General features: G+C 69.3%; 88 protein-coding genes and 1 pseudogene (1 of these 89 running past the window's edge). 26 read left to right on the top strand and 63 right to left on the bottom strand.

What is annotated here, in order from left to right; all coding sequences use genetic code 11:
- The 11 genes from AC06FP_RS11145 to AC06FP_RS11095 all read right to left on the bottom strand — a co-directional run.
- Positions 1–1735: the 5' portion of a hypothetical protein gene (locus AC06FP_RS11145; protein WP_478075532.1), read on the bottom strand. The gene continues 401 nt to the left of window position 1, outside the view; 1735 of the gene's 2136 nt are visible here — the first part of the coding sequence; its start codon is at positions 1733–1735; its stop codon lies off the left edge, out of view.
- Positions 1736–1840: 105 nt separating this feature from the next.
- Positions 1841–3688: a sensor histidine kinase gene (locus tag AC06FP_RS11140; RefSeq protein ID WP_478075531.1), complete on the bottom strand. Its 1848-nt coding sequence runs from the start codon at positions 3686–3688 to the stop codon at positions 1841–1843.
- Positions 3685–4341, bottom strand: a complete 657-nt coding sequence (locus tag AC06FP_RS11135; RefSeq protein WP_456117919.1) for a response regulator — start codon at positions 4339–4341, stop codon at positions 3685–3687. The genes AC06FP_RS11140 and AC06FP_RS11135 overlap by 4 nt, the downstream gene beginning before the upstream one ends.
- Before the next feature lie 65 nt (positions 4342–4406).
- Positions 4407–5609, bottom strand: coding sequence for a serine hydrolase domain-containing protein (locus AC06FP_RS11130; protein WP_478075530.1), 1203 nt, complete (start codon positions 5607–5609; stop codon positions 4407–4409).
- Positions 5610–5820: 211 nt separating this feature from the next.
- A complete protein-coding gene (locus tag AC06FP_RS11125; protein WP_478075529.1) occupies positions 5821–7257 on the bottom strand; it encodes a glycoside hydrolase family 47 protein in 1437 nt (478 codons plus the stop codon).
- On the bottom strand, positions 7257–9941 hold the full coding sequence (locus AC06FP_RS11120) for a beta-mannosidase (RefSeq protein WP_478075528.1): 2685 nt from the start codon (positions 9939–9941) through the stop codon (positions 7257–7259). Before AC06FP_RS11120 ends, AC06FP_RS11125 begins: the two co-directional genes overlap by 1 nt.
- A gap of 69 nt (positions 9942–10010) precedes the next feature.
- A complete protein-coding gene (locus AC06FP_RS11115; RefSeq protein WP_478075527.1) occupies positions 10011–11288 on the bottom strand; it encodes an AGE family epimerase/isomerase in 1278 nt (425 codons plus the stop codon).
- Positions 11285–12280, bottom strand: coding sequence for a carbohydrate kinase family protein (locus tag AC06FP_RS11110; RefSeq protein ID WP_456117914.1), 996 nt, complete (start codon positions 12278–12280; stop codon positions 11285–11287). Before AC06FP_RS11110 ends, AC06FP_RS11115 begins: the two co-directional genes overlap by 4 nt.
- Before the next feature lie 6 nt (positions 12281–12286).
- Positions 12287–13594, bottom strand: coding sequence for an L-fucose:H+ symporter permease (fucP, locus tag AC06FP_RS11105; RefSeq protein WP_478075526.1), 1308 nt, complete (start codon positions 13592–13594; stop codon positions 12287–12289).
- 34 nt (positions 13595–13628) lie between these two features.
- Entirely contained in the window at positions 13629–14693 is a 1065-nt protein-coding gene (locus AC06FP_RS11100) for a LacI family DNA-binding transcriptional regulator (RefSeq protein ID WP_478075525.1), read from the bottom strand.
- Positions 14694–14821: 128 nt separating this feature from the next.
- Entirely contained in the window at positions 14822–17275 is a 2454-nt protein-coding gene (locus AC06FP_RS11095) for a GH92 family glycosyl hydrolase (protein WP_478075524.1), read from the bottom strand.
- A 717-nt stretch (positions 17276–17992) separates the two neighbouring features.
- On the opposite strand from AC06FP_RS11095, the gene AC06FP_RS11090 reads away from it, so the two are divergent.
- Positions 17993–21073 (top strand): TonB-dependent receptor, encoded by a 3081-nt coding sequence (locus AC06FP_RS11090; RefSeq protein ID WP_478075523.1) that lies wholly within the window; start codon positions 17993–17995, stop codon positions 21071–21073.
- A gap of 148 nt (positions 21074–21221) precedes the next feature.
- Here the strand turns inward: AC06FP_RS11090 and AC06FP_RS11085 are convergent, their stop codons facing one another.
- Together AC06FP_RS11085 and AC06FP_RS11080 are read right to left on the bottom strand one after the other, a co-directional pair.
- Positions 21222–21842: a glutathione S-transferase family protein gene (locus AC06FP_RS11085; protein ID WP_456117909.1), complete on the bottom strand. Its 621-nt coding sequence runs from the start codon at positions 21840–21842 to the stop codon at positions 21222–21224.
- Positions 21843–21954: 112 nt separating this feature from the next.
- Complete coding sequence (locus AC06FP_RS11080) at positions 21955–22731, bottom strand: NYN domain-containing protein (protein WP_478075522.1); 777 nt, start codon at positions 22729–22731, stop codon at positions 21955–21957.
- A gap of 121 nt (positions 22732–22852) precedes the next feature.
- Between AC06FP_RS11080 and AC06FP_RS11075 the strand changes: the two genes are divergently transcribed.
- The gene (locus tag AC06FP_RS11075; protein ID WP_478075521.1) at positions 22853–24160 is read left to right on the top strand and encodes an NAD(P)/FAD-dependent oxidoreductase; all 1308 of its coding nucleotides are present in this window, start codon (positions 22853–22855) and stop codon (positions 24158–24160) included.
- Between the two features lie 15 nt (positions 24161–24175).
- Here the strand turns inward: AC06FP_RS11075 and AC06FP_RS11070 are convergent, their stop codons facing one another.
- The 7 genes from AC06FP_RS11070 to rhlB all read right to left on the bottom strand — a co-directional run bounded on the left by AC06FP_RS11070 (position 24176) and on the right by rhlB (position 30843).
- Positions 24176–24577, bottom strand: a complete 402-nt coding sequence (locus AC06FP_RS11070) for a GFA family protein (RefSeq protein WP_478075520.1) — start codon at positions 24575–24577, stop codon at positions 24176–24178.
- A 164-nt stretch (positions 24578–24741) separates the two neighbouring features.
- Positions 24742–25617 (bottom strand): RNA polymerase sigma factor RpoH, encoded by an 876-nt coding sequence (gene rpoH, locus AC06FP_RS11065; protein ID WP_456117905.1) that lies wholly within the window; start codon positions 25615–25617, stop codon positions 24742–24744.
- A 178-nt stretch (positions 25618–25795) separates the two neighbouring features.
- On the bottom strand, positions 25796–26530 hold the full coding sequence (gene ung, locus AC06FP_RS11060; protein ID WP_478075519.1) for a uracil-DNA glycosylase: 735 nt from the start codon (positions 26528–26530) through the stop codon (positions 25796–25798).
- Positions 26527–27369 carry a response regulator gene (locus AC06FP_RS11055; protein ID WP_456117903.1) on the bottom strand — a complete coding sequence of 281 codons (843 nt, stop codon included), beginning with the start codon at positions 27367–27369 and terminating at the stop codon, positions 26527–26529. The genes ung and AC06FP_RS11055 overlap by 4 nt, the downstream gene beginning before the upstream one ends.
- Positions 27370–27376: 7 nt before the next feature.
- On the bottom strand, positions 27377–28351 hold the full coding sequence (gene ftsX / locus AC06FP_RS11050; protein WP_456117902.1) for a permease-like cell division protein FtsX: 975 nt from the start codon (positions 28349–28351) through the stop codon (positions 27377–27379).
- A complete protein-coding gene (ftsE, locus tag AC06FP_RS11045) occupies positions 28348–29034 on the bottom strand; it encodes a cell division ATP-binding protein FtsE (RefSeq protein ID WP_456117901.1) in 687 nt (228 codons plus the stop codon). Before ftsE ends, ftsX begins: the two co-directional genes overlap by 4 nt.
- Before the next feature lie 129 nt (positions 29035–29163).
- A complete protein-coding gene (gene rhlB / locus AC06FP_RS11040; RefSeq protein WP_456117900.1) occupies positions 29164–30843 on the bottom strand; it encodes an ATP-dependent RNA helicase RhlB in 1680 nt (559 codons plus the stop codon).
- 198 nt (positions 30844–31041) lie between these two features.
- Here rhlB and trxA point away from each other — a divergent pair, with 198 nt between their 5' ends.
- Positions 31042–31371 (top strand): thioredoxin TrxA, encoded by a 330-nt coding sequence (trxA, locus tag AC06FP_RS11035; protein WP_054661500.1) that lies wholly within the window; start codon positions 31042–31044, stop codon positions 31369–31371.
- A 220-nt stretch (positions 31372–31591) separates the two neighbouring features.
- Positions 31592–33322 (top strand): transcription termination factor Rho, encoded by a 1731-nt coding sequence (gene rho / locus AC06FP_RS11030; RefSeq protein ID WP_478075518.1) that lies wholly within the window; start codon positions 31592–31594, stop codon positions 33320–33322.
- A gap of 138 nt (positions 33323–33460) precedes the next feature.
- Here the strand turns inward: rho and AC06FP_RS11025 are convergent, their stop codons facing one another.
- The 8 genes from AC06FP_RS11025 to AC06FP_RS10990 all read right to left on the bottom strand — a co-directional run bounded on the left by AC06FP_RS11025 (position 33461) and on the right by AC06FP_RS10990 (position 42812).
- Complete coding sequence (locus tag AC06FP_RS11025) at positions 33461–34330, bottom strand: energy transducer TonB (RefSeq protein ID WP_456117898.1); 870 nt, start codon at positions 34328–34330, stop codon at positions 33461–33463.
- A gap of 58 nt (positions 34331–34388) precedes the next feature.
- The gene (gene aceK, locus AC06FP_RS11020) at positions 34389–36110 is read right to left on the bottom strand and encodes a bifunctional isocitrate dehydrogenase kinase/phosphatase (RefSeq protein ID WP_478075517.1); all 1722 of its coding nucleotides are present in this window, start codon (positions 36108–36110) and stop codon (positions 34389–34391) included.
- Between the two features lie 211 nt (positions 36111–36321).
- Positions 36322–38547, bottom strand: a complete 2226-nt coding sequence (locus AC06FP_RS11015) for an NADP-dependent isocitrate dehydrogenase (RefSeq protein WP_478075516.1) — start codon at positions 38545–38547, stop codon at positions 36322–36324.
- 225 nt (positions 38548–38772) lie between these two features.
- Positions 38773–39258, bottom strand: coding sequence for a hypothetical protein (locus tag AC06FP_RS11010; protein WP_478075515.1), 486 nt, complete (start codon positions 39256–39258; stop codon positions 38773–38775).
- Between the two features lie 46 nt (positions 39259–39304).
- The gene (locus tag AC06FP_RS11005) at positions 39305–39604 is read right to left on the bottom strand and encodes a LysM peptidoglycan-binding domain-containing protein (protein WP_456117894.1); all 300 of its coding nucleotides are present in this window, start codon (positions 39602–39604) and stop codon (positions 39305–39307) included.
- A 104-nt stretch (positions 39605–39708) separates the two neighbouring features.
- The gene (queF, locus tag AC06FP_RS11000) at positions 39709–40521 is read right to left on the bottom strand and encodes an NADPH-dependent 7-cyano-7-deazaguanine reductase QueF (RefSeq protein ID WP_478075514.1); all 813 of its coding nucleotides are present in this window, start codon (positions 40519–40521) and stop codon (positions 39709–39711) included.
- A gap of 67 nt (positions 40522–40588) precedes the next feature.
- On the bottom strand, positions 40589–41452 hold the full coding sequence (locus tag AC06FP_RS10995; protein WP_478075513.1) for a DUF4261 domain-containing protein: 864 nt from the start codon (positions 41450–41452) through the stop codon (positions 40589–40591).
- A gap of 43 nt (positions 41453–41495) precedes the next feature.
- Positions 41496–42812, bottom strand: coding sequence for an amidohydrolase (locus AC06FP_RS10990; protein ID WP_478075620.1), 1317 nt, complete (start codon positions 42810–42812; stop codon positions 41496–41498).
- A gap of 214 nt (positions 42813–43026) precedes the next feature.
- Between AC06FP_RS10990 and AC06FP_RS10985 the strand changes: the two genes are divergently transcribed.
- The 3 genes from AC06FP_RS10985 to AC06FP_RS10975 all read left to right on the top strand — a co-directional run bounded on the left by AC06FP_RS10985 (position 43027) and on the right by AC06FP_RS10975 (position 50784).
- Entirely contained in the window at positions 43027–44274 is a 1248-nt protein-coding gene (locus AC06FP_RS10985) for an efflux RND transporter periplasmic adaptor subunit (RefSeq protein WP_478075512.1), read from the top strand.
- A 157-nt stretch (positions 44275–44431) separates the two neighbouring features.
- Complete coding sequence (locus AC06FP_RS10980) at positions 44432–47668, top strand: efflux RND transporter permease subunit (protein WP_478075511.1); 3237 nt, start codon at positions 44432–44434, stop codon at positions 47666–47668.
- The gene (locus AC06FP_RS10975) at positions 47665–50784 is read left to right on the top strand and encodes an efflux RND transporter permease subunit (RefSeq protein ID WP_478075510.1); all 3120 of its coding nucleotides are present in this window, start codon (positions 47665–47667) and stop codon (positions 50782–50784) included. Before AC06FP_RS10980 ends, AC06FP_RS10975 begins: the two co-directional genes overlap by 4 nt.
- 78 nt (positions 50785–50862) lie before the next feature.
- On the opposite strand, the gene hglS is transcribed toward AC06FP_RS10975, so the two are convergent.
- The 15 genes from hglS to AC06FP_RS10900 form a co-directional block, all read right to left on the bottom strand.
- Positions 50863–52227: a 2-oxoadipate dioxygenase/decarboxylase HglS gene (gene hglS, locus AC06FP_RS10970; RefSeq protein WP_478075509.1), complete on the bottom strand. Its 1365-nt coding sequence runs from the start codon at positions 52225–52227 to the stop codon at positions 50863–50865.
- Between the two features lie 121 nt (positions 52228–52348).
- Positions 52349–52840: a hypothetical protein gene (locus AC06FP_RS10965; protein WP_478075508.1), complete on the bottom strand. Its 492-nt coding sequence runs from the start codon at positions 52838–52840 to the stop codon at positions 52349–52351.
- 83 nt (positions 52841–52923) lie between these two features.
- Positions 52924–53673 carry an HAD family hydrolase gene (locus AC06FP_RS10960; protein ID WP_478075507.1) on the bottom strand — a complete coding sequence of 250 codons (750 nt, stop codon included), beginning with the start codon at positions 53671–53673 and terminating at the stop codon, positions 52924–52926.
- A gap of 96 nt (positions 53674–53769) precedes the next feature.
- Positions 53770–54117, bottom strand: a complete 348-nt coding sequence (locus AC06FP_RS10955; protein WP_456117885.1) for an EF-hand domain-containing protein — start codon at positions 54115–54117, stop codon at positions 53770–53772.
- Between the two features lie 223 nt (positions 54118–54340).
- Positions 54341–54721: a hypothetical protein gene (locus AC06FP_RS10950; protein ID WP_456117884.1), complete on the bottom strand. Its 381-nt coding sequence runs from the start codon at positions 54719–54721 to the stop codon at positions 54341–54343.
- A gap of 167 nt (positions 54722–54888) precedes the next feature.
- Positions 54889–55548: a M15 family metallopeptidase gene (locus tag AC06FP_RS10945; RefSeq protein WP_478075619.1), complete on the bottom strand. Its 660-nt coding sequence runs from the start codon at positions 55546–55548 to the stop codon at positions 54889–54891.
- A 74-nt stretch (positions 55549–55622) separates the two neighbouring features.
- Positions 55623–57662 (bottom strand): hypothetical protein, encoded by a 2040-nt coding sequence (locus AC06FP_RS10940; protein WP_478075506.1) that lies wholly within the window; start codon positions 57660–57662, stop codon positions 55623–55625.
- Between the two features lie 58 nt (positions 57663–57720).
- Complete coding sequence (locus AC06FP_RS10935) at positions 57721–58482, bottom strand: N-acetylmuramoyl-L-alanine amidase (protein ID WP_478075505.1); 762 nt, start codon at positions 58480–58482, stop codon at positions 57721–57723.
- Between the two features lie 160 nt (positions 58483–58642).
- The gene (locus tag AC06FP_RS10930) at positions 58643–61531 is read right to left on the bottom strand and encodes a TonB-dependent receptor domain-containing protein (RefSeq protein ID WP_478075504.1); all 2889 of its coding nucleotides are present in this window, start codon (positions 61529–61531) and stop codon (positions 58643–58645) included.
- Positions 61532–62062: 531 nt separating this feature from the next.
- Positions 62063–63616 (bottom strand): serine hydrolase domain-containing protein, encoded by a 1554-nt coding sequence (locus tag AC06FP_RS10925; protein ID WP_478075503.1) that lies wholly within the window; start codon positions 63614–63616, stop codon positions 62063–62065.
- Positions 63617–63705: 89 nt separating this feature from the next.
- The gene (locus tag AC06FP_RS10920; RefSeq protein ID WP_478075502.1) at positions 63706–66600 is read right to left on the bottom strand and encodes a TonB-dependent receptor domain-containing protein; all 2895 of its coding nucleotides are present in this window, start codon (positions 66598–66600) and stop codon (positions 63706–63708) included.
- A gap of 129 nt (positions 66601–66729) precedes the next feature.
- A complete protein-coding gene (locus AC06FP_RS10915) occupies positions 66730–67458 on the bottom strand; it encodes an N-acetylmuramoyl-L-alanine amidase (protein ID WP_478075501.1) in 729 nt (242 codons plus the stop codon).
- 83 nt (positions 67459–67541) lie between these two features.
- On the bottom strand, positions 67542–68822 hold the full coding sequence (lysA, locus tag AC06FP_RS10910; RefSeq protein WP_478075500.1) for a diaminopimelate decarboxylase: 1281 nt from the start codon (positions 68820–68822) through the stop codon (positions 67542–67544).
- Positions 68823–68912: 90 nt separating this feature from the next.
- Positions 68913–71909 carry a TonB-dependent receptor gene (locus AC06FP_RS10905; protein WP_456117875.1) on the bottom strand — a complete coding sequence of 999 codons (2997 nt, stop codon included), beginning with the start codon at positions 71907–71909 and terminating at the stop codon, positions 68913–68915.
- Positions 71910–71958: 49 nt separating this feature from the next.
- Complete coding sequence (locus AC06FP_RS10900) at positions 71959–73440, bottom strand: transglutaminase-like domain-containing protein (RefSeq protein WP_478075499.1); 1482 nt, start codon at positions 73438–73440, stop codon at positions 71959–71961.
- Positions 73441–73566: 126 nt separating this feature from the next.
- On the opposite strand from AC06FP_RS10900, the gene AC06FP_RS10895 reads away from it, so the two are divergent.
- From AC06FP_RS10895 to AC06FP_RS10870, 6 genes are all read left to right on the top strand, one after another.
- Positions 73567–75015, top strand: a complete 1449-nt coding sequence (locus tag AC06FP_RS10895; protein WP_478075498.1) for a C40 family peptidase — start codon at positions 73567–73569, stop codon at positions 75013–75015.
- Positions 75012–76109: a dipeptide epimerase gene (locus AC06FP_RS10890; RefSeq protein ID WP_456117872.1), complete on the top strand. Its 1098-nt coding sequence runs from the start codon at positions 75012–75014 to the stop codon at positions 76107–76109. The genes AC06FP_RS10895 and AC06FP_RS10890 overlap by 4 nt, the downstream gene beginning before the upstream one ends.
- Positions 76110–76587: 478 nt before the next feature.
- Positions 76588–77442, top strand: coding sequence for a MurR/RpiR family transcriptional regulator (locus AC06FP_RS10885; RefSeq protein ID WP_456117871.1), 855 nt, complete (start codon positions 76588–76590; stop codon positions 77440–77442).
- Between the two features lie 68 nt (positions 77443–77510).
- A complete protein-coding gene (locus AC06FP_RS10880; RefSeq protein ID WP_478075618.1) occupies positions 77511–78248 on the top strand; it encodes a L,D-transpeptidase family protein in 738 nt (245 codons plus the stop codon).
- Between the two features lie 192 nt (positions 78249–78440).
- Positions 78441–79709, top strand: coding sequence for a dicarboxylate/amino acid:cation symporter (locus tag AC06FP_RS10875; RefSeq protein ID WP_478075497.1), 1269 nt, complete (start codon positions 78441–78443; stop codon positions 79707–79709).
- Positions 79710–79916: 207 nt separating this feature from the next.
- Positions 79917–81062: a PQQ-dependent sugar dehydrogenase gene (locus AC06FP_RS10870; RefSeq protein WP_478075496.1), complete on the top strand. Its 1146-nt coding sequence runs from the start codon at positions 79917–79919 to the stop codon at positions 81060–81062.
- Between the two features lie 60 nt (positions 81063–81122).
- Here the strand turns inward: AC06FP_RS10870 and AC06FP_RS10865 are convergent, their stop codons facing one another.
- The 5 genes from AC06FP_RS10865 to tsaD all read right to left on the bottom strand — a co-directional run bounded on the left by AC06FP_RS10865 (position 81123) and on the right by tsaD (position 86919).
- Positions 81123–81617: a CcdC protein domain-containing protein gene (locus AC06FP_RS10865; RefSeq protein ID WP_478075495.1), complete on the bottom strand. Its 495-nt coding sequence runs from the start codon at positions 81615–81617 to the stop codon at positions 81123–81125.
- A gap of 99 nt (positions 81618–81716) precedes the next feature.
- Complete coding sequence (locus AC06FP_RS10860) at positions 81717–83888, bottom strand: glycoside hydrolase family 3 N-terminal domain-containing protein (RefSeq protein WP_478075494.1); 2172 nt, start codon at positions 83886–83888, stop codon at positions 81717–81719.
- A 149-nt stretch (positions 83889–84037) separates the two neighbouring features.
- Complete coding sequence (locus tag AC06FP_RS10855) at positions 84038–85291, bottom strand: mechanosensitive ion channel family protein (protein WP_478075493.1); 1254 nt, start codon at positions 85289–85291, stop codon at positions 84038–84040.
- A gap of 62 nt (positions 85292–85353) precedes the next feature.
- Positions 85354–85707 carry a dihydroneopterin aldolase gene (gene folB, locus AC06FP_RS10850; RefSeq protein ID WP_456117866.1) on the bottom strand — a complete coding sequence of 118 codons (354 nt, stop codon included), beginning with the start codon at positions 85705–85707 and terminating at the stop codon, positions 85354–85356.
- 150 nt (positions 85708–85857) lie between these two features.
- Positions 85858–86919: a tRNA (adenosine(37)-N6)-threonylcarbamoyltransferase complex transferase subunit TsaD gene (gene tsaD / locus AC06FP_RS10845; protein WP_478075492.1), complete on the bottom strand. Its 1062-nt coding sequence runs from the start codon at positions 86917–86919 to the stop codon at positions 85858–85860.
- Between the two features lie 265 nt (positions 86920–87184).
- Here tsaD and rpsU point away from each other — a divergent pair, with 265 nt between their 5' ends.
- From rpsU to AC06FP_RS10815, 6 genes are all read left to right on the top strand, one after another.
- Complete coding sequence (gene rpsU / locus AC06FP_RS10840; protein ID WP_002808376.1) at positions 87185–87400, top strand: 30S ribosomal protein S21; 216 nt, start codon at positions 87185–87187, stop codon at positions 87398–87400.
- A 134-nt stretch (positions 87401–87534) separates the two neighbouring features.
- Positions 87535–87981, top strand: a complete 447-nt coding sequence (locus AC06FP_RS10835; RefSeq protein WP_456117864.1) for a GatB/YqeY domain-containing protein — start codon at positions 87535–87537, stop codon at positions 87979–87981.
- Positions 87982–88071: 90 nt separating this feature from the next.
- Positions 88072–88935 carry a YihY/virulence factor BrkB family protein gene (locus AC06FP_RS10830; protein WP_456117863.1) on the top strand — a complete coding sequence of 288 codons (864 nt, stop codon included), beginning with the start codon at positions 88072–88074 and terminating at the stop codon, positions 88933–88935.
- 103 nt (positions 88936–89038) lie between these two features.
- Positions 89039–90772, top strand: coding sequence for a DNA primase (gene dnaG, locus AC06FP_RS10825; protein ID WP_478075491.1), 1734 nt, complete (start codon positions 89039–89041; stop codon positions 90770–90772).
- Between the two features lie 18 nt (positions 90773–90790).
- Positions 90791–91288 (top strand): protein tyrosine phosphatase family protein, encoded by a 498-nt coding sequence (locus AC06FP_RS10820; protein WP_478075490.1) that lies wholly within the window; start codon positions 90791–90793, stop codon positions 91286–91288.
- 34 nt (positions 91289–91322) lie between these two features.
- On the top strand, positions 91323–92330 hold the full coding sequence (locus AC06FP_RS10815) for a bile acid:sodium symporter family protein (protein ID WP_478075489.1): 1008 nt from the start codon (positions 91323–91325) through the stop codon (positions 92328–92330).
- 47 nt (positions 92331–92377) lie between these two features.
- Here the strand turns inward: AC06FP_RS10815 and cyoE are convergent, their stop codons facing one another.
- From cyoE to AC06FP_RS10795, 4 genes are read right to left on the bottom strand one after another with little or no spacing between them, the layout of a single operon-like run.
- Positions 92378–93271, bottom strand: a complete 894-nt coding sequence (gene cyoE / locus AC06FP_RS10810) for a heme o synthase (RefSeq protein WP_456117859.1) — start codon at positions 93269–93271, stop codon at positions 92378–92380.
- Between the two features lie 4 nt (positions 93272–93275).
- Positions 93276–94439: a COX15/CtaA family protein gene (locus tag AC06FP_RS10805; RefSeq protein WP_456117858.1), complete on the bottom strand. Its 1164-nt coding sequence runs from the start codon at positions 94437–94439 to the stop codon at positions 93276–93278.
- Positions 94440–94449: 10 nt separating this feature from the next.
- Complete coding sequence (locus AC06FP_RS10800; protein ID WP_478075488.1) at positions 94450–95025, bottom strand: hypothetical protein; 576 nt, start codon at positions 95023–95025, stop codon at positions 94450–94452.
- Between the two features lie 27 nt (positions 95026–95052).
- A complete protein-coding gene (locus AC06FP_RS10795) occupies positions 95053–95763 on the bottom strand; it encodes an SURF1 family protein (RefSeq protein ID WP_478075487.1) in 711 nt (236 codons plus the stop codon).
- Between the two features lie 57 nt (positions 95764–95820).
- Here AC06FP_RS10795 and AC06FP_RS10790 point away from each other — a divergent pair, with 57 nt between their 5' ends.
- Positions 95821–96039 carry a twin transmembrane helix small protein gene (locus AC06FP_RS10790; RefSeq protein WP_153190704.1) on the top strand — a complete coding sequence of 73 codons (219 nt, stop codon included), beginning with the start codon at positions 95821–95823 and terminating at the stop codon, positions 96037–96039.
- 85 nt (positions 96040–96124) lie between these two features.
- Here AC06FP_RS10790 and AC06FP_RS10785 read toward each other — a convergent pair whose 3' ends face one another.
- The 6 genes from AC06FP_RS10785 to AC06FP_RS10760 form a co-directional block, all read right to left on the bottom strand.
- Positions 96125–97000, bottom strand: coding sequence for a cytochrome c oxidase subunit 3 (locus tag AC06FP_RS10785; RefSeq protein WP_456117855.1), 876 nt, complete (start codon positions 96998–97000; stop codon positions 96125–96127).
- A 21-nt stretch (positions 97001–97021) separates the two neighbouring features.
- Positions 97022–97606 carry a cytochrome c oxidase assembly protein gene (locus tag AC06FP_RS10780; protein ID WP_478075486.1) on the bottom strand — a complete coding sequence of 195 codons (585 nt, stop codon included), beginning with the start codon at positions 97604–97606 and terminating at the stop codon, positions 97022–97024.
- Entirely contained in the window at positions 97603–97737 is a 135-nt protein-coding gene (locus tag AC06FP_RS10775; protein WP_456117853.1) for a hypothetical protein, read from the bottom strand. Before AC06FP_RS10775 ends, AC06FP_RS10780 begins: the two co-directional genes overlap by 4 nt.
- Before the next feature lie 11 nt (positions 97738–97748).
- On the bottom strand, positions 97749–99359 hold the full coding sequence (gene ctaD, locus AC06FP_RS10770) for a cytochrome c oxidase subunit I (RefSeq protein ID WP_478075485.1): 1611 nt from the start codon (positions 99357–99359) through the stop codon (positions 97749–97751).
- Positions 99360–99423: 64 nt separating this feature from the next.
- Complete coding sequence (gene coxB / locus AC06FP_RS10765) at positions 99424–100356, bottom strand: cytochrome c oxidase subunit II (protein WP_478075484.1); 933 nt, start codon at positions 100354–100356, stop codon at positions 99424–99426.
- Between the two features lie 17 nt (positions 100357–100373).
- The gene (locus tag AC06FP_RS10760; RefSeq protein WP_456117850.1) at positions 100374–100847 is read right to left on the bottom strand and encodes a DUF2244 domain-containing protein; all 474 of its coding nucleotides are present in this window, start codon (positions 100845–100847) and stop codon (positions 100374–100376) included.
- Positions 100848–101150: 303 nt separating this feature from the next.
- Between AC06FP_RS10760 and putA the strand changes: the two genes are divergently transcribed.
- Positions 101151–104357: a bifunctional proline dehydrogenase/L-glutamate gamma-semialdehyde dehydrogenase PutA gene (gene putA / locus AC06FP_RS10755; protein WP_478075483.1), complete on the top strand. Its 3207-nt coding sequence runs from the start codon at positions 101151–101153 to the stop codon at positions 104355–104357.
- A 256-nt stretch (positions 104358–104613) separates the two neighbouring features.
- Here the strand turns inward: putA and AC06FP_RS10750 are convergent.
- From AC06FP_RS10750 to AC06FP_RS10740, 3 genes and pseudogenes are all read right to left on the bottom strand, one after another.
- Positions 104614–105436: pseudogene (locus AC06FP_RS10750) on the bottom strand (AAA family ATPase).
- Between the two features lie 238 nt (positions 105437–105674).
- Positions 105675–106280, bottom strand: a complete 606-nt coding sequence (gene pnuC, locus AC06FP_RS10745) for a nicotinamide riboside transporter PnuC (RefSeq protein WP_478075482.1) — start codon at positions 106278–106280, stop codon at positions 105675–105677.
- Between the two features lie 130 nt (positions 106281–106410).
- Positions 106411–107790 (bottom strand): outer membrane protein transport protein, encoded by a 1380-nt coding sequence (locus tag AC06FP_RS10740; protein ID WP_478075481.1) that lies wholly within the window; start codon positions 107788–107790, stop codon positions 106411–106413.
- Positions 107791–108007: 217 nt separating this feature from the next.
- Between AC06FP_RS10740 and AC06FP_RS10735 the strand changes: the two genes are divergently transcribed.
- Positions 108008–108700 (top strand): rhomboid family intramembrane serine protease, encoded by a 693-nt coding sequence (locus AC06FP_RS10735; protein ID WP_456117845.1) that lies wholly within the window; start codon positions 108008–108010, stop codon positions 108698–108700.
- 38 nt (positions 108701–108738) lie between these two features.
- The gene (locus AC06FP_RS10730) at positions 108739–109062 is read left to right on the top strand and encodes a DUF1820 family protein (protein ID WP_456117844.1); all 324 of its coding nucleotides are present in this window, start codon (positions 108739–108741) and stop codon (positions 109060–109062) included.
- Between the two features lie 183 nt (positions 109063–109245).
- Here the strand turns inward: AC06FP_RS10730 and AC06FP_RS10725 are convergent, their stop codons facing one another.
- On the bottom strand, positions 109246–110661 hold the full coding sequence (locus tag AC06FP_RS10725; protein WP_478075480.1) for a S41 family peptidase: 1416 nt from the start codon (positions 110659–110661) through the stop codon (positions 109246–109248).
- 116 nt (positions 110662–110777) lie between these two features.
- Entirely contained in the window at positions 110778–112055 is a 1278-nt protein-coding gene (locus AC06FP_RS10720) for a murein hydrolase activator EnvC family protein (RefSeq protein ID WP_478075479.1), read from the bottom strand.
- An 85-nt stretch (positions 112056–112140) separates the two neighbouring features.
- Between AC06FP_RS10720 and AC06FP_RS10715 the strand changes: the two genes are divergently transcribed.
- Genes AC06FP_RS10715 through AC06FP_RS10705 form a run of 3 tightly spaced genes read left to right on the top strand, consistent with a single transcriptional unit; the run spans position 112141 to position 114748 of the window.
- Complete coding sequence (locus tag AC06FP_RS10715) at positions 112141–112797, top strand: DUF4097 family beta strand repeat-containing protein (protein ID WP_456117841.1); 657 nt, start codon at positions 112141–112143, stop codon at positions 112795–112797.
- A 59-nt stretch (positions 112798–112856) separates the two neighbouring features.
- Entirely contained in the window at positions 112857–114578 is a 1722-nt protein-coding gene (locus AC06FP_RS10710; protein ID WP_478075478.1) for a M28 family metallopeptidase, read from the top strand.
- A gap of 32 nt (positions 114579–114610) precedes the next feature.
- Complete coding sequence (locus AC06FP_RS10705; protein ID WP_478075626.1) at positions 114611–114748, top strand: hypothetical protein; 138 nt, start codon at positions 114611–114613, stop codon at positions 114746–114748.
- Positions 114749–115343 lie beyond the last annotated feature (595 nt).

The following is a 115343-nucleotide window of genomic DNA, read 5'->3' as shown; positions in this document are numbered from 1 at the left end:
TGTCGGCATGTGCCTTGGCCGAGGACAGTACGTTGGCGTCGGCCGTGGCCATGTCCGCACGGATCGCCGCTTCGCGGTTGTCGGTATGGCCGTTGGCGGCGGCCAGGGTGGCTGCACCGCCGCTGTCCGCGTACGCCTTGGCCGAGGACAGTACGTTGGCATCGGCCGTGGCCATGTCCGCACGGATCGCCGCTTCACGGCCGTCGGTATGGCCGTTGGCGGCAGCCAGGGTGGCCGCATCGCCGCTGTCCGCGTGCGCCTTGGCCGAGGACAGTACGTTGGCGTCGGCCGTGGCCATGTCCGCGCGGATCGCCGCTTCGCGGTTGTCGGTATGGCCGTTGGCGGCAGCCAGGGTGGCCGCATCGCCGCTGTCCGCGTACGCCTTGGCCGAGGACAGTACATCGGCGTCGGCCGTGGCCATGTCCGCACGGATCGCCGCTTCGCGGTTGTCGGTGTGGCCGTTGGCGGCAGCCAGGGTGGCCGCATCGCCGCTGTCCGCGTGCGCCTTGGCCGAGGACAGCACATTGGCGTCGGCCGTGGCCATGTCCGTGCGGATCGCGGCTTCGCGGGTATCGGTGTAGTTCCCGGCCGCGTCGATGGCGGCCGCATCCCCCGCCTCCATCTGCCCCTTGTTGACCGCATGGTCGGCGGCGGTGCCGTCTGCCACGCCTGCCACCTGCGTCCCCCCCGGCCCACCTCCTGCGCCTGGGCCCGAGCTGCCCCCAAGCGTCACCGACGTCTTTCCAGCGTCGTCGTAGTACACGGCCAGGTCAGCCCGGCTCTTGATGGCGCTCAACTGGGTATCGATCGCCGACAATGCGGCGCCGACGTCGGCGAAACTGCCGCTCTGGATGATGTAGTTCGGCGCGCCCAGCACACCTCCCGCGAATGTGGCGCCGCCTCCCAATGCAGAGGCGAACGCCCCGAGCTGTGCCACGTTGACCGCATCGGTTGGATCGATGCCTGCCGCCAGATGCACGATGCGCCTCTCAAGACTGGAACCGTAGGCGCTGCCGGTGCCGCTGATATCCGTGGCCGAATGGCCAAGCGATACCGTATCCGCCTGGGTGGCGACCGACCCCGCTCCCAACGCCACTGACCGGCTGGCCCCCACGCGCACCTGGCTGTCGGTCCCCAGTGCACTGCCGTCGTCCGCCAGGCTGGCCGCAGCGGCGCCAAACGCGATGGCATTGCTGGCGGTGGCCCGGGTAAAGCGCTCGGTGACCAGATTCGTATTCTGGGTTCCCCAGAACCCCCCTATGGCGAGGCTGTTGTTGCCGGAAGCGATGCTGCTGAAGCCCGATGCCGTCGAAAAAAGGCCACTGGCCCGGCTCGAAGCGCCCAGCGCCATGCTTCCCCAGTTGCCGGCGTTGCTCCATTTGCCGATCGCTATCGCATTAGGCATGGTGGCGCTGCTGTCACTTCCCACTGCCACGGTCTGGCTCGCCGTAGCCTTTGCCGATGCGCCTACCGCAACACTTCCTATCGCAGCTTCGGTGTTCCAGCCAAACGCGGTCGCCGCCGCTGCCGCTGCCTTGGCATTGCGCCCGCAAGCGATGGCGTTGGCATTGCCACCAACATCCGGGCCCGCATCGGCGCCCCCGTCATCGGCTGGGTTGCCGGCGGCATCCAGCAGCTGGCAGGTCACCCCCGCTCGGGCGGCAGGCACGATGGCGCAGGCGAGCAGGGCCGCGATCAGCACTGCGCGCGGAGCAGACAAGGGGGTCAGGTACATGGCGATCTCCCGGAAGGACCGCCTGACGGCCACCGTCTATGCACGGCCGCCGCCAGGCGCGGCCAATACGCTAAGCAACCCCGCCGGCGTTGGACATACACGAAATCAGGTAGTCGCCACGGCAGGGCAGGCTGCCCGGGCAACGACCGGCAACGCTACCGACAACGAGGTGCCAGCCCGGTCCGCCCGTGCGAGCAGATCCAGTTCGCCGCCCAGCCGTCGTGCACGCAGGCGCATGCTCGCCATGCCGGCACCCGAAGACGCAGCCGCTGTCGCCAGCCCGACCCCGTCATCGTCGATCTGCAGGCGCAACACGTCGCCCTCGCGCCGAAGGCATACATCCACGCGACCGGCGCGGCTGTGCTTGAAGACATTGGTCAACGCTTCCTGCATCAGCCGCAGCAGGTCCAAGCTGCGCGACGCGCCCAGCTCCACCCCGTGCAGGTTCTGCAGGTGCCAATAGGCATCGATGCCGCCAGCCTCCAGCAGGGTGCTGGCCCGGTGCCGCAAGGGCACCAGCATCTCGGCCAGGTCGGCGTGTTCGCGGGCCGTGCTGTCGATCACCAGGCGCAGGTCGTCGCGCATCCCGCGCAGCAGTTCGATCACCCTTGAACGCGGCATGGCCTGCGGGGCCTGTTCCAGCTGCGCGATCGCCCCGACCAGGGTGCCACCGAAACCGTCGTGCAGGTCGCGCACCAGCTGCAGGCGCTCGCCGGCGCGGCTGTGCGCCAGCTCCAGCGCATGCTGCGCGCTGAGCGTCTCCGACAGCCGGGACGTCGCCTGCTGCACTTCATGGCGCAGCTCGGCGTTGAATCCCTCCACGCGTTTCATCGTGTTGGCGAAACGGTAGGCCAGCACGAAGCCCATGCCCAGCAGCATCAACGGCGAGGTGAAGGAGCCCAGATAGCTGACCCCGCCGTACCAGCCCATGTACACGCCCAGGTCGTGCAGCGACACCAGCACCGGCAGGATGATGCACAAGGCCAGCACCTGCGCGTCGCGACGACCGCTGCGCAGCGCGTAGCCCATGAAGGTGAACGACACCACGTACAGGAAGCCGATGACCGGCACCAGGTAGAGGTTGCGGTGCGGCCCCATCCACTGCGGCCACAGCAGCGCCGCCCCCATCGCCATGGCCGCCATGCCCATCAGTACGCGCTCCAGGCGCGGCCAGCGCCGTTCGCTGAAGCGCAGCAGGAACACGGTATGCGCCGCCGCGGCCACCACGTAGCAGCCCGCGATGAAGGCCTGCCAGCCATCCGTGGTGGCAAACGGCCACGGGCTGGTGGCCACGAAGTTGGTGTCGTACAGGCGCCCGAACACCGCGCTCAGCGCATACCAGCCGTACATCGCCTCCTTGCGCCGCAACAGCCAGAACAGGCCGATCACGCCGGCCAGCACGAAGCCGATGGCGGTATCGAGCAGCTGCAGGTCGTGGCGCACGCGTACTTGCTGGCGGTAACGCGCCTGCAGCACGGCGGCATCGCCCACGTCGACCACGCCGAACGAGGGCTGGTACGCCGCCAGCCCCGACACCCGCACCAGCAGTTCGTTCTCGCCCTGCCGCAGCAACGGTGACTGCAGCAGGTAGTAGCGCGGCACATGCCAGCTGCGCGACAACGGCTCGACCAGCGACGGATCGCGGTCGATCAGGCTGCCGTTGAGGTAGACCGCCGCCGCCATGCAGGTGTAATCGAGCAGCAGGCCCGTGGGTTTCGCCGCATCGGCCTGCCGCCAGCGCAGGCGGTACCAGACCACGCCATCATGCGCCGGCCAGCGCGTCTGCCACTGGTCGGCCAACGCCACCGGCTCCCAGCCCGCGAGCGGCGGGGCCTGCGCCTCCCAGCCGCTGCGTACCGCCTCGGCCAGCACGATGCGCTCCACCGCGGGCGGCGCGGCCCCCGTGCCGCCCATCGCCAGCAGCAACAGCAGGCCCAGCAGCCAACGGGTCACGGCAGCAGCCCGAGCGCACGAGCCTCGAACACCGCCGCGGTGCGCGAACCGACGGCCAGCTTGCGGTAGATGTTGCGGGTATGGCTCTCGATGGTGAGCCGCGACAGGTCCAGCAGGCCTGCGATCTCGCGGTTGCCGTAGCCCTGCGCGACCAGGCCGAGGATGCCCAGCTCGCGCTCGGACAGCCGCACCGGCGGCGGGGATGCCGACGGCGCCGCCGTCGCCGGCGGCAGCAGCGCCAGGATGCGGCGCGCGATCATCGGGTCGATCGGCGCGCCGCCGCGCTGCAGGCTGCGCAACGCCACGCCCAGTTCGATGTCGTCGCGGTCCTTGAGCAGGTAGCCGACCGCGCCGGCCCGCAATGCCGCGAAGATCGTTTCCTCCTCGGCGAAAGCGGACACGATCACCGCCTGCGCCCCGGGCGCGTGCGCCTGCATCCAGTGGATCAGCTCGACGCCGCTGCCATCGGGCAACTGCATGTCCACCAGCGCCAGATCGACCGGTACCGCCTGCAACAGGGCGCGTGCGCCCGCCAGGTCGACCGCGGTGTGGATGCGCGCCCGCGGCTCGTCCAGCAGCCCGCGCAGCAGCCGCTCCAGCCTCGCCAGCGAGGCGTCCATGTCATCGACGATCAGGATGGAAGACAGCTCCATCGACACCCGCCCCCAGGTCCGTATGGCGAGCAGTCTAGCGTCTGGCAGGCGCGTCTCTCACTCCTTCATGGGCGGCCATCGCCGCCGGCGTCGGCCGCCCCGGCCCGCCCGCGGACCGGCGAGGAGAACACGCCGGCAGGCGCTCGCCGGCGTTCGGCCAGCGGCACGGCGCGATAGATGCCGGCGATGGTGGGAATGAAGGTCTGCGGATTGGCGCCGACCAGGTTGGTCAGCACCACGATCGCCAGCCCCTCGTCGGGATAGACGCCGAAAGCAGCGCGGGCGCCCCCCATGCTGCTCACTTCGCGATGCCGGGTGTCACCCGCCACGGGCCAGCCGGCGGCCCAGTCGCCTTGGCTGCCATCGTTCAACCGCTCCGGCGTCCACATGCGTTCGCGCAGGCCGGCGTCGATCAGTCGCCCCTGCAGCAGCGCGATCAGCCACTGCGCCAGTTCGTCGGCGGTGGTCTGGATGCCCCCGCCCGCCCACAGCCCCTGCGGCACGTCATGGAACCAGTGCGACAGCCGTGTGGGCGCATCGGGCGCGTCGGTTCTGCGCGGGAAATAGCTGTATACGGTGACCGCACCGGCGACCAGGTCGTAGCTGTCGCCGAAGCCCGAGCGGCGCATGCCGAGCGGCGCGAACTGGCGGCCGGCCACGAAGTTCCCGTAGGACATGCCGGCCTGCCGTTCGACGATCCGCGCCAGCAGACCGTAGTTGGTCTGGTTGTACGCGAAGCGCTCGCCCGGCTCGGCCTCCATCGGCATGCGTGCCACGGCCCGCCAGGCATCCTGTTCCGATCCTCCCCCCACCAGCCCCTGCGCATCGACGATATCGGGCAGGCCGGAGGTATGCGCGAGCAGCTGGCGGACGCGGACCGTGCGCCAGCCCTGGGGCAGGTCCGGCAGGTACGTCGAGATCGGCGCCTCCAGATCGACGCGCCCTGCCTGGACCAGCTGCATCACCGCCACGCCGGTGAACGCCTTGGTCGCCGAGTTGATCGGGAACAGGGTGGTGCGCTCGACCGGCTGCTGGTTCTCGACGTTGGCCAGGCCGTGGCTTTCGGAAAGCAGCAGGCGGTCGCCCTGGATGACGGCAATCTGCAGGCCGGGGATGCCCCTGTCCTTCATCGTCGTGCGGATGAAGTCCCGGGTCGCCGCGTTGGCGTTCTCCAGCGGACCGGCGCCGGCCGGGAAGGCGGCCGGCAGCGCAAGCGCCGCCAGGAACAGGAACAGGAACAGGAACAGCCGGTATGGTGTGGCGCGCATCGTTCTTCCCCTGGGGCCGTCGTCATGGCATGCACACCTCCTTGTGGAGGCGTGCGACTGGAAGTTGGATGCGTGGGAAGGCCGCAGGGTTTAAACCGGCGTGCCTGCGGCCGGGCGGCGCGCAAAAAAACAGGAGCCTGCGTGCCACCGGCACGCAGGCCCTGGTCGCCCACGCCGGCGGCATGGGCGGATGCGGACCGGACCGGGCGGCTTACCAGGTCCTGCGCAGCGGGTGCGCTTCGGTGTTGAACACCACGCCGTCGAAGTCCAGGGCACTGGCCGGGGCGAACAGCAGGTAGTAGTACTTGAAGGTCTCGGCGAACAGGAAGCTCTCCATCGAGTCGTCCTTCTCCTTGCTGCGCACGTCCTTCAGCGCCGAGAAGCCGTGTTCGGTGCGGGTGTACTTCACGAAGTCGTCGAAGAACTCCTTGCCCATGCCGCGGTAGCGCGCGTCGCCGGTGTAGTGGTGCAGGTAGTAGGCCGATTCGACGATCTCCGGGCGCAGCGCGTAACCGGGCGAGCGCACTTCCATCGCCGCGTAGTCCAGCGATTCCGGCTCGATGCCGTGCAGGCGCCACATCTTCAGGTTGGATTCCTGCAGGCGCCTGGCGCGATCCAGGTCGCCGCCCAGGGCGAGCAGGCCCGGCATGAAGGCATCCAGCGCGCCGTAGGTGGTGGAAGTGCGCGCGCCGCTGTCCATATCGGCATGGCCGTACCACAGCTCGCCCTCGCGCACCTCGTCGGCCAGGTACTGGTTGACCGGGCCGATGCTGTCCTCCCACATGCGCTTGCAGTCTTCGTCGCCGAACAGCTTCCAGCACTTGAGCAGGTACTCGTAGTACGAGTCGATGCCGCCGGCGATCGAGGCGTCCTTGTTGGTCCACTCGCCGGTCTCGACATCGATGTTCAGGCCGACCAGGCCGATCTTCGAGCGGCGCTTGTAGGTTTCCACCAGCGCGCGCTTGGCCTTGTCGTAGTAGGCCTGCTTGCCGGTGAGCTTGGCCAGGGTGCCGAACTCCAGCAGCAGGGTGCCGGTTTCGGCCGGGTTGCTGACCTTGCCGCGGGTCTTGCCGGTGCGCAGGTTGACGTGGGTGTACGGCAGGCCGGTGGGGCTGTCGAACACCGGCGACAGGCGCGTGCCCAGGTCGTCGGCGAGCTTGAGCAGGCGCTCGTCGTGGGTCATCTGGTAGGCCGACAGCAGGCCGCCGAGCAGGCGGATGGTGACCTCGAAGTTCTGCACCTCGATGTCCTGGTCGAACGACAGCTGGCCGACGATCAGCTCGCGCGCCTCGTTGGCTTCCTTGTCCAGGCCGAGCAGCAGCAGCGTGTCCAGCGCATCGACCGGCGACATCAGCAGCGGCACCGGGTACCAGTCGCGCGGCTGGGCGCTGACCGGCTTCAGGTCGTCGTGGCCCTTGGCGTACTGCATGTAGCCCTGCCATGCATGGCGGGTCGCTTCGCGCACCTGTTCGGCCATGCGCGCGGCTTCGGCGTCGTCCACGGCCGGCACGGCGGCGGACGCGGCCGGCGGGGTGGCGGTCGCCGCATCGGCGGGCGCGGCGCTGGGGGCGGGAGTCGAAGGAGTGCAGGCGGACAGCGCCAGCAGCAGGGCGGCGGCCAGGGGGGCGTTGCGCAGGGCTCGGTTCATCATCGGGTCCTCGGGGTGGAAGCGGGGTCTTGCGGTGGAACGGAAGTGGCGTGCAGCGTGTCGCCCAGCGTGCGCAGGCGCAGCGCGGCGCGCAGGGCGTCCAGGCTGGCGCCGCCGCGCACGCGCAACTCGCGGGTTTCGCCCGGCAGCAGATCGAAGGCGTTGTCGTCCACGCCGGCGCCGGTGTCGCCGAAATCGACCCACACCGCGCGCACCAGGCCATCGGCATGCAGCCGCAGGCGGTAACCGTCGCCATCGGCGCTCAGCTCGGTGCGCAACTGGTTGGCGGCAAGCGCCTGCGCCTTGGCCGGAACGAAGTGCACCAGCCGCCGCGCGATCACATCGCCGCCCTGCAGCAGTTCGAACGCCGCCACGCTGCGTGCCGGGTCATGGCCCTTGAGCAGGTCGGCATCGACCAGCTGCGCCACGGCGGTCGCGGCCATCGGCGCCAGGGTGATCGTCTCCTGCTGGCGCGCGAACTCGCCGCCGGCCAGGTCCATCACCCGCACGCGCCACTGCGCGGTGAGCGCTTGGCGGCCATCGTTGAGCAGGCTGAAGCGGGTGACGCCGTCCTCGTCGCGCAGCGCCGCCACCGCCACCTCGGCGAAGAAGCGGCGCGCGTGGTAATGCAGCGCCTTCCAGTGGCCGAAGTAGTCCAGGCTCGACCACGATGCGCCCGGCCATACGTCGTTGAGCTGCCAGTACAGCGAGCCCATGGTGTACGGCCGCGAGGCGCGGTGGTGCAGCGCCGCCAGTTCGATGCCCTCGGCCTGCATCACCTGGCTGAGGTAGACGAAATCGGCGAACGAAGCCGGCGTGCCGTATTCGCGCTCGATGTAGTGCAGCAGGCGTTCGTTGCCCCTGCCGGCCATGAACTTCTGGTGGGCGCGGATCACCGCGCCGTCGATCTGCTGCTCGTCGCGGCGGGCGAAGGCGTCCACCGTGGACAGCTGCGGCCATGCCTGCAGGCCGTACTCGGACATGAAGCGCGGCGTCTCGCGCAGGTAGGCGGTGGCCGGCAGCGCCGGGCCGCCCCACACGTCCCAGTAGTGCTTGTCGCCGCGCCTGGAATCATTGGCCTTCTCGTCCAGGTCGTTGCTCGGCGAACTGGACCAGTACGGCACGCCCAGCGCCTCCTCGGCCACCACCTGGCGCAGGTCGTTGCCGAACAGGTCCACGTAGCCCTGCCACACCTTGGCCGCAAACGCGGGGTCGGCCGCGGTCAGCTGCCGGCGATGGCCCCAGTCCTTCCAGGCGGTTTCTTCCTCGTTGTTGCCGCACCACAGCACGATGCTGGGGTGGTGGCGCAGGCGGCGGATGTTGTCGCGCGCCTCGGCCACCACGCTGGCGCGGAACGCCGGGTCGTAGCCGGGCTGCATGCCACCGCCGAACATGAAGTCCTGCCACACCAGCAGGCCGAGTTCGTCGGCGATGTCGAAGAAGTCGTCGCTCTCGTAGTAACCGCCGCCCCAGTTGCGCAGCATGTTCATGTTGGCGTCGCGCGCGGCCTGCAGATCGCGGCGCAGGCGCTCGCGCGTCACCCGCGCCGGAAACGACTCGAACGGGATGACGTTGGCGCCCTTGGCGAACACCGGCACGCCGTTGATGACGAAGGCGAAGCCCTGCCCACCCTCGGCGTCGGCATCGCGCTGCAGCTGCACCGTGCGCAGGCCGGTGCGGCGCGCGGCCTCGCGCGCCGGATCGCCGCCGCCGTCGATGCGCGCCTGCACGGTGTAGCGGTCCTGCGCGCCATAACCCACCGGCCACCAGCGCCGCGGCTGCGCGATTTCCAGCGGCAGCTGCAGCGTGTTCCCGCCGGGCTGCAGGACGACCTCGCGTTCGAGACCGGCAACGCGGCGGCCTTCCGGGTCGAGCACGTCCACCGCCACGCTGGCCTTGCCCGCCGTGGCGCCCTGCTCCACCTGCAGCAGCACGCCCAGGCGCGCGTGCCGCGCGTCCAGCGCGTCGGTGCGCACGGCCAGGTCGGTGATGCGGTGCTGGTCCCAGCCGTCCAGGTGCACCTGCCGCCACACGCCGGCGGTGACGTAGCGCGGGCCCCAGTCCCAGCCGAAGTGGTAGGCCGGCTTGCGCGCGAAATTGCCGACCATCGCGTCCTTCGGCTCGTCGCCATAGGGCGAGGGATAGTTGCCGGCGATCTTGTGCGGCATCGCCTGCACCTGCGGCAGCAGGGTGCGGATCGGCGAACGGAACACGACGCGCAGCTCGTTGTCCTTCGCGCGCAGGCGGCCATCGACGCGCGCGCGCCAGGTGCGGTGCGCGTTGTCGGCCTTCAGCAGCGGCTGGCCGTTGAGGCTGACCTCGGCGAAGGTGTCCAGGCCATCGAAGCGTAGTTCGGCGTGGCGGCGCGCCAGCGTGGCCGCATCGACGTCGAAGCGCGCGCGGTACTCCCAGTCGGCCAGGCCGATCCACTGCAGCCCGGCCTCGGCCGCGCCCACGTAGGGGTCGCCGATGACGCCGGCCTGCCGCAGGTCGTCATGCACGCTGCCCGGCACCTGCGCCGGGCGCCAGGCATCCAGCCCGGGATGCGCCTGCAGCTGCACATCGCCCGGCAACAGGCGGAACTCCCACTGCGCCTGCAGCGGCGCCGCCGCGGCGATGCCGGCGAAGGCGCACAGCAGGCACGGCAGCAGCACGCGCCAGATCCGCGCCACCCGGGTTTGCATCGATCCAAAACCGACCGTCATCTGCCGCATGTCTCCTCCCGTCGCCCCTGTTTCCGATATCGCCGGGCCTCAGCCCGGCGTGCCCTCGCGCACCACGTTCAATACTTCATGGCAGGCGCCCATGGTGTGGTAGTCGGTCTTGCCGGCCGGGCTCTTCTCGTCGTCGTACTTGCGGTTGTCGGCATCGAGGATGCGGAACCACGCACCGTAGGTGTGATCGACCAGGTGTTCCCAGGAATACGCCCACAGCTTCTCGTACCACTGCCAGTACGCGTCGTCGCCGGTGCGCCGGGCGAGCAGCGCGGCGGCGGCCAGCGATTCGGCCTGCACCCAGAAGTACTTGTCGTCGTCACAGATATCCGCGGGTCCCTCCGCAAAAGCCCGGCCATCCATGGCCGGACTCCCCAATGCTTTCGCTTCGTTCAGCGCCTGCTGCAGCCCCGCCGGCGCGAAGCCGTAGTACAGGCCGCCACGCGCCGCGTCCCACGAACGCGCGACGGCGCTGTCGAACAGGTGGCGCGCCGTCGGCACCAGCCAGTCGGCCTCGACGTGGCGGTCCAGGATCATCAGCAGCTTGGCCCATTCGGTCTGGTGGCCCGGCTGGAAACCCCAGGGCCGGAACAGGTGCTTCGGATTGTCGAGGTTGTAGTTCCAGTCGATGTTCCAGTCGACGTCGTAGTGCTCCCATACCAGCCCGCCGGCCTTGGCCGCCTGGCGGCGGGTCATGTTGTCGGCCAGCTGCAGCGCGCGGTCGAGATAGCGGCGCTCGCCGCTGGCCTCGAACGCGGCCAGCATCGCCTCGCACATGTGCATGTTGGCGTTCTGGCCGCGGTAGCCGGTGAAGTTCCACTGCGCGTCGGCCTCGTCGCGGTACAGGCCGTGCCGCGGCTCCCAGAAATGCGTTTCCAGCAGCTGCCAGGTCTCGTCCATCCATTGCCGGCCCTGCTCGATGCCGGCCTTGAGCGCGCAGCTGTAGGCCAGCAGCACGAAGGCCACGCCGTAGCAGTGGTTCATGTCGTCTTCGACCTTGCCGTCGCGCAGGGTCCAGGCGTAGCCGCCGGTGGCCGGATTGCGGTGCACGTTGCGCAGGTAGTCCACGCCGTGCTTCACCGCCGCCAGGTACTCGGCGTTGCCGAACTCGCGGTAGGCCATGGCGTAGTTGAAGACGAAGCGCGTACTGCTGACCAGGTGGCGGTGGCCGGCGTCGTAGACGGTGCCGTCGTCCTTGTAGTAATGGAAGAAGCCGCCGGCCGGGTCGATGCAGCGCGGGTGGTAGAAGGCCATGGTGTCGGCGATGTGCGCGCGCAGGAAGGCCGGGGAACGGAAATCGGGAGCGGTGGTGTTCATGCGATGGCGTCCTGTTGCTGCAGCAGCTGCTGCACTTCTTCAAGTTCGGGCATGGCGGCGAAGGCGCCCTTGCGGGTGACCGCCAGTGCGCCGACCGCGGCGGCGAAACGCAGGGTGGCGGTGATCGCCTCGTGGTCATGGCAGAACGCGTCGAACGCCGCGCCGGTGCCGCCGCGTTCGGCCAGGCCGTACAGCACGCCGCCGACGAAGGCATCGCCGGCCGCGGTGGTATCGACGGTCGGCACGCGGAAGCTGGGCACTTCGCCCTGGGCGTCGCGGGTCAGCCAGCGCAGCGGCGCGGCGCCGTTGGTAACGATCACCCAGCGCGTTCGCGCGCCGAGCAGACGCCGCAGCACCCGCGCCTCGCCCTCGTCGCCGAGCGGCGCGGCCAGGTAGTCCAGTTCCTCGCGCGACAGTTTGACCAGGTCGGCGCGCTCCAGTGCCTGCCACAGCCACGGGGTCGGATCGACGTCCTGCGGCCACAGCGCCGGGCGCAGGTTGAGGTCGAGGCTGACCACCGCGCCGGCGGCGCGCGCGCGGTCCATGCCGGCGAAGGTCGCCGCGGCGATGGCCGGTTCGGTCAGGCTGTTGGAACAGACGTGGAAGCAGCCGGTGCCGTCGAAGCAGGCCGGGTGGAAGTGTTCTTCGCGGAACAGCAGGTCGGCGGCCGGCGGGCGGTAGAAGCTGAAACTGCGCTCGCCGCCGGCATCCAGCGCGACGAAGGCCAGCGCGGTCTTGGCCGCGTCGGTGCGCACGATGCAGTCGGTGAGCACGCCGGCCTCGGCCAGGCTGTCGGCCAGGAAGTCGCCGAACATGTCGCGGCCGAGCATGCCGGCGAAATGGCTGCGCGCGCCCAGCCGCGCCGCCGCCACCGCGACATTGGCCGGCGCGCCGCCGGCGTACTGCAGGAAGGCGCGCGGCGTTTCCGGCGTCGCCGGCGGCTGCGCCAGTAGATCGATCAAAATCTCACCGAAACAAACGATCTTGCCCATCTGGCCTCAGCCCCCCTGGCCGCTGGCGGCGCGCGGTCGCGAACCGACCAGGCCGTAGAAAATGATGTAGACGTAGCACGCCACCGGCAGCACGAAGCTCAGGTGCAGGCCGATGCGGTCGGCCAGCAGGCCCTGCAGCAGCGGGATCACCGCGCCGCCGACGATGGCCATGATCAGCAGGCTCGAGGCCTTGTTGGTCAGCGGCCCCAGGCGCTCGATGGCGAGCGAGAAGATGGTCGGGAACATGATCGAGTTGAACAGGCCGGTGGCGACGATGCCGTACATGGCGACCTTGCCGCTGCCGGCCAGGGTCACGCCCAGCAGGAGCACGTTGGCCAGCGCGAAACCGGCCAGCAGGCGCCGCGGCGAATACCGCGCCAGCAGCCAGGCGCCGGCGAAACGCCCGACCATGGCGCAGCCCCAGTACGCGGAGACGTAGTGGGTGGCCTGCTGCTCGCTCATGGCGCCGATCTCCGGCAGCGCCAGGTAATTCACCATCAGGCTGCCGATGGTGACCTCGGCGCCGACGTAGAAGAAGATCGCCAGCACGCCGAACAGCACGTGCGGGTGCCGCAGCGCATCGAGCAGGGTGTGGTGGCCGCTGTCGGCCTTCTCGGTGGCCTCGGTCAGGCTGGGCAGGCGGAACAGGCAGACGAACACCGCCAGCAGCGCCAGCGCGATCGCCAGGCCGACGTACGGCCCCTGCACCGACTGCGCTTCGGCCGCGCGGTAGGCGACCTGCTCGGCCACCGGCAGCGCGTCGATCTGCTCGCCGCTCTTGACCGTGGTGCTCAGGATCAGGAAGCCGCCGAACAGCGGCGCCAGCGTGGTGCCCAGCGAGTTCAGCGCCTGCGCCAGAGTCAGGCGGCTGGACGCGGTCTGTTCCGGCCCCAGCAGCGCCACGTACGGGTTGGCCGCCACCTGCAGCACGGTGATGCCGGTGGCCAGCACGAACAGCGAGGCGAGGAACGCTTCGTAGGTGCGCAGCGCCGCCGACGGCCAGAAGCCGAGCGCGCCGATGCCGGCGATCAGCAGGCCGGCGATGATGCCCTTCTTGTAGCCCAGGTGCGCGACCAGCCGGCCCGCCGGCAGCGACATCAGGAAGTACGCGCCGAAGAAGGTGAACTGCACCAGCATCGCCCGCGCGTAGTTCAGCTCGAACACCGCCTTCAGGTGCGGGATCAGCACGTCGTTGAGGCTGGTCAGGAAGCCCCACATGAAGAACAGCGTGGTGGCGACCGCCAGCGCGACGCGCGGCGTGACCACCGGCGTGGACGTTGCGGGCGTTGACAGGGGCGTGGAGGGGATCGGCATGGCGCGCCTCGGGGTGCGGGGGTGTCGGAAGGAATCAGGTGGGCCGGGCCGCGCTGCTTTCGCGGATGCGCAGCTGCACCGGCGCGACCGTGCGCATCGGCGGCGCATCGGGGTCGTCCAGCCGCTGCAGCAGCAGCGCGGCGGCCTGGCGCCCGCGCTCGCGCGGATCGGCGATCAGCGTGGTCAGCGGCGGCACCGCCACCGACGCTTCGGAAATGTCGTCGAAGCCGGTGACGGCGAAATCGCCGCCGGGGCGGATGCCGCGCGAGGTCAAGCCCAGCATCAGGCCCAGCGCGACAGTGTCGTTGTAGCAGACCGCGGCGCTCGGCCGCCGGCCGTCGGCGAACAGTTCGCCGGTGCGCGCGGCCGCCTCCAGGCGGTTGGGCGCCGACTCGATCATCCACTGCGGGCGCGCCTGCAGGCCGGCCTCGGCCAGCGCCTGCTGGTAACCGGCGCGGCGCTGGTGGCAGGAACTGGACGCGGCATGCCCGCCGAAGAAGGCGATGTCGCGATGGCCGCGTTCGATCAGGTGGCGGGTGGCCAGGTAGGCGCCCTGCTGGTTGTCCATGGTCAGGAAATCCCAGTCGGCGCCGGGCAGTTCGCGGTTGAACAGCAGCACGTTGGCGTGCGCGCCCAGCACCTGGCGCAGCTGCGCGGCATCGCTGCCTTCGGCCGGCGACAGGATGAAGCCGGTCGGCGTGTGCTCCATCAGGGTGCTCAGCACCGCCTGCTGCCGCTCCGGCGATTCGCCGGTGCTGCCGAGCAGGGTCACGTAGCCCTTGCCGCCCAGCGCCTCGTCCACGCCGGATGCGAATTCGGCGAAGAACGGGTTGGACAGGTCGTTGATCACCAGCGCGATCGACGAGGAGGTGCGCCGGCGCAGGTTGGCGGCGGTGCGGTTGTACACGTAGCGCTGGCGGCGCAGTTCGGCCTCGACCTTGGCGCGGGTATCGACGTTGACCAGCGAACTGCCGCGCAGCACCAGCGACACGGTCGCCCGCGACACGCCCACGGCCTGGGCGATGTCGGTGACGGTGACCGCGCGCTTGCCTGACCTGCGCGTGGATTTGCCGGTGGTGGAGGTGGTGTCGTTGCTCATCGTCGCTCGGAGGTGGGCGGAAACGTCACAGCTTAAGAGCGGGGAGAGGGGAAGTGGGAACAGGGACTGCCGTGCGGCGCCGCGGTCCGGCCCGGGGCCGCGGGGTAGCGCCCCGGGCTCCGCCCCGCTCACTCCATCGTGCTGCCCGGGCTGGCGCACCAGGACACCGGCAGGTCGGCCACGTCCGTGCCCCAGCCCTGCTCCGGCGCCTGTGGGGTCAGCGCGTAGCGGATCGTGCCGCCCTTGTGCAGCTGCGCCCAGTCCAGCCACACCGCGCGCTGCGGCTTGCCGTCGACCTGCACGCCCTGGATGTACTGCAGGCTGCGACCGTCGGCGCCCGGCGCCTGCAGGCGCAGCGTGCGGCCGTTGCCCAGCGCGATCTCGGCCCTGGCGAAGCGCGGCGCATGCAGCAGGAACTGGCCGCTGCCCGGCACCGCCGGGTACAGGCCCAGCGCACTGAACAGGTACCACGCCGACATCGTGCCCAGGTCGTCGTTGCCGGTGACGCCGTTGGGCGCGTTGGTGAACAGCTGCTGCGCGGCACGCACCACGGTGGCCGTCTTCCACGGCTGGCCGATCAGCGTGTACATCCACGGCGAATGCAGGTCCGGCTCGTTGTTCGGGTTGTAGCGGTACTGGTTGTAGTAGCTGTACGGGCCGACCACCCACTCCTTGCGCGCGGCGGTCAGCGGCGCCTGCACCAGCGCGTCGTAGGCGAAGAACGCATCCAGCCGGCGCCCGGCCTGCTCGCGGCCGTGCATCGCCGTCACCAGGCCCGGCACGTCCTGCTGCGCCAGCCACTGGTACTGCCAGGCGGTGCCTTCGTGGAAGCCGTGCTGCGAACGCGGGCTGTAATGGCCGTCGGCCGGCGTGTACCACCTGCCGTTCTCGTCGCGTGGGCGCGGGAAGCCACTGAAGCCGGTTTCGGCATCGCGCACCTGGGGGTCCCATACCTTGTGCCAGTTGCGGCCGCGCTCGCGCAGTACCGCCGCGTCGTCGGCATGGCCCAGGCCGTCGGCCATCTGCGACAGCGCGCAGTCGGCCAGCGCGTATTCCAGCGTGGCCGAACCGCCGTGGTGCGGGTCCACGTCCATGCCCTTGGACGGGAACGCCCGGTCGTAGGCGACATAGCCGTCGCGCAGGTAGCTGGCATTGCCGGAGCGGCCGGCAAAGCGCGAGTCCAGCGGCGGCATGCCGAAGGCGTTGCGGCGCAGCGCGGCCCAGGCCTCGCCCTCGCGGCCGGCCAGCGCGCCGAAGCGCCACAGGTCGACCAGGAACGGCGTGACCGGGTCGCCGGTCATGATGTTGGTCTCGAAGTTGGCGTAGCCCCAGCGCGGCAGCCAGCCGCCCTGTTCGTTGATCGCCAGCAGGGTGCGGCCGATGTCGCGCGCCACGTCGGGCCTGGTCAATGCCAACCACTGGTTCTGCGCGCGGTAGGTGTCCCACAGCGAAAAGTACTCGTAGTAGGTCCAGCCGTCGGCGCGGTGGATCGCGTCGTCGTAGCCGCGGTAGCGGCCGTCGGCATCGCTGCCGGTCATCGGCTGCAGCAGCGCGTGGTACAGCGCGGTGTACAGCACGGTGCGGTCGTCGGCGCTGCCGCCTTCCACCTGCACGCCCGCCAGCTCCCTGCGCCAGCTCTGCCGCGCCAGTTCGTGCATGCGGTCGAAGCCGAGCAGCGCGTCGCCGCTCATGCCGTCGGCGCGCAGGTTGTTGCGCGCGCCCTCGGCATCGACATGCGAGATCGCGCTGGTGGCGGTGACGGAGCGGCCGTCGGCCAGGTCGAAGCTCAGCCACGCGCCATTGGGCTTGAGTTCGCCTTCCATGCTGTGGCGCGCGCCGGGCAGCCCGCCCTGCTCGCCCCAGGTGCCGAAGGCCTTGAACGGACGGTCGAATTCGATGCGGAACCAGGTGGTGTACTGGTGGCCGCCGCAGAAACTTTTGGTCACCAGCTTGCCTTCCACGGCGCGGTCGCCGACCACGTCGATGACGCTGCCGATCACCGAATGGCGCTCGTTGGCCTGGCCGAGATTGACCAGCACGTGGCCTTGCCCGCTGCCGGCGCTGAAGGTGTAGCGCTCGGCGGCGGCGCGGGTGCGCGCGGTGGCTTCCACGTCGATGCCGCCGTAGTCGGTCAGGCGCACCTTGTAGTAGCCGGCCTGCCCCACTTCGCCTTCATGGGTGTAGGCCGAGGCGTAGCGCTTGTGGTCGAAGCGCTTGGCATCGGCGGTGTCGAAGTCGCCGCCCGGACCGATGCTGCCGGTGACCGGCAGCACCGACACCTGCCCGCCCTGCTCCCAGCAGCCGGCGCCGGATATGAACGAATGGCCGAAACCGCGGATCTTCTCGTCGTCGTAGCGCCAGCCCGAGTAGTGGCTGCCGATCGGGCTGACCTGGATCAGGCCGAACGGCGCCGACGCGCCTGGGAAGGTGTTGCCGTCGTCCTTGCTGCCGATGAAGGTGTTGACCTCGCGCTCCAGCGCCAGCGGCGCAGCCGGGAGCGACGGCACGAAGGCCAGCGCCAGCAGGCAGGCAAGCCCGGCGGCGGAGCGGTGGCGGGGAGCAGGAGACGGCGATCGGCGCATGCGGTGGTTCCTCAGGGTCGATGTCGGTGCGTGGATAGGGTGGTCCGGCCGGAGCCGGACCGGTGATGCCCGGCCCATCCCGTGCGGGATGGGGAGAGAGTGCCGGGATCAGGGAGCAGGTGGACGGCGCGCCGCCCGCGTTGCCCGAGGCCGCGGGCAGGCCGGTGGAAACCGGTGATTCGACTTGGTCATGGCGTTCTCCCCGTTCGGCCCGGCGAGCCGCTGCGGACGGGGTCCACGCGGGTGATCGCCGGGCATTCCATCGTTCCAGATGGAACGTGCGCTGAATTTAGATCGATTCAAGTAAAGCACGGCGCTTTGCCGGCCTGCATTCTGCGGCGCACCATCGCCACTGCCCGCCCGGGCTCCGGGGATGCGCCGACATCATGGGCACGGTGTTTTTTCCGGCCTGATCCTGATGGGCGGCGCCCCCGGATATCCGCCTCCGGCAGGGTCCACTGCCTGCCCGGACTTATTGCGCAGCAACATGCGCCAGGGCGGGCGCTGTGCTAAAAAATCCGCGTCAATCGTTTAGATCGATCCAAATAGAGGTCGACGCGCGGTTGCCTGCGAACAGGGGGGAGCGGACCGGGTCCGCCACTCGATCCATGCATTGCAAAGGCCCCGGATCCACGGGGTTTCCGGCTTCAGAACTTAGATCGATTCAAGTCCTTTCGTATCCGAAACGAATTCAATCCAGGAGAGGGAGAGAGTGGAATGAAACAGAAATCACGCACGCACGCCCGCAGCTCGCTGTCCGGCGCCATCGCGATCGCGCTGGCCGCCGCGGCCCTGCCGGCCGGCGCCTTCGCCCAGCAGGCGGCCACGCCGGCACCCGATGCCACCACCCTCGATGCCGTCACCGTCACCGGTTACCGCTACGCCATCGAGAAGAGCCTGCAGCAGAAGCGCGACGCCAACGCGGTGGTGGAAGTCATCACCGCCGAGGACGTCGGCAAATTCCCCGACAAGAACGTGGCCGACGCGCTGCAGCGCGTGCCGGGCGTGATCATCACCCGCAGCGGCGGCGAAGGTAAGAACGTCAGCGTGCGTGGCCTGTCCTCGGAGCTGACCCTGACCGAGTTGAACGGCAACTACATCGCCACCGCCGAATCCAACGGCGACCCGACCCGTTCGTTCAACTACACGCTGCTGCCGTCGAACATGCTGGGCAGTGCCGAGCTGTTCAAGTCGCCGGAAGCGCGCATCGACGAAGGCGGCATCGGCGGCACGGTGATCCTGCACACGCGCCGCCCGCTGGAGATGGAATCCAACACCGGCTTCGTCTCCGTCGAAGGCACCTGGGCCGATACCACCCGGAAGACCGATGGCCAGGCCTCGGCCTCCTACGCCTGGCACGACAAGGACGATCGCTTCGGCGTATTCGTCGGCTATACCGACCAGAAGCGCACCACCCGCACCCTGGGCGCCAGCACCGAAAGCTGGCAGTGGTATGGCCGCGACGAGGGCGGCACCGCGGTCGATGTCAACGGCAATCCCTCGAAGTTCAACTCCAACTGGTGGGGCGGCACCGGCTTCTACGACCAGAACGGCAAGTACTACACCGGCTTCATGATGCCGACCTCGGTGAACCTGGACGTCAAGGAAGAGGAGCGCGAGCGCAAGGGCGGCCAGCTGACCCTGCAGTTCAAGCCGCTGGACAACCTGACCCTGACCGCGAACTACTTCCGCTTCGACCTGTCGCAGAATTCCCAGACCCACACCATCAAGGTGCCGGAATGGAACATCGCCCGCTACTGGGGCGACGGCAACTGGGCCGGCGGGCGCCTGCTCGACGGGCTGACCATGGACCCGAGCGGCACCATCGTCACCGGCGCCGACTACAGCCGGCACCCGGGCAAGACCTATTACTGCAGCGAAGGCGAAGCCGCTGCCGGCGGCATGGCGCCGGGCGGCTGGGGCTCGGACGACTGCACCGTGCCGACCCCGCAGATCACCGGCAGCTACAACCTGGAAAAGGCGCTGTCGCAGACCGCCGACTTCTCGGCCGAATGGCAGGGCGAATCGGTTGACATCGCCTTCAAGGGCGGCCGCACCTGGGCCAAGGGCGGCCCCTCGCTGCAGTTCTCGGTGCCGCTCAAGCCGCGCAGCCAGAACGCGGACGGCAGCTGGAACCTGGGCAACCTGGCCAGCTCCTGGAACCTGGCCGGCACGCCGTCGATGGCGTTCTCGCCGGAACTGATGCAGAACCTGAAGAACGGCATCCTGCAGGTCGACCTCGGCTCGACAGGTTCGTCCTGGACCCGGAATACCACCGAGCAGAAGTACGCCCAGATCGATACCACCTGGCATAACGACGCCGGCTTCCTCGAATCGCTGCAGTTCGGCGTCAAGTACCGCGATGGCGGCATCCACCGCAGTACCGGCAACAGCTACTGGGCCTGCCCGGGCACCGACCCGGGCGACTACGGCAACCGCTACTGGAACGGCCGCTGCAACGACGTCGCCCAGCAGTTCTCGCCCGATTTCATCTACGGCATGGGCAACCTGGCCGGCGGCATCAACGCCAGCGCGTTCCCGGCCATCAACTACCCGGCCTACATCGCCTACCTGAACAAGACTTACGGGCCGATGCAGACCCGCAACGAGAACAACTTCGTCTACAACGTGGACGAAAGGATCTACGCCACCTACCTGCAGGCCAACTTCCGCACCGAGCGCCTGCGCGGCAACGTCGGCGTGCGCGTGGTCAGCACCCGCCAGCACGCCGACTCCACCGACAAGGTCACGTCCTACAACGACTACTTCTACGACGACGCCAACGGCAATCCGCTGGCGTGCCAGGACGGCGACACGGTACCCGGCGGCGCCCCCGCCGATACCTATTGCGGCAGCGAGGGCCGCTGGAGGCTCTCGGACGACCAGCAGCGCACCGAGTCGTTCGCGGTCAGCAGCCTGGACCGCAGCTACACCGACGTGCTGCCGAGCTTCAACCTGGCCTACGACCTGAGCGAGAACCTGGTGCTGCGCGCAGCAGCCTCCAAGGTGATCGCGCGACCGAGCTACAACAACATCGCCTCCCCGGGCAGCCTGGAGTACTTCAGCCCCGAATACGTCAACGACCGCCGCCTCACCGGTGGCGCCGGCGAACAGGGCTGGTACGGCTCGGGCAGCAACAAGAACCTGGAAGCCTACAAGGCCACCCAGTACGACATCGGCGTGGAGTGGTACTTCCATCCCGGCTCGGTGGTGGGCCTGGACCTGTTCCGCAAGGACGTCAGCAACTTCTCGGTGCCGGTGGTGCAGGACGTGACCCAGAACGTCGGCGGCCAGACCGTGCTGGTGCAGAACTACTCGACCACCGCCGGCGGCCGCGACGCGGTGTCGCAGGGCCTGGAGTTCTATGCCCAGCACACGCTGGACTTCGGCCTGGGCTTCCAGGCGAACTACACCTGGAACGACACCAACGAGGCGGCCATCACCCTGGAAGACGGCACCGAGATCGGCAAGTCACCGCTCGTCGGCAGCGCCAGGAACCAGGCCAACTTCACCGTGTTCTATGAAGTGGAGAAGCTGCTGCTGCGCGCCTCCTGGAACCGCCGCGGTGAAGTGGTGCAGGGCCTGGTCAGTGGCCTGAACCTCTACCAGGAGCCGTACCAGCAGATCGACCTGAACGCCGCCTACAACATCACCCCGGCACTCTCGCTGAGCGCCTCGGTGCTGAACCTGACCAAGGAAGAGACGCGCACCCACCTGGGCAACGACACCAAGGCCCGCTTCTACTCCAACAGCTACGCCGGTCGTGTGCTGTATCTCGGCCTGAACTGGAAGTTCTGATCGCTGCCCTCCGGGGCAGCCCACGACGACAGCCGCGCTGGTACAGGCGGCTGTCGTCGTTTGCATGGGGAGCGTTGCAGATGCGGGGCTCGCCCCGCGCGGGCTTCACCGGAAGCGCACCACCAGCCTCACGGCGTTCCGGCAGCCCTCAGGTCAGCGGCGTCATCACACCCTTGCGGTAGGCCGGGCGCTGCTGCAGGCGCGCGTACCAGCCGGCCAGGTGCGGCAGCTCCGGGCGCTGGATCGGCATCTCGAACCAGGCATAGGCGAACGCCCCCAGCGGGATGTCGCCCATCGCGAACGACTCGCCGGACAGCCACGGTTGCCGTGCCAGTTCGGCATCGGCCAGCGCCATGAGCTCGCCGCACCGTACCAGCGCCGCATCGATGCGCGCGGCGTCGCGGTCGGCCGGCGGGGTGCGCACCACGCCCCAGAACAGGTCGCGGAAGGCGACGGCAAAGCTCGATATGGTCCAGTCCATCCATTTCTCGCTCTGCGCGCGCCGCGCCGGATCCTCCGGGTACAGCGTGCCCAGCGCGTAGCGCGCCGACAGGTAGCGGACGATGGCATTGGATTCCCACACCGGCAGGCCGTGATCCTCGATCACGGGCACCAGCCCGTTGGGGTTCATTTCGCGGTATTCCGGCGTCTGCGTGCCGCCGAAGGCGCCGCCCACCTCGATCGACTCGTAGGGCAGGCCGATCTCCTCGGCGCACCACAGCACCTTGCGCACGTTGCTGGAATTGCGGCGTCCCCAGATCTTCAGCATGCCTGCTCCCGTTGTGGCCGATGCGAGGCCCGCACGATACGCCACCCGCACCCGCGTGGCGGCGGGGACGGGCGCAACGCTGCGGTGCATCGACGGCCGGACCCGTGCGCCATCATGCGCCCCCCGCCTTCCCGTTCCTGGGCGCGGCCTTCTTCGGCAGCGCGCGCACATAGGACGACTTGCCGTCCTTCTTCAGCTCGAACAGCCCGGTCGCCGCGAGCAGGTCGCTGAGCTTGCCGTAGCCGTAGTTGCGCGGATCGAACGAGGCCTGGTTGCCGATCTGGCTGCCGACCGGCCCCAGGTGCGCCCAGCCGTCCTCGCCTTCGGCCGCGCTCACCGCGCGGCGCAGCATCTTCACCAGCCGCGTATCGCCGCGCAGGTCGGCGCCACTCTTGCGCGGCCGCGCCTCGTCGCCGGCATCCGGGCCGACCTCGGGCGCGCTGGCATGCGGCTGGCCCAGCGCCTCCAGGTAGGTGAACTGCGAACAGGCGTTGACGAAGGGGTCGGGCGTCTTCTTCTCGCCGAAGCCATAGACCTTCACCCCGTCGGTCAGCAGGCGCATCACCAGCGGCGTGAAGTCGGCATCGCTGGAGACGATGGCGAAGCCGTCCAGGTTGCGCGCGTAGAGCAGGTCCATCGCATCGATCACCATCGCCATGTCCGAGGCGTTCTTGCCCTTGGAATAGGCGAACTGCTGGATCGGCCGGATCGCATACTCATGCAGCACCGATTCCCAGCCCTTCAGGCGCGGGCTCTTCCAGTTGCCATAGGCGCGGCGCACGTTGGCCACGCCGAAGCGCGCCACCTCGGCCAGCACTTCATCGATCTTCGCCGCCGGCGCGTTGTCGGCGTCGATCAGCAGGGCGATGCGCTTCTCGGGATCGGACACGGCGTTCTCTCCACGGCATTCGGCTGGCGTCCAGTATCGACCATCGACATGGCCGTGCGCACCCCGTGCGAAGATGGTGGCCGGTTGTCACGCCTTCCACCGGCCCCCACCGGAGTACCGCATGTCCCACGACCGCCCTCCCCGCCTGCTGATCGTCGGCGGCGGCTTCGCCGGCCTCTGGGCCACCCGCGCCCTTGCCGCGGCGAAGCTGCGCATCACCCTGATCGACCGCCGCAACCACCACCTGTTCCAGCCGCTGCTGTACCAAGTGGCGACCGCCGGCCTGTCGGCGCCGGACATTGCCGCGCCGCTGCGCCACATCCTCGGCCGCCAGCGCAACGTCGAGGTCCGGCTCGGCGAAGTGGACGCCATCGACAGACACAGCCGCCAGGTGCACCTGCGCGACGGCGGCACGCTCGACTACGACCTGCTGCTGGTGGCCAGCGGCGCCACCCATGCCTATTTCGGCAACGACCAGTGGGCGCCGCATGCGCCCGGCCTGAAGACGCTGGACGACGCGCTGGCGCTGCGCCGGCGGCTGCTGCTGGCCTTCGAGAAGGCCGAGGCCGAACCGGACCCGGCGAAGAAGGCGGCCTGGCTCAGTTTCGCCATCGTCGGCGGCGGCCCCACCGGCGTCGAACTGGCCGGCACCCTGGCCGAGATCGCACGCCACACCCTGCGCAACGAGTTCCGCCACATCGATCCGGCCTCGGCGAAGGTGCGTCTGGTCGAGGCCGGGCCACGGGTGTTGTCCAGCTTCCCGGAAGTGCTGTCGCTCAAGGCCCGCCGCCAGCTGGAACGGCTCGGCGTGGAAGTGCGCACCGGCACGCCGGTGACGGCCATCGACGCGGAGGGCTTCCGCCTGGGCGGGGACTTCATCGCCGCGCGTACCGTGGTCTGGGCCGCCGGCGTGTCCGCCTCGCCGCTGGCGCGCACGCTGGAGGCGCCGCTGGACCGCGCCGGCCGCGTGCAGGTGCTGCCGGACCTCACCGTGCCCGGCCACCCGGAGATCTTCGTCGCCGGCGACCTGGCCGCGGTGACGCAGGCCGATGGCCGGCCCGTGCCGGGCGTGGCGCCGGCCGCCAAGCAGATGGGGAGGTACGTGGCCGACGTGGTCCGCGCGCGGCTTCGGCAATGCCCCGCGCCGCCGCCGTTCCGCTACCGCGACCAGGGCAACCTCGCCACCATCGGGCGCATGGCCGCCATCGTGCACATGGGCCGGCTGAAACTCTCCGGCCTGCTCGCCTGGTGGTTCTGGCTGGCCGCGCACGTGTTCTTCCTGATCGGCTTCCGCAACCGCCTGGTGGTGCTGCTCAACTGGGCGGTGGCGTACTGGAGCTACCAGCGCAGCGCGCGCATCATCTTCGGCGACGCCGATGGCGATGGCGATGGCGATCCGCGCGACGGCGAGCCGCCCGCCCGCGGGTGAACGCCGCCGGCGATGTCAGGCGTCGCCGGGCGCGAAGCGCTCGAACACCTGTTGTCCGGTCAGCTTCTCGGTGTCGTTGGCCAGTTCGTAGAACGCCGGCTTCTCGTCGATGAAGATCTGGCTGGCCAAGGTGAAGTCGTGGTCCTGGAACAGGCCAGCCGACACGAAGTACTCGCCGTCGGGCACCAGCCGGTAGTAGAGCGTGCTGCCGCAGGTGCCGCAGAACGCGCGCTCGGCCCATTCCGACGAACGGAAGGTCTTCAACGCATCGCCATCGAAACGGACCTTGTCGTCGCAATGCACCGCGAAGAACGGACCGCCGGTCCATTGCCGGCACATGCTGCAATGGCACAGCCCGATATCGTGTGCGTCATTGGCCGTCACCTCGACCGCGCCGCACAGGCAGTTTCCCTTCATCGTCGTCTCCGTTCGTGGATGCAGAAACGCGAATCTACACTGCCGCGATGACGCGGTCGCGACCGGCCGTCGCGATTCCGGCAGGACAACGCGGCTCGGCGGCCGCGCAACGGAAAAGCCCGGGTTTCCCCGGGCTTTCCGCGTGCCGTCGAACCGCCGGACGATCAGGCGGCGAACAGCGCCTTCATCTTCTTCAGCGCGTTGGCCTCGATCTGGCGGATGCGCTCGGCCGATACGCCGTATTCGTCGGCCAGTTCCTGCAGCGTCACCTTGCTGTCGGCATCCAGCCAGCGGCGGGCGATGATGTCGCGCGAACGCTGGTCCAGGTTGGCTAGGCCCTCGCGCAGCAGCTGCAGCTGGTTTTCCTCGCTGTCCTCGCGCTCGTAGGCCTGCGACGGGTCCTCGTCGCGCGCCACCAGGTAGGCGGCCGGCGACGGCGGCGCATGGTCGTCGTCCTCGTCGGCCGGGGCGTCGAAACCGACGTCGCGGCCGGACAGGCGCGACTCCATCTCCATCACTTCACGCTCGGAGACGTTCAGGTCTTTGGCCACCGCGCTGACCTCGGCGGCGTTCATCCAGCCCAGGCGCGTCTTGGACTTGCGCAGGTTGAAGAACAGCTTGCGCTGCGCCTTGGTCGTGGCGACCTTGACGATGCGCCAGTTCTTGAGAATGAACTCGTGCATCTCGGCGCGGATCCAGTGCACCGCGAAGGACACCAGGCGCACGCCCATGTCCGGGTCGAAGCGCTTGACCGCCTTCATCAGGCCGATGTTGCCTTCCTGGATCAGGTCGCCCAGCGGCAGGCCGTAACCGTTGTAGCCGCGGGCCACGTGCACCACGAAGCGCAGGTGTGAATGCACCAGCTCGCGCGCGGCGTCCAGGTCCTGCTCGTCGCGGAAGCGGCGCGCCAGTTCCTGCTCCTCATCGACCGACAGCACCGGGATCTGGTGCACGGCACCGATGTAGGCATCCAGCGAACCCAGCGCGCTGGGAATCGGAAGATTGTTTGCCACAAGGGCAGTAGAGGTGTTCGGGCTCATAGGACCTCATCTTAGCAGTCGAACTATTGGACTGCTCGGTACAGAAAAAGTTCCAGCGTTCCAGATTCGTCGCCAAACGCCCCCGGAAACCCCTCGAAACCTTCCCGCCCGGATCAATGGAATGTCGCAGCAGCCTAGCAGGGCCACCGTCACCGCCGTATGACAGGACGCCGGGCGTTCAGCCGCCAGCGAGCCCGCTTTCCAGCGCCGCCCGGGACGGCAGGCGCCAGTCGATCGGCGCCTGCCCGCGGCGCCCCAGGTACTCGTTGGCCTGGGAGAAATGCCGGCAGCCGAGGAAGCCCCGGTGGGCCGACAGCGGCGAGGGATGCGGCGCCTTCAGCACGCGGTGGCGGCGGGTGTCGATGACCTTGCCCTTGGCCTGGGCATAGCTGCCCCAGAGCAGGAATACCAGGCCTTCGCGTTCGCGGTTGAGCACGTCGACCACGTGGTCGGTGAAGCCCTCCCAGCCCTTGCCCTGGTGGGCGCCGGCGCGGCCTTCCTCGACCGTCAGCACGGCGTTGAGCAGCAGCACGCCCTGCCGCGCCCAGGGCAGCAGGCAGCCGTGATCCGGGCGCTGGAACGGCGGCGCGACATTGCCGTCGTCCTCCAGCTCCTTGTAGATGTTCAGCAGCGACGGCGGCACCGGCACGCCGGGCATCACCGAAAAGCACAGGCCATGCGCCTGGCCGAAGCCGTGGTAGGGGTCCTGGCCGAGCACCACCACCTTCACCTGCTCGAACGGCGTGGCCTCGAAGGCGGCGAAGATCTGCGGCCCCGGCGGGAACACCCGCGCGCCGGCCGCCTTGCGCTGGCGCAGGAAGCCCGACAGTTCGCGCATGTCCGGGCGCAGCAGCCAGTCGCCGACGCGTGCCTTCCAGCTCGGCTCGAGCTGGATGTTCGGCGCTGCGCTCACAGCACCACCGCCGGCTGCGCCAGCCGGGTCAGGCGCAGCTGGAACAGCACCTTGGTCACCAGCAGGCGTTCCTCGATCGGTTTCTGCACCAGGTCGTTGGCGCCGGCCTGCAGCAGGGCGGACTGGTTGTGCGGGTTGCTGTCGCCGGTCATCACCAGCACCGGCAGGCGGCGCTTGCCGTAGCCGAAGTCGATGCGCACGCGCTCGACCACGTCGCGGCCGTTGAGCTCGCCCTTGAGGGTGACGTCGGTCAGCACCAGGTCGATGCGCCGCGTGGTGCGGCCCAGCGATTCGGCGGTAAGCAGCGAGAACGCATCTTCGGCGGTGAGCACGTGCACCACGTGCAGGTCGTGGCGTTCGAGCATGCGCTTGGTGGCTTCGGCCACCACGCGGCTGTCCTCGACATACAGCACGGTGGCGCCAGGCACCGGCTCGGGCTGCACGTAACCGCGGATGAAGGTCGCCAGTGCCTCGTGGCCCAGCGCCTTGTCGAAATAATCGGTGACGAACTCGTTGAAGCGGCGCTGCTCCAGGTGGCGCTGCGCGTCGCCGGAAACCACGATCACCGGCACGTACGCCTGCCCGGCCGCCTCGCGCACGCTGCGCGCCAGCGCTAGGCCGTCGCCGTCGGGCAGGGCCAGCGAGGTGGTGACCAGGTGCACCGGGCCGGCCGCCAGCGCCGCGCGCGCCTCCTCGACGCCGGCGCAGCCCAGCACCTCCACGTCCGGCAGCTCGCGCTGCAGCACGTCGGAGATCAGCTTGCGCACCAGTTTGGAGCCATCGACCACCATCACCCGGGGGGCGTCGCTGATCAGATGCTTGAGTTCGTGCGTGGACATGCGCGTGTCAGGTGTCGGTCGGGCGAGTCTGCCTGAGGAAGTGCCCGGTCACCAGCCACGCCCCCAGCCAGCCCAGCAGCACCGTGCCCAGCAGCACCAGCCCCGAATGCAGGGCGTCGAGCCCATGCAGGGTGAACGGACTGCCGTAGCTGCCCGACAGCGCCGCCAGCGGCGGGCGCAGGGCCAGGCCGCAGGCGCCGATCAGCGCCAGGGCCAACGCGCCCGCGCCCAGGCCGTACCACGCGCCAAGGTAGATGAAGGGGCGGCGGATGAAGCCGTCGCTGGCGCCCAGCAGCTGCAGCACGCCGATTTCCTCGCGCCGCGCCTGGATGTCCAGGCGCACGGTATTGCCGACCACCAGCACCGCGCCCAGCCCCAGCAGCAGCGACAGCACCTGCACCAGCCGCGCGCCGAAGCCGAGCCAGGCGTCCAGGCGCTGGCGCCACAGCGCGTCGTGCTGGACCAGATCGGCCTGCGGCAGGGCTTCCAGCGCCCTGGCCAGCGCCGCGTCGTCGCCACCGGCCGGGGTGACGATCAGCAGCGTCGGCAGCGGGTTCTCGCCGAGCGCATCGATCGCCTCGCCCAGCCCGGCGCTTTCGCGCAGTTCGGCCAGGCCCTCGTCGGGCGTGCGCAGCACCACGCCGGCGACATCGGCGCGCGCGCGCAGGCTCGCGGCCACGTCCTGCGCGGTGGCGCCGTCGATCGCGGGCTTGAGGAACAGATTGATGTCGCGCGACTGCTGCACGCTGCCGGCGAACACCTTGAGGTTGTCCAGCGCGATCGACAGGCCCAGCGGCAGCGCCAGCGCCAGCGCCATCACCGCCACGGTCAGCGCCGTCGCCCACGGCTTGCGCAGCGCGCGGCCGAGACTGAAAACCACGCTGTGCAGGTGATGGGCGAACCACACGCCCAGCCGCGATGGCGCCGCGGCTCCGGTATGGGCGGCCTTGTTGGCCGCGTCCTTCTTCGTGCCCTTGCTCATTCGGCCAGGTCCTGCGGCGAGATGTCGTCGACCAGGCGGCCGTGGTCGAGGATCAGCACGCGCTTGCGCATGTGCTTGAGCAGCGCCAGGTCGTGGCTGACCACCAGCACGCTGGTGCCGCGCCCGGGCAGTTCGGCGAACAGGGACATGATTTCCGCCGCGAGGGTGGGATCGAGGTTGCCGGTCGGCTCGTCGGCCACCAGCAGCTTCGGCTCGGCGATGATCGCGCGGGCGATGCCCACGCGCTGCTGCTCGCCGGCCGACAACTGGGTGGGCAGCGCCTTCTCGCGATGCCCCAGGCCCATGCGTTCGAGCACCGAACGCACGCGCTTGCCGGTATCGGCGCGGCGGTCGCCGCGCAGGATCAGCGGCAGCGCCACGTTCTCGCCGACGGTGCGGTCGGTCAGCAGGCGGTGGTCCTGGTGGACCGCGCCGACTTCGCGCCGGTGCAGGGCCACCTTGGCGCCGCGCACCTTGAGCAGGTTGCGCTCGCCGAACAGCACGGCGCCGCGGGTCGGGCGCTCGCTCAGGTGGATCAGTTTCAGCAGGGTGCTCTTGCCGGCACCGGAATGACCGGTGACGAACACCATCTCGCCGGCGGCCACTTCGAAGCTGACGTCCACCAGCGCCTGGTGGCCGCCCGCATAGTGTTTGCTGACATTGTCGAAACGCAGGACGCTCATGCGCCGATTATGCCGGAGGGCGGGCGCGGCGTGCATCGCGCGGGACGGCGGCGGAAACGAAACAGGAGCGCACCGGGGTGCGCTCCTGTGGTCGACAGGCTTGCCGGCCGCCGGCCGGAACCGTCGCGATCAATCGCCCGACAGCATCCGGCGGATCTTGCGGCCCAGGCGGGTCAGGAACGAATCGCTGTCGTTGCCGGCCGCGCGCATCGGCGTGGCCGGTACCTGCACCGGACCATTGCCGACCGCCACCGCGGCGGCGGTCTCGACGCCTTCGACCGGACGGCCATGGCGGCGACGGCGACGCTTGCGCGGCGCGCGCTCGCCTTCCACCGCGGCACCCGGCGCGCCTTCGGCACGCGGCGGGCGGGGCGGACGCGGCGCCGGTGCGGCCTCGGCCGAAGCCGCCGCCTGCTCGCCTTCCACGCGCGGCTTGCGCGGGCCACGCGGGCGACGCTCGCCGTCGCGGCGTTCGCCACGGCCACCACCGGAGGATCGACCGCCGCTGCGGCCGCCCCCACGGCGCTCCTCCTCGGCGGCACGGGCTTCGCGCGCCTCGCGGAAGATCGCGCCGACGCTCTCGTTCTCTTCGCCTTCGCCCTCGGCCGGCGCCGCGCGCTCCGGACGCGGCAGCGCGGTCAGCAGTTCCTTGGTGACCGGCTCGGAGGGAATCTTCTGCTCGATGTAGGCCTCGATGTCCGGCAGGCTCATCGCGTAGCGTTCGCAGGCGAAGCTGATCGCATCGCCTTCCTCGCCCAGCCGCGCGGTGCGGCCGATGCGGTGCACGTAATCCTCGGCGTCGAACGGCAGGTCGTAGTTGTAGACGTACTTGATGCCGTCGATGTGCAGGCCGCGCGCGGCCACGTCGGTGGCGACGAGGATTTCCAGCTGGCCCTTCTGGAAGCGGTTGAGCAGGCTCTCGCGCTTCTTCTGCGGCACGTCGCCGGACAGCACGCCGACGCGGTAGCCCGCCTTTTCCAGCGCGCGCGCCACGCGCTCGACGAACACCTTGGTATTGACGAACACCATGGTGCGCGCGCCCTCGCTGCGCGAGAGCAGGCCCAGCAGCAGCGGCAGCTTCTCCTCGTCGGACGGGAAGTAGATGCGCTGGCGCACGCGGTCGGCGGTGATGTTGTCGGTTTCCACCACCAGCTTCTGCGGCTCGTTCATGTGCTCGTAGGCCAGCTCCAGCACGCGGTGGCTGAGGGTGGCCGAGAACAGCAGGGTCTGGCGCGTGGTGCGCTCGGGCATGCGCCGCAGCAGGAAGCGGATGTCCTTGATGAAGCCCAGGTCGAACATGCGGTCGGCTTCGTCCAGCACGCAGATCTCGCAGGCGTGCAGCGAGACCACCTTGTGCTGCTTGACGTAGTCGATCAGGCGGCCCGGGGTGGCGATGATCACGTCCACGCCCTTCTGCAGCAGTTCGCGCTGCTTGTCGTAGTCGACGCCGCCGTAGACCAGGGCGAAGCGCAGGCCCGAGTCGGAAGCGAACTTCATCGCATCCTTGTGGATCTGGATGGCCAGTTCGCGGGTCGGCGCCAGGATCAGCGCGCGCGGGTCTTCCGGCTTGCGGTCGGCCAGCGCCGGCCGGCTCAGCAGCCGGTTGATGACCGCCACCAGGAACGCCAGCGTCTTGCCGGTGCCGGTCTGCGCCTGGCCGGCGACATCGCCGCCGGGCAGAGCCACCGGCAGGGTCAGCGCCTGGATCGGGGTACAGCGGGTGAATCCGGCTCCTTCCAATCCGGCCAGCAGGGCCGGTTGCAGCTCGAAGGAGGAAAAAGTCACATCAGTCAGCGGTTTGTCGCTCATCAATTCGGTCTTGGTAGTGCCAGCCGGCCAGGTTGGCCGGGCGGCTTGCATCGTATCGGGCACCGTCGCACACTGCGGCCCCTGCGCCGGGTCGCGCGACGCCAAGGCCAAGCCTGAAGTCCGCGCAATGCCCCAGTTTAGCGCAATGCGGCAGCCAACCCGGCATGGGCCGTCGCATTGCCCCAGGAGACTCCCCAAGTGAGCGATAAGGTTCTACACGTCGGCGATGCCGATTTCGACGCCGCCGTGCTGCAGTCCGATACCCCCGTGCTGGTGGACTTCTGGGCCGAATGGTGCGGCCCCTGCAAGATGATCTCGCCGGTGCTGGACGAACTGGCCGATGCCTACGACGGCAAGCTGAAGATCGCCAAGCTCAACGTCGACGACAACCGCGCCACCGCGGTCAAGTACCACGTGCGCTCGATCCCGATGCTGCTGCTGTTCAAGGACGGCCAGATCCAGGCCACCCAGATCGGCGCCGTCGGCAAGGGCCAGCTGAGCCAGATGATCGACAAGGCGCTGGCCTGACCTGATCCGCCGGCGGCCGCGCCGCCGGCTCCGGGCCAGCCATACCGTGGCCCAACGGGCGTTTCCCGGCACCTTGCACCGCCGCGCGCGGCGGTGTTAGTGTCGCCGCATCCGGCAGCGTTCGCCTGCCGCACCCTCCGGCCGGGTTCTCGTCCGGATCATTCCCAACCAGTTCGCCGCCCCATCGGGCGCTCGCACGTCAGCGAGAGGAATCAAGCACTTGTCCGAGAACACTCCTTCCGAAACCGGGAGCGCCGACGCGCCCGTCGAGAAGCGCGTGCGCAAGCCGCGTGTCGCCAAGGCCGTCGAGGCCGGCGACAGCAGCAGCCCCGCTTCCGCCGCGGCCGCCCCGGCCCAGTCCGCCCTGCCGCTGCCGGCCGGCGACGCCTCTCCCGCTCCCGCCGCTCCTGCCCCGGGCAATGAAGGCCAGGCGCCCGCGCCGGCCGGCAACCCGCAGGGTGGCCAGGAAGGCGGCGAGCCGCGCAACGGCGACGGCAACAACAACAACGCCCAGCGCCACGGCCAGCAGAACCAGCAGGGCCAGGGCCAGGGCAACCGCCGCGACCGCTTCCGCAACCGCCGCGAGCGCAACCGCGACCGTTTCCGCGACGACAACGGCATGCCGCAGGACGGCGGCAACGAACCCTTCGTGCCGCGCCCGCACCCGAACGTGCCCGAGGGCTTCCCGGCCTATTCGCTGAGCGACCTGAAGCGGATGCCGGCGCACAAGCTGCTGGAGATCGCCGAGCAGCTCAGCATCCACGACGGCGTGGCCCGCGCGCGCAAGCAGGACGTGATCTTCGCCCTGCTGAAGGTGCTGACCCGCCACGGCGACGGCGTCGCCGCCGACGGCGTGCTGGAAATCCTGCCCGACGGCTTCGGTTTCCTGCGCGCGGCCGAGGCCAGCTACCTGGCCGGCCCGGACGACACCTACATCTCGCCCAGCCAGATCCGCCGCTTCAACCTGCGCACCGGCGACCACATCTCCGGCCGCATCCGCTTCCCGAAGGACGGCGAGCGCTACTTCGCGCTGAACATCGTCGACACCATCAACGGCGAGCCGATCGAAGCGTCGAAGAACAAGGTGCTGTTCGAGAACCTGACCCCGCTGTTCCCGCGCAAGCGCTTCACCCTGGAACGCGGCAACGGCTCCTCGGAAGACATCACCGGCCGCATCCTCGACCTGATGGCGCCGCAGGGCAAGGGCCAGCGCGCGCTGATCGTCTCCCCGCCCAAGGCGGGCAAGACGATGATGATGCAGCAGATCGCCACGGCCATCACCACCAACCACCCGGAAGTGCACCTGATCGTGCTGCTGGTGGACGAGCGCCCGGAAGAAGTGACCGAAATGCAGCGCACCGTGCGCGGCGAAGTGGTTTCCTCGACCTTCGACGAACCGGCCGCGCGCCACGTGCAGGTCGCCGAGATGGTGATCGAGCGCGCCAAGCGCCTGGTCGAGCACAAGAAGGACGTGGTGATCCTGCTGGACTCGATCACCCGCCTGGCGCGCGCCTACAACAACGTCGTGCCCAGCTCCGGCAAGGTGCTGACCGGCGGCGTGGACGCCAACGCCCTGCACCGCCCGAAGCGTTTCTTCGGCGCCGCGCGCAACGTCGAGGAAGGCGGCTCGCTGACCATCATCGCCACCGCGCTGGTCGAGACCGGCTCGAAGATGGACGAGGTGATCTACGAGGAGTTCAAGGGCACCGGCAACAGCGAAGTGCACCTGAACCGCCGCATCACCGAGAAGCGCGTCTACCCGGCCATCGACATCAACCGCTCCGGCACCCGCCGCGAGGACCTGCTGATCGAGCCGGAACTGCTGCAGAAGATCTGGATCCTGCGCAAGCTGCTGCATCCGATGGACGAGATCGCGGCGATGGAGTTCCTGCTGGACAAGATGAAGAACACCAAGTCCAACGACGAGTTCTTCGGTTCGATGAAGCGCTGATCGCAGCGCGCATCGGCTTCAAGCAAAAACCCCGCCTGCGCGGGGTTTTTGCTTTCCGGCGCCTGCACGGAACCCAGGCGGGTGCCGGCACGGATCAGTGCCCTGCGATGCGGGGTTCTTTCGTTTCCGCCGGTGCGCTCAGCCTTCCAGCGGGGTCAGCAGTTTCGGCCCGCTGCCGCGGCCAGCCATGTAGACGCCGCCATCGGCCAGCACGTCCGAGCCGTTCTCCCAGTCCTCGTCGCTGATCCACGGCGCGCGCTCGCGCGGCCCCGGAATGTAGGCGCGCCACACGCCGTACTCGTCCGGCAGCGATCGCCCGGCATCGACGATCGCGTAGCGCACCGGTACACGCACATTCCAGTGCGGCTGATCCGCCTCCTCGCCCTCGACCGGCACACGGAACTCCCATCTGCGCGCGGCGGCCATCGCGTTGCTGCCCAGCACCTGGCGGAACTTGCGCATCTGGCTCTCGCTGGCCACCACGGTCATGTTGACCTGTTCCACGTAGAGGTCCTCCACGCGGCCATCGCGCCCCACCCTGAGGATCAGGTAAACGTCGCCCTGCGCCCCCACCTCGTACATCGAGCGCGGATAGGTGGGCGGCGGCATCTTCGACGCGGTGACCGACGCCCTGCTTTCGGGATCGTAGGTCTCGAAGCCGGCGCTGCGGATGGTCACCTGCGTATTGCCGTCTTCCAGCCGTTTGCCTACCAGCCGCAGCATCAGCGGCGAGCGCGCAGCGACGGGCCTGCCGTCGCGGACCACCGGTTCGAAGGCCCAGGCCATCACTGATGCGTGCACGAAACGCGCCAGCTCGCCGGTCAGCCGATCCTGCTGGTCCAGCCGCACCGCTTCCACGCTGCCGTCGGGCGCGATATCGATCTGGCCGGACAGCTGCATGCTCATCTCGGCCTGCTTGCGCACGCCACCCGGGCCGACGGCGGCCGCGCTACCTGCCGCCAGCAGCAGCGCGGCCCATATGCCCCAACGATGCAACGACTTCAACATGACGCACTCCCTGTCAGCCATGGTCCGGAGGCGACTGTACCGTTTCCGGCGCCGGCAATCACGCCAGCCGCAGCGCGCGCGCATAGGGCGGCGTATCAGGGAACTCGCCACGGGCGAAACCGGCCTGCAGGCTGCGCCACCAGCGCGGGTCGAACAGTTCGCCATGCGCCTCGCGCACCGCCTCCATCACCGGGCGCGGCAGGCCCATGAACAGCGGGAAGCGCTCGGGAAACACATCGTTGGGCGCGACATGGAACCATGGCTCGGCGGCCATGGATTCCACAGCGTCGCGCGGCTGCGGCCAGTCGCGGAAGTTGCAGTCGGTGACCCGGCACAGTTCGTCGTAGTCGTAGAACACCACGCGGCCATGGCGGGATACGCCAAAGTTCTTCAACAGCATGTCGCCCGGGAAAATATCGTTGCAGGCCATGTCGCGGATGGCCTGCGCATAGTCCAGCGCCGCCGCGCGCGCGGCGTCCGCTCCCTGCTCGCGCAGGTAGAGATTCAACGGCCGGAAACGGCGCTGCACGTAGCAGAGCGTCATCACCACATCCTCGCCCTCCCGGCGCACGCTCTGTCTGCACTGGTCGAGCAGCTCGTCCAGCAGTGCCGGCGCAAACCGGCTGGCAGGAAACCGCAGGTAACGATACGGCTGCGCGTCGAGCAGGCGGCCGATGCGGTCCAGGTTGAACACCAGCGCGTAGCGGTCCTGCACGTCCTGCCGGCTCACGGTCTTGGGCCAGGCGAAGCGGTCGCGGATCAGCTTGAACACCAGCGGGTAGCTGGGCAGGGTGAACACCGCCATCACCATGCCCGGCGTGCCCTCGGCCTGCACCAGCCGCTCGGTCGCATGCTGCTGGAAATGGCGGAAGAAGGTGCGGTAGCGCTCGGTCTTGCCCTGCTTGGCGCGGCCGAGCACGGTGTAGATCTCGTCCACCGGCTTGCCCGGCAGCAGGCTGCGCAGGAATACCACCGCGTCGGCGACGGTGGGCAGGTCGGCCTGGAAATAGCTGCGCGACACGCCGAACAGGTGGGCCACGTCGCGGCGGCGGCTCAACACCGCTTCCGCGCGCAGGCCGTCGCCGTCGTTGACCAGCGCGATCACGCAGGGCGAGAAGCGGTGCTCACCGAACACGCGGCCGACCAGGTAGGCGCGGCGTTCGCGGTAGAACACGGTTTCCAGCAGTTCGATGGCGCGCACCGGGTTCGGCCCCCAGTGCGCCAGGTCGTCGTGCAGGCGCACGGCGATGGCAGCGGCGCAGCGCAGGCGGTGCCGGTACGGCACATCGAAGCGGTAGTCGGCCAGCACGCGCTCGAAGGCCTCGGCCGGGCGCGCCTCGGAAACGGTGTAGACGTGGCGCGCGACCGGATGGGTGATGGCGTCGGACGGCTCGATGTCGATCGCCATGAACTCGATGGCATCGTCCACGCCACGGGTGCCGAACAGGCGCCGGGTCAGGGTGTTGTAGAAGGTCTTGTACAGCTCGCCGTCGATCAGCCCTTCGACCAGCGTGGCGAAGGCCGCGCGCACCCGCTCCCACAACGCGTGATCGGGCGCAGCGCCGGCGATGGCCTGCAGGCGCGTCATGCACCCGCCTATGCACAGGTCGTAGAGTTCGATGCGTTCGACCGCATCGATGCGGGCCGCTGCCCAGTCGCGCTGCTCGAAACGCGACCGCGCCCGCCCGGTGATGGCGGCGAAACGTGCGTGGTAGTCCTCGAAACCATCGCGGATGCAGGTGGCGATGGCGAGGGCGGATTCGGTGGCAGGCATCGGCATTGCGGGAGTCGGGGCGCCGGGCTTCACCCTACCGCACCCGGGCTGCCGCGTGCCGCTCCCCGCAGGAGCGACTTCAGTCGCGATGGGGCTTTACCGGTGAAGCCCTTTCGCGACTGAAGTCGCTCCTACGATAGGGAGCCGCGTCCATAAACGAAGAACCCGCATCGCCGGGGCGATGCGGGTTCCGTTCAAACGACAGCGGCAGCCGCGATCAGAGCGCGGCCAGGGCGGCGTTGAAGGTCGCGCTCGGGCGCATCGCCTTGCCGGCCTTGTCCACGGCCGGGCGGTAGTAGCCGCCGATGTCCACGGCCTTGCCCTGCACCGCGACCAGTTCCTCGACGATCTTCTGCTCGTTGTCGGCCAGCGCCTGGGCCAGCGGGGCGAACTTCGCCTTCAGCGCGGCGTCCTCGTCCTGCGCGGCCAGCGCCTGCGCCCAGTACATGGCCAGGTAGAAGTGGCTGCCGCGGTTGTCGATGGTGCCGAGCTTGCGGCCCGGCGAGCGGTCATTGTCCAGGAACCTGCCGTTGGCCTCGTCCAGCGCCTTGGCCAGCACCGCGGCGGCGGCGTTGTCGTAGCGCTGGGCGAGGTGTTCCAGCGAGGCGGCCAGGGCCAGGAACTCGCCCAGCGAATCCCAGCGCAGGTAATCCTCTTCGACGAACTGCTGCACGTGCTTCGGCGCCGAGCCGCCGGCGCCGGTCTCGAACAGGCCGCCGCCGGCCATCAGCGGCACGATCGACAGCATCTTGGCACTGGTGCCCAGCTCCAGGATCGGGAACAGGTCGGTGAGGTAGTCGCGCAGCACGTTGCCGGTCACCGAGATGGTGTCCTGGCCCTTGCGGATGCGCTCCAGCGAGAACTTCGTGGCCTCCACCGGCGACAGGATGCGGATGTCCAGGCCGTGGGTGTCGTGGTCCTTCAGGTATTTTTCGACCTTGGCGATGACCTGCGCGTCATGCGCGCGGTTGGCGTCCAGCCAGAACACGGCCGGGGTGTTGCTCAGGCGCGCGCGGCTGACGGCCAGCTTGACCCAGTCCTGGATCGGCGCGTCCTTGGTCTGGCACATGCGCCAGATATCGCCGGCTTCCACGGTGTGCTCGAACACCACGTTGCCGGCGTCGTCGCTGACGCGCACGGTGCCGTTGGCCGGGATCTGGAAGGTCTTGTCGTGGCTGCCGTATTCCTCGGCCTTCTGCGCCATCAGGCCGACGTTCGGCACGCTGCCCATGGTGGCCGGGTCGAACGCGCCATGCGCCCTGCAGTCCTCGATCACCGCCTGGTAGACGCCGGCGTAGCAGCGGTCCGGGATCAGCGCCTTGGTGTCCTGCAGCTTGCCTTCGGCGTTCCACATGCGGCCGGAGTCGCGGATCATCGCCGGCATCGAGGCGTCGACGATCACGTCGCTGGGCACGTGCAGGTTGGTGATGCCCTTGTCGGAATTGACCATCGCCACGGCCGGGCGCTTTGCGTACTCGGCGGCGATGTCGGCCTTGATCGCTTCCTGGGTGGCTTCCGGCAGCGAGGGCAGGCGCGCGTACAGATCACCGATGCCGTTGTTCGGGTCGAAGCCGGCCTGCCTGAGTTCGGTGGCGTACTTGCCCAGCACGTCCTTGTAGAACTCCTCCACCACCACGCCGAACATGATCGGGTCGGAGACCTTCATCATGGTCGCCTTCAGGTGCAGCGAGAACAGCACGCCCTGCGCACGGGCATCTTCGATCTGCGCGGCGACGAAGGCGGCCAGCGCGCGGCGCGACATCACCGAGGCATCGACGATCTCGCCGGCCTTGACCGCGGTCTTCTCCTTCAGCACCACGCGCTGGCCGTCATCCTGCACCAGCTCGATCTTCAGGCTGCCGGCGCTGGCCAGGGTGGCCGACTGCTCGCTGCCATAGAAATCGCCGCCGTCCATGTGCGCGACGTGCGACTTCGAATCGCTGCTCCACGCGCCCATGCGGTGCGGGTGCTTGCGCGCGTAGTTCTTGACCGACAGCGGCGCGCGGCGGTCCGAGTTGCCCTCGCGCAGCACCGGGTTCACCGCGCTGCCCTTGACCTTGTCGTAGCGCGCCTTGATGTCGCGCGAGACCTCGTCGGCCGGCGCGTCCGGGTAGTTCGGCAGCGCGTAGCCCTGGTCCTGCAGCTCCTTGATCGCGGCCTTGAGCTGCGGCACCGAGGCGCTGATGTTGGGCAGCTTGATGATGTTGGCTTCCGGCCTGGTCGCCAGTTCGCCCAGCTCGGCCAGGTCGTCGCTGATCTTCTGCCCGTCCTGCAGGTAGTCCGGGAACTGCGACAGGATGCGGCCGGAGAGCGAGATGTCACGTGTCTCCACCGCGATGCCGGCGGTGGTGGCATACGCATCGATGATCGGCAGCAGCGACTGCGTCGCCAGGAACGGGGCTTCGTCGGTGAGCGTGTAGATGATCTTCGGCGTATCGGACATGGGGGATGGTTTCCGTCGGAAGTAAAGGCTGGAAAGTCAGCGCGGCATTGTCGCGCGTCGCGACGGTTCGGGCAAAACGGGCGGGTACGGTCGCGGCCCTGGCCCGGAGCCCAGGCACGCCAGGGTGTGGCCACGGACGACGGGCACAAAAAAGGGCGCAGTCCTGCGACTGCGCCCATGGCCCGCACCTGTCGGGAGAGAGGAGCGACAGGTGGCTGCCGCTTGCTACTTCACTTCGAACTCCTGGGTGGTGCCGACCGGCTGGCCATCCAGGGTCACGTCCGCGCGGTATTTGCCGGCGGGCCATGCGCTTGCCTTGCTGAATTCAATGTTCGTCGTCTCCGCGCCGCTGGTATTGAGCGTGGCGCTCTGCTCGCCGGCCACCTGCCCGTCCTGGTAGGTGAGCTTGGCGCCCAGGGTGGCGTTGCTCGCGGCGCCGTCGGTCTTCACCGAAACGATGATCTTGTCCTTGCTGCCGATCATCGCCACCGGCGCCACCGACTTGTCGGCCGCGGCGGTGTTGCCGACGGTGACCGAGGTGACGCTGACCGCAGGCGCCGCAGGCGCCGGGGCCGGCTCGCTCATCGGCGCAGGCGCCGGGGTGCTGGCCGCCGGCGGCGGCACGGTTTCTTCCTTCTTCTTGCAGCCGGCCAGGGCCAGCGTGCCGGCCAGGGCGATGATCAGGGCACTGCTGAGCGAAGTCTTCTTCATGGGATGCTCCGGAATGGGATGGGAGGGGCTGCGTGGCCTGGCGGCCTCACCCCTGGCGGGGCGGGATCTTCAGCGTCTGCCCCGGGAAGATCTTGTCGGGGTCGGACAGCACGTCGCGGTTGGCCTCGAAGATGTGCTTCCACGCGTTCGCGTCGCCCAGCAGGTTCTTGGCGATCTTCGAAAGGCTGTCGCCCTTCTGCACGGTGTACTGCTGCTCGCCCACGATCTGCGCGGTGGAATCCACCCGCGCCGTCACGTCGGAAAAGTCCGCCTTCTGTACCACCTCGGCCGTGCTGTCCACCTTGGACGTCACGTCCGAGAAATCGGCCTTCTTGTCGTTGCTCATCGGGTCGTTCCTCCTTGGCTGGGTGCCACGATTGCACCGCGCGCGTTAAGGAACCATCGCGCCGGCGTAAAGCCGGCGTATACCCGGGAACGGCCCCGGCCGGATTACTGGCGCGGGTCGCGGAAGGGGCGGTGGCCGGCGGCGAAGTCCGCGGTCGAACGGCGCGGATTGATGTCCAGGCCGCCACGGCGGGTGTAGCGCGCCTCCACGTCCAGCGAGCGGCAGCCGCAGTGGCGCAGCAGGTCGAGGAAGATGCGCTCCACGCACTGCTCATGGAATTCGGCGTGGTCGCGGTAGCTGGCCAGGTAGCGCAGCAGCCCGCCGCGGTCGATGCGCGGGCCGGCGTAGCGGATGCTGACGCTGGCCCAGTCCGGTTGCCCGGTCACCGGGCAGTTGGATTTGAGCAGGGCCGAGACCAGCGTTTCGGCGGCGGCATCGCCTGCATCGGCATGCAGGAAGCCGGCCTGCGGCGGGCCGTAGTGGTCGATGTCCAGGTCCAGGCCATCGAGGGAGTCGCCCTCGGCGTCGGCCACCGGCGGCAGGCCGAACTCGACCGCGACCTCGGCCCCGGCGCAGGCCGAAAGATCGGCGGCGATGCGCGCGCGCACGTCGGCGGCGCTGTCGAAGCGCGCCGCGTTGAGGGAGTTCAGGTAGAGCTTGAGCGACTTGGATTCGACCAGATGGGGCGAGGTGGCCGGCACCCACAGCGTGGCGGTGGCCACGCACGGCTTGCCGCGTGCGTCCAGCCAGCCCAGTTCGTAGACATGCCAGCGGTCCTGGCCGAGGAAGGGCAGCGTAGCGCCCAGGCCGATCTCGGCGCGCGCGGCGGCGCGCGGAATCGGGAACAGCAGGCCCGGGTCGTACTGCGAGGGGTAGGCGACCTCGCGGCCCAGGCTGGAATCGTGGGGGGTGTTCATCGGCGCCATTGTAGGGGCAGCCGCTTGAGCGGCGTATTTACCGACCGGCGCTTTCGACTGCGCAGGTTCAGTTCAGCAGGCGCTTCCACCACGACGTGCCCGGCTTGGCCTGCGCCACCTCCCCGCTCTGCAGGCGCATCACCTGCCGCTCCGGGTCCAGCGCCGAGGGGCCGTAAACGACGCGGATGCGTTCCTCGGCACTCGCCCCCAGGGTGTCGCCGTCGCCGATGACCATGCCGTTCTCGACCAGGTAATCGACGATGCCGGTGAGCCGGCCGAACACCTCTTCGGCACTGTCCCGGGTCTCGGGAATCTCGATGTCCATCAGCCCCAGCATGTCCATGCCGCGGGTGTGCCCGGTCATCACCCCGTCCGGGCGCTCGCCGACGTTGATCGCCACCCAGGCGAGCGGCATCGGCGCAGGCAGGGTGGCCTGGGCCAGGTCACGGAACAGGCCCGGCAGCACCACGTGGTTGGCACTGCCGAAATACACCGCCTGGATGCTGCCGGACAGGGCGATGGCCGAGGCCAGCACGCGGCTGAGCAGCGCGGCCTGGGCGAGCAGGCTGGTGTCCTGGCCGTCCTGGCCGAACTCCATCACAGTGACGAGGGTGTGCGCGGCGTAATCCACCGGCGCCGGCGTGGCGTTGGGCCACAGCCGGCTGTGCGCGCAGATCGGCGCGATGTCGTCGCCGATCCGCGCCGGGATGGGCATCAGCGCGATCAGGGAATCGCCGTACTCCAGGCACTGCACCGGCGACGCGTCATCGCCGGCGGCCTTGTCCGGGCCATCGTCGGCGGGCATTTCGCCCAGCCGCAGCAGCGACGGGTCCAGGTCGGGCCAATCGCTGCGCATCTGCGCGAGCAGGGCATCGGCGGTGAGCGTGGGATCGAACTGCGACTGCAGCAGCATGGCCAGGCTGGCGCTCATGGGAGGTCCTTCTTCCGTATCGGGGGCACGATACTGGCAGGGGTCACCCCGCCTTGCCACCGTGCAGATAGTCCAGCGACACCTGCAGCAGCGCGCGCAGGCCCACGTCCAGCGCCTTCTCGTCGAGCAGGAACTTCGGCGAGTGGTTGCTGGGCGCGGTGGCCGGGTCGATGCCCGCGCCGGTGGAGCCGACGAAGAAGAACATCGCCGGCACCTGCTGCGCATACAGCGAGAAGTCCTCCGAGCCCATCTGCAGCGGCGGCTCGTAGACGTTGTCCTTGCCGACCACGGCCTGCAGGCTGGGCAGCATGCGCGCGGTCAGCGCCGGGTCGTTGACCGTGGCCGGGTTGCCGTCCTTCTCGTAGATGTCGGTGGTGGCGGTGGCGCCATGCGCGGCGGCGGTGTGCTCGGCGACGTTGCGCAGGTCGGCGAAGATCTGCTTGCGCATGTCCGGGTCGAAGGTGCGGATGGTGCCGACCATCTCCACCGAGTCGGGGATGATGTTGTAGCGGATGCCGCCCTTGATCGCGCCGAAGGTCAGCACCGCCGGCTGCTTGGACAGGTTGGCGCGGCGGCTGACGATGGTCTGCGCGGTGCCGATCAGGTCGGAGGCGGCGACAATCGGATCGATGCCGTTCCAGGGCGCCGAGCCATGGGTCTGGCGGCCGTTGACGGTGATGGCGAAGCGGTCGGAGGCGGCCATCAGCGGGCCGCCGCGCACGGCGATCTGCCCGGCCTGGACGCTGGAGAACACGTGCAGGCCGAACACCGCCTCCGGCTTGAACTCCTTGAACAGCCCCTCCTTGAGCATCAGCTCGGCACCGCCCTGCTCCGGCGGCGGCGCGCCTTCCTCGGCCGGCTGGAAGATCAGCATCACCTCGCCGGGCAGCGTGTCGCGCATGGCCACCAGCGCGTCGGCCACGCCGAGCAGGGTGGCGGTATGGGCGTCGTGGCCGCAGGCATGCATCACCCCGACCTTCTCGCCGCGGTACTCGGCCGTGGCGGTGGAGGCGAACGGCAGCCCGGTCTGTTCGGTCACCGGCAGCGCGTCCATGTCCGCGCGCAGGGCGATCTTCGGCCCCGGCAGGGCGCCCTTGATGATCGCCACCACGCCGTGCACGGCGACGCCGGTCTGCGGTTGCAGGCCCATCGCGCGCAGGCGCTCGGCCACCCTGGCGGCGGTGCGCACCTCGCGGTTGGACAGCTCCGGATGCTGGTGGAAATCGCGGCGCCACTCCACCACCTGCCGCTGCAGGCGCGCGGCGGCGGCCTCCACCTCGGGCCGCTGGCCTTCGGCGGCGGTGGCTGTCGCGGAGGCCAGGGCGCAGGACAGCGCGGTCAACAGAACGGTCTTGCGGATCATCCGGGGGTTCCTTTCGTGTGCGATCGCAGGTGAATGTAGGGCAAACGGGGCGGCAGGAGGAGTGTCAACGGGCAGGGCCCGGAACCGTTCACCCTCAACGCCGGTCCAAGCGCGTGGCCCATCGGTCATGGGTCGGCGCTTACCCGCCGGCGTTATGCTCTTCGCCGTTCCGCCAGCCCTTTGCCAATTCGGTTCCTCGGGAGTTTTCCGCATGTCGCGTTTCTGGAAGATCGTGCTGCTCGTCGTCGCCATCCTGCTGGTCGCGGGCATCGGCTACCGGGTGATGGGGGGCGGCAAGAAGGCCGGCGGAACGCCCGCGGCCGGGGGCGCGCCGGGCGCCTGGGGCGGCGGCGACAAGGACCGCGATCCGGTACCGGTCACCGCGGTGGCCGCCGAGCGCAGGAACGTGCCGGTCTATGTCACCGCGCAGGGCACGGTGGCCGCCTACAACACGGTCACGGTCAGCCCGCAGGTCGGCGGCGAGCTGCTGAGCGTCGACTTCAAGGAAGGGCAGACGGTGAAGAAGGGCGACCTGCTGGCCCGCATCGACCCGCGCACCTTCCAGGCCCAGTACGACCAGGCCGTCGCCAGCCAGCGCCAGAACCAGGCCCTGCTGGCCACCGCCCAGTCCAACTACGAACGCTCCAATTCCGAGGCCTACCGCCAGTACGTGGCGCAGACCGACCTGACCACCCTGCGCAACCAGGTCGCCCAGTACCAGGCGGCGGTGGCCGCGGCCCAGGCCACGGCGAACCAGAGCAGGGTGCAGCTGGGCTATACCCGCATCGTCTCGCCCATCGACGGCGTGGCCGGCATCCGCGCGGTCGACCCCGGCAACGTGGTCAGCGCCGGCACGGCGATCGTCACCCTCACCCAGCTGCAGCCGATCTACGTGCTGTTCAACCTGCCCGAGCAGCAGCTGGACGCGGTGCGGGCGGCGCAGGGCAACGGCCCGCTGGAAGCGGCGACGCTGGACCGCGCCGGCGGCGCGGTGGTCAATGCCGACGGCAGGCTGCAGGTGGTGGACAACCAGATCAGCGCCACCAGCGGCACCTTCCGCCTGCGCGCCGAGTTCCCCAACGCCGACAAGGCGCTGTGGCCGGGCCAGTTCGTCAACGTGCGCATGAAGCTCAACGAGCTGCCCAACGCCGTGGTGGTGCCGGCCGAGGCCGTGCAGCGCAGCAGCACCGGCGATTTCGTCTACCTGATCAAGCCCGACAACACCGTCACCCTGCGCGACGTGGTGCAGGGCGGCCAGGTCGACGACAGCCATGTCGTCATCAGCAAGGGCCTGGAAGCCGGCGACAAGGTGGTGACCGAAGGCCAGTTCCGGCTCAAGGAAGGCGTCAAGGTCAACCCGCTGCAGCCGGGCCAGGCGCCGCCGGCGCCGACCGAGGAGCAGCTGAAGGCCGCCAGCCAGAAGCGCGGCGCCGGCCGGGGTGGCCGTGGCCCGCGCTGACGCCCGGCTCCTGCCCGCGGCGCGCGTTGGCGCGCGGCGGGCACCGGGCACATCCGCATGCGTGAGCCCCGCGCGCGGGGCACGCAACGAGCGCGGCAGGAACATGGGCAGGCGCTGACCGCCCCCGCCGCGCGCACACTCACCACAGGAACCGACCGTGGGCTTCTCGACTCTCTTCATCCGCCGCCCCATCGCCACCTCGCTGCTGATGGTCGGGCTGATGCTGCTCGGCATCCTCGGCTACCAGCGCCTGCCGGTTTCGGCCCTGCCGGAGATCGAGGCGCCCAGCCTGGTGGTGACCACGCAGTACCCCGGCGCCAGCGCGCAGACCATGGCTTCGCTGGTGACCACGCCGCTGGAGCGACAGCTGGGCCAGATCTCCGGCCTGGACCTGATGACCTCCGATTCCTCGGCCGGCCTGTCGACGATCGTGCTGCAGTTCTCGATGGAGCGCGACATCGACACCGCCGCGCAGGACGTGCAGGCGGCGATCCGCCAGGCCACCCTGCCCGGCTCGCTGCCCTACCAGCCGGTCTACAACCGGGTGAACCCGGCCGACGCGCCGATCCTGACCCTCAAGCTGGCCTCGGACACGCGCCCGCTGCGCGAGGTCAACGACCTGGCCGACTCGGTGCTGGCGCAGCGCCTGTCGCAGGTGGACGGCGTGGGCCTGGTGTCGATCGCCGGCAACGTGCGCCCGGCCGTGCGCATCCAGGCCAACCCGGCGCAGCTGGCCAACATGGGCATGACCCTGGAAGACCTGCGCAGTGCGCTGACCCAGGCCAACGTCAACGCGCCCAAGGGCTCGCTCAACGGCAAGACCCAGAGCTACACGCTGTCCACCAACGACCAGCTCAGCGACGCGGCGGACTACAACGACATCATCGTGCGCTACCGCAACGGCGCGCCGGTGCGGCTGCGCGACGTGGCCAGCGTGGTCGACGGCGTGGAGAACGACCAGATCGCCGCCTGGGCCGACGGCAAGCCGGCGGTGCTGCTGGAAGTGCGGCGCCAGCCCGGCGCCAACATCGTCAAGACCGTGCAGAACATCCGCCAGATCCTGCCGGGCCTGCAGAACATGCTGCCGGCGGACGTGAAGCTGGACGTGTTCTCCGACCGTACCGTCACCATCCGCGCCTCAGTGCACGACGTGCAGTTCACCCTCGTGCTCACCATCTGCCTGGTGGTGGCGGTGATCTTCGTATTCCTGCGCCGGCTGTGGGCCACGGTGATCCCGTCTGTGGCGGTGCCGCTGTCGCTGCTGGGCACCTTCGGCGTGATGGCCTTCGCCGGCATGTCGCTGGACAACCTGTCGCTGATGGCGCTGACCGTGGCCACCGGCTTCGTGGTGGACGATGCGATCGTGATGATCGAGAACATCGTGCGCTACATCGAGCAGGGCAAGGAGGGCCAGGACGCGGCCGAAACCGGCGCGAAGGAGATTGGCTTTACCGTCCTGTCGCTGACCGTGTCGCTGATCGCGGTGTTCCTGCCGCTGATCCTGATGCCCGGCGTGACCGGCCGCCTGTTCCACGAGTTCGCCTGGGTGCTGTCGATCGCGGTGGCGATCTCGATGCTGATCTCGCTGACGCTCACCCCGATGATGTGCGCCTACCTGCTCAAGCCCGACGCGCTGCCCGAGGGCGACGACGCGCACGAGCGCGCCGCCGCGCAGGGCAGGGTGACGGCGTGGTCGAAGCTGGTGCACCTGTACGAATCCAGCCTGGACTGGGTGCTGCGCCACCAGCGCATGACCCTGGGCATCGCGCTGGGCTCGGTGGCGCTGACCGTGCTGCTGTACATCGCCATCCCCAAGGGCCTGCTGCCCGACCAGGACACCGGCATGGTCAGCGGCGTGGTCATCGCCGACCAGAACGTGGCCTTCGAGCAGATGCAGCAGCGCACCCGGGCCGTGGCCGAGGCGCTGCGCCAGGACGAGGCGGTGACAGGGGTGGCCGCCTACATCGGCGCCGGCTCGATGAACCCCACGCTCAACCAGGGCCAGCTCAACATCGTGCTCAAGGACCGTGGCGAGCGCGGCAGCCTGGAGGTGATCCTGCCGCGGCTGCAGGCCGCCGCCGCGCACATCCCCGGCGTGGCGCTGTACCTCAAGCCGGTGCAGGACGTGACCCTGGACACGCGCGTGGCCGCCACCGCCTACCAGTTCTCGTTGTCGGACATGGACAGCCGGGAGCTGGCCGAACAGGCCGCGCGCGTCACCGACGCGCTGCGCCGCCTGCCGGAACTGGCCGACGTGGACAACAACCTGGCCAACAACGGCCGCGCCCTGCACGTGGAAGTGGACCGCGACAAGGCCAGCCGCTACGGCGTGCCGATGCAGACCATCGACGACACGCTGTACGACGCCTACGGCCAGCGCCAGATCTCCACCATCTTCACCCAGCTCAACCAGTACCGCGTGGTGCTGGAAGTGGCGCCGGAATTCCGCACCTCCGATGCGCTGATGAACCAACTGGCGATCGGCAGCAACGGCAGCGGCGCGCTGACCGGCAGCAACGCCACCACCCTGGGCCAGGTCAGTTCCAGCAACTCCTCCACCGCCACCGGCATCGGCAACAGCAATACCGGCATCGCGCTGGGCGCCGGCGGCACCATCCCGCTGTCGGCCATCGCCACCGCCACGCCGGGCACCGCGCCGCTGATCGTCAGCCACCAGCAGCAGCTGCCGTCGGCGACGATCTCCTTCAACCTGGCGCCGGGCTATTCGCTGTCCGAGGGCGTGGCGGCGATCAACAAGGCGGTGGCGGACCTGCAGCTGCCGCAGCGGATGCAGGCGCAGTTCGTCGGCACCGCCGCCGAGTTCTCCAGCAGCCAGACCGACGTGGTGATGCTGCTGCTGGCCGCCATCGCGGTGATCTACATCGTGCTGGGCGTGCTCTACGAGAGCTGGATCCACCCGCTGACCATCATCTCCACCCTGCCCCCGGCCGGCGTCGGCGCGCTGCTGGCGCTGTACCTGTGCGGCATGAGCCTGTCGGTGGACGGCATCGTCGGCATCGTGCTGCTGATCGGCATCGTCAAGAAGAACGCGATCATGATGATCGACTTCGCGCTGGACGCGCAGCGCGCCGGCATGAACGCCTTCGACGCGATCCGCCGCGCCTGCCTGCTGCGCTTCCGCCCGATCATGATGACCACCGCCGCGGCGATGCTCGGCGCGCTGCCGCTGGCGCTGGGCACCGGCATCGGCTCGGAGCTGCGCCGCCCGCTGGGCGTGGCCATCGTCGGCGGCCTGCTGCTGTCGCAGCTGGTCACGCTGTACACCACGCCGGTGATCTACCTGTACTTCGAGCGGTTCTCCGAATGGGCCGCGCGGCGCCGCGAGCAGCGCGCGGCCGCACGCCTGCAGGCGGCCGGCAAGCGCACGGCATGAACATCTCCGCGCCCTTCATCAAGCGCCCGATAGGCATCACCCTGCTGGCCATCGGCCTGTTCTTCGCCGGCCTGCTCTGTTACCTGCGGCTGGGCGTGGCGGCGCTGCCGAACCTGTCGATCCCGGTGATCTTCGTGCAGGCCAGCAACATCGGCGCCGACGCCGACACCATGGCCGCCACCGTCACCGCGCCGCTGGAACGCCACCTCGGCCAGGTGCCGGGCATCAGCACCATGCGCTCGAGCAGCAGCGACGGCCGCAGCATGGTGTTCCTGATGTTCGACACCAGCCGCGACATCGACGCCGCCGCGCAGGACGTGCAGGCGGCGATCAACGCCGCCATGGCCGACCTGCCGGCCGGCATCAACACGCCGACCTACCAGAAGGCCAACCCCAACGACGACCCGGTGATCGCGCTGTCGCTGACCTCGGACACGCAGTCCGTCGCCGAGCTGTACAACCTGGCCGATTCGCTGCTGGCGCAGCGCCTGCGCCAGCTGCCCGGCGTGTCGCAGGTGGACATCGCCGGCGCCTCCACCCCGGCGGTGCGCGTGGACCTCAACCTGCGCGCGATGAACGCGCTGGGGCTGAGCCCGGACGACCTGCGCAACGCCATGCGCGCGGCCAACGTGGCCTCGCCGCTGGGCTTCCTCAGCGACGGCAGCAGCCAGACCGCCATCGTGCTCAACGACCAGGTGCGCAAGGCCGCCGACTTCGCCAACGTCGCCATCGCCACCCATGACGGCGCGGTGGTGCGGCTGAAGGACATCGCCACCGTCTACGACGGCCAGCAGGACGCCTTCCAGGCGGCGTGGTTCAACGGCAGGCGCGGCGTGCTGATGTACGTCTACCTGCGCAGCGGCGCCAACCTGGTGGCGACCGTGGACAGGGTGAAGTCGGAGATGCCGGCGCTGTCCGGCTACCTCGACGCCGGCACCACGCTCACGCCCTATTTCGACCGTACCCCGACCATCCGCGCCTCGCTGGCCGAGGTGCAGATCACCCTGATGATCAGCCTGGCGATGGTGGTGCTGACCATGGCGCTGTTCCTGCGCCGGCTGGCGCCGACCCTGATCGCCGCGGTCACCGTGCCGCTGTCGCTGGCCGGCGCGGCGGTGGTGATGATGGTGCTGGGCTTCACCCTCAACAACCTGACCCTGCTGGCGCTGGTGATCGCCATCGGCTTCGTGGTCGACGATGCCATCGTGGTGATCGAGAACATCATGCGCCACCTGGACGACGGCATGCCGCGCATGCAGGCGGCGATGGCCGGCGCGCGCGAGATCGGCTTCACCATCGTCTCCATCACCGCCTCGCTGGTGGCGGTGTTCCTGCCGATCATCTTCGCCCAGGGCATGCTCGGCGCGTTCTTCCGCGAGTTCACCCTGACCCTGGTGGCGGCGATCATGGTCTCGGCGGTGGTGTCGCTGACCCTGACCCCGGCGCTGTGCGCGCGCTTCCTGCAGCCGCACGAGGCGCACGTGCGCGAATCGCGCACGCACCGCCTGCTCGACCGCGTGCACGGCGGCATGCTCAGGGTCTACACCGTCGCGCTGGACTTCTCGCTGCGCCACGCGCTGCTGCTGGCGCTCACCCCGCTGCTGCTGATCGTGGCCACGTTCTACCTCGCCGGCGCGGTCGGCAAGGGCAACTTCCCCGAGCAGGACACCGGCCTGATCTGGGGCCGCGCCAGTTCCAGCGCCACCGTGTCCTTCAACGAAATGAGCACGCGCCAGCGGCGCCTGAGCGACATGTTCCTGGCCGACCCGGCGGTGAAGATGGTCGGCTCGCGGCTGGGCTCCAGCCGCCAGGGCAGCAGCGCGCAGTTCAACATCGAACTGAAGACCATGGCCGAGGGCCGGCGCGAACCCACCAGCCTGGTGGTCGCGCGGCTGAGCGCCAAGGCCGCGCAGTTCCCCGACCTGGACGTGCGCCTGCGCGCCATCCAGGACCTGCCGTCCGATGGCGGCGGCGGTGGCGGACAGGGCGCCCAGAACCGCGTCACCCTGCAGGGCAACGACGCCGCGCAGCTGGCCGAATGGCTGCCGAAGCTGGTGGAGGCGCTGAGGCAGAACCCGAAGCTGCGCGACGTCGGCTCGGACGTGGACAAGGGCGGGCTGATGCAGAAGATCGTCATCGACCGCGAGAAGGCCTCGCGCCTGGGCGTGGGCATCGGCGCCATCGACGGCGCGCTGTACGGCGCCTTCGGCCAGCGCCAGATCTCCACCATCTACGCCGACCTCAACCAGTACGGCGTGGTGGTCAACGCGCTGCCGGAACAGACCGGAAGCCCGGCCGCGATCAACGACGTGTACGTGCGCTCCAGCAGCGGGCAGATGATCCCGCTGACCGCCTTCGCCCACCAGGAACCGGGCCTGGCACCGTCGCAGGTGACCCACCAGAACCAGTACACGGTGATGGACCTGAGCTACAACCTGGCGCCCGGCGTGAGCAGCGGCGAGGGCGATGCCATCGTCAAGGCCGCCATCGACGGCCTGCGCATGCCCGGCGACATCCGCCAGGCCGAGCCCGGCGGCTTCCGCCAGGCGCTGGACCCCACCGCGATGCTGATGCTGATCATCGCCGCCATCGCCACGGTCTACATCGTGCTGGGCATGCTGTACGAGAACCTGGTGCACCCGGTGACGATCCTGTCCACCCTGCCCGCCGCCGGCATGGGCGCGCTGCTGGCGCTGTGGGTGACCAACACCGACCTGTCGGTGATCTCGACCATCGCCCTGGTGCTGCTGATCGGCATCGTCAAGAAGAACGCGATCATGATGATCGACTTCGCCCTGGTGGCGCAGCGCGAACACGGCAGGTCGCCGGCCGAAGCGGTACGCGAAGCCAGCATCGTGCGCTTCCGCCCGATCATGATGACCACCATGGTGGCGATCCTGGCGGCGCTGCCGCTGGCCATCGGCCTGGGCGAAGGTTCGGAACTGCGCCGTCCGCTCGGCATCGCGATGATCGGCGGCCTGCTGATCTCGCAGAGCCTGACCCTGCTCAGCACCCCGGCGCTGTACGTGATCTTCTCCTGCCTGCAGCAGCACTGGCGCGGCTGGCGCGCGCGGCGCCGCGAGCGCCGGAAGCAGCGGCGGATCGCACGGGCCTGACGCTTCCAGCGAAGCTGGCGCAATGCCCCGATGGAACGCGATGGCAACGCCTCTGCCGGGCATTGCCCGGCATGCGGATCAGGCCGCCAGCTGCGCCAGCGACTCCGCCTGCAGGCGTTCGTAGATCGCGAACTCGTCCGCCACCGTCGCGCCCAGCGCCTGCTCGAATGCCTCGCGGTTGGCGCGCGCCGCGTAGGCGCGCTGCTCCTCGCCGCCCAGGTTGGACTGGAAGATGCCCGCCGCGCTGACCGGCAGGAAGTCCTCGTAGACGATGGGTTCGGCGGTGGCCAGCCCGCGTTCGATCAGCACCTCGGCCGGCAGCGCGCGTCCGGCCGCCGGCACGGCGCGGCCGGCCTCGGTCAGCGCGTAGCGGTAATAGCCTAGGCCTTCGCGGCGCAGGGTGGCGTGGTCGTCGGGGAAGCCGGCGAACGCGGCCTGCAGGCGCTGCGCGTAGTCGCCGCCGGTGCTGCCGGCACCGCCGCTTTCGCGCGCCTGCGCCAGCAGCGCGTCGTACAGCGCGCGGCCCTTCGGGGTCAGCGCCAGGCCGCGCTGCTCGATCTCGCCGAAGCGCGCGGTGTGGGTGCCGGCGGCGTTGTCCTCGCCCGAGGGGAAATGCACCAGTTCCTCCAGCGCCTTGAAGCTGGTCTGGCGCAGCAGGATCGGGCAGTCGCGGCGCGGCGGGCCTTCGATGACCGCCTTGGCGGCCAGGCCGCGGGCGTGCATCGCCGCCTGCGCGGCGTCGATGTCGAGCGTGCGCGGGGTCAGGTGGTTGATGTGCGGGCCGCGGAAGCTGACCACGTCGGCCACCAGGCGGTGCGCGGCGTGCAGCGCGTGGTAGGTATCCAGCGACACCGTGGCTTCGTTGTGCCAGCGGAAGGTCTCCAGCGCCTCGACCACGAAACGCCATGCGTCCCCGTCGGACAGGCCGCCGTCGCGTTCGCACTGTTCGATCAGCTGCAGCACGCCCGGGGTGAAGATCGTGCGGCGGGACAGGATGTCCGCCGCCTGCGCGCGCAGCGTCTCGTCCTCGATCAGCTCCAGCCGCAGCAGCGAGGTGAACACGCGGAACGGATTGCGGTTGAGCAATTCGCCGTCGACCGGGCGGAATGCGGTGGAGTGCACCGGCACGCCGGCCACCGACAGGTCGTAATACCCCACCGGCTGCATGCCCATCACCGCGAACAGGCGCCGCAGCGTGGATAGCTCCTGCGCGGTACCGACGCGGATCGCGCCATGACGTTCCACGTCCAGGCGCTCGCGCTCGCCGCTGCGCTGCATCTGCGCCGCCAGCTCCGGCTGCGCGGCCAGCACGCCGGCGTTGACCTCGCCGACCAGCTCCACGAGGGTGCCGTACAGCGGCACTTCGGTGCGGTACATGTGCGACATCGCCTGCGAGAACAGGCTGCGGATGTGGTCGGCGGAAACGAAACGGTCGGCGGTCATGGCGGGCGCACGGCGCAGCAGGGGAAAGGCGCCATTTTCGCCCGGATGGGGGCACGGGGTCACCCATTGCATCGGATACTTCCACCGCCCGGTGCCGCGGGCGGCACCGCGATGCGGCCGCTCAGTCGCGCGTGCGGGCCGCCGCGTCGCGCATGGCGCGGTCGCCGAGCTGACGCTGCAGCAGCGCGTCCAGGCGGACCGGCCGGTCCCAGTGGTCGTAGCTGGCGACCAGCACCTGGCGCACGGCACGCCAGTGCAGGTTGTCCGGCGCCACCGCCAGGTCCTGCACCACGGCCTTCCAGCCTTCGCCCGGGTGGCGGGTACGGGCCTGCACCGGCTCGCGGCAGCTGGCGCCGATGGCCTGGCCCCAGAAACAGGCGAACCAGACGTCGCCGGCCGCCCAGCCATGCTGCTGCATCAGCGCCTCGATGTAGCCGCGGCGCGCGCCACCGTAGCGCACCACCTCGTCGACGAAGGCATCGGGATAACGCGCGGCGTACAGGTTGACGTCGGCCAGCTGCCGGTCGAGCCAGGCGTCGCCGGTGCCCGGCTCGTAGGCGGCGGCCGGCGTGGCCGGCGCTGTCTGCGCCGATGCGATGGCGGGAAGGAGCAAGAACGCGCAGAGGGGAGCGAGGAGCGGGAGGAAACGGCGGCGCAGCCGTTTCGCGCCTGCCGTCATGCGTTCCCCGTTCCTGTTCACGCCCTGCTCGCCTCGATCGCCGCCACCGCCTCCGGCCATTGCCAGGCGGTATCGGCCAGGCGCAGGCGCGGTTCGTCGCTGGAAACGCCGTGCTCGGCCTCGTGCGCCCAGGTGACGGCGTACGGGGTATGCACGCCCCAGCCGCCGAGCGCCAGCACCGGTTCGATGTCCGAGCGCAGCGAATTGCCCACCATCACGAAGCGGTCGGCCGGCAGGTCGAATTCGGCCAGCACCCGCGCGTAGGTGGAGGGGTCCTTTTCCGAGACGATCTCGATGCGCGGGAACAGGTCGCGCAGCCCGGAGCGCTCGATCTTCTGTTCCTGGTGGAACAGGTCGCCCTTGGTGATCAGCACCACCGGCCAGCGCGCGGCGATGGCCGCCACCGCCTCGCGCACGCCCTCGATCACCTCGACCGGATGCTGCAGGGTGCGGCGGCCGATCTCGACGATCTGGCGCAGGTGCGCGGCGGAAATGCGCTCATCGGTCAGTTCGATGGCCGCTTCGATCATCGACAGGGTCATGCCCTTGGCGCCATAGCCGAACACCGCCAGGTTGCGCCGCTCCACCTTGAGCAGGTGCTGCGCGGTGCCGGCGTCGTGCAGGTCGATGTAGTGGCCGAGGACGGATTCGAAATCCTGTTCGGCCTGGCGGTAGTAGTCCTCGCTCTTCCAGAGCGTGTCGTCGCCGTCGAAGCCGACCAGGCCGATGGAAGAAGAAGGTGCGGATGCGGGGGGTGCGGAAGTCATGCGCCACAGGATAGCAACCGCCCCGCGCGGCGGACATGGAAAGAGCGGCCAGCGGCCGCTCTCCCCGTGCATGGCGGCGGCGTGGCCGCCGCTGCGTCACTTCTGCTGCGAGGCGGTATAGGCCCGGTACTCGTCCGGGGTCAGCTTGCCGTCCTTGTCGGCATCGGCGGCATCGAAGATCTGCGCCAGGCCGGCATGGGCCTGCGACTCGGCGCGGCTGATGCTGCCGTCGCCGTCGGTGTCCAGGCTGGCCCACGACTGGTCATTGCCACTGGCCGACGCGTCGGCGGCGGTGCCCTGCTGGGCCTGCGCGGCCTGTGCGGCCTGTTCCTGCGCCTGGCGTTCCTGCTCGGCCTGCGCGTCCTGGGCCATGGCCGGCATCGCCAGGGCGGCGCCGACGGCGGCAACGAGGGCGAACAGAGTATTGCGGTTGCGAACGGTCATCAGGGTTTCCTCCTGCGGTATGGGTAGCGCACGGTGTTTCCGCACGCCGCCACCCTCGCAGGCCGGTCCTGAATCGCACGCACCCCGCAGAAGCGCGGAATACGCGGCGTTAACCAACACGCGGCGGCAAGCGGTTACCGCCCTGGTTAGCGTTGCGTGAGCCGCCGGTAAGGCCGGCATTCGAGTGTTCCATCGATGGCACGCCTGCGCGGGAATGCGGCCATTAGCCCGCGTCGCTGGCGTCGTCAGCGGCCGAACGCGGACTGAACGCCCGCCATCCCAGGCCCACGCCGACCAGCGCGCCGGCCACTTCCAGCACCACGCGCGTGCCGAGCTGGTCCGGATCGTGGATGCCGGCCAGCGCCAGCCGCGCATAGAGCGGCGACTCCAGCTGCACCATGCCCAGGTAGAACAGGTTCCAGCCATCCACGCCGGCGCCGATGGCGACCGCGGCCAGGCAGGCCCAGGCGATGGCGTGGCCCTGCGACAGGCCGGCGCGGCGGCAGACCTGCCACCACAGGAAGAACACCACGAAGCCGACCGCCAGCGCGATCAGGGCCGCTTCCAGCGAGCCCAGCAGTCCGTAGTGCAGTTCCAGGTTCATCGGTGTCGGTCGCGGCAACGGGGAGCGGCAGTGTATCCGGGCCGCGCAAACCCCGTAGGAGCGGCTTCAGCCGCGACGGGGCTTTCCTAGCCGCATCGAACGCGGCTGTCGCGGCGCTCCGCATGCGGGAAGGCCCCTTCGCGGCTGAAGCCGCTCCTACGGGGAGGTCAGCGTACCGGGAAGTCGTAAGCGGTATCGGGCGCCGGTTCGGGGCGGAAGGTGTAGTGCCACCATTCCATCGGGTAATTGGCGAAGCCCTCGGCGCCCATCGCGTCGAGCAGCCGTTGCCGGTTGCGGCGCTGCTGCGGGGTGATGTCGGGGCTGTCGGTATGGGCCAGCGGGTCGAAGCGGTCGAAGCCGGTGCCCATGTCCAGTTCCACGCAATCGCCCTGGCGGCAGTCGAGCAGGCCCAGGTCCACGGTGGCGCCGCGGCTGTGGCCGGAATGCTCGGCGATGTAGCCGTCCAGCAACCGGCTCTTGTCGATGTTCGGGTAATAGCGCGCCTTGGCCTGCTGGTCGGCCGGGTCGTGCGCCCAGGCGACGAACGACTGCACCGACCGCACCGGGCGGTAACAGTCGTACAGGCGCAGCGCATGGCCCTGCGCCTGCAGCGCTTGCTGCACGCGCGCCAGCGCCTGCGCGGCGGGCGCGAGCAGGTAGCAGCGCGGTGCGTCGTAGCCGGGCACCGGCCGGCCGGTGAAGTTGTCGCTGCCGGCGTAGCGCATGTCCAGCGAGAAGCCCGGCGCCAGCGTGGCGACGTCCAGCATGCCGGCCTGCGCCGGCGTCGTGGCCGGGGATACCGCCGGTGCGGCCGCCTGCGCGCCCATGCAGGCCAGCAGCGGAAGCAGGGCACAGCCTCGGGTACGCATTGCAGTCTCCTGTGGTCTGGCGGTTGCCGGGCTCAGTTGCGTTCGCGCAGGTAGCCGTTGAGGCCCTTTTCGCGCAGCCGCCGCGCGGCATCGGTCCAGTCCAGCGGCCTGCCGCCGTCCAGGCGTTCGAGCACGGCGACGATCGCCAGTTCCACCTCGGGCAGCTGCGATGCCTGCGGCAGGCGCGCGCGCTGGTCGATCGCCTCGTACAGCACGCGGTTGGCCTCGGCGTAGCTCAGCGGCGCGGTGTCTCCATGCTGCGCGCGCCAGCGCTTGCCATCGAGCACGGCGTTGACGTGCGACTGGATCAGGTAGGTGGCGCGGCCGATCAGCTTCAGGTTGCCCGGCTGTACCGCGGTCATGGTGTTGCCGACGGTGCGCCCGAGCCGCGCCATCACCGCGGTCGAATGCGCGTTGAGCAGCATCTTCAGCGCCAGCGTGCGATCCAGGCCGAGCGGGTCGTGGCGTTGCGGCAGGTCCAGCGCGATGCCCTGCGCCGCGCCGTCCAGGTCCTTCAGCGCATCGCGGGAGGCGGCGCCCTGCCCCACCGTCACGGTGAGCCGGCCGGCGCCGGCATCGCCGGCCGCCTGCCACCACTGCCGGGCCAGCGCGTCCACCGGCTCGCCGGCGTAACGCAGCAGCACGCCCAGGTCGCCCGGTTGCGACGGCAGGCGTTCGCGGTTGGCCGGCGACCAGGACAGGTCGTACAGGGCCTGCTGCTCGGCGCCGGCACGTTCCAGGCTGCGCAGCGCGGTGGCGCGCAGTGCCGGGTCGTCCACTTTCTGCTCGAACTGCGGGCGGTACTGCGCCGCGTCCAGCCCGTGGAACGGACGGTGCAGCAGCGCGTCCCACGCGGCCTGCGGCGTGGCCACCGGCGCCCATACGCGGATCCACGACGCCGGCGGTGCGGTGTCGGTGCGGTCCAGCGGCGCCAGGCGGAAGGTCGGCGCGCGCTCGGTCACGTCCACGAATACCGGCATCAGGGTTTCACCGGCCAGGTAGGTGGCATGGCGGCCATCGGCATAGGCCTGGGCCTCGCGCACGGTCCACTGCGCCAGCTGCGGCGCGCTGCCGGCCACGCTGCGCTGCAGCCCGGCGAAGCCGCGCAGCCGGCTTTCGATGCTGTCTTTCGCGTCCAGGCCCAGGCGCTGCGCGTCGGCCGCCGGCAGGTGCGGCAGCAGCAGCGCGCGCAGCGCGTCTTCCAGCACCAGGCCCAGCGCGTACAGGCTGGTGGTGGTGGCCTGCATGCGGGTGGAGCCGGTGATGGCCTGCGGGCCGGTGGGCAGTGCGATCTTGTGGATGCGCGCATCGTCGAGCACACGCCGGCTGCGTTCGAACGGGCGCAGCACCTCGTCCGGGTTGTTGTAGACGAACCAGACGCGGTCGGTGCCGGCGCCGCGCTGGTCGGCGGCGGCCAGTGCGGTGCCGATCACCGCCGAGGTCTCGCCGCCCTCGGTCACCGCGAACACCACGTCATCGGCGCCGATGCCGTCGTCGCGCATCTGCAGCGCGCCGATCAGCTGCAGGTCCTCGAAGCCTTCCAGCGAACTGATCAGCGCGCGGTCGCCGCCGGTGATCTCGCCGCGCACGCGCTCGCCCAGGTCCGCCGGCAGCCGGGCGGCGATGCGCGGCCATGCCGGGTCGGCCTGCATGCGTTTCCAGAACGGGCGCCACAGGCCGCTCTCCAGTGTCTCGGCGAGGCGGCCGGTGGAACCGGTGCCGTAGAAATAGATGCGGTGGCCGTCGCGCAGCGCGCGCTGCACCGCGGCTGATGCCGCATGCAGTTTCGCCATGCGCTGCGGGTCGTCGGCCAGCGCGGCGAAGGCGCGGGCCACGTCCTCGTCCACCGAGAACAGCTGCGACAGCGCCTGTGCCGGGTCGCCCGCCGCCACTTCGCTCAGGTTCCAGGTTTTCGGGTGGCGCTGCTCGGTCAGCAGCGTGTGCAGCTGGAACTGGGTACGCTGCTGCACGAACTCCGCCGATGCCGGCAACGGCGGCAGGCCCAGCCGCTCGGCGGCATCGGCGGCGAGGGCGGCCGGGCTGATCGCCGCCAGGCTCAGGGCGAACGTCATGGCGATGCGTCCGGTACGGGGGAGGAGTGCGCGGTTCGGGCGGATCATGCGGCTGGCCTCAGTCGTTCGGGGTTGCGGCGGCCGGGTCGCGCGGCGCCAGCGCATGCAGGATGCGCAGGTCCTCGGCGTCCAGCTCGCTGCCGCCCTGGCCGCGGAAATGGTTGCGGAAGGCGCGTACGGTGGCGGCGCGGTCGTCCAGCGGATAGCCGATCACGCGCAGCGCGGTCCACGGGTCGAACCCGGCCGGCGCTGGTGGCGCGTCGGCGGCCGGCCAGCGGCCGAAGCCGGCATCGGCCAGGCGCTTCCATGGGAACAGCGGGCCCGGATCGGGCTTGCGCGTCGGCGCCAGGTCCTGGTGGCCGATGATCTGGCTGCGCGGGATGCGCAGGCGCGTGCACAGGTCTTCCAGCAGCACCAGCAGGCTCTGGATCTGCGCCTCGGCGAACGGCGACTGGCCGTCGTTGTCCAGCTCGATGCCGATGGAGGCGGAATTGAGGTCGGTGAACGGCCCCCAGCTGCCGGAGCCGGCATGCCAGGCGCGGCGCTCGTCGCTGACCAGCTGGTAACGCTTGCCGTCGGCGCCGATCAGGTAGTGCGCGCTGACCGGGCCGCCGCTGTTGCGGCTGCGCAGCGTATCCAGGCTCTGCTGCACCGAATGCTGTTCGGTGAAGTGGATGACGATCAGGTTGGGCCGGCGCACGTCCTGGTTCGGCGAAGGCACCCAGGTCGCCAGCGGGTTGCGCGGGGGCGTGTGGCCGCAGGCGGTGAGCAGGGCGACAGCGAGCAGCAAGGGCGGCAGGCGCGAAATCGAAATGGTCATGGGCGATGAGATTGGGTTGAATCCGATCGAAGCATGGATCAGGCCCCTCTCCCACCGGGAGAGGGGTCGGGTGAGGCGCGGCGCTCCGCGCCGCCCTCATCCGCCCTGCGGGCACCTTCTCCCGGGGGGAGAAGGGCAGGACGGAGCCACCGCTGCTGCATCACTGGAAGCGGTACTCCAGCAGCAGGTTGAAGGAACGGCCGCGCGGGTCGGCCACGCGCGCTTCCCAGCCCGCGCCGTCGCCATCGTCCAGGTAGCGCACGGTGAACGGCGGGTCGGTATTGAGCAGGTTGCGGATGCCGAAGGTCGCCTTCAGGTTCTCCATGCCGGACCAGGTCAGGCTGTAGTTGTAGGTGATGTAGGCATCGACATTCGGGTCCCAGGCCGGCGGGGTGTAGCCGTTGACGATGCCGCCCGGCTTCCAGTCCTTGTAGCCGCCACGGTAGACCTGGGTCAGCGTATGCGCCCAGTCGCCGCGGGCCCAGCCGAGGCTGAGGGTGTGCTTCCAGCGGATCGGCAGGTTGTAGTAACGCTCGTACTCGCCGACCAGGTTGTCGCTGTAGGGCAGGCTGTCGAAGGTCTTGGTCCGGAAGGTATCCAGGTAGTTGCCGTTGAAGTGCACGTTCCAGGTACCGCCGGCCAGGTCGCCGCGCAGGTTGGAATCCAGCTCGATGCCGCGGGTCAGCGTGCCGCCGGTGTTGATGTAGCGCTGGTCGATGGCGATGATCTTGCCGCTTGCGTCGCGGATGAAGTTCGACGCGTACAGCGGGTAGTTCGCGGTCATCGTCGACAGGTTGAAGCCGCTGCGGATCGTGTTGGTGCGCTCGATCTCCCACCAGTCGACGCTGACGTTGAAGTTGCCGTTCGGCGCCAGCACGAAGCCGATGCTGCGCTGCTCGGCCTCTTCCGGCTTCAGGTTCGGGTTGCCGCCGGTGATGATGTCCGGGCGGATCTGCTCGCTGCAGTTGGCCACGTCCGGGTTGTACTGGCCCCTCGGGCAGGTCGCCGGATCGGCCAGGTCCAGGCCGGTGTACTGGCTCTCGGTGATGCCGCGGAACAGCTTGGCGAAGTCGGGCACCTTGAAGCCGGTGCTGTAGGAGCCGCGGAACACCAGCCAGTCGATCGGCTGCCACTTGAACGAGTACTTCGGATTGGTGGTGCCGCCGAAGCCGTCGTAACGGTCGTGGCGCACGGCCAGGTTCACTTCCAGGCTGTCCACCACCGGCAGGTTGAACTCGGCGAACACCGCCTTGACGTTGCGCTGCTTGGGCGACATGTAGTTGGCCGCATCGCCCGGCGCGCCGAACACGAACGCGTTGCCCGCCGCCCATTCCGACGGGCCGCTGAACTCGTATTCCTCGCGGCGCACGTCCACGCCGGCCGCGGCCTGCACGTCCTGCTCGCCCCACAGCTTGAAGCCCAGGCTGCCGCTGAAGCTGGCGTCGAAGGTGGTGGTGCTGGACACACCCTTGTACAGCAGCAGGCCGCTGGCGTCGGCCGCGGCCATCGCGTCGTAGGCCGCCTTGGACTGGTCCTGGCCCGGCATCAGGAACGGATTGAGCACGCCGTTCTTCAGCGCCGCCTTCAGCTGCGGGGTGTAGTAGTAGCCGCCGGCCAGCACCGACTGGGCGCGGCTCTCGGCGCGCGACAGGCCGATGTTGTAGTCCCAGGTGCCCACGGTGCCGGTCATGCCGAACAGCAGGCGGTAGGCCTTGGTCTCGGTTTCCAGCTGGCGCGGGCCGCAGATCTCGCAGCGCCAGCGGTAGGCGATGGGGCTGCCGTAGACCAGGTTGGCCTGGTCGCCGAAATAGTCGTGCAGCTGGTTGTAGATCGCGTCGTAGGTCGCCTTGGTGTTGGCGTTCAGCTCGTAGGCGTCGAGCTGGGTACCGGTGGCGTTGATGCTGGTGGTGATCTGCTGCGCCTCGAACTGGCGCTTGGAGGTCACCTTGGAGCCCATGAACTCGGCGAAGAACTCATGGTTGTCGCCGACCTTGAAGGTGGCCCGGCCGATGCCCTGCACCGTGTCCACCGGCTGCTGGATGGTGCGCGCGCGGCCGTAGTCCCAGGCGCAGCCGAAGCTGGCGCCGGGACTGGCCCAGATCTTGTCGCCGTAGTCGCCCATCATGTCGCCGCCGTTCTCGCAGCCGGCGCCGCCGGGCAGGCGCAGCGTATTGATGGTGGTCTTGGTCAGGCCGCTGACCGGGTCCTTCAGGCCGCCACCGATCATGCTGCCGGTGCCGCTGACGATGTTGGCGAACGGCGTGCCGCGCGTATCCGGCGACAGGCCGCGGTCGGGCTGGAAGCTGTTGACGAAGTCGCGCTGGTTGCCGCGCAGGATCTTGTTCTTCTTGACGTTCAGCGCCGCCCACACGTTCCAGCGGTCGCTGTCCAGGTCGCCCCAGCCGCCGAGCAGGCTGCCGTGGAAGATGTTGCCGCCGCCTTCCTCGGTCACGTCGGCGCCGGCGGTGAGGGTGATGCCCTGGTAGTTGCTGCGGGTGATGAAGTTGATCACGCCGCCGATGGCGTCGGTGCCGTACACGGCCGAGGCGCCGTCGCGCAGCACTTCCACGCGCTCGATCGCGGCGAAGGGAATGGAGTTCAGGTCCACCACCTGGCCGGCCAGGCCGTGCGCGGCGACGCGGCGGCCGTTGAGCAGCACCAGGGTGGCGTCGGCGCCCTGGCCGCGCAGGTTGGCGCCGGACACGCCGTTGTTGCCGCGCGTGCCGGGAGGCGCGATGCCGCTGTTGGCGGCCAGGCTGTCGGGGCCGCTGCTGGCGATGTTCAGCTGCTGCAGCAGCTGTTCGGCCGAGGTGATGCCCTGGGCCTCGATCTCGGCCTTCTGGATGATGGTGACCGGCAGGGCGGCTTCGACGTCGGTGCGCTGGATGCGCGAGCCGGTGACCGAGACGCGGTCAAGGGTGCGCGCCTCCGGCGAGGGACTGGCGGCTTCGGTCTGGGTCTGGGCGAAGGCGGCCAACGGGCTGCCGAGCGCCAGCAGCAGGGCGGCGCTCAGGTGGTGGAGGCGCGGGGTACGTGACAAGGCGGGCATGCTTTCTCTCTCTCCAAAGGGAACGCGTAACGGGGGGATGTTTCGGGAACAATGCTGGCCCACGTCCATAGCCGCGTCGGCGGGTTACGGCGACCATCCATCGGTCCAACCTCAGGGCGGCACGTTTCCGCCAAGCCAACCGCGATGCGCGCCACCTCCCCGGCGGCCGCACCCTTCCTTCCGTGGTCGCACTGCACCGGGGAGCCTCCCTGTCTGCCGGCCTGCACCATGCCAGGCCCGACTGCAGGCCTGTCCGCCGGAATTCCCTTTCCGCCGGCGGCCGCATCGTGCGGCCCCTCGGAAAGAAGCACCGGCCGCGCATCCGCGCCCGGTCCAACCGGCTTCACAGCTGTTTAACACGGGCGGAAAGCGGCGGTCAATAAACTATTCCCCATACCCCAAGGCTATGGAAATAAAATATTTTCGTGATGCGTCGCACAACAAGCGCCGCGGCCTCCATTGCCATGCCGCATGCCCGCAGCGCAGGCCCGCCAGCGGTCCGGGCAGGCTGCTGCGGCACGCCGGACGCACTCACGGGCACTCTCCGATCCGCCGGAACTCCAGGTCCTGGTAGTCGTAGCTGAAGTCGATGTCCGGATCGATGGCGCGCATGCGCAGCGTGCGCTGCGCGCCGTCCCCGGAAAATTCCAGCCACGCCTCCGCATCCTCGCCCAGGCCCTGCCACTGCACCCAGGGGCGGCCGCCGGACGCCAGGACCCGGCCGCGCATGGCCGGCGACTTGGCCGAGGCGAAGGCGATGCCCTTGCCGGCCGGGCACAGCGTGACCTGCCCGAACCAGGGATCGGCCCACACGCCGGCATCGCCGCCGAAATCCCGCGCCGCGACCGCAGTGGCCGGCGCCAGGGTCGGGCGCACATGGCCGTCTGCATGGCGCTGCGCCCGTTCCTGCTCCAGCAGCCGCGCGTAATGGAGCACGTCGTGGCCGGCGGCCGGCGCGGTCTGGCGCTTGAGCAGGGCCTGCATCAGCGCGGTGCGCGCGTCCTCGCCTTCGCCGTTGATCAGGATGACCACGCCGCCGCGCCGGTCCGGCAGCAGCGCCAGCGACGAGTACATGCCCGACAGCGTGCCGGTATGCGCCACCTTCCACTGCCCGTCCATGTCCGACAGGCGCCAGCCGTAGCCATAGGCGAGGAAGTGGGTGTTGTCCCAGTCGCGCAGGCGCTGGCCGATGGGCATGGGCATGTGCGCGGTCCACAGCGCGCGGCGCTGGGTGGCGTCCAGCCAGCCCGGCGCCCGCGCCGGGTCGAGCAGCGCCTGCATCCAGCGCAGCATGTCGTCGAGGCTGCAGCGCACGCCACCGGCGGCCATCGACGGGAAATCCGTGGCGACGTCGCCGTCGCGCCCGCCCACCACGTTGCGCCCGTCCTGCCGGTAATGCGGCTGGGCGACGTTGCCCACCGCCTGCGGCGACCATTCGCCGACCTGGCACCGCCGCATGCCCAGCGGCGCGAAGATCTCCTGCCGCACCAGCGTGGCGTAGGGTCTGCCGCCGGCGACCGCGGCCACCTCGCCGGCCACCACGTACAGCAGGTTGTCGTAGGCGTAATCGGCGCGGAAGCTGCCGGCCGGCTTGAGGTGCGCCAACCCGGCGATGATGTCCTGGCGGGTGAAGTGGTTCGGCTCCGGCCACAGCATCAGGTCGCCGGCGCCCAGGCCCAGCCCGCTGTTGTGGATCAGCAGGTCGCGGACCTGCAGGTTGCGCGTCACCCACGGGTCGTACATGCGGAACGACGGCAGGTACTTCGTCACCGGGTCGTCCCAGCGCAGGCGCCCGGCCTGCACCAGCCGCGCCAGCACCGCCGCGGTCATCGCCTTGGTGTTGGAAGCGATCTTGAACAGCGTATCGGCATCGACCGCTGTCCCTTCCCCGGCCGCCAGCTCGCCGCGGGTGGCGACATGCACTACCTTGCCGTCCTCGATCACGCCGACCGCGATGCCGGGCAGCCGGTAATGCTCGAAGGCCTGTTGCACGGCCTGGTCGTAGAACGCCGCGTCGTCCGCGGACGGCGCCGCGGCGTGGGCGATGCCCGGCAGCAGGGCCAGGCACAGCAGGAGTCGTTTCATCAGCATGCGTCCAGTACCCGGTGGAAGCGTTCCTCCACCGGAGACTGCCGCAGCGAGGGCTGCGGCAGCAGGTGCCGAAAGGCCCGGCATCAGAAATCGATGTCGAGGTTCACGTACACCGCGCGCCCCATCAGGCCGTAGATGCCCTGGTAGTACGGGAAGGCGGTATAGGTGTCGTCCTTCGGGCCGTAGTTGTCGAACACGTTGACCACGTCCACGCCCAGCCGCATGTGCTCGGTGATCTTCTTCGACACGTTGGCGTTCCACTGCACGAACGGGCGCAGCTTGGCGGTAGCGTAGTAGTTCATGCGCGAGCTGTTGCGGAACCCGTACAGGTTGACGTTCCAGTCGTCGCGGTTCCAGGCCAGCGTCCAGTTGGCGCGGGTGCGGAAGGCCACGCGCGAGGTCCAGTTCATCGCGTCGTCCCAGGTGTCGCCGGCGGCGACCTGCTCGTCGTAACCGAGCACGCGGGTGATGCCGGCATTGACGCTGAAATCGCCCCAGCGCCCACCGCTCCACGCGTACTTGACGCTCGCGTCGAAGCCATCGGTACGCACGCCGGCCTGGTTGATCGCACCGGCGCTCAAGGCGGTGATATGGCCCTCCGCGTCGCGCTGGACGTAACCGGCGTACATGGCGCACTTGCCGGAGTTCGGATCGACCGCCTCGCCGTTGGGCTTGGAGCCCATCAGGCAGTCGGTGTTGCCTTCCAGGATGTCGTAGACGCTCAACAGCGTGCTCTTGCCGCTGAGCTTGATGTTCCAGTAATCGGCGCTGACCGAAAGCCGCTCGGCGATATCCCATACGAAGCCGATGCCGTCGGACTTGGCGGTCTCCTCATGCAGCTGCGTGTTCTTGCCGCCGGCCAGCCACCAAAGGCCATCGACGTAATCGCTGTTGTCGCACTGGTCGCGGCCGGCCGTGGTCGACAGGTCCATTCCGGCGCGGCGGCACTGGTAGTCGTTGACGAAGTTGCCGTACGACGACACCGGCCCGCCATACACCCACATCAGGTTCGGCGCCAGGAAACTGGTCTGGTGGTTGGCGCGGATCAGCAGGTTCGGCAGCGGCCGCCACTCCACCGCCGCGGCCCAGGTGAAGGCGCCGCTGATGTTGGAGATGTCGTCGTACTTGTCGTAGCGGCCGGCCACGGTGGCGGTGAGGCTGTCCAGCACCGGGACGCGCAGTTCCAGGCCGGTGCCGTAGCGGTCGCGCGAACCGCCGCCCCAGGTGGCGTTGTAGTTGAAGGTGTGGTCCTCGCCCTCATAGGAATTGCGCGAGCGCACGTCCGGTGCCAGCTCGTACTTGGAATGCGAGGCCTCGGCGACGAAGGCCATCTCCACCTCGCCGGCCGGCAGCTTGAACAGCGGGCCGCTGAACACGAACTGCGCCGAGGTCGCCGAGGAGGTGTTCTTGTTGCGGACGATGTCGGTCATCGCCGCGTAATCCTCCGGCGTGGTCGGACCGAACATGTGCTGGAACTGTTCCGGCCCCAGGTTGTAAAGCGGCCCATCGTTGGCCGTGCCCACCGCTTCGCCGAACAGCCAGGCGTGCACCTTGTTGGTCAGGCCCTGCCGCCACGAACTGCGCATGTCGTCGCGGGACACGGTGAGGCTGGCATCCCAGTCGAAGCGGTCGAACACGCTGCCGCGCACGCCGAGGTTCGCGCTCAGCGCCGTGTCCTCGTACATGCGCTGCGGCATGCCGCCGATCTGGTTGGCGTCCAGCACGCGCTGGTATTCGAACCAGCCCAGGTTCACGTCGGTGGCGTTGCCCTGGTTGAATACGTACAGGCTGGCGCGGCTGGTCATCTGGTCGCGCGAATGCGTCACCAGCAGCTGGCCATAACCTTCGACGTTGTCGGTGAAACGGTAGTTGCCGGCGATGTAGGCCGAGGTCTTGTTGTACTTGTTCGACAGCGTGGCCCAGTCGTAATAGTTCATCGCCGCGCAGCTGGACGGCGTATTGCCGTCCGCCGCGAACGGGTAGTACGGCATGTAGACGGAACTGGCGTTGCCGCAGCTGTACTGCAGGGCGCCGCCGGCGTCCGGCGAGTCCGGCGAGGCGGTGACCAGCTCGCCGGCCTGGTTCATCCAGGTGTTGTAGTGCATGTAGCCGCCCGGCGTGTCGTACAGGTAGAAGGCCAGGCCGCGGGTCGGCGTGTAGGTGGGGTGGCTGGGGTCGCTGTTCTGCTGCGGCGCGCGCCGCGGGTCGCCCAGGCCCTTGTCGTAACGCTGCCAGGCATAGACCGGCTCGCGGTTCAGCTGCTCGAACGCATAGGTGATGCTGCCGCGCTCCCAGGCCTTGCCGCCGCTGAACTGCAGGTTGCCGGTATCGCCGCCGCCGGCGGTGGTGGTGCCGCCGCGGATGCGCAGGTGGTTACCTTCCCAGTTGTCCTTGGTGATGATGTTGACCACGCCGGCCACCGCATCCGAGCCGTAGATGGCCGAGGCGCCGCTGCTGAGCACCTCGATGCGCGCGACGGCGGCGGCGGGAATGCTGCCGACGCTGATGCCGGTATCGGAGGGCGTGGATGCGGCCGCATAGTCGGCCATGCGCTTGCCGTTGAGCAGGATCAGCTGGTAGCCGACGCCCAGGCCGCGCAGGTTCAGGTAGGAGGCGTCCGGCGCCTGGTTGCCGAAGTTCCACTCGCCGCCGACTACCGCGCCGGTGTACTGGGTCAGCGTGCCCAGCGCTTCGGCGACGGTGGTGAAGCCTTCCTTCTTGATGTCCTCGGCGGTAATCACCACCACCGGCGAGGGGCCTTCGACTTCCGAGCGCTTGATGCGCGAACCGGTGACCTCGACCTTGTCGAGGGTGCGGGCGGTGCGCGCGGGTTCCGGGGCCGGCGCCGGCCCGGTGTCATTGGACTGGGGAACGGGGGCCGCAGCGGCGGCGGCTCCGGCAAGGGCAGGCAGCGCCAGCCCGACGATGATGGCCGCGACGAGGCGGCACCGCTGCGGTGATGCATGGCGGACAGGCATTACGACCTCTCTCCGGTTTTCCCGGTGTGGTGGAAGGGTGGAGGTTCAGCGAGGTGTAGCGGCGATGCAGGCCAGTCCCTGGCCGGATCTCTCCTGTACGTGGCGCCGGGCCGGCGGCCCGGCCCCGGTTCAGTCCCGCGTTCGCAGCAGCGCGCGGCTCAGGCCGTAGAGGATGCGCAGGTCCTCGGCGTCGAGTTCGGCGCCCTGGCTGCGCATGCCGCGGAAGTGGTGGCGGAAGGACTGCAACGCGTTGGCGCGGTCGTCGAGCGGATAGCCGATGGCGGCCATCGCCAGCCAGCCGTCGAACTCCGGCGGCGGATCGCCGGCGGCCGGGTCGGGCCAGATGCCGAAGCCGGCCTCGTGCAGGCGCTTCCACGGGAACAGCGGACCGGGATCGATCTTGCGCCCCGGCGCCAGGTCCTCATGGCCGATGACCTGCCCGCGCGGGATGCCCAGGCGCCGGGTGACGTCGTCCAGCAGTACGATCAGCTTTTCGATCTGCACGTCCGGAAAGGGCTTATAGCCATCGTTGTCGATCTCGATGCCGATCGACGCCGAGTTGAGGTCGGTGATGGTGCCCCAGCGGCCGTCGCCGGCGTGCCAGGCGCGCTTGTCCTCGTCCACCAGCTGGTACAGCGTGCCGTCCTTGCCCAGCAGGTAGTGCGCGCTGACCGGGCCGTTGCTGTTGGCGGTCTGCAGCGTGCGCAGGCTGCCCTCGGCGGTCTTGCCGGCGGTGTAGTGCAGCACCACCACCACCGGCCGGCGCGTATCGAAGTTGGGCGAACGTTCCCACTTCGCCAAGGGATTGTGGTGCGCGCAGGCGCTCAACAGCAGCAACGAGAGCAGGGAAACCAGCAACGAGAAAGAGCGGAAAGCCCGCCTGCCGTTGGTGGTCCCGGTCCTGCCCGTTACCCGTTCTTCTCCACTCTTTGCCGGCCCCATCATGCCCGCCTCCAGTCGCCGGCGGGCTGCTCGCCGGCCAGCATTTCATCCAGGCTCTGGCGGCGGCGCACCACCGCATAACGTTCGCCGTCCACCAGCACTTCGGCCGGCAACGGACGCGAGTTGTAGGTCGACCCCATCGACGCGCCATAGGCGCCGGCGCCGAGGATCGCCACCAGGTCGCCGGCCTCGCAGCGCGGCAGTGCGCGCGCGGTGGCGAAGGTATCGCCGGTTTCGCAGACCGGGCCTACCACGTCGTAGGCGACGGTTTCGCGGCCGGCCACGGCGCCCACCGGCACGATGTCGTGCCAGGCGTCGTAAAGGCTGGGGCGCAGCAGGTCGTTCATGGCCGCGTCCAGCACCAGGAACCGGCGCGCCTGGCCCTGCTTCTCCAGCAACACGCGCGTCAGCAGGAGGCCGGCCTCGGCCACCAGCCAGCGCCCCGGCTCGACCAGGATGCGCCCGCCGAAACCCGCCAAAGCTTCGCGGATCGCGTCGGCGTACTCGCGCGCGTCGGGCGCCTGCTCGCCGTCGCGGTAGCGCACGCCCAGCCCACCGCCGACGTCGATGCTGGCGATGGCGTGGCCGGCGCTCTCCAGTTCCTTCCAGAACGCGGCCATGCGCGCCAGCGCCTCGCGCACCGGGTCCAGGCTCAGCAGCTGCGAGCCGATGTGCATGTGCAGCCCGTCCAGGCGCACGCCCGGCCATTGCGCCTTCGCGTCGAACCAGGCGCGCGCCTCGGCGATGGACACGCCGAACTTGTTCTCGGCCTTGCCGGTGGAGATCTTGGCGTGGGTCTGCGCGTCCACGTCCGGATTGATGCGCACCGAGGCCACGGCGGTGACGCCGCGCGCGGCGGCGATGCGCTGGATGGCGTCGAGTTCGGCGCGCGACTCGATGTTGAAGCGGCCGATGCCCACGTCCAGCGCCAGCGCGATCTCCACGTCGGACTTGCCCACGCCGGAAAAGACGATGTCCGCCGCGGCGATGCCGGCGCGCAGCGCGCGTTCCAGCTCGCCACCGGACACGATGTCCGCGCCGGCGCCCTCTTCGGCCAGCAGGCGCAGCACGGCAGCGTTGCCGTTGGCCTTCACCGCATAGCGGATGCCGGCATCCAGCCCGGCCAGCGCATCGCGCAGCGCCCGTACCCGCTGGCGGATCGCCGGCGCGGCGTAGACGTACAGCGGCGTGCCCTCGCGGGCCGCCAGGCCCGGCAGATCCGCCTGCCGGAACGCGTCCAGCAGAACGGTTCCATCGTGTCGTGTGAATCCCTGATCCAAGGCATTGCTCCAAAAAGATGGCGGCCCCATGCACGGGCCGCCAGAGGAGGAACTCAGTACCGCGGTTGCATCGTCATTGCCGTGGCCGGATCAGAAGTTCCAGGTCACGACCAGGTTCATGTAGCGCGGCGGCTGCCAGACCGTACCTTCGCCGAAGTAGGGCATACGATTGCCGGGTGTGCTCTCGTAGCGGGAATGCACGTTGACCACCGTCTGCCGGTTGAGCAGGTTGTAGACGGAGAAGCGCGCCTTCAGGTCGATGCCTTCCACCGGCAGGGTCCAGGTGACATTCGCACCGAGGTCATAGACCCACGGCATGCGACCGAACGCACCAAGCGGTGAATAGACCAGCTCCCGCGTCTTGTAATCGGAGCAGTTGGCCACGCACAGCCAACCCGAACCGCCGCCGCTGTATTCGCTGGGTCCGCCTGCGCTGCGGTTGTCGTTGGGCCAGCGCACGCCGTAAGCGGTGATCGGCCCACCGGAGCGCGCGGACAGGGTGGCGCCAAAGCTCCACATCTCGTTGAGCTTGTAGCTGCCACGCAGTTTGATCTGGTGGCGGGCGTCGTTGAACAGTACGCCATAGCGTTCGTTGACGGCCGGATGGTCGTAGTACTGGACCAGGTTGGTGTCGTTGTAGCCGGTACCCGAGTTCACCGGACCTTCCATGTTGCCTTCGCTCTTGGACAGGAGATAGCTGGCATTGAAGGCCCACTTCCCGTCCCAGGCGCGGTCGATCTGGAATTCGATCGCCTTGTAGGTACGGCGCGGCTTCTTGTAGCCCATGACCACATTGCTGCCCGAGGTGATGTAGCCGTCCTTGGAGCTGTCGAAGGTGACCCAGCTGTTGGTATCCGGGCACCAAAGTGTGTTCTTCTCGCCTGGATTGAGGATCGGCCAATCGCCGGAGTACCAGTCGCAGCCTTCCACGTGGCGGATGCTCACGTCTTCAACTGCTCGCGTCATCTTGCGGTACGTGGCGTTTATCCCGTAAGACCACGCCTGGTCGATCATCTGCTGGAAGCCCAGGATGTACTCGTCCTGGAAAACCTGCTTCAGGTCTCGGGCCACCGCGGTGCGGACATCGTCCGGTGCCGGCGCGTTCATGCTGGTATCCACGGGGCCGAGCTGCTCACCGAGTTCCGGCCGCAGGTATTTGGCGCCGGTAGTTGGATCCACCTGTTCGCTCCAGCCGTTTAGCACATAGTAGGTGTGCTCGTCAGTGGTACCGCCACCGAAGTAGTCGGTGATCTTGTTGGTCAGCGGAATGTAGTAACGGCCGGCGTTACCGAACACCTTGGTCGAGCCGTCTCCGCGCATGTCCCAGCTGAAGCCCAGGCGCGGGGAAATCATGTCGCTGAAGTCGGCCTTTGCGAAGGTCGCGCCCGAGGCGAGGGTATTTTCGAATTTGTCGGCGCGGATGCCGAGGTTGAGCAGCAGGTTCGGAGTGACGTTCCAGTTGTCCTCGACGTAGAACGCCTGTGCCTTCACCGAGACCGGAGCGCCGGTGATGTAACGACGGGCGTCGACGTATGCCGTCACACCCACCGGAACCATCGCGCCGTTGGGAAGCTCGCGGTCTTCGTCAGTCGCATTGGGCTTCATGCCCAGCAGTGTGTAGCCCACGCCGTCACCCGGATAGAGCACGGAGCTGCGCGAGTCCATGGTCTCCTGATCCAGGCCGAAGCGCAGCAGGTGGTCGCCCAGCGCCCACTCGAAATCCAGGCGCGCCGCTTCACGCTTGTCGTAGCGGCTGCTGATGCTGCTGTTGGTCGGGTGGCACCCTTCCTTCATGTCGCCTTTCGGGAACAGCTCGTCGTAGCTGCTGTCGCGGCTGATCCTGTTGCAGTAGCTATCCCACGGAGGGCTGCCGCTGGTGGCGCTGCGCTTGTTCACGCCGTACATCGCCTTGGCGGTGAAATTGGCACCGAAATGACCGGTATAGGTGGCTGACCAGTTATCACCGCCAGAGCCCGCCGTGCTTTCACCCTGTTTGTCACCAAACGTCGCGGAGTCCCAGTCGTAGTCGTAGTTACTGGTGACCGAGTCGGCTTTGTCGGAGAACGCCAGCAGTTCCAGCGTATGGTCGTTGTTGATGTTCCAGTCGAGCTTGGCGCCCCAGAAATCGTTGTCGCTGGTGGTCTTCCACGCCTCGACCGTGTCGATGTCGCGGGAATCGGCGTCGCGTTTTTCGTACATGGCGAAGAAGAACAGCCGGTCCTTCACTATGGGGCCCGACGCCCACAGGTTGGTCTTGAACAACGGACTCCTGTCTCGACTGGTTCGATCGCGCTCGTCGATCTTACCGTCGCTATGGAAGTGGTCTTTCTTGGGCGACGCCCAAGCCGACGGCTCCATGGTGACCTCCATGCCACCGTGGAAGTCGTTGGTGCCCGAACGGGTGATGGCGTTGATGACGCCACCCGTGCTGCGCCCGAACTCCGCCGAGTAGCCGCCGGTCTTGACCTGGAACTCCTCGTAGAAGTTGAACGGAACCGACGAGAAGCCCTGCCGGCGATAGGGATCGGTCACGTTGAGACCATTGATGTAGACCGCGTTCTCCGCCACCGACGAGCCGCCGAAGCTCAGACCACCGAAGGTAGCGCCCGAAGAAATCACGCCCGGCGCGAGCAGGGCGACAGCCGCCACGCTCTGGTCCACGGGCAGTCTCGCCAGTTCCTGGCGACTGATGTTGGTGGCGCTCTCGGTGGAGCGCACGTCCACGCGATTGACCACGCGCGAGCCGACCACCTGGACCGCATCCAGATTGACGGCACCATCATTCGCCAGGTTGACCGTGGTCGTTCCGCCCAGCGAGACGCTCACGGACACGGGAGCCGCATCGCCGGCGGTCAGGCTGTAGTTGCCGGGCGGCAACTGGCCGATGCGGTAGCTGCCGTCCTTGCCCACGGTGACCGTGCGGCTCAGGCCGGTCGCGCTGTTGGTGATGGTGATGGTGTCGCCCGCGCTGGCGCGGCCGGCGACGGCACCGGTGACGCTCTGCGCCATGACCGTGGGCGCCAGCGCGCCGAGGCACGCACCCAGTGCGACGCTGAGCGCCGCCTTCTTCAGCATTTTCCTGTTCATCCCCTGCCCTCTCCTGCAGTGTTGTGAAATACAGCGGTGTGATGGACGCTCAGCCTTCCGGCGGCGGCAGGACCTGCCACTGGAAGTCGTAGTCCCATTGATCGAAATAGAGGTTGCCGCCCGCCCACTCGGCCTCGCCGCGCTGCGAGTCCACGGTTTCCGAGCGGAAGTGCTGCTTGGCCGGTACCAGCGGCTGCGCGTAGTCGTCGTTGAAGGCGATGCGGTAGGCGTCCAGGCCGCCGAAGTAGAAGTCGCGCACCGCCGGCACCGGGCTGTCCAGCGCGCCGGTGGTCACGTCCATGGGCACCCAGCCGTACGGCGCCAGGTACAGCGCGCCCCAGTCGTGCAGGTTGCTGTAGCCGGTTTCGTTGTCCGAATACACCATGCCCGACTGCCAGCGTGCGGGTATGCCGTTCAGGCGCAGCAGGGCCATCAGCAGCAGTGTCTGCTGCCCGCAGTCGGCGTGGTTGGAGTGCAGCGCGTAATCGCTGATGTTGCCGATGGTCGAGTACTCGCGCGCGCCGCCCCAGGGAATGCGGTCGACCGCGTCGAACAGTTTGCGCGCGACCCGGTAGGGATTGGTCTCCTCGCCCACCACGCGCCGCGAGAATTCGCGCAGCGCCGGGGTGAACACGATGTGCGGCGCGCGCTCGGCCAGGTAGGGCGCCAGCGCCGGGTCGTCCGGCGTGGGCCGCACCGCGTCCGGGTCGATGGCGAAATGGCGCGCGTACACCGTGACTTCGTAGCTGACCGAAAACTCCGTCGGCGTGCCGGCCACCGCCCTGCGCTCCAGGTAGGCGGTGCGCTGCAGGGTTGCTTCCGGCGCGACCTGCGCACCGGCCGGCACGCTGCCCAGCCAGCGGATGTCCTGCTGCTGGCCGGGGATGGCGCGCGGGTACGGGATCCAGGCGCGCACGGTCTCGCCGGCCGGTACCGCGTCGGCCTTGACCGTGAGCGACTGGGTGACCCGCACCCGCCGCGGCGCGACGCTGGTGGCGCCGGCCTGCGCGGCCTTGAGCACGTCCAGGTGGTGCGGCGTGACCACTTCGAACGGACCGGGCGCCGGCGGCTTGATCGTGGGCGAGCGCCGCGCGGCCGCGGCCTCGCTGACGCGGAACAGGTTCGAGGGCGCGCGGTTGAACCAGCGGCGCTGGCCGTCGATGTCCAGGTGTTCGATCAGCCCGGCCTCGTCCCAGGCGCGGAACTCATCCTCGCGCAGGTCGGGAATGTAGCGGCGCACGGCGGCCATGGCGCGCTCGCGGTCCAGGCTGAAATCCAGGCGCATGCGGCGCATGCGCTCGCGCTGGAACAGATAGGCTTCGCGCTGTGCGTGGTCCAGCGCCGGCTGCTGCAGCGCAGCGTCGATCTGCGCGCCGGCGCCGGCGAAGTCGCCGCGGTCCACGCGCGCGGCCAGCTGCTGCGGCGTATCGGCCGCGCCCGCCGTGGCCGACAACAGGCACAGCAGGCCGGCCATGAGCCGGTACCGGGCAGGCCTGAAAGCGACTGGGACTTGGCGCAATGCTGGATCCACGGCAACACTTCCACGAACACGCGGGATAACGGTTGTGTAACACGCATGCGACAGTGGGTCAATAATTTATTCTTGATTTCACGGAAGAAAGGAATAAGTATTCCGTTGCATCCAGAGGGAGTCCTCATGAACGCCATTCCCGCCCGGCCCCGTCGCCGACGCCTTGCCTGGGCCTGCTGGTCCTTCCTGATCGCCGCGCCGCTGTGCGCGGGCCCGGCCTTCGCGCTCGGCGCGGCCACCGCCTCGCCGCAGGACTACGCCGGCGTGATCGGCCTGCGCGAGGACTACCTGTCGGCCGCGCACTGGATCGCGCAGTTGTCCGACCCGGACCGGGTGATCCTCGACCGCGCCGGCATCGCCGCGCAGAACGCGCGCATGCGCCAGCTCGACAGCTCCATCCACGACCTGCGCGCCCTGCCCGCCACGCTGCCGCGCGGCTTCGTACGCGAACAGATCGAGGCGATCTCGCGCCCCCCGACCCGCACGCTGTACGACGTGCAGGGCAGGGAAATCGGCGCCGCGCAGCTGCGCGCCATCACCGACAACCTGGCGCTCGGGCGCATCGCCGACGGCCGCCCGCTGCAGTACGGCCTGGTCGTGCACCGCGCCGCGCTGCGCGCCTTCCCCACCGGGCTGCGCGCGTTCTCCAGCAACGACGACACCGACATCGACCGCTTCCAGGAATCGGCACTGTTCCCCGGCGACGCGGTGGCGGTGCTGCACGAAAGCGCCGATGGCAACTGGCTGTTCGTCGCCAGCGAGCGCTACGTGGCCTGGGTGGAAAAGCGCTTCGTCGGCATCGGCGACGCCGCGCAGGTGTTCGGTTATGGCGCCAGCGGCCCGCACCGGGTGATCACCGGCGCCACCGCCACCACCGCCTATACGCCGGAAGAACCGCGCGTCTCGCGCCTGCAGCTGGACATGGGCGTGCGCGTGCCGGTGCTGGCCGACTGGCCGGCGCTGCAGCCGGTCAACGGCCAGCAGGGCCATGCTGCCTATGTCATCCAGCTGCCGGTGCGCGACGACGACGGCCGCCTAGCGCTGGTGCCGGCGCTGCTGCCGCGCTCGCAGGACAGCAGCGACGACTACCTGGCGCTGACCCCGCGCAACCTGCTCACCCAGGCCTTCAAGTTCCTCGGCGAACGCTACGGCTGGGGCCATTCCTACGACACCCGCGACTGCAGCGGCTTCGTCTCCGAGGTCTACCGCAGCTTCGGCGTGCTGCTGCCGCGCAATACCAGCGCGCAGGCGGTGAGCCCGGCGCTGGATCGCATCGCCTTCGGCGAGAAGGACGGCAGGCCACGGCGCGACGCGGCGGTGGACGCGCTGCAGGTCGGCGACCTGGTCTATATCCCGGGGCATGTGATGATGGCCATCGGCCACGCCGACGGCATGGCCTGGATGATCCACGACACCGCCGGTGGCAGCTGGTTCGGGGCCGACGGCAAGCGGGTTCCCGCCCACCTCAATGGCGTTTCGGTGACGCCGCTGCAGCCGATGATGGCCAGCGACACCGCCAGCTACGTCGACCGCATCACCAACATCCAGCGCATCCGCCCGCATACCGCCAAATGAAGATCACCGACATCGAACTGGGCATGCTGCGCGTGCCCCTGAAAACCCCGTTCAAGACCGCGCTGCGCACCGTCGAATCGGTCGACGACATCGTGGTGCTGGTGCGCACCGACAGCGGCCATACCGGCTATGGCGAGGCGCCGGCCACCGCGGTGATCACCGGCGACACCCACGGCTCGATCATCGAGGCCATCAACAACTTCATCAAGCCGCGCCTGATCGGCGAGGACATCGCCAACCTCAACCGCATCTGCGGGCTGGTGCAGTCCTCGCTGGAGCGCAATACCAGCGCCAAGGCCGCGGTGGAAATCGCCATCTACGACCTGTGGGCGCAACTGCACGGCGCGCCGCTCTACCAGATGCTCGGCGGCGGCGACCCGGTGATCACCACCGACATCACCATCAGCGTGGACTACATCGACAAGATGGTGGCCGATTCGCTGTCGGCGATAGAGCGCGGCTTCGAGTCGCTGAAGATCAAGGTCGGCAAGGACATCGGCCTGGACATCGAGCGGGTCAAGGCGATCCACGCCGCGGTCGAGGGCCGCGCCCTGCTGCGCCTGGACGCCAACCAGGGCTGGACCGCCAAGCAGGCGGTCTACGCCATGAACGCGCTGGAGAACGCCGGCGTGGTGCTGGAACTGCTGGAGCAGCCGGTCAAGGCGGCCGACATCGACGGCATGAAGTACGTCACCGAGCGGGTCAATACACCGGTGATGGCCGACGAGAGCGTATTCGGCCCGCACCAGGTGTTCGACCTGATCCACCAGCGCGCGGCGGACATCATCAACATCAAGCTGATGAAGACCGGCGGCATTTCCAATGCGATCAAGGTCGCCGACATCGCGTCGCTGTACGGCATTCCGTGCATGATCGGCTGCATGCTCGAGTCGAGCATCAGCGTGGCCGCGGCGGTGCACCTGGCGGTGGCCAAGTCCGGGGCGATCACCAAGGTGGATCTGGACGGGCCGTCGCTGAGCCTGTTCAACCCGGTCAACGGCGGGGTGATCTTCAACGAGTCGGAGATCAGCATCACCGATGCGCCGGGGCTGGGCATCACCGAGGTGCGCGGGCTGGAGATGTTGAAGGCATGAGCGGCGGGGCGATGGCAATCTGCACTGCTGTCGCCACCTCCCCTTGTTACTTCTCTTTGCAGGGGCAAGGAGAAGTAGCTCGCGCCTGCGAAGAAAGCGGGGCAGGAGCTTTCGCTCCCCTGTCGGGGAGCGAGCCACCTTTCTTTGCTCGTGCAAAGAAACGTGGCCCAAAGAAAGCACGCCCTGCCTCCGCGCCCGACGCGCTGCGCGCGCCGGGTCCACTCCGCTGGCGGGATTTTTCGACGAGACATCCCTGTCTCGTCGAAAAACGACGTGCATCCCTGCACGTCGCCCCTGCGGGGTCTTGTCCGCCAGCTCCGTCGCTGCGGAAGGGAACCCGGAAAGTCAAAAGCCGGAGCAACGGCCGAAGCCCGGTCAACAGCCCCGACATCCCTTCATTCCCGATATCGCGCTGCAAGGCCTTAACGCCTTCCCGAATTCCTTTTAGAGTCAACCCATCGCAGCCGACGGCCCGCCCATGCCACCCCTGGTAAAAATCCGCTCCGAACGCGAACAGATGTCGGCGATCGAACGGCGCATCGCCGATTTCATCCTCGACAACGCCCACCTGCTGCGCGACTACTCGTCCCAGCAGCTGGCCAACGCCCTGGGCATCAGCCAGTCGAGCGTGGTCAAGTTCAGCCAGAAGCTGGGATTCAAGGGCTATCCGGACCTGAAATACTCGGTCGGCGCGGCGGTGGCGCTGGCCAACAACGGCAACGGCGATGTCGCCGAGTGGCCGCCGGAAAGCGACCCGCATGGCTACCTGCAGGTCGCCGACGGCCTGCGCCGCAGCAAGGCCGCGGCCGAGGAGGAAACCCGCGTCGCCAATCCGCAGGAGGAGGTCGAGGCGGTGATCGCCCTGCTCGACGCCGCGCCCAAGGTGTTCGTCTACGGCCTGGGCGATGACGGCCTGTACGCGCGCGAGTTCGCCATGCGCCTGGCGTTGCTGGGCATCCTCACCGTGCAGCACGCCGACCCGATCCTGATGACCGCCAACCTCTCGGCCGCGCGTCCCGGCGACGTGCTGCTGGTGTTCTCCGAGTTCGGCAAGCTGCCGCAGCTGTGGCAGCTCTCGCGCCAGTTCCAGGAGATGGGCGGCAAGGTGGTGTCGATCACCCGCCACACCGCCAACCCGCTGCGCGCGCACGCCGATGCCTCGCTGGCGATCTGCGCGCACGATCCGCAGCCGCCGGTGGCGCAACTGCTGTACCGTTGTTCGCTGCAGTACCTGCTGGATTTCGTGTTCGTGCTGCTGTGCCATGCCAACCCGGACCGCCAGCGCCAGCTGGCGTTGAACCAGGAACGCATCCAGCAGCTGATCGACAACTGATAGCCGGAGCCGTCGCCATGCCTTCCCTGTTCCCTTCCTTCGCCCGGCGCCTGCTGCCGTCGCTGTCGATGCTGATGCTGGTCGGCGCCGCCGCCGCCGCGCCGCCGGCCACGCCGGTACAGGATGCGCGCCAGCTGGTGGTCGTCACCACGCCGTCGTGGGACACGCCGTCGGGCCGCCTGCAGGCCTACGAGCGCACCGCCGACGGCTGGCGCGCGCAGGGCGCCGCGTTCGACGTGGCGCTGGGCCGCAACGGCAGCGCCTGGGGGCTGGGCCGGCACCCGGCGCAACAGGACGGCCCGCAGAAGCGCGAGGGCGATGGCCGCAGCCCGGCCGGCGTGTTCGGCATCGGCGAGGCCTTCGGCTACGCGCCGCGCATCGACAGCGCCATGCCCTACCAGCCGATGCTGGCCAGCAGCTACTGCATGGATGTGCCCGATTCGCCGCTGTACAACCGCATCGTCGACGCCGAGGTGGTGGGCAGCGAGGCGGTGGAAGGCTCCAGCGAGCCGATGCGGCTGGACCTGCACAACAAGGGCGACCGCCGCTACCAGGAGGGCTTCGTGATCGAGCACAACCCGAAGGCCGAGCCCGGCCAGGGCAGCTGCATCTTCGCCCACCTGTGGCGGCAGAGCGGCGAGGCGACGGCCGGCTGCACCGCGATGGAGCCCGGCCGCATGCAGGCCCTGCTCGGCTGGCTGGACCCGGCCGCGCACCCGCTGTTCGTGCTGCTGCCGGAGGCGGACTACGCGCGCCTACAGGAACGCTGGGGCCTGCCGGCGCAGCATCCGCAGGCCGCTCGTTGACCCTTTCCGTTCTTCCCCGGGAGACAGTCCGGCGGGATTGCCGGACCGCACGGCGCAGCCGCCCGGAGGATGAGGCGCATGGAGGTGCCGAATGCAGGGGGCCGTCCCCTCGCCCCAACCCTTCTCCCGGAGGGTGAGGGGCTTCGAAGCCCACTCCGGTTCTCCTTCTTCCTTTTCGCCACCCGGCCTTCCATGACCACATCCACCCGACGCTTCCGGCTCTCCGCTCCCGTCAAAGTGCTGATCTCGCTGCTGGTCGGCGCGATGGTCGGCCTGGCGCTCACCCACCACGACCCGGCGCTCGCGCTGCAGGTCGCCGATGTCGCCCGGCCCATCGGCCGGCTGTGGCTCAATGCGCTGCAGATGACCGTGGTGCCGCTGGTCACCGCGCTGGTGATCGTCGGCGTCAACACCGCCAGCAACGCCGCCGCGTCCGGGCGCACCGCGCGCAACGCGATCCTGGTGTTCATCGTGCTGCTGGTGGCCGCGGCCAGCTTCTCGGCGGTGATCACGCCGGCGCTGCTGGGGCTGGTGCCGCACGACAGCGCCACCATGCAGACCTTCCGCGCCGCCCTGCACGCGCCGGAAACGCTGTCCAAGGCGCCCAGCGCCGCGCAGTGGATCTCCTCGCTGATCCCCAGCAACGTGCTGGCCGTGGCCTCGGCCAACGCGATGCTGCCGCTGGTGGTGTTCGCCATGTTCTTCGGCTTCGCGCTGAGCCGCCAGGACGCAGAGCGCCGCGACCGCATCCTGGAGATCATCAAGATCGTCGGCGACACCATGATCACCATCGTGCGCTGGGTGCTGTGGGCCGCGCCGCTGGGCGTGTTCGCGCTGGTGCTGGTGGTGTGCGCCGAGGTCGGCATGAGCGTGCTCGGCATCCTCGGCTACTACATCCTGCTGATGTGCGTGGTCTACATCCTGATCACCCTGCTGCTGTACGCGGTGGCGGTGCTGGCCGCGCGCGAGGGCCTGCGCCGCTTCGCCGCGGCGCTGGTGCCGGTGCAGGTCATCGCCGGCAGCACGCAATCGTCGCTGGCCTCGCTGCCGGCGATGATCGACAGCGCGCGCAACCGGCTGGGCTACCCCACCGCGCTGACCTCGCTGGTGCTGCCGATGGCGGTGTCGCTGTTCCGCGTGACCAGCCCGGCGCAGTACATCGCCGTGGCCAGCTTCATCGCCTGGCTGTACGGCATCGACATCTCCTTCTCGCAGTACGCGGTGGCGGTGCTGCTGGCCGCGGCCATCAGCATGGGCTCCACCGGCCTGCCCGGCCAGGCCAACTTCATGACCAACAACATGCCGGTCACGCAGAGCATGGGCCTGCCGGTGGAACCGCTGGGCGTGCTGCTGGCGGTGGACACGATTCCCGACGTGTTCTGCACCATCGGCAATACCACCGGCGACATGACCGCCACCTCGATCGTCGCCAAACGCATGGGCACGCCCGAGGAAGGTTAAAGCCAACCGTAGGAGCGGCTTCAGCCGCGACGGGGCTTTCCCCTTGGACTTTCATCCATTGGGCGCGCTGCCCGGGTGCCTGGGGCTGCATGAAAGCCCCATCGCGGCTGAAGCCGCTCCTACCTGGGTGACAGCGGGTGGCCTTTCCCGCGCTTGCCGTCTTCGCCTATGGTGGGATCCTTGCTGCATTCACCCGGAGGACGTGCCATGCCCCGCCCGCTGCTGCTCTGTCTGGCCCTTGCCCTGACGCCCGCCCTGTTCACCACCGCCTGCGCCGCGGACCCGGCCGCGCAGGCGGCGGTCAAGCCGGCGCAATGGCCGTTCGCCGCCACCGAGGTGGCCCGTTTCGACGAGCCATGGGCGATGGCGTTCCTGCCCGACCGCAGCCTGCTGGTCACCGAGAAGGCCGGCAAGCTGATCCACTTCGATCCGGCCAGTGGCCGCCGCCACGAGATCGCCGGGGTGCCGCAGGTGGCCTATGGCGGCCAGGGCGGCTTCGGCGACGTGGCCGTGCATCCGCATTTCGCCCATAACGGGCTGGTCTATTACAGCTACGCTGAGGAAGGGACGAACGACACCCGCGGCGCCGCGGTGGCGCGCGCGAAGCTGGTGCTCGACGCCGACGGCGGCGGCCGCCTGGTCGATGCGCAGGTGATCTGGCGGCAGACGCCGAAGGTGAGCGGCAACGGCCACTACGGGCACCGGCTGCTGTTCGGCCCGGACGGCAAGCTGTGGATCAGTTCCAGCGAGCGGCAGAAGTTCGACCCGGCGCAGGACATGGCCGGCAACCTCGGCAAGATCGTGCGCCTCAACGACGACGGCAGCGTGCCGGCCGACAACCCGTTCGCCGCGCAGGGCGCGCCGGCCGACCAGGTGTGGTCGCTCGGCCACCGCAACATCCTCGGCCTGGCCTTCGATGCGCAGGGGCGGCTGTGGGAGAACGAAATGGGCCCGAAGGGCGGCGACGAGCTGAACCTGATCCAGCGCGGCGGCAACTACGGCTACCCGCTGGTCTCCAATGGCGACCACTACGACGGCCGCGACATTCCCGACCACGACACCCGGCCGGAGTTCGTCGCGCCCAAGGTCAGCTGGACGCCGGTGATCTCCCCGTCCAGCCTGGTCATCTATGACGGCGCGCTGTTCCCGCAGTGGCGTGGCAATGCCTTCATCGGCGGCCTCTCCTCGCAGTCGCTGGTCCGCATCGCCTTCGATGGCGACAGCGCGCGCGAGGCCGGGCGCTTCGACATGGGCCAGCGCATCCGCGCGGTGGCGCAGGGCCCGGACGGCGCGCTGTGGCTGCTGGAGGACGGCGGCAACGCGCGGCTGCTCAAACTGACGCCGCGCACGTAGCCGCCGCTGTCGTGCGCGGGAGGGCGTGTCGTTGACGCCCCGCGCGCAGCGGGCCGCAGGCTACGGTTTGTGGCGCAGGCGCAGGTGCAGGCCGATGGCCTGCACCAGTCCATAGCAGACCAGGGCGGCGGCCAGGCCCAGGGTCAGCGGGCTGGCGTTGGCGGCGCCGGGCGCCATGCCCTGGCTGAAGGCGCCGGCCTGCCAGCGCCAGGCCAGGCGCGCGACCAGCAGCAGCGACAGCGCGCCGCCGATCCACGGATTAGGCGTATAGCCGGGCCGGCCTTCGCGCGCGTCGAAGCGCGTGTGCTTCAGCGCGAACCACGCCAGTGCGATGCCGGCCAGCGCGCCCGCGGCCATGCCGGCGGCCACGTGCGGCACGAAGGCCGCCGCCAGCGCGAGCATCGCCGCCACCAGCGCCAGGATCACGATGCGTGCCAGGGTGCGGCGCGGCTGCCAGGGTTGCCAGCCGAAGTGGCGGCGGAGCCGGCGGTAATACATCCAGCCGAAACCGGCAGTCATCAGCCACGGCAGGTAGGTGGGCATCGGTGCGGGCATGGCGGGTCTCCGTGGGCGCGGCGACAGCATCGCACGCCCGCCGCCCGCTTCAAGATGCCGGTCGTCATCCGGCCCGGCAGGCGGGGTCGGGGCGGGCGCTCAGGGCGCCAGCAGTTCGAAGCGCACCGGCTCGCCGCTCGCCGACGAAGCGCACACCCACAGGTCGAACAGGCCCGGCTCGGCGGTGAGCATGCCTTCGCTGTTGGTGAAGGCCAGCTGCCCGCGGTCGAGCCGGAATACCACGTCCGTCGCCTCGCCCGGCGCCAGCAGGATCTTCTCGAACGCCTTGAGTTCGCGCACCGGGCGCACGCGGCTGGCGACGCGGTCGTGGATGTACAGCTGCACCACTTCCTCGGCGGCCACCGCGCCGGTGTTGGTGACGGTGGTGGTGACCACCAGTTCGCCGTCCCAGTCCAGCTGCGGCGCGCTCAGGCGCGGCGCGCCGTAGGCGAACGTGCTGTAACCCAGGCCGTGGCCGAAGGCGTACAGCGGCGCGTCGGGGATCTCGCGCCAGCGCGCCTTGAACTCGGACATCTCCGGCAGTTCCGGGCGGCCGGTGCGCGGATGGTTGTAGAAGTAGGGCTGCTGCCCGGAATGCTGCGGGAAGCTCACCGGCAGGCGGCCGGAGGGGCTGTAAGCGCCGAACAGCACGTCGGCCACGGCATGGCCGGTCTGGGTGCCGAGGAACCAGGTCACCGCGATGGCCTGCGCGTCGCGCACCGCGCCGTGCAGCGCCAGCGCGCGGCCGTTGCGCAGCAGCACCACGAGCGGCGTGCCGGTGGAGGCGACCGCCTCGGCCAGGGCCTGCTGCGCCGGCGGCAGCACGATCTCCACCCGCGACTGCGCCTCGCCGCTGTAGCGCTGCGGTTCGCCCAGCGCCAGCACCGCCACGTCGGCGCGCCGCGCCGCGGCTACCGCCGCCTCGATGCCGCCTTCCAGCGCCTCTTCCAGCGCGCAGCCGGGCACCACCTCCAGCAGCGCGGCGTCGTCCAGCGCCGCGCGCACGCCCGCTTCCAGCGTCACGTAGCGCGCCTTGTCGCCGAACAGCGTCCAGCAGCCCTCGATGTTGTCGCGGTCCTGCGCGAACGGGCCGATCAGCGCGATCTTCTGCCCGGCCCCGCGCAGCGGCAGCAGCGCGCCTTCGTTCTTCAGCAGCACGATCGAACGCCGCGCCGCGTCGCGGGCCAGCGCGTCGTGCGCGGCGATGTGCGCCGTGTCGGCCTCGCGCGCCGGGTCCAGCGAGCGGTACGGATCGTCGAACAGGCCGATGGCTTCCTTCAGGCGCAGGATGCGGCGCACCGATTCGTCCAGCGCCGCCATCGCTACCTGCCCGCTTTCCACCAGCCCCGGCAGGTGCGCGGCGTAGAAGCCGCTCTGCATGCTCAGGTCCAGGCCGGCGCTGAACGCCTTGCAGGTCGCATCCACCTCGTCGGCGGCGTAGCCGTGGGCGATCAGCTCCATGTCGGCGGTGTAGTCGGAGACCACCACGCCGTCGAAGCCCCACTGCCCGCGCAGCAGGTCGGTCAGCAGCCAGCGGTTGGCACTGGCAGGCACGCCGTTGATGTCGTTGAACGCGCTCATCAGCGCGCGCGCGCCGGCCGCCAGCGCGGCCTTGAACGGCGGCAGGTGCACGTCGTGCAGGGTCTGCGGCGAGATGTCCACCGGCGCGTATTCCATGCCGGCGGCGACCGCGCCGTACGCGGCGAAATGCTTGGGCGTGGCCAGCAGCGAATCGGCGGCGGCCAGGTCCTTGCCCTGGAAACCACGCACGCGCGCGGCGGCGAAGGCGCAGCCCAGCACCACGTCCTCGCCGGCCGATTCGGCGCCGCGGCCCCAGCGCTGGTCGCGGGCGATGTCCACCGCCGGCGCGTAGGTCCAGTGGATGCCGGCGGCGGTGGCCTCGATGGCGGTGGCGCGCGCGGTGCGTTCGGCCAGCGCCGGCTCGAAGCTGGCGGCCTCGCCCAGCGGGATCGGGAACACCGTGCGCATGCCGTGGATCACGTCGGCGGCCAGCGCCACCGGGATGCCGAGCCGGCTCTCCTCCACCGCCACGCGCTGGATTTCCCGGCCCTGCGCGGCGCCGACGCCGTTGAACAGGCAGCCGACGCGGCCGGCGCGCACCTGCTCCAGCACCTGCCCGGCATTGCGCACGTTGGCTTCGGGGTTCACGTCCGGCGCGAACGGGCGGACCATGTCGGCGAACACGCCCAGCTGGCCCACCTTCTCTTCCAGGGTCATGCGGGCGATCAGGGATTCGATGCGGTCTGCCACCGGCGGTCCTTGTATGGAAGCGTTTACAAAGCGCGGATTCTAGCGTTGTCGGTGTGAAACCCGGCGGGGCCGGTTGCATCGATCGATCCCGTGGCGCCAGGCCCGCCGGCGGGGTTCCGGACAGGCCTCGTACGCGGCAGGCCCCACGGCTAGCCGCGCATCGCCATCAGCATGGCGTCGCTGGATTCCTGGAACACGCGCAGGCCGAACTCGGGCAGGATCGCCAGCAGGTGGTCGAACACGTCCGACTGCGTGGCCTCGTACTGCACCCAGGCGACCGAGGCGGTGAAGCAGTAGACCTCCAGCGGCAGCCCCTGCGGGGTCGGCGCCAGCTGCCGCACCATCAGGGTCATGTCCTGGTGGATGCCCGGATGGCTGCGCAGGTAGCGCTCGACATAGGCGCGGAAGGTGCCGAGGTTGGTCAGCCGGCGCGCGTTGACCTCTTCCGGATGCGCCTGCGCCACCTGCGCGTTCCACTGCTCCAGTTCGCTGCGCTTGCCGGCCAGGTAGTCGTCGAGCAGGCCGAACCGCTCCAGCCGCGCCAGCGCCGCCGCGTCGAGGAACTGCACGCTGTGCTGGTCCAGGAAGATCGAACGCTTGATCCGCCGCCCGCCCGATTCCTGCATGCCGCGCCAGTTCTTGAACGACTCGGTGACCAGCTTCTTGGTCGGGATGGTGGTGATGGTCTTGTCCCAGTTCTGCACCGTCACCGTATGCAGGGCGATGTCGATCACGTCGCCATCGGCGTTCTGGCTGGGCATCTCGATCCAGTCGCCGATGCGCACGCGGCCATCGCCGCTGATCTGCACGCTGGCCACCAGCGACAGGATGGTGTCCTGGAAGATCAGCATCAGCACCGCGGTGGCCGCGCCCAGCCCGGTGACCAGGTAGCGCAGGTCCACGCCGGCCAGGGTGGCGACGATGGACAGCCCGGCGACCACGAAGATCACGATCTTGGCCACCTGCAGGTAGCCCTTGATCGGCTTGTTGCGCGCGTCCGGGCGCCGCTCGTACAGGTCGTTGGCCGCATCCAGCGCGTGCGACACCGCCAGCGCGACGGTCAGCACCGCCCAGGCCTGGCAGGCGCCGACGATGAAGGCCACCAGCCCCGGCGGCAGGTCCGGCACCACCTTGATGCCGGCGGCGATCACCTGGCTGGGCACCACGTTGGACAGCCGCGCGATCACCCGCATCAGGTGGCTGCCACGCCCGGTCTCGGCGCCCGGCAGGCGGCTGAGCAGCCGGCGCAGGCCGCGCAGCAGGATGCGCTTGGTGATCCAGTTGGCCAGGCCCGCCGCGACCAGCAGGACCGAGACCATCAATGCCAGGTAGGCGCCGGGATAGGGTTCCAGTGTGTTCTGCAGCCGCTCCAGCCACTGTGCCGCCACCACCGCATCCACCATCGATTGTCTCCTGTGTATTCCGTCGTTCTTGAAATCGCCGGCCGCCGGCCGGCGCTACCGCGTCAGGCCCGCTCGCGCTCGATGAGCACGCCCACCGCGCGCGCGCCGCGCACCGCGCCGGGCTTGCTCAGCTTCAGGCGCAGCCAGCGCACGTCGAACTCGTCCAGCACGATCGCCGCGCAGCGCTCGGCCAGGGTTTCCACCAGGCCGAAGTCCGATCCGCGCACGTATTCCTGCAGGCGCTTGCTGACCGCCTTGTAATTGAGCGTGTCGGCGATATCGTCGGTCGCCGCCGGCCTGCGGTTGTCGAAGCCCATCTCCAGGTCGAACACCAGGGTCTGGCGGATGCGCCGCTCCCAGTCGTAGATGCCGATCAGGGCGTCGATTTCGAGCCCTTCGATGAATACCTTGTCCATGTATGAAGCGGGGAGCCGGGATTGGGGAACAGGGGATGTTACGTGCTGGCGCGTCAAGAGAGGCACTGGGCCGAAATCCGGCGACGAAGCGTCATGGCACGGCTTCGAGCGACGCACGTTGCGACCGGACATGCCATAGACCCGCCGTGATCAGACATTCCCCGTTCCCTGTTCCCCGTTTCCCGCCGCCAACGGCGGCAGCGTGGCCATGTCCCAGCGCGGCACCACCTTCACTTCGGCCGGGCTGTGCTGGCCGGCCTGCAGGCGCAGCGCGCCGGCGAAGGCGATCATCGCGCCGTTGTCGGTGCACAGCGCCGGGCGCGGGAAGCACACGCGGCCGCCACGGCGCTGCGCGGCGTCCTGCAGCCTGGCGCGCAGGCGCTTGTTGGCGCCGACGCCGCCGGCCACCACCAGCACGTCGCAGCCGGCCGCCTCCAGCGCGCGTTCGCACTTGATCGCCAGCGTATCGACCACCGCGTCCTCGAAGCCGCGCGCGATGTCGGCGCGGGTCTGCCCGCTCTGGTCGCTGTCGCGCCAGGCCAGCAGCACCTGGGTCTTGAGCCCGGAGAAACTGAAATCCAGCCCCGGCCGGTCGGTCATCGGCCGCGCGAACCGGAACCGGCCCGGCGTACCGGCCTCGGCCAGCCGGGCCAGCTGCGGGCCGCCCGGGTACGGCAGGCCCATCAGCTTGGCGGTCTTGTCGAAGGCCTCGCCGGCGGCGTCGTCCAGGGTCTCGCCGAGCAGGCGGTAGCTGCCGATGGCGTCCACCGCGACCAGCTGGGTATGTCCGCCGGAGACCAGCAGGGCCACGAACGGCGGCGCCGGCGGGTCGTCCTCCATCAGCGGCGCCAGCAGGTGGCCTTCCATGTGGTGCACGCCGATGGCCGGCACGTCCAGCGCCCAGGCCAGCGAGCGCGCCACCCCGGCGCCGACCAGCAGCGCGCCGACCAGCCCGGGGCCGGCGGTATAGGCCACGCCGTCCAGTTCGGACACGGCGATGCCAGCCTCGTCCAGGGTCTGCCGGATCAGCGGCAGGGTCTTGCGCACGTGGTCGCGGCTGGCCAGCTCCGGCACCACGCCGCCGTATTCGGCGTGCAGCGCGATCTGGCTGTAGACCGCATGGGCGCGCAGGGCGTCGACGCCGGACAGCGCGGTGTCGTACACCGCCACGCCGGTTTCGTCGCAGGAAGATTCGATGCCGAGGACTTTCATGCCGGTATTGTGAACCCCAAGGCGCGGGTTTACGAACCGCGGGGGCGCCGGCAGGCCAGTCCCAACGCCTCGCCGCCCGGGTCGCCACGCCGTCGCCGGACCGCTTTCCCGCGCCGCGTGCGCCAGCGCCAGCGCGTGCCCGGCACCCGGTGCGCACCCGCCTGCCGGCAGTCCGGCCCGCCCTGCTACTTGCGCCCGGGTTCAAAGCGGCTATAATGCGCGGCTCACCGGGCGTGACCCGGTCTCACTGTGTCCCGGAGATTCCATGCCCAGCGTCAAAGTCCGCGAGAACGAACCTTTCGAGTTTGCGCTCCGCCGCTTCAAGCGCACCTGCGAAAAGGCCGGCGTGCTGGCCGAGACCCGCAAGCGCGAGTTCTACGAAAAGCCGACCCAGGAACGCAAGCGCAAGGCCGCTGCTGCCGTGAAGCGCCAGCTGCGTCGTTCCTCGCGCGACGTCACCAAGCGTCAGCGCCTGTACTGATCGGACGCAGCTCCTGAGCGGGGGCTTCGGCCTTCCGTAACGGGAGTGAAAGCCGGCACGCGCGAGCGTAGCCGGCTTTTTGCGTTCCCGCGCCCCGTGCGCACCCCGCATTCCGATCCCGCAAGAGGTGATCCATGAGCCTGAAACAGCAACTGACCGACGACATGAAGGCCGCCATGAAGGGCGGCGACAAGCACTCCCTCGGCGTGATCCGCCTGATCAACGCGGCGATCAAGCAGAAGGAAGTGGACGAGCGCATCGAGCTGGACGACGCCGCCGTGATCGCCGTGCTGGACAAGATGGTCAAGCAGCGCAAGGACTCGGTGAGCCAGTACGAGGCCGCCAACCGCGAGGACCTGGCCAAGGTCGAACGCGACGAGATCGTGGTGATCGAGCGCTACCTGCCGGCCAAGATGGGCGAGGCCGAGATCCTGGCCGCGATCAACGCCGCCATCGCCGAAACCGGCGCCAGCGGCGCGGCCGACATGGGCAAGCTGATGGGCGTGCTCAAGCCGCTGCTGGCCGGCCAGGCCGACATGGGCCTGGTGTCGAAGCTGGTCAAGCAGGCACTGGCGGGCTGAGTCCGCGGCGCACCTGCCGGACGCCATCGCGGCCCGGCAGGCACGCATCCATCACGGTCCTGTCCCGGGCGGCGTGCGATCCTGCCCGCCATGGCGCCCCTGTCACCGGACATGAAGCACCGCCTGGAGCGGTTGCAGCAGAGCCTGCCGGCCGCCCTGGTCCGCCGCTTCAGCGAAGCGGACGTGATGACCCAGGCGGCCTCGCTGGCGTTCTACACCCTGCTCTCGCTGGCACCGCTGCTGGTGCTGCTGCTGTGGCTGACCGCCTCGCTGTACCCGCCCGCGCAGCAGGCGCTGGTCGGCCAGATCGGCGACCTGGCCGGCAGCAGCGTCGCGGAGGTGGCCGACACGGTGATCGCCAACGCCAGCGCGCGGCCCGACCTGGGCTCGCTGGCCGGCGTCTGGAGCCTGCTGCTGCTGTTCGTCGGCGCCACCGTGGTGTTCGCCCAGCTGCAGGGCGCGCTGAACCGGATCTTCCGCGCCGACCTGCCGCGTTTCGACGGCATGCTCGGCTGGCTGAAGAAGCGCATCTTCTCCGCCGGCGTGGTGCTGGCGCTGGGCTTCCTGCTGATCGTCTCGATGGTCGCCACCACCGCCCTGCAGGTGGTGTTCGCGCACCTGCCCTCGCTGCTGCCGGCGGTGGGCTATGTATCCACGCTGGTGCTGTATGCGCTGGGCTTCGCCTTCCTCTACCACTACCTGCCCGACCGCCCGGTCGCCTGGCCGCAGGCCTTCGGCGGCGGCGCGATCACCGCGGTGCTGTTCACCCTGGGCCGCTACGGCATCGGCCTGTACATCGCCAACGCCGCGCCCGGCAGCGCCTATGGCTCGATGGGTACGCTGGTGATCATGCTGGTGTGGGTGTACTACGCCAGCGTGGTGTTCTTCGCCGGCGCCCTGGTCACCGCGGTCATCGACGAGCGCGCGCATCCGCGGGCGGCGCAGGCCGCCTGACAGCGCCCGCGGGGCCACGTCCGCCGCTCCGGCACCGGGCCTCTAGTACACTTGCCGCATACCTTCGCCATGTACCGCTGCCGGCGGTGCTCCACTTTCCCGCATGGCCCGAATCCCCGACGCGTTCATCGACGACCTGCTCGCCCGCTCCGACATAGTCGAAGTGGTCGGCTCGCGCGTGCCGCTCAAGCGCCAGGGCAAGGAATACGCGGCGCGCTGCCCGTTCCACGACGAGCGCTCGGCTTCGTTCACCGTCTCGCCGACCAAGCAGTTCTACCACTGCTTCGGCTGCGGCGCGCACGGCACCGCGATCAGCTTCCTGATGAACTACGACCGCCTCGAGTTCCTCGACGCGGTGGAGGAACTGGCCAAGCGCGCCGGCATGGAAGTGCCGCGCGAGGCCAACCCGCGCAGCCCGCAGCAGCAGGACGACAGCCGCGACCAGTATTCCGCGCTCGACGCCGCCACCCGCTTCTTCCAGAAGCAGCTGGAAGGCAGCGACAAGGCGCAGGCCTACCTCGATGGCCGCGGCGTCGACGCCGACACCCGCGCGCGCTTTTCCATCGGCTACGCGCCGGACGGCTACAGCGCGCTGAAGGACGCGCTGGGCAAGGACGAGCGGCGCATGAAGCTGCTCGAGCGCGTCGGCCTGTTCTCAAAGAACGACCGTGGCCACGTCTACGACAAGTTCCGCGACCGGGTGATGTTCCCGATCTTCGACCGCCGTGGCCGCGTCATCGCCTTCGGCGGCCGGGTCATGGAAAAGGATGACGGCCCCAAGTACCTCAACTCGCCCGAGACCGCGCTGTTCCACAAGGGCCGCGAACTGTACGGCCTGTGGCAGGTGCGCCAGGCCAACCAGAAGATCGAGCGGCTGATCGTGGTCGAGGGCTACATGGACGTGGTCAGCCTGTTCCAGTTCGGCGTCACCCAGGCGGTGGCGACGCTGGGCACGGCGACCACGCCGGACCACGCCGAGCTGCTGTTCCGCAACGCGCCGGACGTTTACTTCTGCTTCGACGGCGACAATGCCGGGCGCAAGGCCGGCTGGCGCGCGCTGGAGTCGGTGCTGCCGCGGATGAAGGACGGGCGCCAGGCGTTCTTCCTGTTCCTGCCCGATGGCGAGGACCCGGACACCATCGTGCGCAAGGAGGGCGCGGAGGCCTTCGACGCGCGCCTGAAGCAGGCCACGCCGCTGTCGCAGTTCTTCTTCGACGAACTCACCCGCGAGATCAACCTGGGCACGCTGGATGGCAAGGCGCGCCTGGCCGAGCGCGCCAGGCCGATGCTGGCGCAGATTCCCGATGGCGCCTTCGGCGACCTGATGAAGCAGGAGCTGCAGCGCCTGACCGGTGTGGGCCGCGCGCCCGCCGGCAACGCGCCATCCGCCGCGCCCATGCGCCGCGCGCCGGCCGCGCCGGTGCAGAAGCGCAGCCTGGTGCGCGCGGCCATCGCCCTCCTGCTGCAGCAGCCTTCGCTGGCGCTGAGCCTGGAGGGCCACCACGCCATCGCCGGCCTGCGCCTGCCCGGCATCGAACTGCTGCTGGAACTGCTGGAACTGGTGCAGCAGCGCCCGGACATCAGCACCGGCGCGCTGCTGCAGCATTTCGACGGCCGCGAGGAACAGGCCGCACTGCACAAGCTGGCGGCCGTCGCCCTGCCCGGCGACGAGGCCAGCTGGACCCAGGAGCTGCACGACGCCATCGTCCAGCTGGAGAAGCAGCTGCTGCAGCAGCGCCTGGACGAACTGCAGGCCAAGCAGCGCCAGCAGGGCCTGGACGAAACCGACAAATACGAACTGCGCGAGCTGCTCAAGGCGCGCGCGACGATGCGCTGACGCGCGGACGGAGGAGCGATGAACCCGCATCTGCCGAAACTGCTGTCCCTGCTGCTGGCCTGCGCCGGTACCGCCGGCGCCGCCGACCCTGCGTTGAAGCAGCCACGCCCGGGCCTGTTCACCGGCGGCCAGCCCAGCGCACAGCAGCTGCGCGACGCCGCACAGGCCGGCGTCACCACCGTGATCGACCTGCGCATGCCGCAGGAACAGCGCGGCTACGACGAGGCCGCCGCCGCCGAACGACTGGGCCTGCGCTACGTGCGCCTGCCCATCGACGGCGCCGGTGGCATCAGCGAGGCCAATGCGCGCACGCTCGACCGCCTGCTCCGCCAGGACAGCGGCGCCACGCTGCTGCATTGCGCCTCGGGCAACCGCGCCGGCGCGCTGCTGGCGCTGGCGCAGGCGCGCGTGCATGGCGCCTCCCCCGAAGCCGCCCTGCAGTTCGGCCGCGATGCCGGCCTGGGCTCGCTGGAACCGGCCGTGCGCGCGGCGCTGGAGACCCCCGCCAAGCCCTGAACCTGGTTCCCTGCCCACAAGGACACCCCCACCGATGACCCGCTGGTGGTCGCGCCTGCGACCGGACAACTTCACCCTCGCCCTGCTCGCCACCGTGGCCCTGGCCACCGTGCTGCCGATGACCGGCAATGCCGCGCATGGCCTGGACCGCTTCACGGATTTCGCCATCGCCGCGCTGTTCTTCCTGCACGGCGCGCGCCTGCCGCGCGAATCCATCGTCGCCGGCATGCTGCACTGGCGCCTGCACCTGGTCATCCTGGCCTGCACCTTCGTGCTGTTCCCGCTGCTCGGCTTGGCGTTCAAGCCGCTGGCCGGCTGGGCGCTCACGCCCGACCTCTACATCGGCGTGCTGTTCCTGTGCGCGCTGCCGTCCACCGTGCAGTCGTCCATCGCCTTCACCTCGATGGCCGGCGGCAACATCCCGGCGGCGGTCTGCGCGGCCTCGCTGTCGAGCATCCTCGGCGTGTTCCTGACCCCGCTGCTGATGGGCCTGCTGGCCGGCAGCCAGGGCGGCATGGCCGACCCGCTGCACGCGGTCGGCGCGATCATGCTGCAGCTGCTGGTGCCCTTCGTCGCCGGCCACCTGCTGCGGCCGTGGATCGCGCGCTGGGTGGAGCGGCAGCGCGCGCTGCTGCGTTATACCGACCAGGGCACGGTGCTGCTGGTGGTCTATGGCGCGTTCGGCGAATCGGTGGTCGAAGGCCTGTGGCACAAGACGCCGGTGGGCTCGCTGCTCGCCGCCGCGCTGGTGGCCGTGGTGCTGCTGGCCGTCGCCATGCCCGGCATCACCTGGCTGGCGCGGCGCCTGGGGTTCAGCCGCGAGGACGAGATTCCCATCGTGTTCTGCGGTTCCAAGAAAAGCCTGGCCACCGGCGTGCCGATCGCCAAGGTGCTGTTCGCCGGCGGCAGCCTCGGCGCGATCGTGCTGCCGATCATGATCTACCACCAGCTCCAGCTGATCGTCTGCGCGGTGGTGGCGCAGCGTTATGCGCGCAGCGCGCCAGAAGCCAGGAACCAGGGACCAGGGACCAGGGACCAGTAGAAGCGGACGGTAGAAGCGGGGCGCTTTTGCTGCCACTGGTTCCTGCTTCAAAGCCAGGGCAGCAGCCAGTGGTCCACCAGCAGGAAGGCGAACAGCGCCATCAGGTAGACCACCGAATAGCCGAACATCTGCATGTTGAACATTTCGTCCGGCGGGTCCTGCATCTTCCACGCGTACCACAGGAACACCAGGTTCAGCACGGTGGCGCCGCCGAGGTAGAACACGCCGCTCATGCCCAGCGCCACCGGCAGCAGGGTCACCACCACCAGCACCACCGAATAGAACAGGATCTGCCGGCGCGTATGCGGCACGCCGTGGGTGACCGGCAGCATCGGCACCGCCGCCTTGGCGTAGTCGGCGCGGCGGAAGATCGCCAGCGCCCAGAAATGCGGCGGCGTCCAGACGAAGATGATCAGCACCAGCAGCGAGGCGTAGGCCCAGTCCGACGCGCCCTGCATGCCGGTGATCGCGGCCCAGCCCAGCAGCGGTGGCGTGGCGCCGGCTAGGCCGCCGATGACGATGTTCTGCGAGGTCGCGTGCTTGAGGTACACGGTGTAGACCACCGCGTAGCCGATCAGCGAGGCGAAGGTCAGTACCGCGGTGATCACGTTCACCCACAGCACCAGCAGGGTCATCGACAGCGCGGCCAGCGCGGCGGCGAACACCAGCACCTGCCGCGAGGACACCTTGCCGACCACCAGCGGGCGCCACGAGGTGCGCGCCATGTTGGCGTCGATGCGCGCGTCCAGCAGCTGGTTGATCGCCGCCGCCGCCGCCGCCGACAGCCAGATGCCGATGAAACCCACCGCGCCGGTCAGCGCCTGCGCGGCGGTCGGCCAGCCGGGGATCGCCAGGAACATGCCCACCAGCGCGGTGAACACGATCAGGGCCACCACCTTGGGCTTGGTCAGGTCCCAGTAATCGCGCAACGTCGCACTCATCGGCTCACTCCGGGGCACGCAGCCGCGCCAGCAGCGAGACCAGCACGAACAGCAGCAGCACCGCGCCGCCGTTGTGCATCACCGCCACCGCCAGCGGCAGGGCGAGCTTGACGTTGAGCACGCCCAGGGTGACCTGCAGCAGCACCAGCAGGCCCAGCGCGCTGGCCCAGCCACGCATGCCCGGCAGGCGGAACATGCGCGCCGACAGCACCAGCAGGTACAGCGCCACGACCACGGCCAGCATGCGGTGCGCCATCTGGATGGCGATGCGCGAGGCGCCGTCGAGCACGCCGCCTTCGTAGTCCACGCCGATGCCGCGCCACAGGGTGAAGCCCTCGGCGTAGTTCTGCGGCGGCCACCACTGGCTCACGCAGCGCGGGAAGTTGTCCAGCGAGGCGCTGCCGCCGCCGCAGGCCAGCGCGGCGTAGTTGGCGCTGACCCAGCCGCCCAGCGCGATCTGCAGCACCAGCAGCGCCAGCCCGGCGCGCAGCCACCAGCGCAGGCGCGGCGCCTGCGCCAGGGTGATCGGCAGGTGCGTGGCCTTCCACGCCATCCATACCAGCAGGCCGAACATCAGCATGCCGCCGAGCAGGTGGCCCATCACCACGATCGGCTTGAGCAGCCAGGTCACCGTCCACATGCCCAGCAGCGCCTGGAAGACCACCACCGCCAGGGTCAGTACCGCCGCGCGCGACAGGTCGATGTTGGACCAGCGCAGCGCCGCCAGCAGCAGGATCGCCTCCCCGCCGATGGCCAGCACGCTGGAGGCGACATGCTCGCCGCGCATGTACAGGGGTATGGCCAGCGCCACCAGCACCGAGGCGGTGACCACCTGCGCCACGCCCCAGCGGTGGCGGCGCGCGGCCAGCAGCGCCAGGGTCAGGATCTCCACGCCCAGCAGGCCGGCCAGGAAACGATGCACCTGCTCGCGCCAGGCCTTGTGGCTTTCCAGCGGGCGGATCTCGCTGGCCACGTGCTGGGCGGCTTCCACCTGGGTCTGCGGCCAGGTGACGCGGCCGTAGCAGGTCGGCCAGTCCGGGCAGCTCAGGCCGGCGTCGGACAGGCGCACGAACGAACCGAACATGATCGTGCTCGCGGTCATGATCAGCGCGAACCACGCCAGGCGGTGGAAATTGCGGTGCAGCGCCGGGCGCGCGGGGGCATTCATCGGATGGAACTCACTTCAGTTTCAACAGCCTGGAAAGGTCGGTGCGCAGCCCGCCGGGGTCGAAGCCCGGCGCGTAACGCAGTACCACGAAGCCGTTGGGATCGATCACGTACACCGGCGTGCCGGCGGGGTCGTCCACCCCCGGCAGCTTCGCCCGGAACGCCGGCGAGGCCTGCAGCACCTTCAGCGCCGGCGAGGCCACCACCTGTTCCGGCGGCGGGCCCAGCCACAGAATCTCGACATTATCCGCGTTATGGCCGAACAGCCGCCACACCGTGTCCAGCTGCTGCGACAAAGTGACGCAGGCCGGCGCGCAACCGGCCGCCGGCGCCACCACGATGCGCCAGTGGCGGGCGGCCGGGTTCCACGCGTAGGTGCTGCCGTCGGCCAGCTTCAGGCATTCCTGGCGCAGGTCCAGCGGCGGCTCGAACAGCTGCCCATGGTTGCGGTTCACCTGCGGCATCCAGCCGGAAAAGCGCAGGATGCCGGCCAGCGCCATCGACCCGAAGAACATCGCGAAGATGAGCAGCAGCACGCGGCGGCCGCGCTTGCGGACGAGGAGTTGTTCCGGAGTCAGGGCATTCATGTGCGGCATTTTCCCATGGCTTGGCGTTCAGCGCCCGCGGCGGCGGCGATGCAGCACGCCGGCGATCACCAGCACCGCCAGCGCCATGGCGAACCACTGCACCGCATAGCCCAGGTGGCGCGAAGGCGGCAGCGTATTGGGCAGCAGGTCCAGGTCGCGGGTGTAGCCCAGCGGCGAGGCGGGATCCAGCCGCAGCACATGCGCCGGCAGCGCGTCGGCCGGCAGCCCGAGGTTCGCGGCGATGGCGGGCAAATCCAGGCGCGTGGCCAGCCACAGCCGCGGCTGCGGCGTGTCGGCCAGCGCCGGCCCCAGCGCGATGCCGGACGACGGCGGCGGCGCCCACAGGCCCTGCACCTCGATCCGGCCCTGCAACGGTGCGATGCGCGGCAACTGGCGGTCGGCCGGCAACGGCAGCCAGCCCAAGTCGACCAGCACCGCGCCGGCGTCCACGCGCGCGGCCTGGTACACCTTCAGTCCGGCCCGGCCTTCGCGCAGCTGGTTGTCCAGCAGCACCGTGGCGGGCAGGAACTCCAACCGGTCGTGCACCCAGTGCAGCGTCTGCGGCGCGCGCATCGCCTGCGCCAGCGTCATCGCCTCGCTGCGGTCCGGCGGCATCTGCGCCAGCAGCGCCTGTTTCTCGTGCATGCGCTGCAGCTGCCAGGCGCCCAGCGCGCTGAACGCGGCGGCGACCGCGAGCGCCAGCAGCCAGCCGAACAGGCCCGTGTGCTGTCGCGTCATGACAACGGCGCCGCGAGCAGGTGAGATAGCAGCGCCTTCCCACACTTCGAGCCGTGCATGAATGATTCGCTGAAGACACTGCTGGTGATCGCGTTCCTGATCGTCATCGTCTGGAATCTTGGCGCCGGGCTGTACTACCTGATGATCGATCGCGGCCAGACCAAGCGCACGGTCAATGCGCTGACCCGGCGCATCGTGCTGTCGGTGGTGCTGATCCTGCTGGTCGTCCTGGGCATCTACAGCGGCTGGATCAAGCCGCATGGCGTCGGCGGCTGAAAACCCGGCGGTGCCTGCGAAGCAATGAGGGAGCGGCGTACCGGGATGCGATCCCGATGCCCCGCTCCCTGTCTTTTCCGGTCGCTTACAGCACGTAGACGAACAGGAACAGCATCAGCCACACCACGTCGACGAAATGCCAGTACCACGCCGCGGCCTCGAAGCCGAAGTGGTTGTCGCGGGTGAAGTGGCCCTTGGCCGAACGCAGCCACATGACGATCAGCATGATCGTGCCCAGCAGCACGTGCGCGCCGTGGAAGCCGGTGAGCATGAAGAAAGTGGAACCGTAAATGCCCGAGCCCAGGGTGAGGTTGAGCTCGCCGTAGGCGTGCATGTATTCCTCGGCCTGGAAGAACAGGAACACGCAGCCCAGCAGCACCGTGGCACCGAGCCAGATCAGCAGCTGCCTGCGGTTGCCGGCCTTGAGCGCGTGGTGGGCGATGGTCAGGGTCGCGCCGGAGGTCAGCAGGATCAGCGTGTTGACCAGCGGCAGGCCCCAGGCCGGGATGGTCTGGAACATGCCGCCGACGCCGCCCGGGCCATTGGTCGGCCACGCCGCCGAATAGCCGTCCCACAGGATTTCGTTGGTCGCCACGCCGTGGCCTTCGCCGCCCAGCCAAGCCAGGCCGTAGACGCGGGTGTAGAACAGCGCGCCGAAGAAGGCGCCGAAGAACATCACTTCCGAGAAGATGAACCAGACCATGCCCATGCGGAACGAACCGTCGACCTGGCGGTTGTAGTTGCCGCCGACCGACTCGCGGATCACGTCGCCGAACCACAGGAACAGGGTGAACACCAGCATCGCCAAGCCGATGAAGAAGGTCCAGCGGCCCCAGCTGGCGTCGTTGAGCCAGCTGGCCACTCCGACCATCAGCACCAGCATGGAAATCGAGCCGACGAAGGGCCAGCGACTCTGGCTCGGCACGAAGTAGACGTTGGCATCAGGCGTGTTGTGGGCCATGGCGTGCTTCCGGATCCGTGGTCAGGGGGCCGCGTGCGACGAGCCGCCGGCCGAGGCCGGTGCCAGCTGCGCCGTCAGCGCGTCGTTCTTGTAGAAGGTATAGGACAGGGTGATCGTGCGGACGTCCGCAGGCAGGTCCGGATCGACGATGAAACGTACCGGCATCTCGCGCTGCTCGCCGGCCTGCAGGGTCTGCGCGGTGAAGCAGAAACATTCGGTCTTGTTGAAGTAGCCGGAGGCCCGCGCCGGCGCCACCGAGGGCACCGCGCTGCCGACCAGCGCGTGGTCGCTGTCGTTGCGGGCGAAGTAAAGCGCTTCGTTCAGCTCGCCCGGCACCACGTCCATCGTCAGTTTTTCCGGATGGAAGGCCCACGGCAGCTTGGAATTGACGCCGCCGTCGAACTCCACCCGCACCACGCGCCTGCCGGCCGCCTGGCTGGCGGCCGCCTGGCTGGCACCACGCTCAAGGCGCACGCCGAACACCTTCTCGCAGGCGATGCGGTACAGCGGCACCAGCGAGAAGGTCAGCACGAACACGCCCAGCGCCACGCCGAGCAGCCGGACCAGGCCGGCGCTGCGTTCGGGCCGGGGCGCGGGCGTGGTCAATGCGCCAGCACTCCGGACAGGATGAAGCCGGCGTAGATCGCTACCGCGACCAGGCCCACCACCAGCGCCGTGCGCCGCGAGCGGCGGCGGCGCAGGGCCAGTTCATCGGCTTGCCAGTCGGGACGGCTCATCGGCATGCGCCTCAATGGGTGACGTCGTCATGGGCCAGGTCGCCCGGCTGGATCACCGGCGGCACGGTGAAGGTATGCGCCGGCGCCGGCGACGGCACGGTCCACTCCAGGCCCTTGGCGCTTTCCCAGGCGCGCGCTTCGGCGCGCTGGCCGCTGCGCAGCGACGACAGCAGGATGGCGGCCATCAGGAACGGGGTGACGAACATGCCGAACGCGCCGATCGAGCTGATCAGGTTCCAATCGGCGAACACCGGGTTGTAGTCCGGGATGCGGCGCGGCATGCCGGCCAGGCCAAGGAAGTGCTGCGGGAAGAACAGCAGGTTGACGAATACCATCGTCCACCAGAAATGCACCTTGCCCCAGAACTCGTTGTACATGCGGCCGGTCCACTTCGGCCACCAGTAGTAGACCGCGGCGATCAGCGCCAGCACCGCGCCGGTGACCAGCACGTAGTGGAAGTGCGCCACCACGAAGTAGGTGTCGTGGTACTGGAAGTCGGCCGGCACGATGGCCAGCATCAGGCCGGAGAAGCCGCCGATGCTGAACAGCACCACGAAGGCGATGGAGAACAGCATCGGGGTCTCGAAGGTCAGCGCGCCCTTCCACATCGTGCTGACCCAGTTGAACACCTTCACGCCGGTCGGGATCGAGATCAGCATGGTGGCGAACATGAAGTAGATCTCGCCGCCCAGCGGCATGCCCACCGTGAACATGTGGTGCGCCCACACGATGAACGACAGGAACGCGATGGCCGCGGTGGCGTACACCATCGCCTGGTAGCCGAACAGCGGCTTGCGGCTGAAGGTGGGGATGATCTCGCTGATCACGCCGAACGCCGGCAGGATCATGATGTAGACCTCCGGATGCCCGAAGAACCAGAAGATGTGCTGGTACATCACCGGGTCGCCGCCGCCGGCGGCGTTGAAGAAGCTGGTGCCGAAGAACTTGTCGGTCAGCAGCATGGTCACCGCGCCGGCCAGCACCGGCATGACCGCGATCAGCAGGAACGCGGTGATCAGCCAGGTCCAGCAGAAGATCGGCATCTTCAGCAGGTCGATGCCCGGCGCGCGCATGTTGAGCACGGTGGCGATGATGTTGATCGCGCCCATGATCGAGCTGATGCCGGCCACGTGGATGGCGAACACGCTGAAGGCCACGTTGTAGCCGCCCTGCAGCGACAGCGGCGGGTACATGGTCCAGCCGCCGGCGGGCGCGCCGCCGGGCAGGAACAGGGTCAGCAGCAGCAGGGTGAAGGCCACCGGCAGCAGCCAGAACGACCAGTTGTTCATGCGCGGCAGCGCCATGTCCGGCGCGCCGATCTGCAGCGGGATCATCCAGTTGGCCAGGCCGACGAAGGCCGGCATGACGCCGCCGAAGATCATCACCAGCGCGTGCACGGTGGTCATCTGGTTGAAGAATTCCGGCTTCATGTGCTGAAGCCCGGGCTCCATCAGCTCCCAGCGGATCAGCACCGACATGAAGGCGCCGATGATGAACATCAGGAAGCTGAAAAGCAGGTACAGCGTTCCGATGTCCTTGTGGTTGGTGGAGAAGAACCAACGCTCGAAGAAGCTTTGCTGGTGGCCGTGATGGTCGGAGTGGCCCACTGCGGAGTTCGCCATTGCAGCTATACCTCGTTATCCAGTTTCCAGGCATCGCGCCGGCGCGGGCCGGCGCGCAGCGGTATCAGGCGCCGGTCGCCGCCGGGGCCGGTTCCGCGGCGGGCGCGGCCTCCGGCTGCGGGGCGTCGGTGGCGGGCGCGGCGGCCGGTGCGGGTTCGGCCACCGGCGCCGGAGCGGGCTTGCGCGAGGCCAGCCAGGTCTTGAACTCGTCCTTGGACACGGCCTTGACCACGATCGGCATGAAGCCGTGGTCCTTGCCGCACAGTTCGGCGCATTGGCCGCGGTACACGCCTTCCTGCTCGATGTTGGTCCAGCGCTCGTTGATGAAGCCCGGCACGGCGTCCTGCTTCCAGCCCAGCGCCGGGACCCACCAGGCGTGGACCACGTCGTCGGAGGTGATGACGAAGCGGACCTTGGTGTCCACCGGCAGCACCAGCGGGTTGTCCACGTCCAGCAGGTAGTGCGGATCGGAGGCCATCGTCGGCACCGCGCCGCTCTGCCGCACCTGGTCGGACTTGCGGTCCAGGCGGCTGGTGAACGCCACGTTCTCGCCCAGGTACTCGTACTTCCACATCCACTGATAGCCGGTGATCTTCACCGTCATCTCGGAGTCGCGGGTGTCGTACATGGCGATCAGCTTGGCCGTGGCCGGCCATGCCATCACCACCAGGATGATGATCGGGATGACGGTCCAGATGACCTCGGCCCGGGTGTTGTGCGAGAACTGCGCCGCCACCGCGCCCTTGGACTTGCGGAACTTGAAGATGGCGTAGGCCATCGCGCCGAACACGATCAGGCCGATGACGGTGCACACCCACAGCGCCACCATGTGCGCGTCCCACGCCATGCGCGCGGTATGGGTGACGCCCTTGCCCATGTTGAGCTGCCAGGGTTTCGGATCCCCCGCCTGGGCCCACACCGCCGGTGCCGCCAGCGCCATCGCCGCCAGCCCCAGACCCTTGCCGCACCACATTCCCCACCTGTTGCTTTGCTTCATTGCCTAGACCCTTGACGTCATCGGTTGCGGCCTTCATTGGCCGCGAGCAAGCCTTCCAGCGTCGCCGCCAGCTCCCTGCGTTCGGCGGGTGCGAGGAGACTCCCCACTTCGACCCGCTTCCCGCTGGAGACCAGCACGACCCGTTCGTCCTCGATCACCAGGCGCACCCAGTAAGGGTGGGCCCGGAAGACCGGCGGACACCCGGCCGCGGGAATCACCTCCACGCAGTCCGGTCCAACCCGGATCTCTTCCCGGCGTTCGCCGCTGCGCCATGACGCGCGCAGGGCGGCTCCCACCAGGAAGCAATGCAATAACGCGAAGACGGGGGCGAAAACGTTTCCAGACAGCCAGCCCAGGCCTGCCGAGAACCACATCAACCCTGCCAACGCGGCGAACAACAGGACGAACTGCCGGGCACTGAGCGCCCGTGGGGGATGCAGCACCAGCTGCGCACGTGAGCCGCCTTCAACCCGCCGAAGCATCTCGATCATGTCGCAACCGCGTCCGTACCGCGGAAAACGGCTTCGATGGTAGCCCCGCCCAATCACACCGGCAAGCTCTCATTCATCATTGTCGTGATTGCTGCACTGCACACCGGACGCGATGCCGGACCGAATCGACATCGGCGGATAATTTGCCGGATTCGGCACAATTTATGAGCACCACGGATTTTTTGCCGTATCGCCCCTGTACCAAGGGTTCTACCGCTCCCGAAGGCTGCCGTGAGGGCTGGGAAATCCGCCGCCAGGGATTAAAATGGCCGAATCCCAACGTGTCCCGATGTGGTCATGCCCATGAATGCAACACCGTCCACCCACGCCGCCGCGGTGCAGCCGCTGCTCTCGCCCGAACTGCCGCCGGCGCCGCCCGCGCTGCGCCAGGCCATCACCGATGCCTGGCTGAAGGACGAGGACAGCCATGTCCGCGAACTGCTCGAACAGGCCCGCCTGCCCGCCGCCGAACAGGCCCAGGTGCAGGCCACCGCCGCCGACCTGGTGCGCCGGGTGCGCGCCCGCGCCCGCAACCAGGGCGCGATCGAGGCCTTCATGCGCCAGTACGACCTGGGCAGCGAGGAAGGCGTGCTGCTGATGTGCGTGGCCGAGGCGCTGCTGCGCATCCCCGACCAGGAGACGGCCGACAAGCTGATCCGCGACAAGCTCGGCGAGGCCGACTGGAAGCGCCACATGGGCCAGTCCGATTCGGTGCTGGTCAACGCCTCGACCTGGGGCCTGATGCTGACCGGCCACCTGGTCGACCTGGCCGACGACACCAAGCGCGACGTGCACGGCGCCTTCAAGCGCCTGATCGGCCGCGTCGGCGAGCCGGTGATCCGCCTGGCCGTGCGCCAGGCGATGAAGATCATGGGCCACCAGTTCGTCATGGGCCGCACCATCGACGAGGCGCTGGCGCGCTCGCACAAGGGCGACAACGCCAACTACCGCTATTCCTTCGACATGCTCGGCGAAGGCGCGCTGACCATGAAGGACGCGCTGCGCTACCTGGAAGACTACCGGCGCGCGATCCACGCCATCGGCAAGGACAACCTGGCCCGCGGCGGCAAGGCCGACGGCGACGTGACCCGTTCGCACGGCATTTCGATCAAGCTGTCGGCGCTGTACCCGCGCTACGAGCACGCCAAGCGCGAGCGCGTGCTCGCGGACCTGGTGCCGGGCGTGCTGGAACTGGCGCAGCTGGCCAAGTCCTACGGCATCGGCTGCACCGTCGACGCCGAGGAGACCGACCGCCTGGAACTGTCGCTGGACATCATCGAGCGCGTGGTCAGCGATCCCTCGCTCAAGGGCTGGGAAGGCTTTGGCATCGTGGTGCAGGCCTACCAGAAGCGCACCCCGTACACGATCGACTACCTCGCCGACCTGGCCCGCCGCATCGGCCACCGGCTGCAGGTGCGGCTGGTCAAGGGCGCGTACTGGGACGCGGAGATCAAGCGCGCGCAGATCGATGGCCTGCCCGGCTACCCGGTGTTCACCCGCAAGCAGAATACCGACGTGTCCTACCTGGCCTGCGCCAAACGCCTGTTCGGCCACGCCGACGTGCTGTACCCGATGTTCGCCACGCACAACGCGGCCACCATCGCCGCGGTGAAGCAGATCGCGCAGGGCCGCACCTACGAGCACCAGAAGCTGCACGGCATGGGCGACGACCTGTACGCCGAGGTGATCCCGGCCGACCGCCTGGACGTGCCGTGCCGCGTGTACGCGCCGGTCGGTTCGCACGAGGACCTGCTGCCCTACCTGGTGCGCCGCCTGCTCGAGAACGGCGCCAACTCCAGCTTCGTCAACCGCATCACCGACGAGGACGTGTCCATCGACGACCTGATCCGCGATCCGGTCGAAGCCGTGTCCTCGTTCGCGTCCATCCCGCATCCCAAGATCCCGCTGCCGGTCGACCTGCTGCGCAGCCAGAACCACGACAGGAACAACTCCATGGGCATCAACCTCGCCAACGACAACGCACTGCGCGCCCTCGCCGAGCAGCTCAACGCCGCGGTCAGGCCCTGGCAGGCCGCCCCGCTGGTGCCGGGCGCCACCCCCAGCGGCGCCAGCCTGCCGGTGACCAACCCGGCCGACAACCGCGAGGTGGTCGGCCACTGGCAGGCCGCCGACAGCGCCACCGTGCAGAAGGCGCTGGCCAACGCCGTGGCCGCGCAGCCGGCCTGGAACCGCACCCCGGCCGCCAGCCGCGCCGCCATCCTCGAACACGCCGCCGACCAGCTGGAAGCGCGCATCGCCGAGTTCATGGCGCTGTGCGTGAAGGAAGCCGGCAAGAGCCTGCCGGACAGCGTCGCCGAAGTGCGCGAGGCGGTGGATTTCCTCCGCTACTACGCCAAGCAGGCGCGCGAACAGTTCGGCAGTGCCGAGAAGCTGCCGAGCCCGACCGGCGAAAGCAACGAGCTGCAGCTGCACGGCCGCGGCGTATTCGTCTGCATCAGCCCGTGGAACTTCCCGCTGGCGATCTTCCTGGGCCAGGTCAGCGCCGCGCTGGCCGCCGGCAACAGCGTCATCGCCAAGCCGGCCGAGCAGACCAACCTGGTCGGCCATTACGCGGTGAAGCTGCTGCACGACGCCGGCGTGCCAGCCGAGGTGCTGCAGTTCCTGCCGGGCGACGGCGCCACCGTCGGCGCCGCGCTCACCGCCGACCCGCGCGTGGCCGGCGTGGCCTTCACCGGTTCGACCGAAACCGCCCGCGCCATCAACCGCGCGATGGCCGCGCGCGATGCCGCCATCGGCGTGCTCATCGCCGAGACCGGCGGCCAGAACGCCTTCATCGCCGACTCCTCGGCGCTGCCGGAGCAGCTGGTCAAGGATGCGATCGGCTCGGCCTTCACCTCCGCCGGCCAGCGCTGCTCGGCCGCGCGCGTGCTGTTCGTGCAGGACGACATCGCCGACAAGGTGATGCACATGCTGGCCGGCGCCATGGCCGAACTGAAGGTCGGCAACCCGGGCGAACTGTCCACCGACGTCGGCCCGGTGATCGACGCCGACGCGCTGCGCATCCTCGAAGACCACGCCGCGCGCATGGACAGCGAAGCGCGCCTGATCGCCGTCGCGCCGCTGTCCGACGCCACCGCGCACGGCACCTTCTTCGCGCCGCGCGCCTATGAGCTGAAGGACCTGGGACAGCTGCACAGGGAAATCTTCGGACCGGTGCTGCACCTGATCCGCTGGAAGGCCGACCAGCTCGACGCGGTGATCGACCAGATCAACGCCACCGGCTACGGCCTGACCCTGGGCGTGCATTCGCGCATCGACGAGACCGTCGACCGCATCGCATCGCGCGTCAACGTCGGCAACGTCTACGTCAACCGCAACCAGATCGGCGCGGTGGTCGGCGTGCAGCCGTTCGGTGGCCAGGGCCTGTCCGGCACCGGCCCGAAGGCCGGCGGCCCGCACTACCTGCTGCGCTTCGCCACCGAGAAGACGGTGACGGTGAACACCACCGCCGCCGGCGGCAATGCCTCGCTGCTGACCCTGGGCGACTGATCCGGCGCGTTCCTCGCGTCAATGAAAGAACCCCGCGGAAGCGGGGTTTTTTCATGGTGCGCATCCGTGTGCGCCACCCTCCGGGCGGCTTGCCCGTGAAAAAGGCTGTCCTGCCGTTTTTCATGATGCGTCGCCCGACGCGGGCATGGCCGCTGCGCCCCTGGATGCGGGGCTTGCCCCGCATGCGCTTTGCCGGAAGGGCGATGCAGGGGCAGGCACGCATCACGTCAATCAACGCGTGGGGCGGCACCCTCGTTCATGCCCGGACCGCCAGGCTCGGACCGTCCGCCGGCAACCGCGCCAGCTCCGCCCGCACGCGCGCGATGCGCGCCTCCAGCGGCCCTTCCAGCAGCACGTAATCCGTGCCGCGCCCGTGTAGCTGCTGCAGGTACCACGCATGCTGCCGTTCGCGGAAGCCGGCGCCGGCGCGGGTGCCGTCCTGCTCGAACGCGATGTCCGGCGCGCACAGGAACAGCAGGTCGTAGGAGCGCGCCGCCGCCTGCCGCAGCGCCTCCGGCGCGCTGCCGGACATCCAGCCGCTGTAGCCCAGGGTCACCAGCGGCGTGGTGTCGCAGAACAGCCAGCGGTGGGCGCGCAGGGCCGCCTCGTCTTCATGCCGCAGCTGCGTGGCCGCGATCCGCGGCAGGTCCTGCGCCTGCAGCGCGCCGCCGCGCGCTTCCCCACAGGGTGCGGCCATACTCCGGCACCCACGCGGTCTGCAGGCGCCCGGCCAGGGTCCGCGCCAGCGTGGTCTTGCCGGTGGACTCGCCGCCGATGAAGGCCACCCGCCGCACATGGTCGGCGTACACGGCGGGACCGAGGCTGCCGCGGTGCGCATGCGGGTCGGCGCGCAGCTGCGTGCCGGTCGCCTGGCCCGCGTCCAGCGCACGATCCAGCCGTTCGTGCGCCACCGGCGCGCCGAAGCACGCAGCCAGCGCCTCGGCGAACCCGTCGCCATACTCCTCGCCGGTGAACACCGCCTGCACCGGCCCGCCGAACAGCGCAAGGCACAGCCACGCGGTGAATTCGCGCTGCACCTGGGCGCTGGCGTCGTCCAGCGGCAGATTGCGCACCGGCATGCCGTGCTGCCTGCACAGCGCCGCCAGCCGCGCATCGTCGAGCACTGCCGCCTGGACCTGAGGGAAGCGCGCATGCAGCCATCGCTCGCGGAGCGCCGCGCCGTAGCCGGCGAAGCCGGGCTGCGACCAGCCGATCACCAGCAGGTGCCGGCACCGCGCGGCAGCGAACTCGATCAGGCGTTCATGCCCGCGATGCAGCGGGCAGAACTTTCCGACCACCAGCCCGCGTGCAAACCGCTCAGGCGACCGCATCGGCCGCCCGCGCTTCCACCTCGTCGCGCATCAGGCGCCGCCAGTGACGCAGCGCCACCAGGGCATTGATCCAGAAGCCGACATACAGGATCGAGGTCAGGTGCAGCCCGCGGCTGTAATACAGCGGCGCGGCGATGCTGTTCACCAGCAGCCACAGCCACCACGATTCCAGCTTGCGCCGCATCATCAGCAGCTGCGCGATCATGCTCAGCACCAGCACCGCCGAATCGACATAGGGCGCATAGGCATTGGTCAGGCGCGTCAGCATCCAGCCGTAGCCGGACGTGCCCAGCACCGCCAGCGGCACCAGCCAGGCCCAGGAGCGCGCAGGCAGGCGGCTGATCGGCAGCGACGCGCCATGGTCGCCCCGCAGCCATTGCCACCAGCCCAGCACGCTGACGGCGATGAAGAAAAACTGCAGGACCATGTCCGCGTACAGGTGCGAGCGCTCGAACACCAGCGCGAACAGCGCGCAGCCGACGATGCCCAGCCACCAGGTATGCACGTTGTTGCGGCCGGCCAGCAGGATCGAGCCGGCGACGGCGATATTGGCGGCCAGCTCGAGCTGGAAGGCGGGATCGGACAGGTTCATGCCCCATTGTCGCCCGTGGCGCGGCGCAGGACCATGCGGACGATTCCGTCGTCATCCGCTGCGCCCGGTACAACGCAGAAGGCCCCGCTTGCGCGGGGCCTTCCGGTTGCATCACCCGATACGGGCCTGATCAGAACTTGTAGTTGATCGAAGCGGCCAGCACGTCGCCCGCGACCTTGTACTTGCCCTGCAGCACGTTGCCGGTGCTGCTGGTGACATTGATCGCCGGCTCGTTGGTGAACAGGTGGGTGTAGCCGAAATTGAACTCGGTGTTCTCCTTCGGCGTCCAGCCCAGGCCGAAGGACAGCCACTTGCGGGTCACGTCCGGCACGCGCACGTCGCGGTGCGAATAGGTGGTCGGGGTCTCGTCGTAAGCCACGCCGCCGCGCAGGGTGATGGTGTCGGACAGCTTGTACTCGGTACCGATCGAGCCGTAGGTGGTGTCCTTGTAGCCGAACGCCAGCACGTTGTCCGGCTGGTTGGAAGCGAAGTCCACGGTCACCTTGTCGAACGCGGGGGCCCAGGCGGTGCGCGTCACGTCGCCCATCACGGTCCAGCGGTCGTTGAGCTTGTGGGTCACGCTCAGGGTGGCCGAGGCCGGCAGGGTCACGGTGGCCTTGCCGCTGGTGTCGACGAACAGCCCCTGGGCCTTCAGGTGCAGCAGAGCTTCGACATTGCCCGGCACGTCGAAGCGCGCCTTGCCGCCGGTGATCTTGTGCTCGACCTTGGAGCGGTAGCTCAACGCGATGTTGGTGTCTTCGGTCGGGCTGAAGGTACCGCCGATCACGTAGCCGACGGCGTTGTTGTCGCCTTCGACGCTGGAGTAGCCATCGGCGCTGCCCGGGACGATGCCCAGACCCGCGCTGGCGCCCTTGCTGGCGCTGAACGCGACGGCGCCGAAGTCCACGGCCTGGGCCAGTTCGATGGTCAGGTGCTCGACGAACACGCTGGCGCCGAAGGACACGTACGGATTGACGTCATACGAGAACGCCGCGCCCAGGTCGATGGCCTTCAGGTCGGTCTTGGTGCCGTGGTAGCGGCCCACCCAGTCGCGGTCGTATTCGGTCTTGAAACCGAACGGCGCGGTCAGCGACAGACCGAAGTGCATGTTGTCGTTCTCGCCGAACGGCACGTGGAAGTACGCGGCCGGAACCGGGGCGATCATGCCGGCGTCGCCGCCGTTGCCGCCGGAGATCGGCGTGCCCTTGCCCGGGCCGGTCGGGCCGGCGTTGCGGGCGTTGTAGACGTCTTCCATCTTGGCCGAGAAGCTGATCGCGCTCAGGTCGGCCTGGAACTGGCGGCCGTTGAGCAGGCGCATCGAGGCCGGGTTGGTCGCGATCACCGAAGCGTCGTCCCAAGCGGAGGTGGAGCCGGCGAAGGCGCGGCCCAGGCCCTTGGCGCTGTTTTCCTTCAGCTGGAACGCGGCGGCATCGGCATGGTTGAAAGCCAGGGCACCGGCGATGCCGACGGCCAGGGCGGTGACGCGTGCGAGGGTGGAAGCGGTATGCATGTTGGAAGCTCTCTCCGTAGGACGGTGATGATTCGTTGGTGCGCCTGCACCCCAGTACCGCCATGCGGCCCTGCGGTGCGCCGGATTCCCCTCCCGACATACGACGCCGTATGCAGTATCCAACAAGCTTGTTAACTAAACAATAACGTCGCCCGCATTCATTTCCTCTCCTTCCATCACCCTGCCCAGGGCCGTCACGGGGTAGGCTTGCGCGCCCATGTTCATTTCCATTCCCTCCCGCAACAAGGCCGGACCACGCTGGGCGGTACCCCTGCTGTTCGCGGCGATCTGGCTGGCCTTCCTGTGGTCGATCTCGCGGCCGGACGAGGCCCGGCGTTCGCTGTGGATGGACTGGGGCGCGCTGTCCACCGGCCTGGGCAATCCGCAGGACTGGTGGGCCGCGCTGCGCGACGGCAGCGTGCTGCGCCTGTTCACCGCGCTGTTCCTGCACGCGGACTGGTCGCACCTGCTCGGCAACCTGGTGTTCCTGCTGATCTTCGGCCTGCCGGCCGAAAGGGTGCTCGGCCCCTGGCGGCTGTTGCTGCTGTTCCTGCTGGGCGGCGCCGCGGCCAACCTCGCCGCGTTGTACGCCATGGGATCGCCGGACCAGATCATCATCGGCGCCAGCGGCGCGGTGTCGGCGCTGCTGGGCGCGTACCTGGCGCTGTTCCCGGGCGCGCGGCTGGGCGTCGTGCTGCCGCTGGGCCTGTTCCTGGAGTTCGTGCGGGCGCCGGCCTACCTGCTGATCGGGGTATGGGCGGCGCTGCAGGTGGTGTTCGCCTATATCGGCCCGAGCTTCGGCATGGTCGCCTGGTCGGCGCACGTGGCCGGCTTCCTGTTCGGCATCGTCTATGGGCTGTATGTCCGCGCCGCGATCGCCCGGCGGCTGCGCAAGCGCCACGGTTTCTAGGCCCGGCCGCGCCCGCGCGCCGTCCTTATAATCGGGCCATGAGCAACAAGCCCCTGTACAAGATCACGTTCCTCAACCACGGCAAGGTCTACGAGCTGTATGCCCGGCGCGTGGGCAGCAGCCACCTGTGGGGATTCAACGAAATCGCCGAGCTGGTATTCGACCTCCATGACGGGCTGGTGGTCGACCCCACCGAGGAGCGCCTGCGCGAGGAGTTCGGCGACACCCGGGTGCTGCACCTGCCGATGCAGAGCATCGTGCGCATCGAGGAAGTGGAGAAAAAGGGCCAGTCGGCCATCCGCGATGCGGCCACCGGGGAAAAGGTGGTCACGCCGTTCCCGATGCCCGCCAGGCCGCGCTGAGCGTTCTCTTCCGCGGTCGGCGCGCATGCCGGCGCGGTGCAGCGGCGTGATGCGCCGGGAAGCCAGGGAGCTCCTGCAACCGCGGGGCATCGCCCAGCCCTTGCCCCGGCTCTCTCGATGCCGGCGGCAAAGGTCCGGCAACGGGCCAATGACGCACAGGCTCGGCGACTCCCGGGGGGAACCTTACTTGCCGCTATCGGTGGCCTCCGGCTTCGGCTCCTCCGGCTTGGCCGGCACGGTCACGCCTGGCGCGGGCGTTGCCTCCGGCTTCGCGGGAGCGGCCGGGCGTGGCACGGCGGCAGGCCTGGCCGCGAGCGAACCGGGCTGCTTGAGTTCGCGCAGGGCCGACTGGATCGGCCCGTCGCCGGGCAGCACCACGCCGGTGGCAACACCGCTGGCCTCGTCGTCGCCGCGCAGGTGGCCAGGCAGCTTGGCCTCGCTGAAGTCGGCGATGGACGCCGGCATGTCCGTGGCGGCGTTGGCCGGGTCCGGCGCCAGCTCCACGTCCGGCACGATGCCGGTGGCCTGGATCGAGCGGCCGCTGGGCGTGTAGTAGCGCGCGGTGGTGAGCTTGACCGAGTCGCCGTTGTCCAGCGGCAGCACGGTCTGCACCGAGCCCTTGCCGAAGGTGCGGCTGCCGATGATGCGCGCGCGCTGGTTGTCGTGCAGCGCGCCGGCCAGCACTTCCGAGGCGCTGGCCGAACCGGCGTCCACCAGCACCACCACCGGCGCGCCCTTCATCAGGTCGCCCGGCGTGGCCTCGAATTTGGCATCGCTGACCGAGATGCGGCCGCGCGTGCTCACGATCACGCCCTTCTCCAGCAGGTCGTCGGCCACCTGCACCGCCGCGGTGAGCAGGCCGCCCGGATTGCTGCGCAGGTCCAGCACCATGCCCTTCAGCCTGCCGCCGGCCTGCGCCTGCAGCTGCGCGATGTGCTTCTGGAAATCGGCGCCGGTGTCGGCCTGGAAGGTGCTGATGCGCACGTAGGCATAACCCGGCTCGAGCATCCGGCTGCGCACGCTGGTGACGCGGATGGTCTCGCGGGTGACGGTGACGTCGAACGGTTTTGCCTCGCCGCGCTCGATGGTCAGCACCACCTTGCTGCCGGCCGGACCGCGCAGCGGTTCCATCGCCTCGATCGCGCTGATCGGCTTGCCGTCGATGGCCACGATGAGGTCGCCGGCGCGCAGCCCGGCGCGGGCCGCGGGCGTGTCGTCGATCGGCGAAACCACCTTGAGCGCGCCGTCCTGCTGCAGCAGCTCCACGCCGATGCCCTCATAGGCGCCGGTGGCCTGCTCGTCGAAGGCCTCGGCGTCTTCCCTGTCGAAATAGGTGCTGTGCGGATCCAGGTCCAGCAGCAGGCCGCGGACCGCCGACTGCATCAGCTTGCGGTCGTCCACCGGGTCGACATAGGCCGCACGCACCGCGTTGTACACGGCGACGAACCGGCGGATTTCCTCCAGCGGCACGCGCGAAGTGACCGATTCCTTGGCGTCGGGGTCGTCCGCCTTCGACGTCTTGTCCGGGGCGCTCTGCGCCAGGCCGACGGCCGGCGACAGTGCGAACAGCAGGGCAGCAGCAAGGCCGGCTACACGCATGAACCACTCCATGAAAAACGGATGCGCAGCATGCGCGTCGGACCGATTATGCGCGAAGCCCGGCCGAATTCACGTTGAACGCGGGGGATCGGCCGCGCCGCCCGCTCAGCCGGCGGTCACTGGCGCTGCAGCCAGGTGGCCGGATCCACCGGCTGGCCGTTGCGGCGCAGCTCGAAGTAGAGCGCCGCCACGCCCTGCCCGCCGGAGTTGCCGACCCGCGCCACCGCCTCGCCACGGCGCACGCGCGCGCCCGAGTCGCGCAGCAGGGTGTCGTTGTGGGCATACAGGCTCATGTAGCCGTTGCCGTGGTCGACGATCAGGATCATGCCGTAGCCGGTCATCCAGTCGGAGAACACCACCGTACCGTCGGCGACCGCGCTCACCGTGGTGCCGGGAGGCGCGCCGATCAGCACGCCGCTGCTGGTGCGGCCGTCCGGCAGGCGCCCGCCATAGCGCGCCAGCAGGTTGCCCGACACCGGCCAGCCCAGCCCGCCGACCTTCGGGGCGGGCGCATTCGCGGTGACCCGCGGCGGCACCTTGCCCGGCGCGGGCCTCGCCGCGCCCGTGGCGGCCTGGCGCGCCTGCTCTGCCTGCGCGCGGCGTGCGGCCGCCCTGCGCTCGGCCTCGGCGCGGGCCGCCGCCGCGCGCAGGTTGGACAGCAGCCGCTCCAGCGCCCGCGCGTCCTTGCCCAGCACCTTCTCCCGCTCGCTGCGGTCCTGGTAGCGCTGGTCCAGTTCCGTCGCCAACTGCGCGCGCTTGCGGCGGTCCTCGGCCAGGGCCGCGGCCTGTTCGCGCTGCTGCGCGCGCGCCTGCTCCAGCTCGCGGCTGCGCGCCAGGATTTCCTGCTCGGTCGACGACAGCGCCTGCAGATCGCCGGTGAGCGAGGCGATGGCCCGCGCCCGCTCGCGCTGCAGGTAACGGTGATAGGCCAGCTCGCGGTTGGCATCGGCCACGCGATCCTGCGACAGCAGCAGCTTCAGCGGTGCGTGGTTGCCCAGCTGGTAGGCGCCGCGCAGCAGCGCGGCAAGCTGCTGGCGCTGCCGGCCCAGGTTCGCCTCGAGGGCAACGCGGCGCTGCTGCAGTTCGGCCAGCGCCTGCTGTTCGCGGCGCATCGCCGCTTCGGTCTCGGCCACCGCGCGGCCGCTGCGCGCCACCTGCTGGTCGGCCTCGCGCAGGCGCCGGGACGCCGCGTCCCGCTCGCCTTCCAGACGCTGGCGTTCCTGCGCGACGCTCTTCAGCTCGCCGCGCACCTGCTGCAGTTTCTTCTCCGCATCGCGGGGGTTGCTCTGCGCCTGCGCGGGCGGGGCCGCCAGGGACAGCGCCAGCAGGCAGCCGGCCACCCAGGCCGGGGAACGGGCAGACTGACGGTGGCGGCGGTATCGTGGCAAACGCATTCCAGTGACTTCAGGCAGATGCGGATTGTACCCAGCCATGCTGCCATCCATCCTTGCCCACAGGAATTCCCGACGGAGACGCGCGATGAAACGATTCCTTCTTCTGCTGGCCCTGGGGCTGGCCAGCCCGCTGGCGATGGCGTCCGACGACATCAGCAAGGTGAACGGGAGCATCCGCACCGAATCCGGCACCGCCTACCGCGACCTGGACACGGTCAATGGCAGCATCCACCTGGCCAAGGGCGTGCAGGCGCGCGGCGTGGAAACCGTCAACGGCAGCATCAATGCCGACGACGACGTGCAGGCGCGCAGCCTGGAAACCGTGAACGGCGCCGTCCGTGCCGGACGCGGCCTGGTCCTGTCCGGTGACGTGGAGACGGTCAACGGCAGCATCTTCATCGACCAGGGCGGGCGCATCGGCGGCGGTGTGGAAACCGTCAACGGCGGCATCGGCCTGGTCGGCACCGAGGTCGGGCGCAACGTCGAAACCGTCAATGGCGACATCACCGTGGGCGTCGGCTCGCACGTGAAGGGCGGCATCCGCGTGACCAAGCCGTCCTTCAGCCTGTCGCTCACGCCTCCGCGCAAGCCGCGGATCATCATCGGCCCGAACGCGAAGGTCGACGGGCCGCTGAACTTCGAACGCGAGGTGACGTTGTACGTGCATGACAGCGCCTCCATCGGCCCGGTCAGCGGTGCCACCGTGCGCCGCTTCGACACCGAAGCCGCGCCGAAGGATTGAGCGCCGCGCCGCGCGCTTGCCTAGAATCGGGCTTCGCCTTTCATCCGGAGCCCGGTTCGATGTCCCGCAAGATCCTGTTGTGTCTCGCCGCGAGCGCGGCTCTGGCCGCCTGCCGGCAGGAGCCCGTTCCGCCCCCGGCCCCGGTACAGGCCCCGCCGCCGACGCACGCCTTCTCCGGCGACATCAACGCCGCGGACTTCGCCGAGCTGGTGAAGACCCTGGCGTCGGACGAGTTCGAGGGGCGCGCGCCCGGCAGCCGTGGCGAAGAACTGACCGTCGAGTACATCCGCGACCAGATGCAGCGCATCGGCCTGCAACCGGGCAATGGCGACAGCTGGTTCCAGGAGGTGCCGATGACCGAGACCATCGCCGATCCCTCGACCGTGCTCACGCTCCGTCATGGCGAGGCCAGCCGCGCGCTCGCGTTCGGCGCCGACATGGTGATCGGCACGCGCAGCGGCCAGCCAGAGGTGAAGATCGACGCCAGCGACATGGTGTTCGTCGGCTACGGCGTGGACGCTCCGGAACAGGACTGGAACGACTACGCCGGCCAGGACTGGAAGGGCAAGACCGTGGTGATGTTCGTCAACGATCCCGGCTTCCACGTGGACGACGCCCGCCTGTTCGCAGGCAAGCGCATGACCTACTACGGGCGCTGGACCTACAAGTTCGAGGAAGCCGCGCGCAAGGGCGCGGCCGCGGCGCTGATCGTGCACGACACTGCCGGTGCCTCGTACGGCTGGGACGTGGTCGGGAGCTCCTGGGGTGGCGCGCAGTACGACCTGCCGGCAGCCGAGGACAAGGAGCCGCGCCTGCAGGCCCAGGGCTGGCTGAGTGCGGACGCCGCGCGGCAGTTGTTCGCCGACGCCGGTCTCGATCTGGACCGGGCCTATCGTGATGCCAGCAGGCGCGGCTTCAAACCGGTGCCACTGCACACCACGCTGTCGCTCGACCTGAAGAGCAGCATCGCCGAGAAGAAATCGCGCAACGTCGTTGGCGTCCTGCCCGGCGGCAAGCGCGCCGACGAAGCCGTGCTCTACATGGCGCATTGGGATCATCTCGGCAGGCGCGAAGGCGCGAATGCGGAAGGAGAAGATGGCATCTACAACGGCGCGGTGGACAACGCGACCGGCGTGGCCGGCATCCTCGAGATCGCCGACGCCCTGGCCCACCAGCAACCGGCGCCACAGCGCTCGGTGGTATTCCTGGCGGTAACGCTGGAGGAATCGGGCCTGCTCGGCTCGCAGTACTACGTCAACCACCCCACCTTCCCGCTGGACAAGATCGCCGGCGTGATCAACATCGATGCGATGTCGGTGAACGGCCGCGCCCGCGACGTGACCGTCACCGGTTACGGCAGCTCCGAGCTCGAGGACATCCTCAAGCCGCTGGCAGCCGCGCAGCATCGGACCCTGCATGCGGAATCCTCCGTGCAGAGCGGCTTCTACTTCCGCTCGGATCACTTCAACTTCGCCAAGGCCGGTGTCCCCGCGCTCTATGCCGGCGGCGGCCAGGATCTTCTGGAAGGCGGCATCGAAGCCGGCAGGAAGGCCGCCGAAGCCTATGGCCGCGATCGCTACCACAGCCCGCGCGACGAGTACGACCCCGCCACCTGGAAGCTCGACGGCACCATGGAGGACCTCGAACTGCTGTACGGCGTCGGCCGGGAGCTGGCAGGCGGCGAAAGCTGGCCCAACTGGTACCCGGGCAATCCTTTCAAGGCCAATCGCGACCGCATGATGGAAGGCAGGCGCGCCGCCAACGACCCCGAGCCTCATTGATCCAGCCAGGCCTGCGCCCGCAGGTGGGCGCCTTGATCGGGCAGCACGCTCGCACGGCGCAGGATTTTCCCATCCTGCGTCAGACGCAGGAAGCGCAGCTGTCGACGGTGATGTCCAACAGCTTCGGCTTCGGCGGTACGAACGCCATCCTGGTGTTCGGCCGGGTGTGAGGCAGGCGTTGGCGCGGTAGCGGTTGAAGCAACGGCGCCTGCGGGCGCCGTTGTCGTATGCGCCGTTGGCGGTGTGATCCACTCCCCAAGGCAGCTCGCTCCCGAAGGACCTTTCACTGAGATCCCTCCGGTTCAGCAGGCCGGTCCGCAGGTGATGGCTGCGGAGCATGACCGTCCGCGTGCGCCTGCAGGTCATGGCCGCGCGTCAGCGGGCACGGCGACGCTGATCTTCGGTGCGATCGGAACACGGCAACGGCGCCTGCGGGCGCCGTTGTCTTCTGCGCAACTGGCATCGTTGATCGCTTCCCCGAACGGCGTGCCTGCGCACCTGCCTTGAGCTGCGAAGCCTCGCTGCGGCTCAGCAGCCAAATCCGCAGGTGATGGCCGCGGAGCATTACTGTCTGCATGCACCCGCAGACAGGGAGGCTTGCTCCAGGTCGGAGAGAGATTCGCAGCGCAGCGTCCTGCCCGCTCATTAGGACAGCTTCGGGCAAAGCGACGCACGCCTGTTCCAGCAAACGGCGCGCCAAGCGCGGCGAAATGTCTGGCGGCGCCAGGCGTCGGCGGCACCCGGGATGGTCAGAGGCGGGAAGGG

The organism is Stenotrophomonas sp. Steno-Z2 (assembly GCF_056393235.1).
Note: the sequence above shows the minus strand (reverse complement) of the source record. Positions and strands in the feature narration are given on the sequence as shown.

Excerpts from the sequence above, each read along its gene's own strand:
- AC06FP_RS11135 (WP_456117919.1), bottom strand. The coding sequence starts at position 4,341 with ATGGAGCTGTCTTCCATCCTGATCGTCGATGACATGGACGCCTCGCTG.
- AC06FP_RS11130 (WP_478075530.1), bottom strand. The coding sequence starts at position 5,609 with ATGCGCGCCACACCATACCGGCTGTTCCTGTTCCTGTTCCTGTTCCTG.
- AC06FP_RS11125 (WP_478075529.1), bottom strand. The coding sequence starts at position 7,257 with ATGAACCGAGCCCTGCGCAACGCCCCCCTGGCCGCCGCCCTGCTGCTG.
- AC06FP_RS11120 (WP_478075528.1), bottom strand. The coding sequence starts at position 9,941 with ATGCAAACCCGGGTGGCGCGGATCTGGCGCGTGCTGCTGCCGTGCCTG.
- AC06FP_RS11115 (WP_478075527.1), bottom strand. The coding sequence starts at position 11,288 with ATGAACACCACCGCTCCCGATTTCCGTTCCCCGGCCTTCCTGCGCGCG.
- AC06FP_RS11110 (WP_456117914.1), bottom strand. The coding sequence starts at position 12,280 with ATGGGCAAGATCGTTTGTTTCGGTGAGATTTTGATCGATCTACTGGCG.
- fucP (WP_478075526.1), bottom strand. The coding sequence starts at position 13,594 with ATGCCGATCCCCTCCACGCCCCTGTCAACGCCCGCAACGTCCACGCCG.
- AC06FP_RS11100 (WP_478075525.1), bottom strand. The coding sequence starts at position 14,693 with ATGAGCAACGACACCACCTCCACCACCGGCAAATCCACGCGCAGGTCA.
- AC06FP_RS11095 (WP_478075524.1), bottom strand. The coding sequence starts at position 17,275 with ATGCGCCGATCGCCGTCTCCTGCTCCCCGCCACCGCTCCGCCGCCGGG.
- AC06FP_RS11090 (WP_478075523.1), top strand. The coding sequence starts at position 17,993 with ATGAAACAGAAATCACGCACGCACGCCCGCAGCTCGCTGTCCGGCGCC.
- AC06FP_RS11085 (WP_456117909.1), bottom strand. The coding sequence starts at position 21,842 with ATGCTGAAGATCTGGGGACGCCGCAATTCCAGCAACGTGCGCAAGGTG.
- AC06FP_RS11075 (WP_478075521.1), top strand. The coding sequence starts at position 22,853 with ATGTCCCACGACCGCCCTCCCCGCCTGCTGATCGTCGGCGGCGGCTTC.
- AC06FP_RS11070 (WP_478075520.1), bottom strand. The coding sequence starts at position 24,577 with ATGAAGGGAAACTGCCTGTGCGGCGCGGTCGAGGTGACGGCCAATGAC.
- rpoH (WP_456117905.1), bottom strand. The coding sequence starts at position 25,617 with ATGAGCCCGAACACCTCTACTGCCCTTGTGGCAAACAATCTTCCGATT.
- AC06FP_RS11055 (WP_456117903.1), bottom strand. The coding sequence starts at position 27,369 with ATGTCCACGCACGAACTCAAGCATCTGATCAGCGACGCCCCCCGGGTG.
- ftsX (WP_456117902.1), bottom strand. The coding sequence starts at position 28,351 with ATGAGCAAGGGCACGAAGAAGGACGCGGCCAACAAGGCCGCCCATACC.
- ftsE (WP_456117901.1), bottom strand. The coding sequence starts at position 29,034 with ATGAGCGTCCTGCGTTTCGACAATGTCAGCAAACACTATGCGGGCGGC.
- rhlB (WP_456117900.1), bottom strand. The coding sequence starts at position 30,843 with ATGAGCGACAAACCGCTGACTGATGTGACTTTTTCCTCCTTCGAGCTG.
- AC06FP_RS11025 (WP_456117898.1), bottom strand. The coding sequence starts at position 34,330 with ATGTTGAAGTCGTTGCATCGTTGGGGCATATGGGCCGCGCTGCTGCTG.
- aceK (WP_478075517.1), bottom strand. The coding sequence starts at position 36,110 with ATGCCGATGCCTGCCACCGAATCCGCCCTCGCCATCGCCACCTGCATC.
- AC06FP_RS11015 (WP_478075516.1), bottom strand. The coding sequence starts at position 38,547 with ATGTCCGATACGCCGAAGATCATCTACACGCTCACCGACGAAGCCCCG.
- AC06FP_RS11010 (WP_478075515.1), bottom strand. The coding sequence starts at position 39,258 with ATGAAGAAGACTTCGCTCAGCAGTGCCCTGATCATCGCCCTGGCCGGC.
- AC06FP_RS11005 (WP_456117894.1), bottom strand. The coding sequence starts at position 39,604 with ATGAGCAACGACAAGAAGGCCGATTTCTCGGACGTGACGTCCAAGGTG.
- queF (WP_478075514.1), bottom strand. The coding sequence starts at position 40,521 with ATGAACACCCCCCACGATTCCAGCCTGGGCCGCGAGGTCGCCTACCCC.
- AC06FP_RS10995 (WP_478075513.1), bottom strand. The coding sequence starts at position 41,452 with ATGAGCGCCAGCCTGGCCATGCTGCTGCAGTCGCAGTTCGATCCCACG.
- AC06FP_RS10985 (WP_478075512.1), top strand. The coding sequence starts at position 43,027 with ATGTCGCGTTTCTGGAAGATCGTGCTGCTCGTCGTCGCCATCCTGCTG.
- AC06FP_RS10975 (WP_478075510.1), top strand. The coding sequence starts at position 47,665 with ATGAACATCTCCGCGCCCTTCATCAAGCGCCCGATAGGCATCACCCTG.
- hglS (WP_478075509.1), bottom strand. The coding sequence starts at position 52,227 with ATGACCGCCGACCGTTTCGTTTCCGCCGACCACATCCGCAGCCTGTTC.
- AC06FP_RS10960 (WP_478075507.1), bottom strand. The coding sequence starts at position 53,673 with ATGACTTCCGCACCCCCCGCATCCGCACCTTCTTCTTCCATCGGCCTG.
- AC06FP_RS10955 (WP_456117885.1), bottom strand. The coding sequence starts at position 54,117 with ATGACCGTTCGCAACCGCAATACTCTGTTCGCCCTCGTTGCCGCCGTC.
- AC06FP_RS10950 (WP_456117884.1), bottom strand. The coding sequence starts at position 54,721 with ATGAACCTGGAACTGCACTACGGACTGCTGGGCTCGCTGGAAGCGGCC.
- AC06FP_RS10945 (WP_478075619.1), bottom strand. The coding sequence starts at position 55,548 with ATGGGCGCGCAGGCGGCCGCACCGGCGGTATCCCCGGCCACGACGCCG.
- AC06FP_RS10940 (WP_478075506.1), bottom strand. The coding sequence starts at position 57,662 with ATGACGTTCGCCCTGAGCCTGGCGGCGATCAGCCCGGCCGCCCTCGCC.
- AC06FP_RS10935 (WP_478075505.1), bottom strand. The coding sequence starts at position 58,482 with ATGACCATTTCGATTTCGCGCCTGCCGCCCTTGCTGCTCGCTGTCGCC.
- AC06FP_RS10930 (WP_478075504.1), bottom strand. The coding sequence starts at position 61,531 with ATGCCCGCCTTGTCACGTACCCCGCGCCTCCACCACCTGAGCGCCGCC.
- AC06FP_RS10925 (WP_478075503.1), bottom strand. The coding sequence starts at position 63,616 with ATGAAACGACTCCTGCTGTGCCTGGCCCTGCTGCCGGGCATCGCCCAC.
- AC06FP_RS10920 (WP_478075502.1), bottom strand. The coding sequence starts at position 66,600 with ATGCCTGTCCGCCATGCATCACCGCAGCGGTGCCGCCTCGTCGCGGCC.
- AC06FP_RS10905 (WP_456117875.1), bottom strand. The coding sequence starts at position 71,909 with ATGAACAGGAAAATGCTGAAGAAGGCGGCGCTCAGCGTCGCACTGGGT.
- AC06FP_RS10895 (WP_478075498.1), top strand. The coding sequence starts at position 73,567 with ATGAACGCCATTCCCGCCCGGCCCCGTCGCCGACGCCTTGCCTGGGCC.
- AC06FP_RS10890 (WP_456117872.1), top strand. The coding sequence starts at position 75,012 with ATGAAGATCACCGACATCGAACTGGGCATGCTGCGCGTGCCCCTGAAA.
- AC06FP_RS10885 (WP_456117871.1), top strand. The coding sequence starts at position 76,588 with ATGCCACCCCTGGTAAAAATCCGCTCCGAACGCGAACAGATGTCGGCG.
- AC06FP_RS10880 (WP_478075618.1), top strand. The coding sequence starts at position 77,511 with ATGCTGATGCTGGTCGGCGCCGCCGCCGCCGCGCCGCCGGCCACGCCG.
- AC06FP_RS10875 (WP_478075497.1), top strand. The coding sequence starts at position 78,441 with ATGACCACATCCACCCGACGCTTCCGGCTCTCCGCTCCCGTCAAAGTG.
- AC06FP_RS10870 (WP_478075496.1), top strand. The coding sequence starts at position 79,917 with ATGCCCCGCCCGCTGCTGCTCTGTCTGGCCCTTGCCCTGACGCCCGCC.
- AC06FP_RS10865 (WP_478075495.1), bottom strand. The coding sequence starts at position 81,617 with ATGCCCGCACCGATGCCCACCTACCTGCCGTGGCTGATGACTGCCGGT.
- AC06FP_RS10855 (WP_478075493.1), bottom strand. The coding sequence starts at position 85,291 with ATGGTGGATGCGGTGGTGGCGGCACAGTGGCTGGAGCGGCTGCAGAAC.
- folB (WP_456117866.1), bottom strand. The coding sequence starts at position 85,707 with ATGGACAAGGTATTCATCGAAGGGCTCGAAATCGACGCCCTGATCGGC.
- tsaD (WP_478075492.1), bottom strand. The coding sequence starts at position 86,919 with ATGAAAGTCCTCGGCATCGAATCTTCCTGCGACGAAACCGGCGTGGCG.
- rpsU (WP_002808376.1), top strand. The coding sequence starts at position 87,185 with ATGCCCAGCGTCAAAGTCCGCGAGAACGAACCTTTCGAGTTTGCGCTC.
- AC06FP_RS10835 (WP_456117864.1), top strand. The coding sequence starts at position 87,535 with ATGAGCCTGAAACAGCAACTGACCGACGACATGAAGGCCGCCATGAAG.
- AC06FP_RS10830 (WP_456117863.1), top strand. The coding sequence starts at position 88,072 with ATGGCGCCCCTGTCACCGGACATGAAGCACCGCCTGGAGCGGTTGCAG.
- dnaG (WP_478075491.1), top strand. The coding sequence starts at position 89,039 with ATGGCCCGAATCCCCGACGCGTTCATCGACGACCTGCTCGCCCGCTCC.
- AC06FP_RS10820 (WP_478075490.1), top strand. The coding sequence starts at position 90,791 with ATGAACCCGCATCTGCCGAAACTGCTGTCCCTGCTGCTGGCCTGCGCC.
- AC06FP_RS10815 (WP_478075489.1), top strand. The coding sequence starts at position 91,323 with ATGACCCGCTGGTGGTCGCGCCTGCGACCGGACAACTTCACCCTCGCC.
- cyoE (WP_456117859.1), bottom strand. The coding sequence starts at position 93,271 with ATGAGTGCGACGTTGCGCGATTACTGGGACCTGACCAAGCCCAAGGTG.
- AC06FP_RS10805 (WP_456117858.1), bottom strand. The coding sequence starts at position 94,439 with ATGAATGCCCCCGCGCGCCCGGCGCTGCACCGCAATTTCCACCGCCTG.
- AC06FP_RS10800 (WP_478075488.1), bottom strand. The coding sequence starts at position 95,025 with ATGAATGCCCTGACTCCGGAACAACTCCTCGTCCGCAAGCGCGGCCGC.
- AC06FP_RS10795 (WP_478075487.1), bottom strand. The coding sequence starts at position 95,763 with ATGACGCGACAGCACACGGGCCTGTTCGGCTGGCTGCTGGCGCTCGCG.
- AC06FP_RS10790 (WP_153190704.1), top strand. The coding sequence starts at position 95,821 with ATGAATGATTCGCTGAAGACACTGCTGGTGATCGCGTTCCTGATCGTC.
- AC06FP_RS10785 (WP_456117855.1), bottom strand. The coding sequence starts at position 97,000 with ATGGCCCACAACACGCCTGATGCCAACGTCTACTTCGTGCCGAGCCAG.
- AC06FP_RS10775 (WP_456117853.1), bottom strand. The coding sequence starts at position 97,737 with ATGAGCCGTCCCGACTGGCAAGCCGATGAACTGGCCCTGCGCCGCCGC.
- ctaD (WP_478075485.1), bottom strand. The coding sequence starts at position 99,359 with ATGGCGAACTCCGCAGTGGGCCACTCCGACCATCACGGCCACCAGCAA.
- coxB (WP_478075484.1), bottom strand. The coding sequence starts at position 100,356 with ATGAAGCAAAGCAACAGGTGGGGAATGTGGTGCGGCAAGGGTCTGGGG.
- AC06FP_RS10760 (WP_456117850.1), bottom strand. The coding sequence starts at position 100,847 with ATGATCGAGATGCTTCGGCGGGTTGAAGGCGGCTCACGTGCGCAGCTG.
- putA (WP_478075483.1), top strand. The coding sequence starts at position 101,151 with ATGAATGCAACACCGTCCACCCACGCCGCCGCGGTGCAGCCGCTGCTC.
- pnuC (WP_478075482.1), bottom strand. The coding sequence starts at position 106,280 with ATGAACCTGTCCGATCCCGCCTTCCAGCTCGAGCTGGCCGCCAATATC.
- AC06FP_RS10740 (WP_478075481.1), bottom strand. The coding sequence starts at position 107,790 with ATGCATACCGCTTCCACCCTCGCACGCGTCACCGCCCTGGCCGTCGGC.
- AC06FP_RS10735 (WP_456117845.1), top strand. The coding sequence starts at position 108,008 with ATGTTCATTTCCATTCCCTCCCGCAACAAGGCCGGACCACGCTGGGCG.
- AC06FP_RS10730 (WP_456117844.1), top strand. The coding sequence starts at position 108,739 with ATGAGCAACAAGCCCCTGTACAAGATCACGTTCCTCAACCACGGCAAG.
- AC06FP_RS10725 (WP_478075480.1), bottom strand. The coding sequence starts at position 110,661 with ATGCGTGTAGCCGGCCTTGCTGCTGCCCTGCTGTTCGCACTGTCGCCG.
- AC06FP_RS10720 (WP_478075479.1), bottom strand. The coding sequence starts at position 112,055 with ATGCGTTTGCCACGATACCGCCGCCACCGTCAGTCTGCCCGTTCCCCG.
- AC06FP_RS10715 (WP_456117841.1), top strand. The coding sequence starts at position 112,141 with ATGAAACGATTCCTTCTTCTGCTGGCCCTGGGGCTGGCCAGCCCGCTG.
- AC06FP_RS10710 (WP_478075478.1), top strand. The coding sequence starts at position 112,857 with ATGTCCCGCAAGATCCTGTTGTGTCTCGCCGCGAGCGCGGCTCTGGCC.